The organism is Cryptosporangium japonicum, from assembly GCF_039524755.1.
GTDB classification, from domain to species: domain Bacteria; phylum Actinomycetota; class Actinomycetes; order Mycobacteriales; family Cryptosporangiaceae; genus Cryptosporangium; species Cryptosporangium japonicum.
Genome location: NZ_BAAAGX010000018.1, coordinates 1 through 88,169, shown reverse-complemented (window position 1 = coordinate 88,169; position 88,169 = coordinate 1). Strand labels below are relative to the sequence as shown.

The 88,169-nt window shown below is 70.6% G+C and carries 84 protein-coding genes and 2 pseudogenes; 39 read left to right on the top strand and 47 right to left on the bottom strand.

Annotation, left to right across the window (positions count from 1 at the left end):
• Window positions 1–30: 30 nt before the first annotated feature.
• Window positions 31–675: a response regulator gene (locus ABD437_RS23645; protein ID WP_344651098.1), complete on the bottom strand. Its 645-nt coding sequence runs from the start codon at window positions 673–675 to the stop codon at window positions 31–33.
• Entirely contained in the window at window positions 627–1,946 is a 1,320-nt protein-coding gene (locus ABD437_RS23640; RefSeq protein WP_344651097.1) for a sensor histidine kinase, read from the bottom strand. The genes ABD437_RS23645 and ABD437_RS23640 overlap by 49 nt, the downstream gene beginning before the upstream one ends.
• A 129-nt stretch (window positions 1,947–2,075) precedes the next feature.
• On the opposite strand from ABD437_RS23640, the gene ABD437_RS23635 reads away from it, so the two are divergent.
• The 6 genes and pseudogenes from ABD437_RS23635 (at window position 2,076) to ABD437_RS43075 (ending at window position 6,190) form a co-directional block, all read left to right on the top strand.
• On the top strand, window positions 2,076–3,095 hold the full coding sequence (locus ABD437_RS23635; RefSeq protein ID WP_344651096.1) for a fatty acid desaturase family protein: 1,020 nt from the start codon (window positions 2,076–2,078) through the stop codon (window positions 3,093–3,095).
• A 52-nt stretch (window positions 3,096–3,147) separates the two neighbouring features.
• Window positions 3,148–3,561 (top strand): TOBE domain-containing protein, encoded by a 414-nt coding sequence (locus ABD437_RS23630; RefSeq protein ID WP_344651095.1) that lies wholly within the window; start codon window positions 3,148–3,150, stop codon window positions 3,559–3,561.
• An 18-nt stretch (window positions 3,562–3,579) separates the two neighbouring features.
• Window positions 3,580–4,368 (top strand): molybdate ABC transporter substrate-binding protein, encoded by a 789-nt coding sequence (gene modA, locus ABD437_RS23625; RefSeq protein ID WP_344651094.1) that lies wholly within the window; start codon window positions 3,580–3,582, stop codon window positions 4,366–4,368.
• A complete protein-coding gene (locus ABD437_RS23620; protein WP_344651093.1) occupies window positions 4,365–5,153 on the top strand; it encodes an ABC transporter permease in 789 nt (262 codons plus the stop codon). The genes modA and ABD437_RS23620 overlap by 4 nt, the downstream gene beginning before the upstream one ends.
• Before the next feature lie 50 nt (window positions 5,154–5,203).
• A pseudogene (locus ABD437_RS43080) lies at window positions 5,204–5,608 on the top strand (ABC transporter ATP-binding protein); the annotation flags it as partial.
• Between the two features lie 120 nt (window positions 5,609–5,728).
• Window positions 5,729–6,190: a TOBE domain-containing protein gene (locus ABD437_RS43075; RefSeq protein WP_425558227.1), complete on the top strand. Its 462-nt coding sequence runs from the start codon at window positions 5,729–5,731 to the stop codon at window positions 6,188–6,190.
• A 53-nt stretch (window positions 6,191–6,243) separates the two neighbouring features.
• Here ABD437_RS43075 and ABD437_RS23610 read toward each other — a convergent pair whose 3' ends face one another.
• From ABD437_RS23610 to ABD437_RS23600, 3 genes are all read right to left on the bottom strand, one after another.
• Window positions 6,244–7,329, bottom strand: coding sequence for a TauD/TfdA family dioxygenase (locus ABD437_RS23610; RefSeq protein WP_344651091.1), 1,086 nt, complete (start codon window positions 7,327–7,329; stop codon window positions 6,244–6,246).
• Window positions 7,330–7,390: 61 nt separating this feature from the next.
• Window positions 7,391–7,777 carry a nuclear transport factor 2 family protein gene (locus ABD437_RS23605; RefSeq protein WP_344651090.1) on the bottom strand — a complete coding sequence of 129 codons (387 nt, stop codon included), beginning with the start codon at window positions 7,775–7,777 and terminating at the stop codon, window positions 7,391–7,393.
• A complete protein-coding gene (locus tag ABD437_RS23600) occupies window positions 7,765–8,217 on the bottom strand; it encodes a VOC family protein (protein ID WP_344651089.1) in 453 nt (150 codons plus the stop codon). Before ABD437_RS23600 ends, ABD437_RS23605 begins: the two co-directional genes overlap by 13 nt.
• Window positions 8,218–8,475: 258 nt before the next feature.
• Here ABD437_RS23600 and ABD437_RS23595 point away from each other — a divergent pair, with 258 nt between their 5' ends.
• Entirely contained in the window at window positions 8,476–9,504 is a 1,029-nt protein-coding gene (locus ABD437_RS23595; RefSeq protein WP_344651088.1) for an aldo/keto reductase, read from the top strand.
• Window positions 9,505–9,520: 16 nt separating this feature from the next.
• Here ABD437_RS23595 and ABD437_RS23590 read toward each other — a convergent pair whose 3' ends face one another.
• The 12 genes from ABD437_RS23590 to ABD437_RS23535 form a co-directional block, all read right to left on the bottom strand.
• Entirely contained in the window at window positions 9,521–10,816 is a 1,296-nt protein-coding gene (locus ABD437_RS23590) for a xylulokinase (RefSeq protein WP_344651087.1), read from the bottom strand.
• Window positions 10,813–12,426: an amidase gene (locus ABD437_RS23585; protein WP_344651086.1), complete on the bottom strand. Its 1,614-nt coding sequence runs from the start codon at window positions 12,424–12,426 to the stop codon at window positions 10,813–10,815. The genes ABD437_RS23590 and ABD437_RS23585 overlap by 4 nt, the downstream gene beginning before the upstream one ends.
• 121 nt (window positions 12,427–12,547) lie before the next feature.
• Complete coding sequence (locus ABD437_RS23580; RefSeq protein WP_344651085.1) at window positions 12,548–13,459, bottom strand: ABC transporter permease; 912 nt, start codon at window positions 13,457–13,459, stop codon at window positions 12,548–12,550.
• Window positions 13,456–14,619, bottom strand: a complete 1,164-nt coding sequence (locus ABD437_RS23575; RefSeq protein WP_344651084.1) for an ABC transporter permease — start codon at window positions 14,617–14,619, stop codon at window positions 13,456–13,458. Before ABD437_RS23575 ends, ABD437_RS23580 begins: the two co-directional genes overlap by 4 nt.
• Window positions 14,616–16,226: an ABC transporter ATP-binding protein gene (locus tag ABD437_RS23570; protein WP_344651083.1), complete on the bottom strand. Its 1,611-nt coding sequence runs from the start codon at window positions 16,224–16,226 to the stop codon at window positions 14,616–14,618. The genes ABD437_RS23575 and ABD437_RS23570 overlap by 4 nt, the downstream gene beginning before the upstream one ends.
• Before the next feature lies 1 nt (window position 16,227).
• Complete coding sequence (locus ABD437_RS23565; protein WP_344651082.1) at window positions 16,228–17,304, bottom strand: BMP family ABC transporter substrate-binding protein; 1,077 nt, start codon at window positions 17,302–17,304, stop codon at window positions 16,228–16,230.
• A gap of 70 nt (window positions 17,305–17,374) precedes the next feature.
• Complete coding sequence (locus ABD437_RS23560) at window positions 17,375–18,016, bottom strand: flavin reductase family protein (protein WP_344651081.1); 642 nt, start codon at window positions 18,014–18,016, stop codon at window positions 17,375–17,377.
• Entirely contained in the window at window positions 18,007–19,464 is a 1,458-nt protein-coding gene (locus ABD437_RS23555; protein ID WP_344651080.1) for an amidohydrolase family protein, read from the bottom strand. Before ABD437_RS23555 ends, ABD437_RS23560 begins: the two co-directional genes overlap by 10 nt.
• Window positions 19,461–20,480 (bottom strand): alcohol dehydrogenase catalytic domain-containing protein, encoded by a 1,020-nt coding sequence (locus tag ABD437_RS23550; RefSeq protein ID WP_344651079.1) that lies wholly within the window; start codon window positions 20,478–20,480, stop codon window positions 19,461–19,463. The genes ABD437_RS23555 and ABD437_RS23550 overlap by 4 nt, the downstream gene beginning before the upstream one ends.
• 352 nt (window positions 20,481–20,832) lie before the next feature.
• A complete protein-coding gene (locus ABD437_RS23545; RefSeq protein ID WP_344651078.1) occupies window positions 20,833–21,939 on the bottom strand; it encodes a BMP family ABC transporter substrate-binding protein in 1,107 nt (368 codons plus the stop codon).
• Between the two features lie 81 nt (window positions 21,940–22,020).
• On the bottom strand, window positions 22,021–23,253 hold the full coding sequence (locus ABD437_RS23540; RefSeq protein WP_344651077.1) for a PucR family transcriptional regulator: 1,233 nt from the start codon (window positions 23,251–23,253) through the stop codon (window positions 22,021–22,023).
• 114 nt (window positions 23,254–23,367) lie between these two features.
• On the bottom strand, window positions 23,368–24,474 hold the full coding sequence (locus ABD437_RS23535) for an acetamidase/formamidase family protein (RefSeq protein ID WP_344651076.1): 1,107 nt from the start codon (window positions 24,472–24,474) through the stop codon (window positions 23,368–23,370).
• 797 nt (window positions 24,475–25,271) lie between these two features.
• Here ABD437_RS23535 and ABD437_RS23530 point away from each other — a divergent pair.
• The gene (locus tag ABD437_RS23530; protein ID WP_344651075.1) at window positions 25,272–26,150 is read left to right on the top strand and encodes a helix-turn-helix domain-containing protein; all 879 of its coding nucleotides are present in this window, start codon (window positions 25,272–25,274) and stop codon (window positions 26,148–26,150) included.
• Window positions 26,151–26,228: 78 nt separating this feature from the next.
• Here ABD437_RS23530 and ABD437_RS23525 read toward each other — a convergent pair whose 3' ends face one another.
• Window positions 26,229–26,465 carry a DUF397 domain-containing protein gene (locus ABD437_RS23525; protein WP_035848457.1) on the bottom strand — a complete coding sequence of 79 codons (237 nt, stop codon included), beginning with the start codon at window positions 26,463–26,465 and terminating at the stop codon, window positions 26,229–26,231.
• Window positions 26,466–26,677: 212 nt separating this feature from the next.
• On the opposite strand from ABD437_RS23525, the gene ABD437_RS23520 reads away from it, so the two are divergent.
• Window positions 26,678–26,887, top strand: coding sequence for a hypothetical protein (locus tag ABD437_RS23520; RefSeq protein ID WP_344651074.1), 210 nt, complete (start codon window positions 26,678–26,680; stop codon window positions 26,885–26,887).
• Window positions 26,888–27,253: 366 nt separating this feature from the next.
• Here the strand turns inward: ABD437_RS23520 and ABD437_RS23515 are convergent, their stop codons facing one another.
• From ABD437_RS23515 to ABD437_RS23495, 5 genes are read right to left on the bottom strand one after another with little or no spacing between them, the layout of a single operon-like run.
• Entirely contained in the window at window positions 27,254–27,853 is a 600-nt protein-coding gene (locus ABD437_RS23515) for a GTP-binding protein (RefSeq protein ID WP_211247246.1), read from the bottom strand.
• A complete protein-coding gene (locus tag ABD437_RS23510; protein WP_344651073.1) occupies window positions 27,846–28,307 on the bottom strand; it encodes a DUF742 domain-containing protein in 462 nt (153 codons plus the stop codon). The genes ABD437_RS23515 and ABD437_RS23510 overlap by 8 nt, the downstream gene beginning before the upstream one ends.
• Complete coding sequence (locus tag ABD437_RS23505; protein ID WP_035848452.1) at window positions 28,304–28,765, bottom strand: roadblock/LC7 domain-containing protein; 462 nt, start codon at window positions 28,763–28,765, stop codon at window positions 28,304–28,306. Before ABD437_RS23505 ends, ABD437_RS23510 begins: the two co-directional genes overlap by 4 nt.
• The gene (locus ABD437_RS23500) at window positions 28,762–32,094 is read right to left on the bottom strand and encodes a nitrate- and nitrite sensing domain-containing protein (RefSeq protein WP_344651072.1); all 3,333 of its coding nucleotides are present in this window, start codon (window positions 32,092–32,094) and stop codon (window positions 28,762–28,764) included. The genes ABD437_RS23505 and ABD437_RS23500 overlap by 4 nt, the downstream gene beginning before the upstream one ends.
• On the bottom strand, window positions 32,081–33,217 hold the full coding sequence (locus ABD437_RS23495; protein WP_344651071.1) for a hypothetical protein: 1,137 nt from the start codon (window positions 33,215–33,217) through the stop codon (window positions 32,081–32,083). The genes ABD437_RS23500 and ABD437_RS23495 overlap by 14 nt, the downstream gene beginning before the upstream one ends.
• A gap of 693 nt (window positions 33,218–33,910) precedes the next feature.
• Between ABD437_RS23495 and ABD437_RS23490 the strand changes: the two genes are divergently transcribed.
• Window positions 33,911–34,318: a hypothetical protein gene (locus ABD437_RS23490; protein ID WP_344651070.1), complete on the top strand. Its 408-nt coding sequence runs from the start codon at window positions 33,911–33,913 to the stop codon at window positions 34,316–34,318.
• Window positions 34,319–34,364: 46 nt separating this feature from the next.
• Here the strand turns inward: ABD437_RS23490 and ABD437_RS23485 are convergent, their stop codons facing one another.
• Both ABD437_RS23485 and ABD437_RS23480 read right to left on the bottom strand, forming a co-directional pair.
• The gene (locus tag ABD437_RS23485) at window positions 34,365–35,813 is read right to left on the bottom strand and encodes a DUF2252 domain-containing protein (protein ID WP_344651069.1); all 1,449 of its coding nucleotides are present in this window, start codon (window positions 35,811–35,813) and stop codon (window positions 34,365–34,367) included.
• Between the two features lie 70 nt (window positions 35,814–35,883).
• Complete coding sequence (locus ABD437_RS23480; RefSeq protein WP_344651068.1) at window positions 35,884–37,959, bottom strand: putative bifunctional diguanylate cyclase/phosphodiesterase; 2,076 nt, start codon at window positions 37,957–37,959, stop codon at window positions 35,884–35,886.
• 151 nt (window positions 37,960–38,110) lie between these two features.
• Between ABD437_RS23480 and ABD437_RS23475 the strand changes: the two genes are divergently transcribed.
• The gene (locus tag ABD437_RS23475) at window positions 38,111–39,328 is read left to right on the top strand and encodes a sensor histidine kinase (protein WP_344651067.1); all 1,218 of its coding nucleotides are present in this window, start codon (window positions 38,111–38,113) and stop codon (window positions 39,326–39,328) included.
• On the opposite strand, the gene ABD437_RS23470 is transcribed toward ABD437_RS23475, so the two are convergent.
• From ABD437_RS23470 to ABD437_RS23460, 3 genes are read right to left on the bottom strand one after another with little or no spacing between them, the layout of a single operon-like run.
• Entirely contained in the window at window positions 39,303–39,764 is a 462-nt protein-coding gene (locus ABD437_RS23470; RefSeq protein WP_344651066.1) for a deaminase, read from the bottom strand. The two genes, ABD437_RS23475 and ABD437_RS23470, sit on opposite strands and share 26 nt — an antisense overlap.
• A complete protein-coding gene (locus ABD437_RS23465; RefSeq protein WP_344651365.1) occupies window positions 39,754–40,320 on the bottom strand; it encodes a RibD family protein in 567 nt (188 codons plus the stop codon). Before ABD437_RS23465 ends, ABD437_RS23470 begins: the two co-directional genes overlap by 11 nt.
• A 35-nt stretch (window positions 40,321–40,355) precedes the next feature.
• Window positions 40,356–41,114 carry an enoyl-CoA hydratase/isomerase family protein gene (locus ABD437_RS23460; protein WP_344651065.1) on the bottom strand — a complete coding sequence of 253 codons (759 nt, stop codon included), beginning with the start codon at window positions 41,112–41,114 and terminating at the stop codon, window positions 40,356–40,358.
• Between the two features lie 550 nt (window positions 41,115–41,664).
• Between ABD437_RS23460 and ABD437_RS23455 the strand changes: the two genes are divergently transcribed.
• Both ABD437_RS23455 and ABD437_RS23450 read left to right on the top strand, forming a co-directional pair.
• Window positions 41,665–42,327: a Rossmann-fold NAD(P)-binding domain-containing protein gene (locus tag ABD437_RS23455; RefSeq protein WP_344651064.1), complete on the top strand. Its 663-nt coding sequence runs from the start codon at window positions 41,665–41,667 to the stop codon at window positions 42,325–42,327.
• An 86-nt stretch (window positions 42,328–42,413) separates the two neighbouring features.
• Complete coding sequence (locus ABD437_RS23450; RefSeq protein ID WP_344651364.1) at window positions 42,414–42,593, top strand: transposase; 180 nt, start codon at window positions 42,414–42,416, stop codon at window positions 42,591–42,593.
• A 192-nt stretch (window positions 42,594–42,785) separates the two neighbouring features.
• Here the strand turns inward: ABD437_RS23450 and ABD437_RS23445 are convergent, their stop codons facing one another.
• Window positions 42,786–43,229 carry a TetR family transcriptional regulator C-terminal domain-containing protein gene (locus ABD437_RS23445; protein WP_344651384.1) on the bottom strand — a complete coding sequence of 148 codons (444 nt, stop codon included), beginning with the start codon at window positions 43,227–43,229 and terminating at the stop codon, window positions 42,786–42,788.
• Between ABD437_RS23445 and ABD437_RS23440 the strand changes: the two are divergent.
• Together ABD437_RS23440 and ABD437_RS23435 are read left to right on the top strand one after the other, a co-directional pair.
• A pseudogene (locus ABD437_RS23440) lies at window positions 43,219–43,317 on the top strand (short-chain dehydrogenase); the annotation flags it as partial. The gene ABD437_RS23445 and the pseudogene ABD437_RS23440 sit on opposite strands and share 11 nt — an antisense overlap.
• 101 nt (window positions 43,318–43,418) lie before the next feature.
• A complete protein-coding gene (locus ABD437_RS23435) occupies window positions 43,419–43,580 on the top strand; it encodes an SDR family oxidoreductase (RefSeq protein WP_344651063.1) in 162 nt (53 codons plus the stop codon).
• Between the two features lie 150 nt (window positions 43,581–43,730).
• Here ABD437_RS23435 and ABD437_RS23430 read toward each other — a convergent pair whose 3' ends face one another.
• From ABD437_RS23430 to ABD437_RS23420, 3 genes are read right to left on the bottom strand one after another with little or no spacing between them, the layout of a single operon-like run.
• Window positions 43,731–44,378, bottom strand: coding sequence for a response regulator (locus tag ABD437_RS23430; RefSeq protein WP_344651062.1), 648 nt, complete (start codon window positions 44,376–44,378; stop codon window positions 43,731–43,733).
• Window positions 44,375–45,418, bottom strand: coding sequence for a sensor histidine kinase (locus ABD437_RS23425; protein ID WP_344651061.1), 1,044 nt, complete (start codon window positions 45,416–45,418; stop codon window positions 44,375–44,377). The genes ABD437_RS23430 and ABD437_RS23425 overlap by 4 nt, the downstream gene beginning before the upstream one ends.
• A complete protein-coding gene (locus ABD437_RS23420) occupies window positions 45,415–45,876 on the bottom strand; it encodes a hypothetical protein (RefSeq protein ID WP_344651060.1) in 462 nt (153 codons plus the stop codon). Before ABD437_RS23420 ends, ABD437_RS23425 begins: the two co-directional genes overlap by 4 nt.
• 144 nt (window positions 45,877–46,020) lie before the next feature.
• Between ABD437_RS23420 and ABD437_RS23415 the strand changes: the two genes are divergently transcribed.
• From ABD437_RS23415 to ABD437_RS23405, 4 genes are all read left to right on the top strand, one after another.
• On the top strand, window positions 46,021–46,698 hold the full coding sequence (locus ABD437_RS23415; RefSeq protein ID WP_344651059.1) for an ABC transporter ATP-binding protein: 678 nt from the start codon (window positions 46,021–46,023) through the stop codon (window positions 46,696–46,698).
• Window positions 46,695–49,166, top strand: a complete 2,472-nt coding sequence (locus ABD437_RS23410; RefSeq protein WP_344651058.1) for an FtsX-like permease family protein — start codon at window positions 46,695–46,697, stop codon at window positions 49,164–49,166. Before ABD437_RS23415 ends, ABD437_RS23410 begins: the two co-directional genes overlap by 4 nt.
• Window positions 49,167–49,489: 323 nt before the next feature.
• The gene (locus tag ABD437_RS43070; RefSeq protein WP_425558217.1) at window positions 49,490–49,882 is read left to right on the top strand and encodes a sigma-70 family RNA polymerase sigma factor; all 393 of its coding nucleotides are present in this window, start codon (window positions 49,490–49,492) and stop codon (window positions 49,880–49,882) included.
• Window positions 49,879–50,913, top strand: coding sequence for a hypothetical protein (locus tag ABD437_RS23405; RefSeq protein ID WP_344651057.1), 1,035 nt, complete (start codon window positions 49,879–49,881; stop codon window positions 50,911–50,913). The genes ABD437_RS43070 and ABD437_RS23405 overlap by 4 nt, the downstream gene beginning before the upstream one ends.
• A gap of 52 nt (window positions 50,914–50,965) precedes the next feature.
• Here the strand turns inward: ABD437_RS23405 and ABD437_RS23400 are convergent, their stop codons facing one another.
• Both ABD437_RS23400 and ABD437_RS23395 read right to left on the bottom strand, forming a co-directional pair.
• Window positions 50,966–51,580, bottom strand: coding sequence for a response regulator transcription factor (locus ABD437_RS23400; RefSeq protein WP_344651056.1), 615 nt, complete (start codon window positions 51,578–51,580; stop codon window positions 50,966–50,968).
• On the bottom strand, window positions 51,577–52,719 hold the full coding sequence (locus tag ABD437_RS23395; RefSeq protein ID WP_344651055.1) for a sensor histidine kinase: 1,143 nt from the start codon (window positions 52,717–52,719) through the stop codon (window positions 51,577–51,579). The genes ABD437_RS23400 and ABD437_RS23395 overlap by 4 nt, the downstream gene beginning before the upstream one ends.
• Window positions 52,720–52,839: 120 nt before the next feature.
• Between ABD437_RS23395 and ABD437_RS23390 the strand changes: the two genes are divergently transcribed.
• Genes ABD437_RS23390 through ABD437_RS23380 form a run of 3 tightly spaced genes read left to right on the top strand, consistent with a single transcriptional unit; the run spans window position 52,840 to window position 56,613 of the window.
• Entirely contained in the window at window positions 52,840–54,321 is a 1,482-nt protein-coding gene (locus tag ABD437_RS23390; RefSeq protein WP_344651054.1) for a flavin-containing monooxygenase, read from the top strand.
• Complete coding sequence (locus ABD437_RS23385) at window positions 54,311–55,969, top strand: FAD-dependent oxidoreductase (protein ID WP_344651053.1); 1,659 nt, start codon at window positions 54,311–54,313, stop codon at window positions 55,967–55,969. Before ABD437_RS23390 ends, ABD437_RS23385 begins: the two co-directional genes overlap by 11 nt.
• Window positions 55,966–56,613, top strand: coding sequence for an acetoacetate decarboxylase family protein (locus tag ABD437_RS23380; protein WP_344651052.1), 648 nt, complete (start codon window positions 55,966–55,968; stop codon window positions 56,611–56,613). The genes ABD437_RS23385 and ABD437_RS23380 overlap by 4 nt, the downstream gene beginning before the upstream one ends.
• 54 nt (window positions 56,614–56,667) lie before the next feature.
• On the opposite strand, the gene ABD437_RS23375 is transcribed toward ABD437_RS23380, so the two are convergent.
• Genes ABD437_RS23375 through ABD437_RS23360 form a run of 4 tightly spaced genes read right to left on the bottom strand, consistent with a single transcriptional unit; the run spans window position 56,668 to window position 61,831 of the window.
• On the bottom strand, window positions 56,668–58,824 hold the full coding sequence (locus ABD437_RS23375) for a 3-hydroxyacyl-CoA dehydrogenase NAD-binding domain-containing protein (protein ID WP_344651051.1): 2,157 nt from the start codon (window positions 58,822–58,824) through the stop codon (window positions 56,668–56,670).
• Window positions 58,821–60,035: an acetyl-CoA C-acetyltransferase gene (locus tag ABD437_RS23370; RefSeq protein WP_344651050.1), complete on the bottom strand. Its 1,215-nt coding sequence runs from the start codon at window positions 60,033–60,035 to the stop codon at window positions 58,821–58,823. The genes ABD437_RS23375 and ABD437_RS23370 overlap by 4 nt, the downstream gene beginning before the upstream one ends.
• A 12-nt stretch (window positions 60,036–60,047) precedes the next feature.
• Window positions 60,048–61,193 carry an acyl-CoA dehydrogenase family protein gene (locus ABD437_RS23365; RefSeq protein WP_344651049.1) on the bottom strand — a complete coding sequence of 382 codons (1,146 nt, stop codon included), beginning with the start codon at window positions 61,191–61,193 and terminating at the stop codon, window positions 60,048–60,050.
• 26 nt (window positions 61,194–61,219) lie between these two features.
• Window positions 61,220–61,831, bottom strand: coding sequence for a TetR/AcrR family transcriptional regulator (locus tag ABD437_RS23360; RefSeq protein ID WP_344651048.1), 612 nt, complete (start codon window positions 61,829–61,831; stop codon window positions 61,220–61,222).
• Window positions 61,832–62,563: 732 nt separating this feature from the next.
• Here ABD437_RS23360 and ABD437_RS23355 point away from each other — a divergent pair.
• Window positions 62,564–63,682 (top strand): FxsB family cyclophane-forming radical SAM/SPASM peptide maturase, encoded by a 1,119-nt coding sequence (locus ABD437_RS23355; RefSeq protein WP_344651047.1) that lies wholly within the window; start codon window positions 62,564–62,566, stop codon window positions 63,680–63,682.
• A 218-nt stretch (window positions 63,683–63,900) separates the two neighbouring features.
• A complete protein-coding gene (locus ABD437_RS23350) occupies window positions 63,901–65,427 on the top strand; it encodes an aKG-HExxH-type peptide beta-hydroxylase (RefSeq protein ID WP_344651046.1) in 1,527 nt (508 codons plus the stop codon).
• Here ABD437_RS23350 and fxsT read toward each other — a convergent pair.
• Window positions 65,416–67,956: an FxSxx-COOH system tetratricopeptide repeat protein gene (fxsT, locus tag ABD437_RS23345; protein ID WP_344651045.1), complete on the bottom strand. Its 2,541-nt coding sequence runs from the start codon at window positions 67,954–67,956 to the stop codon at window positions 65,416–65,418. The two genes, ABD437_RS23350 and fxsT, sit on opposite strands and share 12 nt — an antisense overlap.
• Window positions 67,957–68,095: 139 nt before the next feature.
• On the opposite strand from fxsT, the gene ABD437_RS23340 reads away from it, so the two are divergent.
• Window positions 68,096–68,422 carry a hypothetical protein gene (locus ABD437_RS23340; protein ID WP_344651044.1) on the top strand — a complete coding sequence of 109 codons (327 nt, stop codon included), beginning with the start codon at window positions 68,096–68,098 and terminating at the stop codon, window positions 68,420–68,422.
• A gap of 33 nt (window positions 68,423–68,455) precedes the next feature.
• Here the strand turns inward: ABD437_RS23340 and ABD437_RS23335 are convergent, their stop codons facing one another.
• The 4 genes from ABD437_RS23335 to ABD437_RS23320 all read right to left on the bottom strand — a co-directional run bounded on the left by ABD437_RS23335 (window position 68,456) and on the right by ABD437_RS23320 (window position 71,174).
• Complete coding sequence (locus ABD437_RS23335; RefSeq protein ID WP_344651043.1) at window positions 68,456–68,677, bottom strand: hypothetical protein; 222 nt, start codon at window positions 68,675–68,677, stop codon at window positions 68,456–68,458.
• 121 nt (window positions 68,678–68,798) lie between these two features.
• Complete coding sequence (locus ABD437_RS23330; RefSeq protein ID WP_344651042.1) at window positions 68,799–69,575, bottom strand: ABC transporter permease; 777 nt, start codon at window positions 69,573–69,575, stop codon at window positions 68,799–68,801.
• Window positions 69,572–70,489 carry an ABC transporter ATP-binding protein gene (locus ABD437_RS23325; protein WP_344651041.1) on the bottom strand — a complete coding sequence of 306 codons (918 nt, stop codon included), beginning with the start codon at window positions 70,487–70,489 and terminating at the stop codon, window positions 69,572–69,574. The genes ABD437_RS23330 and ABD437_RS23325 overlap by 4 nt, the downstream gene beginning before the upstream one ends.
• Window positions 70,490–70,538: 49 nt before the next feature.
• The gene (locus ABD437_RS23320; RefSeq protein WP_344651040.1) at window positions 70,539–71,174 is read right to left on the bottom strand and encodes a TetR/AcrR family transcriptional regulator; all 636 of its coding nucleotides are present in this window, start codon (window positions 71,172–71,174) and stop codon (window positions 70,539–70,541) included.
• Between the two features lie 104 nt (window positions 71,175–71,278).
• On the opposite strand from ABD437_RS23320, the gene ABD437_RS23315 reads away from it, so the two are divergent.
• The 4 genes from ABD437_RS23315 to ABD437_RS23300 all read left to right on the top strand — a co-directional run bounded on the left by ABD437_RS23315 (window position 71,279) and on the right by ABD437_RS23300 (window position 74,410).
• The gene (locus ABD437_RS23315; RefSeq protein WP_344651039.1) at window positions 71,279–71,509 is read left to right on the top strand and encodes a hypothetical protein; all 231 of its coding nucleotides are present in this window, start codon (window positions 71,279–71,281) and stop codon (window positions 71,507–71,509) included.
• 152 nt (window positions 71,510–71,661) lie between these two features.
• Window positions 71,662–72,525, top strand: a complete 864-nt coding sequence (locus tag ABD437_RS23310) for a crotonase/enoyl-CoA hydratase family protein (protein WP_344651038.1) — start codon at window positions 71,662–71,664, stop codon at window positions 72,523–72,525.
• Window positions 72,525–73,187: an enoyl-CoA hydratase-related protein gene (locus ABD437_RS23305; protein WP_344651037.1), complete on the top strand. Its 663-nt coding sequence runs from the start codon at window positions 72,525–72,527 to the stop codon at window positions 73,185–73,187. Before ABD437_RS23310 ends, ABD437_RS23305 begins: the two co-directional genes overlap by 1 nt.
• A gap of 44 nt (window positions 73,188–73,231) precedes the next feature.
• Window positions 73,232–74,410: an FAD-dependent oxidoreductase gene (locus ABD437_RS23300; RefSeq protein WP_344651036.1), complete on the top strand. Its 1,179-nt coding sequence runs from the start codon at window positions 73,232–73,234 to the stop codon at window positions 74,408–74,410.
• Here the strand turns inward: ABD437_RS23300 and ABD437_RS23295 are convergent.
• On the bottom strand, window positions 74,407–75,585 hold the full coding sequence (locus ABD437_RS23295) for an ArsB/NhaD family transporter (protein ID WP_344651035.1): 1,179 nt from the start codon (window positions 75,583–75,585) through the stop codon (window positions 74,407–74,409). The two genes, ABD437_RS23300 and ABD437_RS23295, sit on opposite strands and share 4 nt — an antisense overlap.
• A 12-nt stretch (window positions 75,586–75,597) precedes the next feature.
• Between ABD437_RS23295 and ABD437_RS23290 the strand changes: the two genes are divergently transcribed.
• The 6 genes from ABD437_RS23290 (at window position 75,598) to ABD437_RS23265 (ending at window position 80,073) form a co-directional block, all read left to right on the top strand.
• Window positions 75,598–76,422 (top strand): PfkB family carbohydrate kinase, encoded by an 825-nt coding sequence (locus ABD437_RS23290; protein WP_344651034.1) that lies wholly within the window; start codon window positions 75,598–75,600, stop codon window positions 76,420–76,422.
• Complete coding sequence (locus ABD437_RS23285; protein ID WP_344651033.1) at window positions 76,419–77,027, top strand: nucleoside/nucleotide kinase family protein; 609 nt, start codon at window positions 76,419–76,421, stop codon at window positions 77,025–77,027. Before ABD437_RS23290 ends, ABD437_RS23285 begins: the two co-directional genes overlap by 4 nt.
• A gap of 93 nt (window positions 77,028–77,120) precedes the next feature.
• Window positions 77,121–77,678, top strand: coding sequence for a DUF998 domain-containing protein (locus ABD437_RS23280; RefSeq protein WP_344651032.1), 558 nt, complete (start codon window positions 77,121–77,123; stop codon window positions 77,676–77,678).
• A complete protein-coding gene (locus ABD437_RS23275) occupies window positions 77,666–78,034 on the top strand; it encodes a YciI family protein (protein WP_344651031.1) in 369 nt (122 codons plus the stop codon). Before ABD437_RS23280 ends, ABD437_RS23275 begins: the two co-directional genes overlap by 13 nt.
• Window positions 78,031–79,281, top strand: a complete 1,251-nt coding sequence (locus tag ABD437_RS23270; protein WP_344651030.1) for an RNA polymerase sigma factor — start codon at window positions 78,031–78,033, stop codon at window positions 79,279–79,281. Before ABD437_RS23275 ends, ABD437_RS23270 begins: the two co-directional genes overlap by 4 nt.
• An 81-nt stretch (window positions 79,282–79,362) precedes the next feature.
• On the top strand, window positions 79,363–80,073 hold the full coding sequence (locus ABD437_RS23265; protein ID WP_344651029.1) for a hemerythrin domain-containing protein: 711 nt from the start codon (window positions 79,363–79,365) through the stop codon (window positions 80,071–80,073).
• Here ABD437_RS23265 and ABD437_RS23260 read toward each other — a convergent pair.
• Both ABD437_RS23260 and ABD437_RS23255 read right to left on the bottom strand, forming a co-directional pair.
• Complete coding sequence (locus ABD437_RS23260) at window positions 80,063–82,171, bottom strand: methyl-accepting chemotaxis protein (protein WP_344651028.1); 2,109 nt, start codon at window positions 82,169–82,171, stop codon at window positions 80,063–80,065. The genes ABD437_RS23265 and ABD437_RS23260 overlap by 11 nt on opposite strands.
• A gap of 89 nt (window positions 82,172–82,260) precedes the next feature.
• Window positions 82,261–83,766: an MFS transporter gene (locus ABD437_RS23255; protein WP_344651027.1), complete on the bottom strand. Its 1,506-nt coding sequence runs from the start codon at window positions 83,764–83,766 to the stop codon at window positions 82,261–82,263.
• 133 nt (window positions 83,767–83,899) lie between these two features.
• Here ABD437_RS23255 and ABD437_RS23250 point away from each other — a divergent pair, with 133 nt between their 5' ends.
• Window positions 83,900–84,862 (top strand): Lrp/AsnC family transcriptional regulator, encoded by a 963-nt coding sequence (locus tag ABD437_RS23250; RefSeq protein ID WP_344651026.1) that lies wholly within the window; start codon window positions 83,900–83,902, stop codon window positions 84,860–84,862.
• Here ABD437_RS23250 and ABD437_RS23245 read toward each other — a convergent pair.
• Window positions 84,851–85,999 carry an acyl-CoA dehydrogenase family protein gene (locus ABD437_RS23245; protein ID WP_344651025.1) on the bottom strand — a complete coding sequence of 383 codons (1,149 nt, stop codon included), beginning with the start codon at window positions 85,997–85,999 and terminating at the stop codon, window positions 84,851–84,853. The genes ABD437_RS23250 and ABD437_RS23245 overlap by 12 nt on opposite strands.
• A gap of 43 nt (window positions 86,000–86,042) precedes the next feature.
• On the opposite strand from ABD437_RS23245, the gene ABD437_RS23240 reads away from it, so the two are divergent.
• From ABD437_RS23240 to ABD437_RS23230, 3 genes are all read left to right on the top strand, one after another.
• The gene (locus ABD437_RS23240) at window positions 86,043–86,699 is read left to right on the top strand and encodes a TetR/AcrR family transcriptional regulator (protein ID WP_344651024.1); all 657 of its coding nucleotides are present in this window, start codon (window positions 86,043–86,045) and stop codon (window positions 86,697–86,699) included.
• Entirely contained in the window at window positions 86,696–87,118 is a 423-nt protein-coding gene (locus tag ABD437_RS23235) for a DUF5709 domain-containing protein (protein WP_344651023.1), read from the top strand. The genes ABD437_RS23240 and ABD437_RS23235 overlap by 4 nt, the downstream gene beginning before the upstream one ends.
• A gap of 61 nt (window positions 87,119–87,179) precedes the next feature.
• Window positions 87,180–88,169 (top strand): hypothetical protein (locus ABD437_RS23230; RefSeq protein ID WP_344651022.1); only part of this gene is annotated, 990 nt, incomplete at its 3' end.

The following is an 88,169-nucleotide window of genomic DNA, read 5'->3' as shown; positions in this document are numbered from 1 at the left end:
CCGTTTGTTCGGCTTCTCCGGCTCCGGTGATCAGCCGTGCAGGTAGGCCAGCACGGCGAGCACACGCCGGTTGTCGTCCTCCGACGGCGGCAGACCGAGCTTGCCGAAGATGCTGCTGGTGTGTTTCCCGACCGCCTTCTCGGTGACGTGCAGCCGCCCGGCGATCGCCGCGTTGGAGCGGCCCTCGGCCATCAGGCCCAGCACCTCACGCTCACGCGGGGTGAGCCGGCCCAGCGGCTCGTCGGCCACGTGCCTGGCCAGCAGGCGCGACACCACCTCGGGGTCCATCGCCGTGCCGCCGGCCGCGACCGTGCGCACCGAGTCGACGAACTGGCCCACGTGCGAAACCCGGTCCTTGAGCAGGTAACCGACGCCCCCGGCGCGATCGGACAGCAGCTCACGGGCGTACAGCTGCTCGACGTGCTGGGACAGGACCAGCACCGGCAACCCCGGAATCTCCGCCCGGGCCCGGAGCGCGGCCCGTAACCCCTCGTCAGTGAACGTCGGCGGCAACCGGACGTCGATCACCGCGACGTCGGGGCGATGCGTGGTCAGTGCCCGCAGCAGCGACGGCGCGTTGTCCACCGCCTCGACGACGTCGAAGTTGTACGCGGTGAGCAGCCGGATCAGGCCGTCCCGGAGGAGCGCGAGGTCTTCGGCGAGGACAACACGCACGGAATCTCCAGCAGGACGACGGTCGGTCCACCCGGTGGGCTGTTCAACGCTAGCGTGCCGTCCAACGCCGACAACCGGCGTTCGACCCCGCGGAGCCCGGTTCCCGCGCCGATCGACGCACCGCCGCGACCGTCGTCGGTGACCGTCAGGCGCAGGTGCGTGCCGGTGCTCCGCAGCTCGATCCGGGCCGTGGTCGCCCCGCTGTGCCTCGCCACGTTCGTCAGCACCTCGGAGGCCGCGAAGTAGAGCGCCGACTCCACCGGAGCTGCCGGCCGGCCGGGAAGCTCCACGGTGCACTCCACCGCGATCGGCAACGCCATCGCCAGTGCGCGGACCGCTCCGTCCAGCCCGCGTTCGGCGAGGACCGGCGGATGGATCCCGGCCACCAGATCCCGTAGCTCCGACAGCGCCAGCACGCTCGACTGCCGGGCCTCGACCAGCAACGCTCTGGCCGCGTCGGGGTCCCGGCCGATCAGGTCCTCGGCCATCCCGATGCTCAGGCTCAGCGAGACGAGGCGAGCCTGGGCGCCGTCGTGCAGGTCACGCTCGATGCGTCGCAGCTCGGCCGCCTGGGCGTCGACGGTCTCGGTCCGCGTCCGGGTCAGCTGGGTGACCCGGGAGGCCAGCTCGCTCCCGCGGGTGGGTGCCAGCAGCAGCCGGCCGCACCTCGCGTGCGCCCACAGCGCCCACGGGGCGATCAGCAGCCCGATCACCACGAGCAGGACCCCTTCGGCCACGGCGACGGCCACGTCCCGGGCGGAATCGATCGGCCAGACCGTGCCGAAGCCGTAGCCGTTCGGCAGCACGTCGAGCAGCCAGAGCACCTGCGGGACGACGATGCCCTCGACGCCGGCCGCCACCGCGACGGCGGGCAGCAGCCCCAGCACCAGGCCGACCGGCACCTCGGCCAGCAGCCAGAGCAGGTCACGCCAGGTGGCCGGGTCCGACAGCAGCCACCGGACCCGCTGCCAGGCCCGGCGCGGCGCGGACCCGGAGTAGACCGGCGAAGGCCGGTACGGCGATGTGATCGGCAGGCCGGCCCACTCGGCCGCGAACCGCCGGTGCAGCGTGGCCAGGCTCCTGATCGCGACGACCACCAGCGGCAGGAGGACGAACCCGATCCCCAGCGCGAGGAACGCCGACGACAGCACGAACACGACGAACAGCGGCAGGCCGAGCGCCAGCCCCAGCACCGGGAACGCGAGGCCGCGGACCACCGCGACACCGCCGCGCCGGATACCCGAGCGGAGATCGTCGCCGAACTCGCCCACGTGTCCTCCGCCGATCGTCGGGACCTCGATTGTGAGCCACGCCGACGCCCGCGCCGAGGGGTTTAGGCCTACCCCCGCGGGGGTGCTGGGACCAGTGCCACGGCGCCGACCGGGTTCGAGGATCGAACCATGACCACGACGGACGTACCAGCCACCGGCACCGACTTCGCACAGCTGTCCCGCCGGATCACCGCAGCCGGGCTCCTCGACCGACGGCCCGGGTACTACGCCGTCCGGACGGGTCTGCTCCTCGTCCTGGCGCTGGGCGCCGCGGCGGCGTACGTCTCGCTCGGCGACTCCTGGGCGCAGCTGTGGGTGGCCGTCGTCGTCGCGGTCCTCTCCGCGCAGCTGGGCCTGCTCGCCCACGACCTCGCGCACCGGCAGGTGTTCCGCACCGCGCGGGCCAGCGGCATCGCCGGCCGGATCGTCGGCAACCTGGGTATCGGCATGGGCTACGGCTGGTGGAGCGACAAGCACACCCGCCACCACGCGAACCCCAACCACGCCGAACTCGACCCGGACGTCGCCCCCGACCTGCTGGTCTGGTCGGAGGAGCAGGCCCGGGGCGCCCGCGGCGCGGCCCGTCTGGTCGGCCGGTGGCAGGCGTTCCTGTTCTTCCCGCTGCTCACCCTCGAGGGCGTCAACCTGCACGTGGCGAGCATCCTCGCACTGCGGAGGCCGACGATGCGCCACCGCGCGCTGGAGGGCGTCCTCCTGCTGGCGCACTTCGTCGGCTACGTCGCCGCGCTGCTGCTGGTGCTCTCCCCCGCGCGTGCGCTGGCCTTCGCCGCGGTGCACCACGCCGTGCTCGGCGTCTACCTCGGCTGCACGTTCGCCCCGAACCACAAGGGCATGCCCGAACCCGCCGAGGAGCACCGGCGCGACTTCCTCCGCCGGCAGGTCCTCACGTCCCGGAACGTCCGCGGCGGGCGGGTGCTGGACGCCGCGCTGGGTGGCCTCAACTACCAGATCGAGCACCACCTCTTCCCGAGCATGCCGACCGCGAACCTGCGCCTGGCCCGGCCGATCGTCCGCGCGTACTGCGCCGAGATCGGGGTGCCCTACGGCGAGAGCGGGTTGATCGACTCGTACGCCCAGGCACTGCGCCACATGCACCGCATCGGGGCACCGCTGCGCACGGGGAAGTAGCTGCGGCTGTTTACCGCTGTCTGATCCGCAGATGCGGTGCTAGCGTGACGCGGTGCCCACCTACCGGATCAGCGAAGCCGCCGCTCTCCTCGGCGTGAGCGACGACACCGTCCGCCGCTGGGCCGACGCCGGGAAGCTGCCCACCGTGCGCGAGCCCGGGTCCCGGATCGCGATCGACGGGCGTGACCTCGCCGCGTTCGCGGCCGACATCGCGGCCGACCGGCCGGCCGGGTTCGACGCCCCCATCGTCGCCGAGTCGGCACGCAACCGCTTCACCGGCCTCGTCACCCGGGTGGTGCGCGACGGGGTGATGGCCCAGGTCGAGATCCAGGCCGGTCCGCACCGGGTGGTCTCGCTGATGAGCCGCGAGTCCGCCGACGAGCTCGGGCTCGAGCCCGGTGTCCTCGCGGTGGCCGCGGTCAAGTCCACGAACGTCGTCGTCGAAGTCCCCCGCCACCCCGCCTAGTACCTCCCGGAGGCTCTCGTGCGCCGACCCGCTCTTCTCACCGCGGCCGTGGCCGCGGCCGCGGTGCTGCTCGCCGGCTGCGGCGACAGCAGTAGCGACACCGCCGGCGGCTCGAGCTCGGCGTCGGCGAGCGCCGACGACCTGAAGGGCACCGTGACGGTGTTCGCGGCCGCGTCACTGACCGAGTCGTTCACCACGCTCGGCCGGCAGTTCGAGCAGGCCCACCCGGGCGTCACGGTGAAGTTCAACTTCGCGGCGAGCTCGGCGCTGGCCGAGAGCATCGGGCAGGGCGCGCCGGCCGACGTGTTCGCGTCCGCGAGCACGAAGACCATGGACGGCGTCGACGCCGCCGTGGACGCGAAGGACTTCGCGCAGAACACGATGGAGATCGCGGTACCGCCGGACAACCCCGGTAAGGTCGCCGCGCTCGCCGACCTGGCCAAACCCGGTCTGAAGATCGCGCTCTGCCAGGAGCAGGTGCCGTGCGGCGCCACCGCGAAGAAGGTGCTCGACAAAGCCGAGATCACGGTCACGCCGAAGACGCTCGGCGCGGACGTGAAGTCGGTGCTCACCACCGTGTCGCTCGGTGAGGTCGACGCCGGCATCGTCTACCGGACCGACGTGCGGGCCGCCGGTGACAAGGTCAAGGGCATCGAGATCCCGGCCGACCGGAACGCCTCCACCGCGTACCCGATCGCCACGCTGAAGGACGCCCCGAACGCCGACGGCGCGACGGCGTTCGTCGACTACGTCCTCTCCGCCGACGGCACGAAGGTCCTCGAAGCCGCCGGCTTCACCGCTCCGTGAGCCGACGCACGGGAGCGCCGGCTCCGCTCGCGGTGCCGGCGCTCGTCGCGGTCGTGTTCCTCGCGTTGCCGCTCGTGGGCCTGCTCGTGCGGGCGCCGTGGGCGACGCTGCCGCACCTGCTGGGTGACCCGCTGGTGCGTGAGGCGCTCCGGCTCTCGGTCGTCAGCGCGCTGCTCGCCACCGCGATCTCGCTGGTGTTCGGGGTGCCGCTGGCGTGGGTGCTGGCCCGCACCGAGTTCCCCGGCAAGGCGCTGGTGCGTGCGCTGGTGACCGTGCCGCTGGTGCTGCCCCCGGTCGTCGGCGGGGTGGCGTTGCTGCTCGCGTTCGGCCGCCGCGGCATCGTCGGGCGCTACCTCGACCAGTGGTTCGACTACACGATCCCGTTCACCACGACGGCCGTGGTGCTGGCCGAGACGTTCGTCGCGATGCCGTTCCTGATCCTCACCGTGGAGGGCGCGCTGCGTGCCGCCGACCGCCGCTTCGAGGAGGCCAGCGCGAGCCTCGGCGCCGGTCGGCTGACCACGTTCCGGCGGATCACGCTGCCGCTGGTCGCGCCGTCGGTGCTGGCCGGTGCGGTGCTGTGCTGGGCCCGCGCGCTCGGCGAGTTCGGCGCCACGATCACGTTCGCCGGCAACTACCCCGGCACCACCCAGACGATGCCGCTCGCGGTCTACCTGGCCTTGGAGAGCGATCCGGACGCGGCGATCGCGCTCTCGCTCGTGCTGCTCGTCGTCTCGATCCTGATCCTGGTGGCGCTGCGCGACCGGGTGGTGCGTTCGGCATGACCCTCGACGCGCGGATCCGGGTCGACCGGGGATCGTTCTCGCTCGACGTGTCGCTCACCGCCACCCCCGGGCAGGTGCTCGGGGTGATCGGGCCGAACGGCGCCGGCAAGACCACGCTGCTGCGCGCGCTGGCCGGGCTGACCCCGCTGACCGACGGGCGGATCGAGCTCGACAGGCAGCGGCTGGACTCCCGGCCCGCGGAAGAGCGCAAGGTCGGCGTCGTCTTCCAGGACTATCTGCTGTTCCCGCACCTGTCGGCGCTGGAGAACGTCGCGTACGGGCTCCGGGTGCGCGGTGTCCGCAAGGCCGAGGCCCGGAGCACCGCGCACGAGTGGCTCGAGCGGTTCGGCCTGGCCGAGCACGCCGGGAAACGCCCGGGCCGGCTCTCCGGCGGGCAGGCCCAGCGGGTGGCGCTGGCGCGCGCCCTCGCGATCGACCCGGACCTGCTGCTGCTCGACGAGCCGCTGTCCGCGCTCGACGCGGGCACCCGGCTGCGGCTGCGAACCGACCTGCGCACGCACCTGACGTCCTACCGCGGGCCGTCGCTGGTGATCACGCACGACCCGATCGAGGCGATGATCCTGGCCGACCGGCTGGTCGTGCTCGAAGGCGGCCGGATCGTGCAGGAGGGGTCGGCCGGCGACGTGACCAGGCGGCCGGCGACCGACTACGTCGCGCGTCTCGTCGGGCTGAACCTGTACCGCGGTACCGCCGCGGACGGGCACGTGACGCTGGAGACCGGCGGCGTCTTCACGATCACCGACCGGGCGCTGTCCGGCCCCGTGCACGTGGCCGTGCGCCCCTCTGAGATCGCGCTGTACCGCTCGGAGCCGACCGCCGGTAGCCCGAGGAACACCTGGCGCGGACGGATCGTCGGCGTGGAGGCGTGGGGCGACCGGGTGCGGGTGGCGGTCGACGGCGAACCGTCCACGCTCGTCGACCTGACTCCCGACGCCGTGGCCGACCTCGACCTTGCCGCCGGCCACACCGTCTGGCTCACCGCCAAGGCGTCGTCGGTCACCGCCTACCCGGCCTGAAAAAAACACCCCCGACCAGGGGGTGTACCTGGTCGGGGGGTGAAGCGGAGGGGTCAGAGACCCCAGTCCATCCGCGGAACGACAGCGGTCTTGACCGAGAACTGGCCGACGTCCTCGACGCCGGAGGTGTCCTCGCGGTCCTCCTCGCGGGCCTTCACGACGTGCTTGCCGAACTTGTCGACGAGCGGCCGGTCGCTCTCGCGCTTGAGCCAGAGACGCAGCAGGTGACGCTTGCGGCCGTACTGCGGCCAGTCGGTGAACGCGGTCCGCGAATGCAGTGCGGCGTAGTTCGAGACCCACTGGATGTCACCGGGCTGGAAGTCCATGTCCAGCGCCATGCCCGGCTCGTAGGTGATCTCGTCGAACAGCTTGATGACCTCGATCTGCTGCTCGGTCAGGCGCGGCACCTCGGGGTAGTCCTGCGCGGTGAAGATGTACGTCGAACCGGCGTACATGCTGAACACGCCGTCCTTGATGCTGACGATCGGCGACGTGTACGTCTTCTCCGGTGCGTCGTGGTCCTGCTTGTACCAGTCGAAGTAGAACGGCTCGTGCAGCAGCGGGGCCAGGTCGGGGCGCCGGGACAGGATCTCGTTGTAGATCTGCGCACCGGAGACCAGGCTGGACGCGCCACCCTCCTTGGCCGGGCGAAGGCAGAACAGCGCCACCGCGTCCGAGCTGTCGGAGTGGAACACGAGCTTGTCGGCGACCCGCGAGGACAGCGCGGACGGGTCGTCCATCGTCTTCGTCGAGGTGGCGATGACGTGGTCGATCAGGTCGGCCATCTCGTTCTGCTTCATCGGCACGCCGAGGTGCAGGCCGGTGAGGTAGAAGATCGCGCCGGACAGCGCGTCGGAGTAGAGCTCGGTCTTCAGACCGCGGATGAGCACGAAACCGCGGCCGCGGTCCATGTCGTTGGCCCAGGTCTTGACGGCCTCGGCGCAGACCGGCAGCGGGTAGTCCGCCTTGGTGACGGTGCGCAGGTCCGGGTCGTCCTCGACGAACTTGCGGCCGACGGTCTCGAGCTCGGCGATCTCGGCGTCGCTCAGCTGGTAGATCCAGGTCTTGTTGTCCTGGAGCTGGTCGCCCCGCCAGGCCGCCGGTCCGGTGACCGGGGACAGGTCCGTGGTGACGGTCATCGTGGTGTCTCCCTAAGGAATGGAACTGCGGCCCAGCCGGACGTCGCCGGCGACTCGGGCATCACTGCTCTAGCTGTCGCTGGACGGTGGTGCCGTCCCAGTAGTCGCGCCGGTGCGCGATCAAGCCCTCTTCGGCGCGGAACCAGAACATTCCGCGGACATCCACCGGCTTGCCGTGGATCCGGAACGTCATCCGGTACCCGACGGCCGCGCGGTCGTCGTCGACGAGCAGGTCTTCGACGTCGTAATGCAGGTTCTCGAACTCGGCCAGGAAACCGCCGAGGCGCTCCCGGTAGGCGGTGCGGCCGGTCAGGCTGCGAGCGGCCGCGGACGTGTGCTCGTTGTGGAAATCCTCGGTCACACACGCCGCGACCGCGTCGGCGTCACCGGCGTTGAGCGCGGCCAGGTAACGCTCGACGACCGCCCGGGTCTCGTTCAGCTGCCCCACTTTTCGCGGATCGTCGAGAAGACGCGCTGGTTGTGCGAGATCTCGATGACGTTGCCGTCGGGGTCCTTCAGCGCGCAGACGTAGCCGACGACGCCGCCGATGTCCTGGGGCTCCCAGTGCAGGTTGCCCATCTCGCGGGCCTTGGCGGCGATCGCGTCGACGTCCTCGCGGTTCGGCACCTCGATGCCGATGTGCGCGAACGGCGTGAGCTGGCCGTACTGACCGCCGTGGTCCTTGTTGAAGTCCACCAGGACGAGCACGAACGGGCTGTCGACCTGCTTGTCGTTGGACAGCCACGCGCTCTGGCCGGCGTCGTCGGAGAAGCGCTCCAGCACGACCAGGGGCGTCAGCGAGGTGTAGAACTCGATGGACTTGTCGAGGTCGCCGGACGGCAGCGCGACATGCGTCCACCGTGCCTGCGTCAGCTTCGTGTCCGCCACGGGGGTACTCCTCTTCGATTCAGCCCTGGCACAGCGCTCTGGCGTTGGGAACTACCGTACTGAGGCGCGCGACGTCACTGAATGTGCCGGGGAGACAAAGAAGTACCGGACACTCTGCCCCCGCGAAACATGAGACTTCGTCGCGGTCTGTGCGAAGGTTGCGGCGTATCGGTTTGCGCGTGGTTCCCAGCGCCTAATGGGGCCGGCCTCTCGTGTGCCGGCTCCGGTACGCGGGGGCGCTCCCAGAGAGGATGTTCCTTGCGTACGCAACTACTCGGCCGGACCGGCATCCGCGTGACCCCGCTCGCATTGGGCACCATGATGTTCGGCGCCTGGGGCAACAAGGACCACGACGAGTGCGTCCGGATCACCCACGCGGCTCTCGACGCCGGCATCAACTTCCTCGACGCGGCCGACGTCTACGCGTTCGGCGAGACCGAGGAGATCGTCGGCAAGGCGATCAAGGGCCGGCGGGACGACATCGTGCTGGCCACGAAGTTCTGCGAGCCGCTCGGCCCGGGCCCGGTGAACCGCTCCGGCGGCAGCCGCCGCTGGATCGTGCGCGCGGTGGAGGACTCGCTGCGCCGTCTCGGCACCGACTACATCGACCTGTACCAGTTCCACCGGCCCGACCCGGACACCGACATCGAGGAGACGCTGAGCGCGCTCACCGACCTCGTCCGGTCGGGCAAGGTGCGGGCGATCGGCACGTCGAACTTCCCCGGCGGCGACCTGGTCGAGGCGCAGTGGGCCGCCGAGCGGCGCGGCTTCGAGCGTTTCCGCACCGAGCAGCTGGCCTACTCGATCTTCGACCGGCACGCCGAGTACGACGCGCTGCCGACGGCCGAGCGTCACGGGCTGGGCGTGATGGTGTTCAGCCCGCTCAACGGCGGCTGGCTCACCGGTAAGTACCGGCCCGGCTCGGAGGCTCCGGAGGGCTCGCGGGCGTACACCAACGGCGACCACTTCGACTTCAAGGCCGCCGAGGTGCGCGAGGCGAAGCTCTCGCGGATCGAGCCGCTGGAGGACATCGCCAAGGACGCCGGCGTGACGCTGGTCGAGCTGGCGCTCGGGTTCGTGCTGTCGCACCGGGCCGTGTCGGCGGCGATCATCGGGCCGCGCACCATGGAGCAGCTGGAGTCGCAGCTCGGCGCGGCCGACGTGATGCTCTCCGACGACATCCTCGACCGGATCGACGCGGTCGTGGAGCCGGGCGTCAACCTGCACCAGGCCGGCGCCGGCGACCGCCCCCGGTCGCTCACCGACGCGGCCTACCGCCGCCGCTGACCACCGACCACGAGGGCTACTTGCGCGACTCGGAGGCTGAGCCCAGCTCCAGGAAACGCTGGTAGCCCTCGTGGTAGGCCTGCTGCGGCTCGGGGTCGACGATCGTCACCTCGGGGCGGGGCCACTGGTGGGTGCCGCAGGCGCCGGGGCCCGGCCACCAGCCCACCCCGGCACCGGCCGACAGCGCCGAACCGTACGCGGCGAGGTCGGTCTCCTCGGGCACCTCCACCGGCACCTCGAGCACCGAGGCCTTGATCAGGTTCCAGAGCGGGCTGCGCGCCGGGTTGCCCGCCGTGACCAGCGTCGTCAGCGTGAACCCTCCGGCCGCCAGCCCTTCGGCGACGTGCGCCAGCCCGTACGCGGTCGCCTCGAGCACCGCGCGGGCCAGCTGCGGCCGGCCGGCGTCCGACCCGAGACCGACGATCTCGGCGCGCAGCTGGCGGTTCCACCGCGGCGCACGCGCACCCTCCAGGTACGGCAGCACGAGGACGCCGTCCGCGCCGGCCGGCACGGTCGCGGCCAGATCGATCAGCTCCGGGATGCCGCACCCGGTGATCGTGCGGAGCCACTCGAGCATCAGCCCGTGGCCGCTCACCGGCCCACCGAGGATGTCCAGGCCGGACAGCGCGCTGGTGAGCGCGTACATGCCGGGCAGCCGCACCCCCTCGGGCACCACGACCGCCATGCCGCCGGTGCGACCGCCGGGGTCCATACCGCGCCCGGGCCGGTCCAGCGCACCGGCCCAGAACGCCAGGTACGCGTCCTGCGCCCCGGCCACGAGCGGGATCCCGGCCGGTAGCCCGTGGCTGCCGTCGGTGCGTCCGATCGCGACGCCGGTGGTGACCACCGGACCGTAGCCGGGCAGCTCCGGGTCGCCGGGCCAGCGCGACTGGACGCGCTCGGCGCCGAGCCGCGCGCTGAGCCAGTCGTAGACCTGCAGTGGCTCGATGTCGCCACCGGACTCGTCGCTCAGCACCGACAGCTGCGCCGCGTGCTGCTCGGCCGGTGTGCCGGTGGCGCCGGCCGGGTGGCGGTACGTCACGGCCAGGCCGCCGTTCGCCGGCACCGTGGTGGGGCTCTGACCGCCGAGGCTGATCGCCGCGCACGGCCGGTCGGACGGCAGCTCGGCGAGGACGGACTCGAGCGCGGTGGTGACCCCGGAGAGCCAGCCGGCCGGGTCGGCATGCCCCGCCGGCCACCCGACCGCTCCCGGGTACGGCGCGTAGGCCCGTGCGACGACCTCGCCGTCGGGGCCGAGCGCGAGCGCACGCGCCGAGTCGCTGCCGAGGTGCAGCCCCACTACCACCGTCACCGGGCTCTCCACTCGTCGTGCCAGCCCGTGCGGCGCTGGTAGGCGTCGCCCGCGCGCAGAACCAGTGCCTCGTCGAACGGAGCGCCGATCAGCTGGAGGCCGAGCGGCACGCGGTCCGCGGTGAAGCCCATCGGCACCGAGAGCGCCGGGTTCCCCACAACGTTCCAGTAGGGCGCGTAGACCGCGAAGAACTCACCGGACTCGAACATCCGGTCGAGGCGGTCGTACGGGGTCGCCGCGATCGACGCGGTCGGCGTCACGACGAGATCGACGACGTCGAACAGGGCCGCCACCGCGTCCTGCCCGGCCCGGCGGACGCGCTGCGCCTGGACGTAGTCCACGGCGGTGAACGCCTCGGCGAGCCCGATCGTCGCGAGCGTGTTGGCGAAGAAGTCGCCGCCGCGGGTGGCGAAGTCCGCGCGGTGCCAGGTCAGGGCCTCGCTCAGCGTCAGCACGATCGAGGCGGCGGCCAGCTCCGGGTAGAGCGGCAGCGTGACGTCGACGAGGTCGGCGCCGAGCGCGGTCAGCTCGTCGAGCGCGGCGGCGAACACGCCGGCCAACGCGGGGTCGGCGACCGCACCGCCGACCCGGTCGAGCCGGTCGACGCCGATGCGGACGCCGGTCAGGTCACCGGTGAGGGCATCGGTGTAGCGCGGGACCGGCGCTTCGGACGTGGTGGGGTCGGCCGGGTCGGGGCCGGCGATCACCGAGAGCAGGAGCGCACAGTCGCGTGCGGTGGTGGCCATCGGGCCGATGTGGTCGGTGGACCAGCCCATCGGCATCCCACCGGCGCGGGAGACGCGTCCATAGGTGGGTTTGAGGCCGGTGGTGCCGCAGAACGCCGACGGCATCCGGATGCTGCCGCCCGAGTCGGTGCCGAGCGCGCCGAGGAACGCGCCGGCGACCAGGCCGGACGCGCTGCCCGCGCTCGACCCACCGGTCCAGCGGGCGGTGTCCCAGGGGTTGCGCGGCACCGGCAGCGGCTTGGTGTGGTCGGGCGAGCCGACGCCGTACTCCGACGTGAGCGTCTTGCCGACGACGATGCCGCCGGCCGCGCGGAGCCGCGCCACCGCGGTGGCGTCGCGCCGGTCGTCCGGCGGCGGTACCAGGCTGCCGGCCGACGTCGGGCCGTCCACCGTCGTGAGCAGGTCCTTGACGCCGAGCGGGAGGCCGGCGAGCGGGCCGGGGTCGGTCCCGGCGGCCAGCGCCTCGTCGACGCGCTGCGCGGCCTCGCGTGCGCGGTCGGCGAAGCGCGAGTGGAAGAGGCCGAGTTCCGCGTCGGTCTTGTCGGCGGCGGCCAGGGCGGCGTCGACGAGTTCGATGCTGCGTACGCTCCCCCGCCGGAGCGCGGCCGCGGCCCCGCTGAGCGTCCGCACGTCGTCGCCCGGCGCGGCGGCGGGCGGGACGGGCGTGGCCGGGGCGTCGACCGGGCCGGTGGTGCCGGCCGGGTCCAGGCGGGTGGCCAGGTCGCGGACCGCGGTGGGGCGCGTGGGTGACGCCGGCGCGGCGGAGAAAACCGCCGCCGGTTCGGTGGAGCGCGGAACGGGTGCGGCGTGCAGCCGCTCCGCGAGCTCCCGTGCCGCCGCCACGGCACCCTCGTCGAGCGCCATCAGAACACCACCTGACCGAGCCGGGGCACCGCTCCACGGCGGCGACCCGACGTACGGGTCGGATACTGCCGAGCCTCCGCGCCGGCTGCGGCCGGGCGCGGGGCCGACGCGGAGGTCGGCATCAGGTGATCCCGCGGACGAACGGCTTGCCGAGAGCACGCGGCTCGCGGCTCTTGCTGGCGAACAACATCATGGCCAGCAGCGCCATCAGGTACGGCGCGGCGACCAGCAGCTGCGAGTTGAGCTCGAACCCGAGCGCGGGCAGCGCCAGGCGCAGCGCGTCGGCGAAACCGAACACCAGGCAGCCGATCATCGTGCCCTTCAGACGCCAGGCGCCGAAGATCACCGCGGCGATGACGATGAAGCCGCGACCCGCGGTCATGTTCATGTTGAACGAACCGACCTCGGCGGTGGCCAGGTACGCGCCGCCCAGCCCCGACAGCAGACCGGCGTAGAGCAGCGCCTGGCGACGGAGCTTGTTCACCTTCAGGCCGGTGACGTCCGCGGCCTGCGGGTTGTCGGCGATGGCCCGGAGGTTGAGCCCCCACCGGCTGCGCTCGACCAGCCACCACGTCAGCGGAATGATCAACAACAGCAGGTACATCGGCCAGCGTTGCTCGAACAGCGGCCCGATGATCGGGATGTCACGCAGCCCCGGGATGCTCAGCTGCGCGACCTGGTTGCTGTCGAACTCCGAGATCGCGATCAGGAAGCTCGTGAGGCCGAGCACGAACGCGTTCAGCACCAGGCCGACGACGAACGTGTTGATCTGGATGCGGTGCGACAGGTTGCCGTGGACGAAGCCCACGACCAGGCCGACGATCGCGCCGGCGAGCAGGCCGGTGGTGGCGCTGCCGGTGGCGCTGGCCACCGCGACCGAGCCGAACGCCCCGCCGAGCATCATGCCCTCGACCGAGATGTTCTGCGTGCCGGCCCGCTCGGCCAGGTACTCGCCGCAGGCGGCGAACGCCAGCGGCGCGGTGAGCCGCAGGGAACTGGCGACGATCGTCGTGATTTCGTCGGTGCCGATCACGCGGTCACCTTCTCGGGCTCGGTGGGCGTGGAGGGGACGGGCTCGGCGGGCGGCGGCGTGGCCTCAGCCCGGCCACGCGACTTCACCTTCGCCAGCACCGGCGGCACCACGAACGCGAGCACCAGCAGCGCCTGGACGATGTCGACCAGGTAGTTGGGCACACCGGTCGACGCCAGGAAGCTCGACCCGGAGCGGAACGCGCCGAACAGCAGCGCGACCGGCACGGCCGCGAGCGGACGGCTGCGGGCGATCAGGGCGACCAGCAGGCCGTCCCACCCGAAGTTGTTCGACAGCGCCGGCTGCAGGCGGAAGACCTGACCGGACAGGATGACCGCGCCGGCCAGCCCGGCGAACGCGCCGGAGAGCGCCAGCGCCATGCCGCCGGCGAACGGCGCCCGGACACCCGCGTGGCGCGCGGCCATCGGGTTGAGGCCGAGCATGTTCAGCCGGAAACCCCACCGGCTGCGGGCGAGCAGCACGGCCAGCACGATCGTCAGGATGATCGAGAGGACCAGCCCGCCGCCGATCTCCAGCGCCGGGTACTCGCCGAAGCCGGGGATGCGCACGGACGGCGGCAGCTGCGCCGACTCCGAGGACGCGATGCTGTCCGCGCTGGCGCGGGGCGCCTGCAGCAGCCACGGCACGGTGACCGCGAAGCTGACGACCTGGATCGCCAGGAACGACATCAGCAGCGTGCTGACGACGATGTTGACGTTGCGGCCGTAGTGCATGACCGCGCTCGCGCCGGACCACAGACCACCGGCGATCGCACCCGCCAGCAGGCTCAGGATCATCACCAGCGTGCCCGGCAGCGCGAGGTGCAGCGCCACGTAGGCGGCCACGGCCGCGCCGAGCAGCACCTGGCCTTCCTGGCCGATGTTGAACACGCCGGCCCGGTTGCTGATGCACGCGCCGAGCGCCACCAGCAGCAGCGGCGTCGCGGCCTTGAGCGTCTCGCTCCACGCCGCGGTGTCGGCGATGCTGCCGGTGTAGAGGGCGTCGAGCGCGTCGCCGGGTGAGCCGCCGGTGGCCGAGACCAGGACCATCGAGGCCACCACGGCCACCGCGATCGCGGCGATCGTGATCAGCGTGACCTGCACGCCGTACCCGCTCGGCCGCATCAGCTCGGCGACGTTGGGGAACTTCCGTTTCTCGCTCATGCCGCCTCGCCTCCGACCAGCATGCCCAGCCGCTCGGCCGTCGCCTCGTGGATGTCGAGCACGCCGACCGTCCGGCCGGAGGAGATCACGGCGACCCGCGACGCGAGCGCCATCACCTCTTCCAACTCGGTCGTGATCAGCAGTACCGCGACTCCGCGGGCGGCCGCGGCGCGCAGCCGCTCGTACATGTCTTCGATCGCACCGACGTCGAGACCGTGGGTGGGCTGGGCCGCGACCAGCACGCTCGGGTCGGTGGACAGTTCCCGGGCCAGGACGACCCGCTGCTGGTTACCGCCGGACAGGTTGCGCAGAGGCGTGTCCATCGACGGCGTCGAGATGTTGAACTGCTCGATCAGCCGGGCGGCGATCTTGCGCGCTTCCCGTCGTTTGAGCAGGAACCGGCCGCTGACCCGGCCGAGGTCGGTCATCACCAGGTTGTCGAGCACCGACATGTCCAGGACGACGCCGGAGCGGTGCCGGTCCTCGGGCACGACGCCGACGCCGGCCTTGTGCAGTGCACCGACCTTGTTCATCGGCACCTCGGCGCCGTTGACCGCGACCGTGCCCGACGTCGGTTCCAGCAGGCCGGACATCACGTCGCCGAGCGTCGCCTGGCCGTTGCCCTCGACGCCGTAGAGCGCGAGGATCTCGCCCGGCGACACGGTGAGGGCGAAGTTGTCGAGCAGCGTGCGCCCGTCCAGCCCCTTCACCACGACGTCGGTCAGCGCTAACGCCGGGGTCTTCGACTCCGGCACCGGGGCGACGACGGGCGTCTCCTCGGCGGCGGCCTGGATCTCCTCCGGCGTGGTGTCCTCGCTGATCAGACCGAGCGCAGCGCCCTCGGAGTGCAGCGAGACCTCGCGGCCGACCATCTGCTTGGCCAGCTCGCGGGGGTTCGTGGCGGAGGTGCGGCAGCGGAACGCCACCGACCCCTTGCGCAGCACCGTCACCTGGTCGGTCGCGGCCATGATCTCGGCCAGCTTGTGGCTGATCAGGATGACCGCGCGGTTCTCCCGGTTGACGACGTCGCGGAGGACCTCGAAGAGCTCCTGCGACTCCGCCATCGTGAGCACCGAGGTGGGCTCGTCGAGGATCAGCACCTCCGGGTCACGCCGGAGGCACTTGATGATCTCGACCCGCTGACGCTCGCCCGCGGACAGGTCCTCGACCCGCGCGGTCGGCGAGATCGGCAGCCCGTAGCGGGAGCCGACGTCCTTGATCTGGTCGCAGATCTCGTCGCGCTTGATGCGCCCCGGTTCACCGAGGCTGACGTTCTCCCAGACGGTGAGCGGCTCGATCAGGCTGAAGTGCTGGTGCACCATGCCCATGCCGAGCGTGACCGCCGCCTGCGGGGTGGGGATCTCAACTTCTTTGCCGTGGCGGAGGACGGTTCCCTCGTCCCGCTGCACGAGGCCGAGGAGCACCTTCATGAGCGTGGACTTGCCGGCGCCGTTTTCCCCCAGGAGGCCGTGGATCTCACCGCTGTGCACGGCGAGATCCACGGCGTCACAGGCGACGACCGGACCGTAACACTTCGTCACACCACGGAGCTCGAGCGCCGGCGCCTCGAGGGTGCGCGGTGCGGCGTCAGTCTGGCCGTCGGTCACGTCAGGCTCCGAGCTTCGCGACCTGAGCGTCGACGTCGACCTTGCCGTCGCCGATGTTCTTGATGAACGTCTCGAGGGCGGTGTTCTGCGCGGCGGTGCCACCACAGATCTTCACGGTCGGGACCGGGTCCTTGCCGATGTGCCACTCGCGGGCGACGCCCATCTTCAGCTCGCCGTCGGAGAACTTCTGCAGGGCCGCGGCGAAGTACTCTCCCGGGTCGAAGATCGAGGAGACCTGGAACTTCGGCGACGTCGAGGCGCACCGGTCGGTGCCGGGCGTCGACAGGATGAGGTTCTTCGTGTTGCCGAACTTCGCGACCTCGTCGGTGGCACCACCCAGGTACGGGTAGAGCGCGCCGACACCCTGGCTGACCTGCGCCTGGGCGGCTTCCTTGGCCTTGCCGGAGTCGTTGAAGTCACCGGTGTAGGTGGTCACCAGGGTGGCGTCCGGGACGACCTCCTTGATGCCGGCCTTGAACGCCTTGGCGGCCTGCACGGAGAAGTCGGCCTCCGGGCCGGTCACGTAACCGGCCTTCTTGATGTTCTTCTCCTTCATCAGCAGACCGTTCGCGTACCCGGTCGCGTAGACGACCTCGTTGATGAAGTCACGCGAGATCGTGATCTTCGGCGTCTGCTTGATGTCCGCGGACGACGGGACGTACCACGAGCTCTTGGCGCAGACCGACTCCTCGGACGCCGGGATGGCGTCCTTGAGCTCGGCGGCACCGAGGGCGACCAGGTCGACCTTCTGGCGGCACAGGTTGCGGGCCTGGTTCAGCGCGTCGGCCGGGTTGACCGAGCCGACCTTGATCAGCTGCCAGCCCTTGGACTTGGTGAACTCCTCGGCCTTGGCCACGAAGCTCTCGTAGTAACCGTTGTCGTTCAGGTCACCCGGGCTGAGCACGCCGACGATGACCTTGCCGTCGCCGTTGACGTCCGGACCGGCCGCGCTGCTTCCCGCGGACGCGGAGCTCGAGGTCTCAGCCGTGTCGTCGCCCGGGCTCGTGCAAGCCGCGAGCGAGACAGCGATACATGCCGCGGCAGCCGCGACACGAACCGCACGAGTGTTCAGTCTCATTGGAGTCCTTCCGAGGACGTGGAGCCTTGCTGTTCGGTACCGAGGGGGGTTGACCGGCAGCATTGACGGGTCATGCCGAATACGCGATGCGTTCCTGTTCGAAGAGAGCCTCACCGGCGGCTGCGACGAACCATGGAAAGCCCATGCGGCCGACCGGGGAGACCTTAGTGGGGTCGATCCGATTAGGACCGGCCAGGATGGCCTCGTCCGCGACGATACAAACCACTTCGGCGAGGACGATATGGACACCGGAGAAGCATGACGTGGGGTCTCCACGGTCAATTACCTCTACGACGCGGCATTCCATGTGTGCAGGGCTCGCGGCAAGTGACGGCGGTGCTACCACCTGCGACGGAATGGTGTCCCAACCGATCAACTCGGCTTCATTGACACCGTTTGGAAACTCTTTGGCGGCAGTTTCGATATGGGCCGCCAGCGCGGTGCTGGTGAGGTTGACGACGAACTCCCCGGAATGCTGGAGATTGACCCAGGTGTCCTTGGGTTCCGGGGTGGCCTCGCGCACGGTGCCGATCGTGACGGCGATGGTCGGCGGCTCACCGCAGACCGGCATGAAGTAGCTGAACGGCGCCACGTTGAGGTTGCCGTCGACGTCCGTGGTCGTGATCATCGCGATCGGTCGCGGCACGACGAGCTGGGAGATCATTCCCTGCTTCTGCGCCCCGGTCAGGCCGTCCAGGTTGATTACGGGCATTGGACCTCTCCTGTCTGCCCGGCGGCGCGGTGCTCGGCTTCGGGCGCGGCCGGCCCTCCCGAAGCTGCCTCGAGGTCGGCCGCGGCGATCCGCGGCCAGCGGCGGAACGGGGTGATCCCGGTACGCCGGAGCAGGTGGTGCGAGTTCTCCTTCGCGCAGGCCCGGAGGTCGTCGTAGTCGACCAGCTGCAACTGCTGGTCGCGGACGACGACGGTGCCGTCGACGAGCACGTCACGCACGGTGTGGCTCGGCATGCCCCACACCAGCTGGAGCGCCTCGTCGCCGCGCGGCGTCCAGACCGGGTCGGTCGTGTCGTAGACGACGACGTCGGCGGCCTTGCCGACCTCGATCGAGCCGATCTCGTGGTCGAGCCCGATCGCGCGGGCGCCGTCGATCGTGGCCAGCGCGAGCGCCTCGTGGGCGTGCACGGGGTCAGTATCACCCCGGTCGAGCGAAAGCCCGGCGAAAAGCATCGCGGCACGCAGGATGTCGGGTACGTCGTTCGCGTTGTGCGAGTCGCAGCCCAGCGCGATGCGGCCGCCGCGACGGATGATGTCGACGTGCCGGTTGGCCCGGGTGAAGCCCTGGCCGAGGCGGAGGTAGGCCCCCGGGCTGGACGCCACCGCGGTGTCGGTCTCGACGATCGCGTCGACCTCGTCGTCGTCGAGCCAGACCGCGTGGCCGAGCAGCAGGCGCGGGCCGAGCACGCCCAGCTTGTGCAGGTGGACGACCGGCCGGTTGCCGGACCGCTGCGCGTACCCGGGGATGTCGTTCTCCCCCGGCGAGATGTGCCAGGTCATCCGGGTGTCGAGCCGCTCGGCGAGCTCGGCGGCGCCCTGGAACAGCGCGTCGGACACCAGGTCGTGGCCGAGCAGCGTGATCCACGCGCTGACCCGGTCGGTGGTGCCGAGCTCGCGGACGATCTCCTCCTGCTGGGCGAGGACCTCGGCCGCCGGTGCCGCGAACGGGAGCCCTTCGGTGTCCCAGCCCCAGCCGTTCAGGCGAGCGCGGATACCGGTCTTGCGGAGGCCGGCCGCCACGCGCAGCGGGTGCGCGACCGTGCCGGGCTCGATGATCGTCGTGACGCCACGGCGCAGCGACTCGGCCGCGGTCAGCATCGCCGAGATCTCGTCGTCGCCACCGGTGTGCGCGTTGTGCAGCGGCACGGCCCAGTTGAAGATCGCGTCCTGGGCGCCGATGTCGTCCGGGATGCCGCTGCGGGTCAGCGGGTCGGCGGTGGTGTGCTGGTGGGCGTTGACCATGCCGGGGGCCACGACACAGCCGGTGGCGTCCAGTTCGTCCGCGCCGGGGTGACGCAGGCGCATCTCCTCGGCGGTGCCCAGGGCCGCGATGCGTCCGTCGACGACCGCGATCGTGGCGCCGGTGAGCACCTCGCGGCCGGGGGCCATCGTGACGACGTCGCCGCCGACGATCAACAGGGCAGTCACGGGGTCACCAGTACCTTTCCGACCGTGGTGCGGTCAGTGAGCACGTCGAACGCCTCGGAGAGCCGCTCGAGCGGCAGCACGGCGGCGATCGGGGCGGACAGCTTGCCGGCCCAGAACGCGCCCAGCGCCCGCTGGAAGTCCGCCGGGGTGTAGGCACCTGAACCGAGCAGCGAGAGCTCACGGTGATACGCACCGGTGAGCCCGAACGTCACCTCGTCCCCACTCGTCTGCCCCATGAATACGAGACGACCGCGGACTCCCAGGGCGCTCAACGAGAGCGGCCAGGTTGCCGGGCCGACGTGGTCGAGCACGACGTCCGCGCCCCGGCCGCCGGTGAGCTCGCGCACGTAGGCGACCGGATCCGCGTCGAGCGGAACGCAGTGTTCGACGCCGAGCGCGCGCACCGCGTCGAGCTTGGCCTGGCTGCCGGCGACCGCGACGACCCGGGCGCCGGCGTCGGTGGCCAGCTGGACCGCGGCGATGCTGACCGCGCTGGCCGCGGCCTGGATCAGGATCGTCTCGCCGGCGGCGAGCCGGCCGACCGGGAACAGCGCGTGGTAGGCGGTGGACCAGGAGGACGGGAGCGCGGCCGCGGTGGTCAGCTCGACCTCGTCGGGCACCGGGTGCGTCTGCCCCGCCTTGACCGCGACGTACTCGGCGTAGCCACCGGGCCGGTTGCCACCGGTCACCCGGACGTCGCCGCAGTAGCCGAATTCGCCGGCCGCGCAGAACGTGCACTCACCGCAGCCCAGCACCGGGTCGACGACGACCCGGCTGCCGACGGCCAGGTCGGAGACGGCCGAGCCGACCTCGACAACCGTGCCGGCGATGTCCATCCCGGGCACGTGCGGCAGCGTGAAGCTCGGGAGCAGTGCCGGGCCCTGGCGCTGCAACAGGTCCATTCGATTGACCGCGCACGCGGCGACCCGGATCAGCGCCTCGTCCGCGGCGATCGTCGGCACCGGGACGTCCCGCGCGGTCACGACCTCGGGGCCGCCGAAACCGGTCTGCACCATCGCCCGCACTGGCGTCCCTCCTCGTCGTGTTTCGTCATCATTGCCATCTCACATCGCGAGGTGGCGATTCGCATTGCACAACAGCAATGTCGGAACCATGCCCTCCCGGCCAAGCCCTGTCAACGAGTGAACGGCATCTCAGGGCCTGGTAACCCAGACTTTTCCAGCGGCGGGCTCTGAGCACGAAAACCCGGCGGCAACCATGTGCTCAGAGCGTCTTGCGCGGAGGAAACGCCCGAGTGACCATCCGCCGACCCCGGAAACCGGTTGTGCCCCGCACACCGAAAAGCAGTGGACCCGGCGACGTCGCCGGATCCACTGCTACTCGCCGTACTCGGGGTGTTGCGGAGGGTCAGCTGCTGCTGTCGGGGATCTCGACCTGCGGGCCGTACTTGTTGACCTCGTTCGTGACGTTGACGGTGCCGCTGCCGATGTCGGTGATGAACTGCGCGAGGTCGGCGTTCTCCTGGTTGGTGCCGTTGCAGAACCGCACCGTCGGGACCTGGTCCACGCCGATGTGCCACTCACGCCGGGTGCCCATCTTGAGATCGCCCTTGGAGAAGTCCTCCAGCGCGGCCGCGAAGTACTCTCCCGGGTCGAAGATGACCGAGACGGCGAACGACGGTGAGGTGGAGTCGCACCGGTTGGTGCCCGGCGTGGACAGCAGGATCCCCCGGGCGTTGCCCACCTTGGCCGCCGGGTCGGCACCGCCACCGAGGTAGGGGTAGACGGCCTTCACGCCGTCGTCGGCGAGCTGCTTCATGGCCGCCTCGGCCTTCGGCCCGTCGTTCAGGTCGCCGGTGAAGACCGGCGTGTACTCCAGCGGGGCGCTGCCCATTGCGTACTTGAGGCCGGCGTAGAACGCCTTGGCCGCGTCGATGGAGAAGTCCACCACCGGACCGGAGATGAAGCCGGCCTTCGAGTAGCCCTTGTTCTTCATCAGCAGCCCGTTCGCGTACCCGGCCGCGATGACGCTCTCGAACGTGAAGTCCTGCGAGATCAGGATGCCCTTTTGTTCCTTGAGGCTCGTGCTGGACGGCACGTACCAGTACGCGTTGCCGCAGTCCCCGTTCGTCGCGGCCGGTACCGCGTCCTGGATCTCCGAGGCGCCCAGCGCGACCAGGTCGGGCTTGTACTTGGCGCAGGCCGCCTTCGCGGCGGCCAACGCGGTACCGGGCTTGATGTTGCCCTGCCGCTCGATCGACCAGCCCTGCCGGGCGGCGAACGCGGACGCCTTGTTCAGGAAGCTCTCGTAATACCCGTTGTCGTCCAGGTTGCCGGGGCTCAACACCAGGACGACGACTTTGCCGTCCTTGTTGATGTCGGCGTTTCCGGTGGTTCCGGCAGTGGCGGCGACCGCTACGTCCGCATAGCGATTGTCTTCGCTACATGACGTGACGGCGAGCATTAAGCAGACCGCGGCCACCGCGATGCGCGTCATTCGGGTGGACAGTCTCATGGGGGTCCTTCCGGGGGTCCTTGCACCTTCGGAGCACACTAGTCACACGCAAAAACCGGGCAATGAGGTCGAAGTCGCTGATCAGGGTCTCTTGTTCACGCCGGGGCGGTCCGAAAACCAGCCGCCGACGACAGGATCGTGTTCATCGAGGGCCAAGAGCAACTCCTGGGCCGTGAGCGCCGCCTGCAACAGCACGATGGCTTCCGGGTCCAACGGGTCGACACCGAGCAGCGTCTTGATCTGGCCCACCCGGTAGCCGACCGAGTTGCGGTGCAGATGCAGCGCGTCGGCGACGGCGGTGCGGCTGCCGCTGGACGCCAGCCACGCGCGCAGCGTACGGATCAGGTCCTCGCGGGGAAGCAACGGCCCCAGATGCCGCTCGACGAACTCGCGCAGGCGCTCCGGCGGCACCGTGACCAGCAACTGCGCCAGGCCCAGCGACGCGTACGGCAGCACCAGTTCGTCGCCGCGACCCGAGCTGCGCCGCAGCAGCAGCGCCAGCAGCACCTCGGCCTCGCGGAACGAGTGCGCGGTCCGGTCGGCGCCGTTCACCACCGGACCGGACGCGGCGCGCACCACGCCGTCACCGACGACGGCCTGCGCCCGCGCACGCAGCCGCTCGAGTTCGCCGTCCTCGCCGCCCGGCAGCACGGTCCAGGCTCGACGTCCCTGGTGGAGCGCGGTCACGCCGGCCCGGGGCAGCGCGGTGGCCCAGGCGCGCACGTGGGGCCCGTCGTAGTCGAAGACCGCGCCGGCGTGCGGGGCGTCCAGGCGCATGCCGAAGCGGGCGGCGGCGCGGGTGAGGTCGTCGGGGGCGCGCAGCGTTCCGCAGCGCAGTTCGTCGACGAGGTCGGCGCCGGCGGCGGAACCCGCTTCGGCGGCCGCGTCCCGGCGGACCGCCTCGATCGCGAGCGCGGTCGTGGCCGCCAGCAGGTACGGCACGACCGCCGGTGGGACCGGCTCGGCGAGCAGCGCGATGCCGAAACGGCGCCGATCGGCGCGGACCGCGGCGGCCCGGACCGGACGACCGTCGGACATGGTCAGCGGCACCGGCCGCTCGGCCCCGAACACCTGCGCGACGTCGGAGGCCCGGACGCTCGGCGCCTCCGTGCCGGGCGGCACCGAGGTGGCCAGCAGTGCTCCGTGGACGTCGAACAACCAGGCGGCGTGCCCGGTGTGGGCGGCCAGCCGGCGCAGGATCGCCGACCATCCCTCACCGCCGAGCGTGAGCTGGTTCAGCTCCCGCTCGAACTCCTCGGGGGTCGCCGCCGGTGAGACCGGCCCTCCGCGCGGTGCGATCGGGCGGGACGTCATGGGAACCCGACCGCCCTCCATGGGCGGAACCATACCTCCCGGTCACGCAGTGTCTTCGGCACCGTCGTTACCGGGAGGTATCGTCGCTCAACGTGTTCTCGCGAACACGAGAACTCAGGCGCCGAAGTCCGCCTTGCGGATCATGCAGTGAACACCCTTCACCGCGTCGACGACCTGGCTGACCTCGAAGTCGCCGGCCGCGCTCAAGTAGGCCAGCGCGGTGGCCCGCGGCACGCCCTGGTGGGTCTCGAGGAACGACACCGCGGCACGCACGGCCTTCTTCATGGCCTCGTTCAGGTCGGGGTCCATCCCGGTCGGGATCCAGTGCGTGTCGGTCTCGACGAACGGGTTGCGGATCGCCCCGACGGCCGCGCGCGCGGCCCCGTCCTTGAGCACGGTCAGCCGCAGGGTCGCGCGCAGCGGCGCCTCCAGCGCGGTGAGCGCCACCTCGCCGTCGCCCTGGGCGTAGTGCGGGTCGCCGGCGTAGAACAGCGCCCCGGCCGTCTGCACCGGGAGATACAGCGACGAGCCGGCCTGGAGCTCGTTCACGTCCATGTTGCCGCCGTGGTCACCCGGCGGCACCGAGGGCACCGCCTCGTCGGTGTCGCGCGCGACGCCCATCAGGCCCAGGAACGGACGCAGCGGGAACCGGACGCCCCGGCCCTCGCCGAAGCGCAAATTGCCGTAGAGCACGCCGCCGTTCTCGGTGACGTCGGTGAAGTGGATGTTGCTGCCGAAGCTCGTCGGGTCGAGCACGTCGGCATCCTCGCGACGCAGCGTTCCCTCGGGGAACTCGCCGGGGAGAGCGCCGTAGCCGTGCCGGTTGCTGATGAAGCCGTAGGGCGCGCGGATCGCCAGGTCGAGGACGTCGACCCGGAGTAAGTCGCCGGGCTCGGCCCCGGCGACCGCGATCGGGCCGGTGACGACGTGCGGGCCGTCGTCGAAGCTGTGGGTGAGATCGGACGCCGCGAACACCCGCGAGTCCTCCAGCACCTCGGTCGCCTTCACCCCGAAGCCGGCCAGGTAGGCGAGCGGATCGCGGCCCTGGTCCTCGAGAATGCCCTCGTGGCTGAGGGTGTCGATGGTGACCGTCGCACCGCTGTCCACGTTCAGCACCGGCGCGCTGGCGCGGTTGGGCAGGAAGCCCCACAGAGCCGTTTCCGGCGTCGTCTCGAGATAGTGGTCGCCGGGGATACGACCTTCGCGCGGCTGCAGCGTCACGCCGAGCTCCTTAGTGCGGTGAGGGGCGAGCAAGTCGTATACGACACTGCGTGAACCGTGTTTCAGTCAGAAGTCCGAGCCAGGAAGCTCGGGTAACAGAGGGTCTGCTGAAAACGGTCGATATACGTACTTAACCGCACCAATAATCGCGCTCTGGAGTCCCGGATCGGCACCATGCGATACGGCGTCTCACTATCTCGAAATGGCGGTATACGATCCGTAGGCGGTATGTCCGGGCTGCTCAGCGGCGACATTTTTGTCCAGAAGCGACGTCTCTGGTGTTACCGCGGCGGGGTATGGCGAATGTCGCACCGGTTGCCCCAGCAAAGGCTTTCCGCTGGTCATTTCGTCAATCGGAGAGTCGTTCGTTTTTTCCACCCCGTCATGGGGGCCTGCCCACTGGAGCAACTCGTTCCAACTCCACTACGATCCGTGCGCTACGTACCGCAAATGAGTGTGTGTGGGAGGCAACAGGTGAACGCGACGTCCCGCCCGGGATCGGGCCGGTCTCGCTTCACGATCAACGCGGACGACGACCCCGTCGGTTCATGGTGGGTCGTCCGAATACCCGCCGACTTGCACCCTCGCGACTTCGCCAATGTGCGCAGCAAGGTGCGTCCATTGCACGCGAACTCCTCTAGGACGTGCCATCCTTCGGTGAGTCACGTCGCGGTCACTCGTGCCGCGTGGCCGCTCGCCCGTCCGTCACTAGTGGCCGAGGCGGGTAAGACGCAGGATCACCGGGCCGACACCGTCCGGTGTACCCACGCTAGGCGAACTAGGGGCTGGATTCGGTGATGACGCCTGAGCCTGGCGCAGGCCCCACCGTCCTGCGCATTCTTCTGGGCTCCCAGCTGCGCAGGCTACGCGAGGAACGCAACGTCACCCGCGAAGACGCCGGCTACGCGATCCGCGCCTCCGAATCCAAGATCAGCCGCATCGAACTCGGCCGCGTCGGCTTCAAGGAGCGCGACGTCTCCGACCTGCTCACCCTGTACGGCGTCAGCGATCCGGCCGAGCGCGAAGCGCTGCTCTCCCTGGCGCGGGAGGCCAACCAGCCCGGCTGGTGGCACAAGTTCGGCGACATCCTCCCCCAGTGGTTCCAGGCCTATGTGGGCCTGGAGGCCGCGGCGTCGCTGATCCGTACGTACGAGGTGCAGTTCATCCCCGGCCTGCTGCAGACCGAGGACTACGCACGCGCGGTGGTGCTGCTCGGCAACGGCAGCGCGCCGAAGGAAGAGATCGATCGCCGGGTGCAGCTGCGCATGGAGCGTCAGCAGCTGCTGTCCCGTCCCAACGCCCCGCGCTTCTGGGCGATCATCGACGAGGCCGTGCTGCGCCGCCCGATCGGCGGGCGCGAGGTCATGCGCGCCCAGCTCGATCTGCTGGCCGAGCTCTCCGAGCGGCCCAACGTCACGCTCCAGATCATCCCGTTCGGCTTCGGTGGCCACGCCGCGGCCGGCGGCGCGTTCTCCCTGCTCCGCTTCCCCGATCAGACGCTGCCCGACATCGTCTACATCGAGCAGTTGACGAGCGCTCTCTACCTCGAGAAGCGCGAGGACGTCGACACCTATCTGGAGTCGATGGAGCGCCTCGCCGTCGAGGCGGACTCACCGGACCGCAGCCGCGAGCGTTTCGCGGAGATCCGTAAAGACTTCGACCTGCCGCTCCGCTGACGTCTACGGAGCTCGTACGGCTTTCGATGCGGAGCGCGCCCGACCGCGCTCCGCGCTAGACCACCACCGCGCCGGTCTTCAACTGACGAAGTGGTCGAAGTCGCCGCTGCGCGCACCGGCGATGAGTGCCGCGATCTCGTCGCGGGTGTAGATGAGGGCGGGGCCCTCGGGGTGACGGGAGTTCCGGACCGCGAACTGCCCGTCCGGCAACCCGGCAATCTCCACGCAATTGCCGTTGGGGTTGCTGTGACTGCTCTTCAGCCACGCCACCGGACCCAGTTGCCCGGCAGGTATGCCGTTGTACAGGTGGTGCATATTGCGCCTCTCTCGGATCGCCGGCGGGACGTCAGTGGCCGCCGGTGCACGATCGGCGGTACGACGCCCCGTGCCGTCGCGTGCGCCCATCAAATTAGGCCATCTGCACGTGCAGACGCTCTTGCACATGCACTGCCTGATGCAGGAGGATAACGCACGTGCGCGACGGTTCTTTCGGTCGAGCCGTCGAAGGTCGGCGACGGGAGGTTGACATGTCCCCTGCTTCACGCCCCGCTCGGGCGGAGTCCGCTCGCGGCTGCGCGCACAGAGAAGCGGCCTGGAAAGTCGAGCTCTCCGCCCGGCTCTGCACCGACCGGGCGCACGCGGCCCGGCTGCGTGGGCTCGCGGCGTGGCACCAGCGTCAGGCTGACCACTTCGACAAGCTCTTCGGCGACGACGGCGCGTCGCCGGCCACTGCCTGACCGATCACCCCGCACAGCTCCGACGGTCCTCCACATCGGACACCGTTGGCCCAGGCCGGTGCGGGCTGGAGGCGCCCGGACCCTCCAGCTCGTGCCGCCATCCCGAACCGTCCGCGCGTCGTCTCCCCGGCATGGCGACGCGCGGACTTTCGCGTTCTCCGGGGCAGTCACGCAGCGTCAGACGCGCTACACCTAAAATTCTTGCTCCGCCGTCCATCGCCGCCCGATCTGCGCGCCTCGAGTGGTCCAGGTCACAGCAGAACATCTATTTGCGCAACATTCGCTGACTCTGAGTAACGACAAAAGACCGGCGGGCGGCCCAGAAAATTGGGCTCGCCCGCCGGTCTTCGTTCGGTCGCGACCGGGTCAGGTCGCGGCGACCTGTTCTCCGATCGCCTTGTGCAGCGCGCGGTTGAGCAGTACGAGCAGGGTGTCACGCACCGACCGCCGGTCACGCGCGTCGAACGCGACGACCGGAACCTGGTCGTCGATCGCGAGCGCCCAGCGGACCGCGGCGAGGTCCTGCGCGAGCAGACCGTCGAACGCGTTGACACCGACGATGAACGGGATGCCCGTGTGCTCGAAGTAGTCGACCGCCGGGTAGCAGTCGTCGAGCCGCGAGCTGTCGACGACGACGAGCGCCCCGAGCGCGCCCCGGGCGAGGTCGTCCCACATGAAGCCGAAGCGGGACTGCCCGGGAGTACCGAAGAGGTACAGCTTCACGCCGGCGTCGATGGCGACCGAACCGAAGTCCATCGCCACGGTCGTCGTGGTCTTGGTCGAATGTTGGCCAGGGATGTCGATCCCGACGGCCACCTCGGTCATCTCGGCCTCGGTGGTCAGCGGGGCGATGTCGGAGATGGCACCGACCGTCGTGGTCTTCCCGACCCCGAAACCACCGGCGATGACGATCTTTACCGGGAGCGGTGGCTTCGAGCCGGGTGCTGATGCGGTGCGGTCAGACAATGGCACTGAGTCCACGGATCACTCGCAGGATGAGTTCGGGAGAGTTGGGGGAGCTCACATCATGGTTGTGCACGTCGAGATAACCGGTGGCCCGCAGGTCACCGACCAGGATCTTGACGACGCCGAGGTGGAGCTTGAGGCGGGCCGAGATCTCGGCCACGGAGATGGGCTGGGCGCAGAGGGTCACGATGGCTCGGAGTTCGGGCGAGAGCCGCGAGGTCGGCACCCGACCACCGCGAGAACCTGCCGTCACCTGGGTCTCGAGTCCGATCTCCGGGTCGGCGGTGACCCGGCCGGAAGTGAGGACGAAAGGCCGCAACTGCGCACCGGACGCCTCGGAACCGACGTTGCTGGCCTTGTTGGGCGTGTCTCCGGAGGGGGAGAGCGACGAGGCCTTCAGATACGGCCGGATGGAGGCCGGTTCCTCTGCGTCGGATCCGCCCAGGATCCTCATGACTGTACGGAGTTCTTCAGTTCGACGATCAGCGCCGGCGTCAGCACAGCTCCGGCACGGCTCGCGAAGAGCGTCATCTCGTAGGCCACGGTGCCCAGGTTCGCGGTGCGGTCGGCGATGACCCCGAGCACCGATCCGCGGCTGATCGCGGTCGCCAGCAGGTAACCGCCGGTGAGGTCCACGATGACCTTGTTCAGGCCGCCGAGGGAGTACGTGTCGGCGACACCGGCCGCGAGGCTCGTCATACCCGAGATGACAGCCGCGAGACGGTCGGCGTTCGCGTGGTCGGAGGTGGCCGACTTCGCCATCAGGAGACCGTCAGCCGATACCGCCACCGCCTCGACGACCCCGGCCGTGCCTGTGCAGAAGGAGTCCAGCAACCAGTTGAAAGTCTGCGCCTCGGCACTGAGGCCGGCGGTCGCCAGGTCGCCGCCGTTGGGTCGGTAGGAGCTGTTCATCGTGGTGATCCTTCGTGCTGATGGTCGTCGACGACGACCCTGTTGAGAGCGCGGGACACGCCTGCTTCGATCTGCTCGATCAACGCCCGGGCGGCGTCGGGGTCCGCCACCGGTGTTGCCGTGACCGAGGCGCCGCCCCGGCCGCTGGTGAAACTCTTGAGCGTTGCTCCAGGCACCCGACGCTGCAGGCCACCAGAGGTGCGCTGGCCCTGCTGTTGCGGTGGGGGGCCCGCCGGAGCGGGCCGTTGCGGCAGCACCGGCGGAGACACCGGTGCTGCTGCGGGGACGTGCCTGGAAGGCGCAGCGTGCCCGGCAGCCTGCTGCGAATTCCACGTCGGTTGAGCGACCGGAGGAGGCGTGTGCACCGGCCCGGGGGGCGGGGTGCCGAACGTCGCCTGCTGGGCGCTCATCGAACCCGGCCGAGGGCCGGGAGAATAGCTGTTCAGACCATTCGAGCCGGTGGAACCGTTCGACCCGTTCGAGGGCGGCGGGGCCATCTGCGGCACCGGGCCGGTGTCACCGGCCCGCTGCGCGTTGCGGACGCCGGCCTCGAACTCCTCGATCAGCGCCCGGGCGGCGGCCGGGTCACCGGCGTCGCCGAGGACCTGGGGTTCGGCCTGCTTCCCCGTCGTGTTGACGCCGACCGGGAGCTGCGCCCCCGGCACCCGCCGCTGCAGACGCGGGAGCGTCGAACCGCCGGGCGCGCCCGGACCGGCCGCGGCCGGCGTGGCCGCGGGCGGAGCCGAACGCACCGGCAGCGGCTGCGTCGTGTGCGTCGACAGCGGCTGCGGGATCGGCGCCGCCATCGGCGGAGCCGGCGCGATCGGCGCGGGGCGGGCCGCCGGCTGCGCCGGAGCCGCGGGCAGCGACCGGAACGCGGCCGGCTGAGCCGGCTGCGTGGGCTGGGACGGCTCGACCGGACGGCCGCCCGGCGCGTTGTCCCACCAGGAGACGTCGGTCGCGGGTGCCTGCGCGGGTGCCGGGTCGCTGCGGTACAGGGCCGTACTGGCCCCCACCGGCTCGACGTCGACCGGCTCGCGCTGGCCGGGAACCGGAGCATCGGTGCCCGAGAACGCGTTCCACGGCCCGGCCGAGATGGCCCGCGAGGCCCGCTCCAGCGCCACGTTGTCGAACATCGCGCTCGACGCCACGACCGGCAGGTTCGCGGCCGGCTCGTACCCCGGGTTGGGCTGCTCGTAGACGGGCGCCGGCTCGTACGACGGGCCGGGCTGCCCGTACGCCGGGCTCGGCTCGTAGGCCGGGACCGGCTGGTCGTAGCGCTGGTGGGGCTGGTCGTACGCCACCGCCGCGGGCTGCTGGAACCCGCCGGTGGACTGGGCGTAGGACGGCGTCGGCGCCGGATCGGCCGGCATCGCGGTGTTCGGCACCCGCAGTACGTCGGGGTGAGCCACCGGCGGACCGGCCGGGAGCGCGCGCGGCGGCTCCTCGACCGTGGCGATGCCCTGGTAGATCGAGGGCACCAGGTGCTGCTCGGTCAGCGCGAGCACCGCGGTGACACCGCCGCCGGAGGTCGGCACCAGCGCGACGCTGATGCCGTGACGACGGGCCAGCCGGCCGCTCACGAACAGACCGAGCACCTCGGTGGGGGCCAGGTCGAGACGTTCGCGTCGGGCCAGTCGGGCGTTCTCCTCCGCCAGCCGCTCGGACGACATGCCGATGCCGTGGTCGACGATGAGGACCTGGGCACCGGCCCTGGTCGCCTCGGCGCTGACCGTGACCCGGGTGTGCGGCGGCGAGTACGCCGTCGCGTTCTCCATCAGCTCGGCGAAGATCAGCGTGAGGTCGGAGATGACCGACGGCTGCACGACGATGTCTTCGGGAACGTCGATGTCGACACGGGTGTAGTCCTCGATCTCACCGAGGGCGAGCCGGGCGATGTCGCCGAGCGCGAGCGGCGTGCCGCCACCCTGCTCGGTGGCCATCGACCCGGAGAGAACGACCAGCGAACCGGCGTTCCGGTTGAGGCGGCTGGAGAGGTGGTCGAGCTGGTAGAGGCTGCTCAGCCGCTCGGTGTTGGTCTCCTGCCGCTCCAGCCGGTCGATCATCGAGAGCTGACGACCGATGAGGTTCTGCGTACGGCGTCCGATGTGACCGAACATCGTCGCGACGTTGCGGCGGCTGGTGATCTGACGTTCGACCAGTCGGGCCGCGGTGTCCTGCACCTGCTCGAACGCCCGGGCCAGCTCACCGATCTCGTCCCGACCGGTCGTGTTCACCGTGTCCAGACGGACGGGCTCGAAGACTTCGGACTCGTCGTCAGCGACCCGGGTGAGCTCTGTCTCGACCGCGGTGGCGATGCGGTTGGCGGACGAGGCCAGTGCGACCAGCGGCTGCGAGACCCGACGTCCGACGAGCAGGGTCAGCCCACCCACCAGGCCGAGGACCAGCACCAGGGCGGCACCGATGCCGGCGGCGGCCGCGATGGCGTCCCGCCGCTGGGCTTCGGTGGCCGCCACGATGTCCGACACCAGCTTGGTCTCGATGTACCGCGTCTGACCGAGGAAGGACTGGAACCGCGGGAAGTACGTGACCAGTGGCAGGTCACGGACCCGGTCGAGGTTGGCCTTGGTACCGAGGTCGGCCAGCTCCGTCGAGGTACGGGCGTTGTTCGCCGTCTGGACCAGGCGGTACAGCGTCGCCTGGGTGGGGTTCGCGTACTGGAAGTACGCGTTGGTGTACTCGGCCGACGTACCGAGGCCGGAGACGTACTGGCTCAGCAGGGTGGCGTTGGGCGTCGCGAGCAGCAGGGTGAGCGTCGCCAGGTTGAGCGAGTTCTGCTCTCCCAGGTGCAGCGCGGAGTCCATCGCGAGGATCTGCCGGCCGATCGAGGTCGACGCGTCGGAGATCCGGTACAGCTGCAGACCGTCGATCAGCGAGTTGATCAACCCGGTCAGCTGCTGCGACACGACGGTCTGCGGAACGTTCGTCGCGAGCGACTCTTTCCGCAGTTCGACCAGCTGTTTGAGGTCGTCGACGGCCTTCACCAGGGTGGGGGGCGACTCGTCGCTGATCGCGGCCTTCACGTCCGCGATCTCGTCGTCGACGATCGCTTCCTGCTGGAGGACGTCGGACTTGGTCGCGAAGCCACCGGCGAGGTAGCCGATCGTCAGCAGACGTTCGGCCTGCAGTTCCCGGACCAGGGTGGCGACTTCACCAGCCACCTGGATGTCACGGGAGTTGTCGTTGGCGCTGTCGGCGTCGGAGATCCGGCCCACGATGACCGAGAGCGCGAGGACCGAGACGGCTAGCAGTGGGATGACCGCCAGAAGGACGAGCTTCCCACTGATCTTGAGCCTATCGAGGAACACCGACCCGCTCCCGCCTCGCGTCGCGTCCAGCGTCCAGGTTGTTCATGTACGGGTCGCCGGCCAGGTGGTCCGGACCGGCCGGGTAGCCGGCGTAGTCGGGGTTGCCCGGCCCGTACGGCGGCTGCTGTCCGTGCGGTCCGGGCATCGCCTGCGGGCCGCCCGGGCCCTCGACCTGCTCGGCGCGCGAGCGGCGCCCGCCGAGCAGGATCAGCACGAAGCTCGCGATCGCCGCGAGTACCGCGATCACCAGCAGCGCGATGGCCAGGATCCGGCCGGTGTCGGCGCTGCTCTTCCGGTCGTCGACCTGCTTGCCCAGCTCGTCGAGCAGGGTCGGGCTGAGTGCGACCGCCGCCTCCTGCGCCGCGAGGCGCTGGGTGGTGACCGTGGCCGCGACCGGGATCGCGTTCAGCGTGGTCTGCCCGGGAGGAGCCAGGGTCTCGACGCCACGCTGGAAGTTGTCCAGGTTCTGCAGGAGCGTGGTGCTGAACGTGCCGCTGTCGGAGTTGTCCACGGCCGAGGCCATGTCGGACGCGACGTCGGCTCCGGACTCCGAGACCAGCTGGCGGCTGACGGCGAGGCTGGTCAGCGTGCTGTTGGCCTGGCTGAGCTGGTCCTGGAAGGTCTCCGGGGAGCCGCTTTGCTCGAGCTTGAACCCCTTCGCGATGACGGCCTGGTCCTGGTAGCGGCCGGCCCACACCACGGTCAGCGGGATCTCCTCGAGCGCGGCGTCCTGCAGGTAGCTGATGACGCCGTCGGCGTCGCTGCGCAGACCCGAGGCCTGCGCCACCCGCTGGTAGAGCGCGAGCATCAGGTCGGTGGCCTCGCCGTAGTTCTTGAACGCGCCGTTCTGGTCGCTGCCCTGCTCGGGGAGCGTCTCGATCCGGGCGCGGAGGCCGGACCAGCGGTTGCTGGTGCCGAAGTCCGAGCCGAACTTCTCATCGGCGTCGGCCACCGCGTTCAGCGCCTCGGTGAAGTCTTCCTTCTTGACCGCCTTGCCACTGACCGCGTTGGACTGCGCGTTGACGAGGACGGGAAGGAGCTTGTCGAGCGCCTTGGCGTACTCGACGCCGTCCAGCTCGCGGGAGTGCAGGTCACTGTCGTCTGAGCGGGTTCCCCACACCAACGCGAACAGCGCTATTACGGAAATTACCGTAATAAGCTGCAGCGCTAGGGGCGCAAACGCCCGCAATGGGGCGGACCGTAACCGGGATCCGGACCCGGGAGAAGTCATCGCTCATCCTTCACCAACATCGCCTGCGTGTGGACCCTGCGGCCAGCTTCTGCACCGGCCGCCCCGCTCGAGCAAGAAACCAGCGCCATACGAAGCTAGTTCTTCGATAAACCCGACCGCAAGATGCACACCGCTAACCACAAGAATCACAGCGAGATCGATGCTGTCGGAAAATAAATGCCAGTACGTTTTCTGCGTTATGCCCGAATCCGCAGACATAACTTACCGATAAGTAAGAACAATTAATAACTTCTGTCGGCGCCTTCGGAGCGTATTTCAGACCTCACGCAGCGCGACGAAATTCCCCGCACCCTGGGCGATCACCTCGCCTGCCACCTGCCGAAATCTCGACTTAACTTAAATGGCCACAGCGCGACGCGGACTCGTCGGCACTCGGCAGCCAGTTGACCATACCGGAATATGCGACTGCAGGCGCACCGCCCCCACTGAGGACAGTCGGCACCCCGTTCCACCCCACCCTCCACTGAAGACTTCTGTAACGACACCCCTCAGAGGTTTGCCCGAAATGTGAGGGTATGGTTGAGTACGCCCTGCCCGAAATAAGGCATTCGAGGGAGGTAGGGCATGCGAGACCGCACCAAGCGCTTCGCCGTCGCCGTCGCCGGCCTGGCGATCGCCGCGGGGACCGTGTTGGCGTCGGCACCGGCGGCCGACGCGGCCACCGTGACCGGTCGGACCACGGCCACCGCGGCGCACGACCGTGACGACCACCGCTGGGGCCGCGACGACGACGACCGTCGCTGGGGCCGCAGCCACGGCGAGCACCGCCGGCACTGGAAGAAGCACTGGAAGAAGCGCTCCCACTGGGAGGGGCGCCGGCACCACCGCCACCGGCACCAGTGGCGTAACCACGGCCACTACGGCAGCTACCACGAGGCCTACCTGATCGGTCAGCGGTACCGGGGCTCGTCCTGGGAGTCGTTCCGCTGCGAGCGGTCCGGCGGCGCCTGGGTGCTGCGCGTTTACGCCTGACACCGGCGGCGTCCCCGCAGCCTGCGGGTTGCGGGGACGTCGGCGTTCAGGCGCGGAGCGAACCGTTGAACGGACGCGCCTCCGCGCGCGGAGGCGCCGGCAGGCGCGGCGCCGGCATCGCTCCGCTCTTTACCGCTTCCACCAGCACCGCATAGTCCGTTTCGGTGCGGTCGGCGTACTGCTGGCCGAACTTCACCACCGACCGGTCAAACCGATCGTTCTGTCCGATGTACCCGGCGATCGCCGCCGGATCGCCGCTGCGGGCGTGGGCCCGCGCGAGGACACGCCCGCACAACCGGGAGTACTTCGCCAGCCCCGGCGCATCGAACGTGGACGTGTCGAACGAGCCCTTCGCGTCCCACAGCTGCCGCACGTAGTAGTCGTGTCCCGCCGCCGGGTCACGGAACCACCCGAGCAGAACGTCGGGTGCGGCCTGGATCAAACGCTGCCCCTCGACGACACGCTGCCCGGCGTTGCGGTAAGGACTCGGCGTCAAATGCCACTCGAGCACCGACTGCCCGGCTTCTTTGATTTGGAGCAAAAGCGGATCGTTCGGCGAGGCCGCCAGCAATACGACCCAACAACGACTGCCGACGCTTCCCACGCCCACGACTTTCCGGGCGAAGTCGACGAAGGTGTACCGGTCGAGCAGAACCCGCCGATCGGCCGGCAGCGTCTGCCGGTACTCGCGGATGCAGCGGCGGACCAGTTCCTCGTCCATGCCCTCGTCGGAACTGTCCGTGACGTGGGTGAGCAGCGGTGGGTCCTCGCGCAGCCGCCAGCCGCCGTTGACCCGCTCGGTGAGCTTGGCCGCCGCGCTCAGGTGGTCACGGCTGCGCGCCTTCTCCACCGCCTGCAACGTGGGCACCGACGACCGGCCGCGCTTGAGGAGCGGAACCAGGTCGTCGACTTCGATCCGGTCGTACCAAACCTCGAGCGCTCGTTGCGTTGCGTAATCATTCATCGCGTCGCGATAGCCCGCCGCCGCACTCGCCGCGGCGGTAGTGGCCTCACCGTTCTTGAAGCGATTCGCGCGCGCCGCCAGAATGACACTGCTGACCAGACGCTTCAGATCCCATTCGAACGGCGCTTCGAGCGTCTCGTCGAAATCGTTCAGGTCGAAAACCAGCCGACGATCCGGCGTTCCCGACATCCCGAAGTTCTGCAGATGAGCGTTTCCGCCCGCTTGCACGAATAGGCCGCTGTGCGGGTGCAGCGCTAAATCGTGGGCCATCACCGTCGCCGCACCACGGAAAAAGCTGAATGGGGACGCGATCATCCGCTCGTACCGCAGCGGCAGCAGATCCGGAAGCCGCTGCTCGTCGGCCGCGGCGAGAAGAGTCAGCGGATTACGACCGTCGTCCGCGAGCTCGGCCTGAGCGGCGCGGGAGACCCTGCTCCTGGCGTTGCGGCCGAGTTCGTATCCGACGGGAGACACGACGGTCAGTCCACCCAACGTGGCCCCCTCCCCGGGTTCCTCGAGGCTGTCTGCCACGTTAACGGAGGTTGGCCGACAGGGAAATGCCAGGTGATCACCGCATCGTGGCGATCTCGTTGCGGCGTCGTCACCGACCAGCAAAGGCCGGAGAACCCGGAAGATACCGGATGAACTCCTCGGGCCCGAGCGCAGGTGCGTAGTACCAACCCTGACCGGTGTCGCACCCCAGCGACCGCAGTCGGTCGCGCTGCTCGGCGCTCTCGATCCCCTCGGCCACCACCTGGAGACCGAGGGCGTGGGCCAGCCGGAGCAGCGCCTGGAGGACCTGGTCGTCGAGCGGGGTGCGGTCGCTGGCGGTGAGGCGCTGCACCACCCCGCCGGACAGCTTCACCACGTCGACCGAGAAGTTGCGCAGCAGCGGCAGGTTGGCCCACCCCGCGCTGACGTCACCCACCGCCAGCCGGACGCCGAGCGCGGCGAGCCGCTGCAGCGGCGTGGTGTTCACCGTGGCCACGGTCCCGGCCGCCAGCTCCAGCTGCAGCCGCCCCGCCTCCAGCCCGGTCTCCTCCAGCACCCGGACGACGTCGTCGACCAGGTTCGGGTCGGCGAGCTGCGCCGCGGCCAGGTTCACGCTGACGTACGGGGGCTCCTGGCCGACCGACGGCCAGCGCGAAGCCTGCCGGCACGCCAACTCGATCACCCGGCGGCCGATCGGCACGATGGCGCCGGTCTCCTCGGCCAGCCCGACGAACCGCTTCGGCGAGAGCAGCCCGAGCTCGCGGTGGCGCCAGCGCACCAGCGCCTCGGCGCCGCGTACCGCGCCGTCGGACAGCCCGACCAACGGCTGGAACTCGACGACGAACTCGTCGCGCTCTAACGCCGCGGCCATCTCGGTGGCCAGCGTGTAGCGGGCGACCCGCTGGTCGTTGCGGTGCGGGTCGTAGACGGCCCAGCGGCCCCGGTGCTCGGACTTGGCCCGGTACATGGTCAGTTCGGCGGCGCGCATCAGGTCGGCCGCACTGGCGTCGCTGGCCGCGTGTTCGACGACGCCGATGCTGGCCGGCAGCGTGAGCCGGCCGTCGGCGGGTGGGAACGGCACCGCCAGCGAGCGGACGATCTCGGCGGCCAGCCGCTCGACGTCGGCCACCCCCGAGGTGCCGGTCAGCAGGATGCCGAACTCGTCGCCACCGAGGCGGGCCACCAAGGCGTCGCCGGAGAGCGTGTCGAGCCGTTCGCCGACCGCGGCCAGCAGCTGGTCGCCGACCGGGTGCCCGAGGCTGTCGTTGACGACCTTGAAGCCGTCCAGGTCGAGCAGGCACAGCCCGATCCGCTCGGCGCCGGTGCGCTCGCGCAGCACGGCGGTGAGCCGCTCGACGAACAGCTCGCGGTTGGCCAGCCCGGTCAGCCGGTCGTGGGTGGCGGAGTGTTCGGCGGTCAGGCGGAGCACGCGCTGCTCGGTGACGTCCTCGACCAGCAGCGTGTGCGTCCGCGGGCCGCCCTCGTCGACGACGAGCGACATCCGGATCGACAGCCACGTCTCCGCGCCCCCGGGCCGGGCCAGCCGGCACTCGAGGTGCAGCGGCGTCGCGTCGGCGTTCAGCCGGGTGTACGCCTCGTCGAGGACACCCCGGTGCGCCGCGACCAGGAACTCGCTGAGCCGGCGGCCGGTCAGCGCGTCGACCGGCAGGCCGAGCAGCGCGGCCAGGCCCTCGTTGACCTCGGTCAGCCGCCCGTCGGGAGTGCCCAGCGCGAGGCCGACCGGCGGACCGCTGAAGACGGCCCGGAACTTCGACTCGCCGGCCCGCAGCGCACGCTGGGCCTCGGACTGCGCGGCCAGCGTGGCCTTCCGGACCAGCTCCCGCTCGCGCGCGGCGGCGAACCCGGTGGCGAAGGCCGCGGTGAGCTCACCGACGGCGGCCGCCGAGCCCGGCATCAGCGCGGGGAAATCCGCGGCGAGCAGGCGGAGGCTCTCGCCGAGCGCGGCCGGCTCGGCGAAACCGCCCTCGACCAACGCGGCACCGGCCGCCGCGGCCCTGGCCGGGTCGACCGATCCGCCCGAGACGGCCGCGACCAGGTGGTCGACCGCGCCGACCAGCTCGTCGGCCGGGGTACCGGCCGGGCGCAGCGCGCGGGCCCAGCTCGCGGCGAACGCGCGTCGGCGATCACCCCCGGAGCCCGGCTCCGGAGCGAGAGTGAGGTCCACGGCGGTCACGTGCGCGGAGACCCGGTCGCACGCATCAGCCGTAACTCCATGCCAGCGAGAGTAGCGAAGCGCCACGACGCATACGCGTGGAGTCGTCACATCAGATTCTTCTCAACCATGCTCAGAAGCGGCCGAAAGGCACGGGGTGACGATGAGCACGCGCAGCCGTGCACAGATGCTCGAGCCGTACGCGATCATCGGCGAACCGGCCGAACCCGACCTCGAGGCCATTGCCAGCATCGCCGCGCACATCTGCGGCGCGCCCACCGCGGTCGTGAACCTCATCGACGACACCCACCAGCACCAGGTCGCCGCGCACGGCTTCGCCCGGTCGGTGTGCGACCGCGAGGACTCGATGTGCGCGGTGTCGATCGCCCTGCCCGAACCGGTCTACCTGCCGGACGCGCGGCTCGACCCGCGGTGGGCCGACAACCCGTTCGTCACCGGCGTGATCGGCGACGTGCGCTTCTACTCCTCCACGCAGCTGGTCAACGCACGCGGCGAGGTGCTGGGCACGCTCTGCGTGTTCGACGAGGAGGTCCGGGAGATCACCCCGGACCAGCGCACCCAGCTGGAGCTGCTGGCGCACCAGGTCGTCGACGTGCTCGAGCTGCGTCGGCAGAGTTTCGAGCTGCACGCCGCCGTCGCCCAGCTCGAACGCGCCCGCGAGGAGCTGGAGCGCTCGAACGAGCACCTGGCCGCGTTCGCCGGCCAGGTCAGCCACGACCTGAAGAACCCGCTCGCCAGCGTCGTCGGGTACCTGCACAACCTGTCCGAGGTCGGCGCGGTCGTCGGCGAGCCCGAGGCCGCGTGGTGCACCCAGCGCGCGTTGGCCGCGAGCCAGCGGATGAGCGACATGATCGGCCACCTGCTCGACTACGCGAGCGTCGGCGGTTCGCTGACGCTCCAGCCGGTGGACCTCGGCCAGGTCGTCACCGAGCTCACCGACGACCTGAGCGACGCGATCGCGTCCGTCGGCGGGGCGCTGGCGATGGACGGTCAGCTCCCGACCGTGGCCGGGGACCCGGTGCAACTGCGTGCCGTGCTGCAGAACCTGATCAGCAACGCGCTGAAGTTCCGCCGCCTCTCCCGGCCCCCGCGTGTCGTGGTGAGCGCGTGCGGCCGGGACGGCAGCTGGCTGGTGCGGGTGGCCGACAACGGGATCGGCATCCCCTCCGACCGGCGCGAGCAGGCGTTCGCGCTGCTCAGCCGGGTTCACGACGAGTCGGCCCGGGAGATCGCCGGCAACGGCATCGGGTTGGCGACCTGCAAGCGGATCGTGACCGCGCACGGCGGGGAGATCGGCCTGGCCGACACCCCCGGAGGGGGCACGACCGTCTGGTTCACGCTCCCAGCAGATGCGCGTTGACTTTCCGCACCAGCGGCGCCAGCGACGGGACCTCGACGACCGTCAGGCCGGCGTCGCGTAGCCGCTCGGCGCCCTCGCAGTCGACGAAGATCTCCGGTTCCCGCCAGGCGAACACGACACGGCGCAGCCCGGAAGCGAGGATCAGCTCGGCGCAGGTCCGGGACCGGGACGCCCGGGCCGAGCAGGGTTCGAGCGAGCTGTAGATCGTCGCGGTGGCCAGCCGCGGGTCGGTACCGGCCCGGGTGAGCGCGGCCTCCTCGGCGTGCTCGTGGGGGTCGTCCCGCCGCGACCACCCGTCCGCGACGAGCGTGCCGTCGACGTCGACGATCATCGCACCCACCGAGAACGCGCTCGTCGACGGCGTGCACCGCCGGGAGAGTTCGATGGCCTGGCGCAGCCAGTGCAGATCGGGCTCGGTGGGGTGCTCAATCCCCATCGGGTGGCCCCAACAGGTACCGGATCAGCACGACGTCACCGATCGGGCGGACCTCGGCCAGCCGCATGCGGTCGGCGGCGCCGTGCGGATACCGGCCGGGGCCGGCGAACCGTGGCGCGGCCGGGTCACCGACGAAGAACGGCGCGACGACGAGATGCAGCTCGTCGACGAAACCGGCGGTGAGGAACTGGGCCTGGACGGTGCCACCACCCTCGACGAGCAGCCGCCGCACGCCGCGCGACACCAGGTCGTCGAGGACCGTCGGCAACGGCTCGCCCCGGTACACGACCGTCGGCGCGCCCGGGCCGAACACCGCGGCACCGGGGTCGAGCCGGCCGCTGCGGCTGAGCACCACCCGCAGCGGCGGCTGCTCGCGCGCCGCACGCCGGGCGGGCGACCGGATCAGCAGCCGGGGGTTGTCCCGGCGGACGGTCTCCGCGCCGACCAGGATCGCGTCACAGGTCGCGCGCACCTCGTCGACGCGGTCGAAGTCGGCGTCGTTGGAGAGCAGGAGCCGGTCCGGCGTCGCGTCGTCGAGGTAACCGTCGACCGACATCGCGGCCGACACGACGACGTACGGCCGGGCACCGGTCACGGTCGCCACGGGAAGGTCGGCACGCGGCGCTCGGCGAACGCGGCGACGCCCTCGGCCAGTTCGGCCGCGCCCTCGTCCGCCCAGCGCCGGTACCGCTCGGCCGTCGGCCGCCCGTCCTGCGCCGCCCGGATCAGGTCCTTCGCGGCGTGCTGGGTGAGCCGGGACCGGCTCGCGAGCGTGCGGGCCAGCTCCCCCACCCGGGCCTCCAGGCCTCCCGGCGGCACCAGCTCGTCCACCAGCCCGGTCCGCAGCGCGCGCTCGTCGTCGATGAAGTCGCCGGTGAAGAGCAGGAACTTCGCCGCGGCCGGGCCGACCAGCTCGACCAGGCGCGCGGTCGTCGCCGCCGGGTACACGACGCCGATCTTCGCCGGGGTGATGCCGAAGCGGGAGCCCCGCTCGGCGACGCGCAGGTCGCAGGCCACCGCGATCTGGCACCCGCCGCCGACGCACCACCCCCGGATCGCGGCCACCACCGGCTTCGGGAACGCCACCAGGGCCTCCTCGGCCAGCGTCGCCGGCATCGTCTCGCCGGGGGCGAAGCCGGTGAGCGTGGAGATGTCGGCGCCGGCGCAGAACGTGTCGCCGGCTCCGGTGACCACCACCACCGCGACGTCCGGGTCGGCGGCGAGCTGGTCGAGCAGCGGCGGGAGCGCGTTCCACATCTCGTTCGTCATCGCGTTCCGCTTGGCCGGGTTGTCGAGCACCACGGTCGCGACGCCGTCGAGAATCCGGCTGTGAACCCGCCCCGTCTCCATTCCGGTGACGATAGTGCGCGTAACTCTGTGAGCCAGCTCGCGTCCGTGACATAACCACTCAAGGCGGACGGGTTGCCGCCGACGTGCATGCTGAACCGGTGCACCGACCGAACCTCCGGACGGTTGAATCCGTGTCCCCTGTGCGTGCCGACCTGTGGCCGAGGCGGGGGCGGATGCCGCTGAGGCGTAGGCGTTGCACGGCTGTTGGCGGTAGCCTCGTGAACAGCGCGTGACCCTCCCGGGAACGCGCGGCGAGGCCGCCGCGTTGACCCGAGCAGGCGATTCACCGTCGCCTGGCCCCGTCCCGACTCGCCCGAGGATCATCGAATGGACCCAGTGGCACCCTTCGCGATCGCTGTGATGACGCTGGCCGGCGGCGCTTTCGTACTCTCCTGGGCCGCGGAGAAGACTCGTCGTGCGGCCCGGCCGGTGCGCGTGCGCGCCCAGCGCCGCCGCCCGACCGATCGTCGCTGACCCCCCACCCGTTTCCACGGCGAGGGCGACCTGAACCAGGTCGCCCTCGCCTTTTTGCGAATGTGACGATGCTCACGTGAAGGTGATCCTCTTCGGCGCGACCGGGATGGTCGGCCAAGGCGTGCTCCGCGAGTGCCTGCTGGCCGACGACGTCACCGAGGTGCTGTCGGTGGGCCGCACACCGTTGAGCCGCGCCGATCCGAAGCTGCGCGAGCTGCTGCTCCCGTCGCTGGACGACCTGACGCCGGTGGCCGATCAGCTCGCCGGGTACGACGCCTGCTACTTCTGCCTCGGCGTCTCGTCGGTGGGCCTGGACGAAGCGGCGTACCGCCGGATCACCTACGACCTCACGCTCGGCGTCGCGCGCCTGCTGGCCGAGCGGAACCCCGGGTCGACCTTCACGTACGTGTCCGGCCAGGGCACCGACAGCTCCGAGCAGGGGCGCACGATGTGGGCCCGGGTGAAGGGCAAAACCGAGAACGACCTGTTGGCGCTGCCGCTCGAGACCTACGTGTTCCGGCCCGGGTTCATCCAGCCGATGAACGGCGAGGGCCCTCGGACGCCGGCGTTGCGCTGGGGTTACCGGGCGCTCGCACCGGTCACGAAGCTCGCGACCCGGGCGTTCCCGAAGTACGCGACGACCACCGAGGCCCTCGGCCGGGCGATGCTCCAGGTGACCCGCGAGAAGCCGGAGCCTCGGGTGCTCGGCAACCCGGAGATCACCCGCCTGGGCCGCTAGGGCGTGTTCAAGAAGTCGGTCGTTCGTTGGGTGATGCGTGGCTCGTGGTGATCTGACGAACGCCGAATGGGAAGTGTTTGTCGGCGGTGCTGCCGCCGGCGAAGCCGGGTGGCTGGCCGCTGCGTTCGCGGCGGCCGGTCATTGACGGGATCCGGTGGCGGGTGCGCACCGGTGCGCCGTGGCGGGATCTGCCGGAACGCTATGGGCCGTGGGGCGTTGTTGCGGGACTGGCAGCGGGACGGGACCTGGGCGCGGGTGGTGTCTGATCCGCAGTCTCGGGCTCGGGCCCGTGGGTTGATCACGTGGGATCGGGTCCTGGCCGATAAGGCCCACGGATCTCGCGCCAACCGCCTCTACCTGCGCCGACGCGGGATCCGCGCCACGATCCCCGAACCAGCCGACCGGCTGGCCCACCGCCGGCGTCGCGGCCCTAGGCCTCCGCTTCGAGCGCCGGACGCTCAGGCGCCCGCGCCCGCGCTCGCGCCCGCGGAGTCGAGCGTGATGCCGTCGATGGCGGCGTCGGCGATGCGGTTCAGCGTTTTTGGGTCGATGCCCGCTTTGAGCAGCGCCTCGAGTCCGCGGTGCGTGGCGAGAACGAGACCGCCGAGGGCGGCGGAGTCGGCGTCCGGATCGACCTGCCCGGCGCGCTGGGCCTGCTCGACGAGCAGGCGGCAGCTCTCGCGCAGAGTCTCGTACGCCGCGCGTGACCGGGCGGCGATGGCCTCGTCCTCCCACGCCAGTTCGGCGGTGGTCTTGGCGAGCAGGCAGCCGAGCCGGTCGGTCGCCTCCGGCACGGTGAGCCAGGTGCGGAGACGGTCGAGCGCCTGGTCCTCCGGACCGTCGACCCGGGCTGCGGCGCTCTGGTCGGAGTCGGCGCAGTACTGCGGCGCGATCGTCAACATCTCCTCCGGATCGGCGATCCTGCCCGGGCCGCCGCTGTCGCACTACGGCGCCGCGAAGGCCGCGCTCAACGCCTACGGCAAGGCGCTCGCCGCTGAACTGGCGCCGGCCGGGATCCGCGTCACCACGATCATGCCCGGCGACTGCTCACCCCTGGAACCGATGCGATCCGCCAGAACTTCGCCGACGCGATGGGCGTCGAGCTGGGCGCGATCACCGCGGGCATTCCCCTGGGCCGTCCCGGTGATCCGCGTGACATCGCCGAGGCCGTCGCCTTTCTCGTCTCGGACCGAGCGCAGTGGATCACCGGCGCCAGCCTGAACGTCGACGGCGGCGAGCTTCCCGCCATCTAGCTCCGGACCCGGTCAGCCGCTGCCTCGTGGCCGAGCGGCTGACCGGGTTTCGTACCCGACTCCCACGCGCCGAAGCCGGTCGTCCGGACCGGCGACTCTCCCCGCCAACGACCGGCCGGACGATCGCGTCACGATCAAGCTCGCCACCCCCTAAGCGCCCGCTCCGCTCTGGTAGGTGAAGACGACGAGTTGCGCGCGGTCGCGTGCGCCCAGCTTCACCATCGCGCGGCCCACGTGGGTCCGTACCGTGGCCGGGCTGATCACGAGCCGGTCGGCGATCTCGTCGTTCGACAACCCCTCGGCCACCAGCGCGGCGATCTCCTGTTCCCGTTCGGTCAGGCTCGACCAGCGCGGATGCGGGGCGGACCGCCGGCTCGGACGGTCGACGAACGTTTTCACGACCCGGCGCGTGACCGACGGGGAGAGCAGCGCGCCGCCCGCGACGACACCGCGCACCGCGTCCAGCAGATCGGTCGGGCGGGTGTCCTTGAGCAGGAACCCGGAGGCACCCACGCGCAGCGCGTCGAAGATGTACTCGTCGATCTCGAACGTGGTGAGTACGACGATCCGCGTCTCCGGGCTGGCCGCGACGATCCGCCGCGTCGCCTCGATCCCGTCGATACCGGGCATCCGGACGTCCATCAGCACCACGTCCGGGCGGGTCTCGGCCGCGACCGAGACGGCGGAGAGCCCGTCCGCGACGTCACCGACCACCTCGAGGTCGGGTTCGTTGTCCAGCAGCGCACGCAGCCCCAGGCGCACCAGCGCCTGGTCGTCGGCGATCAGGACCCGGATCACGCCGGTAGCACCGCGACCACCCGGAACCCGCCGGACCCGTCGACCGAGAACCTCCCACCCACGGACGTCACCCGCTCACGCATGCCGGCGATCCCGTGGCCTTCGGTGAACGGGCCACCGGGACCGGTGTCGGTCACCTCGATCTCCACCGCGTCCGCACCGTAGCCGACCCGCACGGTCGCGGTGGCCGGCCCGGCGTGACGCAGCACGTTCGTCAGCGACTCCTGGACGACGCGGTACGCCACCAGGTCCACCGCGCGCGGAAGCGGCCGGGCCTCGCCGGTCACCACCGTTCGCACCGGTGTGCCGCTGGCGGCGATCCGGGCGGTCAGCACGTCGAGCCGGGCCAGGCCGGCCAGCGGCGCCCGGTCACGCAGGATCTCCAGCGTGGCGCGGAGCTCGTCCAGCGCCTCCCGGCTGGTGGCGCTGATCGCGGTGAGCGCGGCCTCGGCCTGCGACGGTTTGGTCGGCAGGAGGTGCAGCGCGATGTCGGCCTGCATCGTGATCGCGGCCAACCCGTGGCCGACGACGTCGTGCACCTCCTGGGCGACGCGCAGCCGCTCGTCGTCGGCGGCCCGCTGGGCCTCGGCCGCGGCGGCCTGCCGGTTGAGCTTCACCGCCGTGCCCACCGCGAACGGCACGACGATCCAGGCCGAGCCGGGCAGCAGCCCCGGCAGCAGCGACTCGGAGAACAGCAGGTGGCCGAGCAGCACGAGCATCGCCGCGCCGCTGATCAGCACGGCCCGGCGCACCGGGTACCGCAGCACGACGGTGTAGGTGGCGATCGCCACCGCGATCAGCACCGGGCCGTAGGGGTAACCCGCGATCAGGTACGACGACACGGCCACCGCCGACACCGCGAGCGTGGCCGCCGGGAACCGCCGCCGCACGACGAGCACCAGGCACGCGATCGCGGTGAGCACGTACCCGACCGCGTCCACGGGGTCCGCCGCGGGTTGGACGTGCCCGAGCTGACCGGCCACCGCCAGGCTCAGCCCCGTGAGCGCCGCCGCGAGCACGGCGTCGAACGCTCGGCTCATAGTCGTTTCCACGGCTTCGAAACGCTCAGGACCGTCGTCAGGAGCAGCAGCGCACACGCCACCGACGGCGCGACGACGTAGTTGACCGCGTCCCGTGACGGCAGTTCCGAACCCCGGCGCGCCGCTTCCCGCAGACCCGGGGCCAGTACGAACAGCACCAGCACGTTCATTACGACGGTCACCGCGAGCTTCACCGCCACCCACCAGTACCGGAGCAGCCCCCACTTGGTGCCGAGGCCGCTCAGCATTCCGGTCACCAGCGCCGCGAGCGCCAGTGGAGTGATCAGCACGGTACCGATCAGCCCCGCGACGGGATAGACGACGTCCGGCCCGCCGGCGGCTCCGGTGAGTCCGGCCACGCCCAGCACGAGCAGGACGGCGTCCGCACCCAACCAACCGACCGACGTCGCGATGTGAATGATGAGCACCGTCTTCCGCCCGCCCGGGGTGAGTTTCATGGCTTCGATCGTCGGGTTCTCCCGGGCGAAAAGCGTCCGCTCAGATGCTGGTTCGGCGCCCTCCGGCCTACGTCAGCTGACGTACCCGAAGTGCCGTGCGCACGAGGACGACCAGTGACGGGTGCCGACGCCAACCTGATCGGCATGACCACTGAAGCCGCCGCCCGCACCGTCCGGGCGCGCAAGACCTACGGACACGGCGAAACCGCGGTGACCGCGCTCGACGACGTGACGGTCGAGTTCGGCCGCGGACGCTTCACCGCGATCATGGGCCCGTCCGGGTCCGGCAAGTCGACGCTGATGCACTGCCTGGCCGGGCTCGACCCGCTGACCTCCGGCGAGGTGTACCTGGGTGACACCGCGCTGTCCGGTCTCTCCGACGCCGCGCTCACCCGGCTGCGTCGCGAACGCATCGGGTTCGTCTTCCAGGCGTTCAACCTGCTTCCGACGCTGACCGCGGCCGAGAACATCACGTTGCCGTCGGCGCTGGCCGGCACCGCTCCGGACCGGGAGTGGATCGCGCTGGTCACGGCCACGGTCGGGCTCGGGGACCGGCTCGATCACCGGCCTTCGGAGCTCTCCGGCGGCCAGCAGCAGCGGGTCGCGGTCGCGCGGGCACTGGCCACCCGGCCGGACGTCGTGTTCGCCGACGAACCCACCGGCAACCTCGACTCGGCCGCCGGGGCGGAGCTGCTCGCGTTCCTGCGCCACGCCGTCGACGAATTCGGGCAGACCGTGGTGATGGTGACCCACGACCCGGTCGCCGCCGGTTACGCCGACTCCGTGGTGCGGCTGGCCGACGGGCAGGTGAGCGAGTCGTGACGAGGGTCCTGCTCGCCGGGTTGCGGGCCCGGCGCCGACGGTTCGTCGGCACGTTCGTCGCGGTGCTGCTCGGAGTGGCCTTCCTGGCCGCCACGCTGACGATGACGGCCACCATGACCAGCGCGATCGACGGGTTCTTCAGCGAAGCCAACGCCGGCACCGACGTCGTCGTGCGCAGCTCCACCGCGTTGGCGGACGGTCCGAACGCGACCCGGCCGCCGCTCGCCGGTTCCGTGCTCGACACCGTGCGTGCCGTGCCGGGCGTCGAGGTCGCCGCGCCGGTCGTCGAGGGCTTCGGGCAGTTGCTCGGGCGCGACGGCACCGCGATCGCGGTGAACGGGCCCCGGCGGGCCGCGTCGTGGGTGGCCGACCCGGCCCTCAACCCGTGGAAGGTCGCCCAGGGCACCGCGCCGACCGCCCCTGGTGACGTGGTCGTCGACCGCGCGGCCGCGACGATCGGTGACCTGCACGTGGGTGACCGCACGACGCTGCTGACCCCGGCCCCGGAGCCGGTGCGTGTCGTCGGCATCGTGACGTTCGGCGACTCCGACGCGTTCGGGGGAACCTCCTACGTGGGGCTCACCCCGGCCGACGCCAGGGCGTTCCTCGCCGGTGGACGCGACCAGCTGACGTCGATCCAGGTACGCGGCCGCGGAGCGGACCTCGCCGGGAAGATCGACGCGGTACTGCCGCCGGGTGTGCAGGCGATCACCGGCGCCGCGGCCACCGACGAGACGACCGCCGCGATCAACGACGGGTTCCTCACCGCGCTGCGGGCGCTGCTCGGCGCGTTCGCGGGGGTCGCGCTGCTGGTGGCCGTGCTCAGCATCCACAACACGTTCGCGATCCTGGTGGCGCAGCGCACGCGGGAGACCGCGCTGTTGCGCGCGGTCGGCGCCGGGCGGGGACAGGTGCTCGCCGGGGTGGTCGCCGAGGCGCTGGTGATCGGCGTCGTGGCCACCGCCGCCGGCATCGCGGCCGGATACGGGTTGGCCGCGCTGCTCAAAGCGGTGTTCGGCGCGCTGGGGTTCGCGGCGCCGGTCGACGGGCTGGTGTTCCCGCTGTCGACGATCGTGATCTGCGCGCCGGTCGGCGTGTTCGCGACCGTGCTCGCGGCCATCGGACCCGCGTGGCGTGCGTCCCGGGTGGCGCCGCTGGAGGCGTTGCGTGGCGCGGCGGCCGAGCGCGTCGGGATCTCGCGGGTACGCGTCGGCGTCGGGGTGGTGCTCGGGTCGGCCGGCACGGTGGCCGTCGTCGTCGGGTCCACGGTGGGAACCGTCGGTGCCGGTGCGGTGCTGATCGTCGCCGGTGTGCTCGCGCTGGCTCCGCTGCTGGTCCGGCCGCTGTCCCGGCTGCCGCTGCGGGGTGTGACCGCCGGACTGGCCCGGCGGAACGCGCGCCGCAATCCACGTCGCACCGCCGGTGCCGCGGCCGCACTACTGGTCGGCGTCGGCGTCGTGACCCTGTTCACGGTGGCCGCGGGCTCGCTGAAGGCGGCCTCGGCCACGGACGTGGAGACGACGTTCCGCGGCGACTTCGCGGTGACCAGCGGCGCCCGCTTCGGCAACGGGTCGCTCCCGGCCGACCTCGCGCCCGCGCTCGCGCGCCTCCCGCAGGTCGCGACCGTGGCGGCGGTCGGCGGTGGGCCCGCCGTCGTCGGTGGTTCCGGCACGAGCGTCAGCGCCGCCGACCCGCCGTCGCTGGCTCGCGTCCTCGCTCTTCCGGACGCCACGGGCGCCCCGTTGACGTCGCTGCGGCCGGGACGCATCGCCGTGGCCGACGACTCCGGGCACGCGCTCGGCGACCGGGTGCGCGTGCAGTACCCGGACGGCTCGGCCGCGACCGACGAGGTCGTCGCCGTGTACGGACGCAGCCAGCTGGTGGAGCCCGTGCTGATGAGCGCGCAGGAGTGGGCGCCGCACGCGACCCAGGCGCTGGCGTCGGCGGTGTACGTGGAGCTGGCGGACGGGGTACCGGTCGCGGACGGTCGGCGCGCGATCGTCGCGGCGGCGCGTGCCTACGGGAGCCCGACGGTGTCCGACGCCGGGGAACTCGCCGGGCTCGGCGCCGAAGCCATCGGCCAGCTACTCAACCTGGTGTACGTGCTGCTGGCGATCGCGGTGGTCACCGCGTTGCTGGGCATCACGAACACGCTCTCGCTCGGGGTGCACGAGCGCACCCGCGAGCTGGGGCTGGTGCGTGCGGTGGGCGCCACCCGGCGCCAGGTCCGCGCGATGGTGCGCTGGGAATCGGTGCTGATCGCGCTGTTCGGCACCGTGGTGGGGGCGGCGCTCGGCACCGCGCTGGGCTGGGCGTTGATCCGGGTCACCGACACCGGCTTCTCGATGCCGATCGTCCCCTTGCTGGTGATCGTGTCCGGCGGCGCGCTGGCCGGCCTGCTGGCCGGAGCCCGCCCGACCCGAACCGCCGCCCGCCTGGACGTCCTCCGAGCGATCGCGACGGGCTAGCTGATTCCCGCGGCGGCAACCGTCAGCCACTGGTGGCGCTAGCAGCCACTCTTTGAGCACCAACGGTCACGAACATGTGGGAAGCCCGCGTGAAGTGGTCCCCCAAAAAACGCCGAGGTCTTGGTTCACGCGAGTGCCCTCCATGTCCTCTTCTGAGCAACGTCCGGCCGCGAAGCGCTGCGAGAGGAAACTGCTCATGGATGCGAGCACGACAGCGGAGATCATGGCAGCGATCATCTGTTCGACACTCCCGACGTTAGTGCGCTGCGCTCGGCCGCGCCGCGGGCCGAGAGTCGCGCCGAGGACCCTCCGAATCACACTGGATGTCAGTCAGACGGCGGCGCACCTTGGACACGCCAGGGACGTTGTGCCTGACGGTCTGCTGCACTGAAAAGCGCACAGCCTCCCGAACGTATCTCCGGTACCTGGTCGCCGCACGGGAAATTCCGGTCGGCGAAATCGTCGAACGGGGGCCACTGCTCGATGCAGGGCTCGACCTCGACGTGTGGGAGCAACGCCACGACATACTCGCCGCGCTGCGCGCTTTACCGGAACGGCAGCGCCAGGTCCTGGCGTGGACCCACGACGGTTTCACTCCGGATCAGATCGCGACGGAACTAGGGCTCACTGCGGCAGCTGTTCGCGCGTCTCTCTACAAGGGCCGACGCGCGTTGGCAGCCCAGCTCGCTCGCCCCGGATCAGAGGTTTCACCATGACCAATTCCGAGGACTTGACGCTTGCGGCTGGCTTGCAGAGCCGGAACGACACGCTGCTCGACGACCTGGTCGGGACGCTCGACGTGGCAGCCGGTCTCGCTGACGCCCTTCTGCCGCGCAAAAACAACGCGATCGCCGACGATCTCGGGGACCTCCTCGACTTGGACGCCGGTCTGGCCGCTGTCCTCCCGACGTCGCGTCATACCGAGCGTCCCCCCGAGCACAACACCGACCAGGCGTCCTCGACCGATGCAGATGCAGATGCATCCCCAGACAACTGGGCTTTCGGCGATGCCAGTCAGGTTGCCGGCCGACAGTATCGCTTCGAGAGCCTTGCCGCGGTCGCGCTGCTAGGACGCGCTGCCACTCCGGAGACTCGCTTGAGGCTGCGGACGGGACCGAGCCTCGAAGTACTCGAGGCGATGATCGACGCCATCGCTCTTGCTCTCCTGCTCAGTCGTATCGACTACCACGATTCCATCGCCACTCCGTACTCGAAGTCCGACCACAGCATCAGGTCCATCAACCATGCCCAAGACATCGACCAAGCGTTGACGCTGGCACAGGCTCTTACCCGTGCGCTCAGTCTTGGCCCGCTGTTTCAGCCCGGCGGCGACGCTTCCATCGCTGGGAAGCGCGCTCAAAGGGTCGCGCTGGAACTCTCGCAGGCGCTGTTAGGAACCCTCCAAGCGTCCGACCCTTACTCACGCTTGCACCTCGGTCTCAGCACCCATCTCGACCGTGAGATGCGCCTTGCCCGCTTGGGAGGGCTGACCTATCGGATCGAGTTGCAAGGGGACGCTGCCGCTGCGCGAGCCGTCTGGGACGACTTCACTCGCGCCAATCTCCGGCAGGTAGAGCTCCGGGGACTCGAGCTCGGTGGCGTGAGGTGGTCCCGGGCCGGCACGACGTGGCCCCCCACGTGGATCAGCGAAATCGAAGTGAACTCGGACCCCGCTGACGACGACCCGAACGTGCTCGTGGTCCGCGGTGGCCGCCGACGTGCCGACAGCGAGATGGCCCTCGTGTGACGCGTAGGCGCCAAGTGCCGACCGTCCAGTGCTCGGCACTCAGAAACCGGCCCTAACCGAGCAGCCAGCCGTTCGCCTCGGCCAGGCGGACGGCTTCGGCTCGGGTGCGGGCGCCGGTCTTGCCGATCGCGGCGGACAGGTGGTTGCGTACCGTTCCCTCGGACAGATGCAATTCCTTGGCCAGGTCGGCCACCGTGCCACCGGCCCTGGCGGCGCGCAGGACGTCGGTCTCCCGGTCGGTGAGGGGGGTGGCGCCGGTTGCGAGGGTCTCCGCGGCGAGGGTGGGGTCCACGACTCGCAGGCCGGAGTGCACCCGGCGCACCGCGTCGGCCAGTTGCTTCGCCGGGGTGTCCTTGACGACGAAGCCGCTGGCGCCCGCCTCCATCGCGCGACGCAGGTAGCCGGGGCGGCCGAACGTCGTGACGATCAGGACCTTGCAGGTGGGGAGCGCGTCGCGGACGGCTTTGGCGGCGGCGATCCCGTCCAGGCCCGGCATCTCGACATCGAGCAGAGCGACGTCGGGCCGGTTCGCCACCGCCGCCGCGGCCACCTCGTCGCCGCGGCCTACCTCGGCGACGACGGTCAGGTCGGGCTCGAGGTCGAGCAGGGCCGCCAGCGCGCCGCGGACCAGCGCCTGGTCGTCGGCGAGCAGCAGCCGGATCGTCATTTGGCTCCGTTCAGCGACACGCGGAGGAGGAAACCACCCAGGGCAGAGCGTCCGACCGCGAGCGTGCCACCTACCGCCTCGACCCGCTCACGCAGCCCCGCCAGCCCGTTCCCCTCGGTGGCCACGGCTTCGGCGGCACCGCGTCCGTCGTCGCTCACCTCGACGCTGTCCCGGGCGACCGTGACCACGCAGCGGCGGGCCGCGGCGTGCCGGATCACGTTGGTCACTCCCTCGCGCACGACCCAGCCGAACAGCTCACGCCGCTCCCCCGGCACCTCGTCCAGCGCGATCGGCAGCTGCGCGTCGATGCCGGCGGCGTCGAGTGCGGCCCGGGCGCTGACGATCTCGCCGGCCAGCGTCACCGCGCGGTACCCGCTGACCGTGCGCCGGACGTCGGCGAGCGCCTCCCGGGAGAGCCGCTCCAGGTCGGCGACCTCACGCTCGGCGCGTTCCGGGTCGGCGCGGATGAGTCGCCCGGCCAGCTCCGCTTTCACCGTGATGACGGTGAGCGAGTGCCCGAGGATGTCGTGCAGGTCCCGGGCGGTGCGGGCACGCTCCTCGGCGACCGCGAGCTGCGCGACGGTCTCCTGCGCGGAGATCAGCTCGATGTTGCGCGCGATCATCTGACGCACACCCCAGATCGCCAGCGCGGACACCACGATGCCGAAGATCAGCCCGGCGCCCGTGCTGTAGCCGGGCACGAACGCGTCGAGCACCAGCGTCAGGACGAGCAGCCCGACCGCTACCGCGACCCCGTACCGCAGCGGCAGCACCATCATCGCCGCGGCACTGATGTAGACGAGCGTGGCCAGCGCGTCGGCCCCGGACGCCGGCACGGTGAGCGCGGCCAGCACGACCAGGACGCAGACCGCGGACCAGCTGCGCCGGACCTCGTCCTCCCACAGGCGGAACCGGGTCGAGCGGACGAACGTGAAGATCGCCAGGTACCAGAGCGCGAACGCGAGCAGCGCCGCCAGCCCGAGTACCCGGAGCACGACGTTGTCCTGCTCCCAGGCCACCTGGGCGGGATCGATCAGGTAAAAAAGCCAGATTCCCCCGAACAACCATCCGAATCGCGCCATTCTGGGGCGTCCGGGAAACGCGGCCGTCGACCGCGCGATCGGTTCGGTGCTGGTCATGGCGGTCACGCTAACGCGGAAACCCAACCACTAGACACGGGCACCGACGCGCTCCAAGATACATACCGTCAAGACTGCATCTTTTTTCGTGAGCCACTACCCAACGCCGGGGGTGAGCACGTGCCGGAAGAATCCGTACGCGTCCTGGTGGTCGGCGCCGGATTCGGGGGACTGTCAGCGGCGGCGCACTTACGTGCCGCCGGCTACCGCTCCCCCGACGACCTGCTGATCATCGAGAAGGCCGACCAGGTCGGCGGCACCTGGCGGGACAACACCTATCCGGAGTGCGCCTGCGACGTGCAGTCGGTGCTGTACTCGTTCTCGTTCGCGCCGAACCCGGACTGGCCGCGCTCCTACAGCCGCCAGCCGGAGATCCTGGACTACCTGGTGCGCACGGCGCGCGACACCGGACTGATCGACCACGTCCGGTTCGGATGCGAACTGATCGGGGCCCACTGGGACGGCACCCACTGGATCGCCGAGACCTCGAGCGGCACGATCCGGGCCCAGGTGCTGGTGGCCGCCACCGGCGCGCTGTCCGCCCCACGCCTGCCCGACCTGCCCGGCCTGGGCGGGTTCAGCGGCCACGCGTTCCACTCCGCCCGCTGGGACCACTCGGTGCCGTTGAAGGGCAAGCGGGTCGGCGTCGTCGGCACCGGTGCGTCGGCCGTGCAGTTCGTTCCGGCGATCGCGCCGGACGCCGGGCAGCTCACCGTCTTCCAGCGGACGCCGGGCTGGGTCATCCCCCGGGGCGACCGCGCCTACGCCGCGGCCGAGCGTGCGCTCTTCCGGCGGTGGCCGATCACGCAGCGGATCGCCCGCGGATCGACGTACCTCTACCGCGAGAGCTACGTGCTGAGCATGGCCCACTTCCCGAAGCTGCTGCCGGGAATCCAGTTGGTCGCCGAGACCCACCTGCGGCGTCAGGTGAAGGACCCGGAACTGCGCGCGAAGCTGCGCCCGCCGTTCCAGATCGGCTGCAAACGCGCGCTGCTCTCCGACGACTGGTTCCCCGCTCTGCAGCGGCCCAACGTCGAGCTGGTGACCGCGGCCGCCGCCGAGGTGACCCCGGACGGTGTCGTCGACGCCGCCGGGCGCAAGCACGAGCTCGACGTGCTGATCTTCGGTACCGGGTTCACGCCGACCGAGCCGCCGGTGGCCCGCCTGATCACCGGCCGGGCCGGGCTGACGCTCGCCGAGACCTGGGACGGCAGTCCGCGCGCCCACCTCGGGATCACCGTCCACGGCTTCCCGAACCTGTTCCTGATGTACGGCCCGAACACGAACCTCGGGCACAGCTCGATCATCTACATGCTCGAGTCGCAGGCCCGCTACGTCGTCGACGCCGTCCGCACGCTCGACCGCGCCGACCTCGCCTCGCTCGAGGTGCGCGCGGAGACCGAACACGACTACGTCGCCGACGTCCACCGCAAACTGGAGCGGTCGGTCTGGAACCAGGGCGGGTGCGCCAGCTGGTATCTCGACCGCAACGGCCGCAACAGCGTCATGTGGCACACGTTCACGTGGCGGTACCGGCAGGCGACGCGCCGCATCGACCTGGACAACTACCACTTGAAAGCGGTGCCGCTGAATGCACTATGACGTGCTCGTGGTGGGCAGTGGTTTCGGCGGCAGCGTCACCGCACTGCGCCTCACTGAGAAGGGGTACCGGGTCGGCGTGCTGGAGGCCGGCCGCCGGTTCGACCAGGACACGCTGCCGAAAACGTCGTGGGACCTGCGTCGGTACCTGTGGGCGCCGCAGCTCGGGTGTTACGGGCCGCAACGCATCCACCTACTGCCCGACGTGCTGGTGATGGCCGGCGCCGGCGTCGGCGGTGGGTCGTTGAACTACGCCAACACGCTGTACCAGCCGCCGCGGGCGTTCTTCGACGATCCGCAGTGGGCCGGCATCACCGACTGGGCCGACGAGCTCGAACCGCACTACGAGCAGGCCCGGCGCATGCTCGGCGTCACGACGAACCCGTCGGTGACACCGGCGGACGTCGCGATGCGCAAGGTCGCGGACGAGATCGGAGCCGGGGACACCTGGCGCTCGACCCCGGTCGGCGTGTTCTTCGGGCCGTCGGGCGAGGATCCGTTCTTCGGCGGCGCCGGGCCCGACCGGGTGGCGTGCACCGAGTGCGGCTCGTGCATGACCGGTTGCCGCGTCGGCGCGAAGAACACGCTGACCCAGAACTACCTGTACCTGGCCGAGAAGGCCGGTGCCGAGGTGCACCCGCTGACCACGGTGAAGTCGATCCGGCCCGGCTGGACCGTCGAGACAGTCCGCAGCGGCCGCCGATCGGGCAAACGGACGTTCACCGCGGATCACGTCGTGCTGGCCGCGGGCACGTACGGCACTCAGCGGCTGCTGCACGCGATGCGCCCGACGATGCCGGAGCTCTCGCCCCGGCTGGGCCACCAGACGCGGACGAACTCCGAGGCCGTGCTCGCGGCGACGTCACGGCGTCGGCACACGAATTACAGCCGGGGCGTGGCGATCACCGCGTCGTTCCACCCGGACCCGAAGACGCACATCGAGCCGGTGCGTTACGGGCCGGGCAGCAACGTGATCGGCCTGCTCCAGACGTTGCTCGTCGACGGCGGGCGCGGCCCGCGCTGGCTGCGCGCACTCGGGGTGGCCGTCCGCAACCCCGGCGCGGTCTGGCGCAGCCTGTCCGTGCGCCGCTGGTCGGAGCGCACGGTGATCGCGCTGGTCATGCAGGAGCACGACGACTCGCTGGTGGTGTCGGGCAAGCGCGGGCTGCTCGGCGGCCAGCGGCTGCGGACCAGGCCCGGCCCCGGCGAGCCGCCGCCGCGGTGGATCCCGGTCGGTCACGACGTCGTGCGGCGCCTCGCCCGCGAGGTCGACGGCGACCCGGGCGGTTCGTTCGCCGACATCGCGAACATCCCGATGACCGCGCACTTCATCGGCGGCTGCGCGATGGGCGCCTCGGCCGACGAGGGGGTCATCGATCCGTGGCACCGGGTGCACGGCTATCCCGGGCTCTCGATCATGGACGGGTCGACGGTCTCGGCGAACCTCGGCGTGAACCCGGCGTTGACGATCACCGCGCTCACCGAGCGGGCCTGCTCGTTCTGGCCGAACCGCGGCGAGGCCGACCCGCGTCCGGAACTCGGCGAGGCCTACCGGCGCGTGGCCCCGGTGGCACCGGGCAATCCGGTCGTACCGTCGCACGCACCCGCTGCGCTCCTGTTCCCGACGATCAAGGTTCGAGACTCCTCATGAGAATCCCGTCAGTTCCCGAGTCGCTACTGGCCACCGACGTCGTACTGCCGGAGAGCTCGGCGCCGGCTCCGTGGAAGACGAGGATCGACGCCGCGTTCTGGTGGCACCGGGCGTCGCCGGAGGCGGCGGCCCAGCTGCCGGTCGAGCTGCGTGCGCTCGGAACCATCCCGGTGACGCTGGTGGCGTTCGTGCGGTACCGCGAGTCGCCGGTCGGCCCGTACTCGGAGGTCTTCGCCAGCCCGGTGCTGCTGCGTCAGTGGCCGGTGCCGCCGCTGCACGTGCCGTTCATCGCGGTGGACTCGCTGGCGTCGGTGCACGGGGGCCGCGTGAACTGGGCGCTGCCGAAGACGGTCGCGTCGTTCGAGTGGGGGCCGTCGTCGATCGCGGCCTCGGGTGACGGCTGGGACGTCGCCGCCACGGCGCAGGCGTCGACGCCGAAGTTCCCGGTGGCCGGCGGCCTGAAAGTCGTGCAGCTCTTCGACGAGGGCCCGCGGCCGGCCTGGGTGGGGCTGTACGGCCGCGCCCGGCTGGGGCGGGTCACCGTGGCCGCGAGCGGACCCACGCTCTCGTCCTGGCTGCTCCCGGGCCGCCACCCGGCGCTGATCATCAGCGACTCGACGATGAACGTCGGCGCGCCCCGCTGACACGAACGGAGGGCCGGCAGCTCCGTAGCGTGCCGGCCCTCCGTGTCCGTGGTGCTACGCGAGCGCCTCGCGGAGCGAGCCCGCCGCCACCGCGCGGTCGCGGAGCAGCGCGGGCGGGCGGAACCGCTCACCGAACTTGTCGGCGAGTTCGTCGGCGCGGGCCACGAAGCCCGCCACCCCGCCCTCGTACTGGTCGACGAACTGGGCGACGCCGCCCAGGCCCGGCGGGAACCCGATCCCCATGATCGAGCCGATGTTCGCGTCCTCGACCGAGGTCAGCACGCCCTCTTCGAAGCACCGGGCCGTCTCCACGGCCATGATGAACAGCAGCCGGTCCTGAGCGTCCCGGAACCGGATCGGGTCGTGGCCCGCGCCCGGCGCGAGCCCGTCGACGTTCGGCGGGAACGCCTCGGCGAGCCCGGGCCACACCGTCTTCGTCGGCTCCCAGTCGAAGAAGCCCTTCCCGGACGCCTTGCCGGTGCGGTCATGCTCGCGCACCAGCGTGCTGAGCACCTTCAGACCCGGGTGCTCGGCGGCGCCGCCGCCCTGCTCCTCGATCTTCAGCGGCAGCGTGAGCGTCACCTCGTCGAGCAGCGTCAACGGCCCGGCCGGGAAGCCCGACTGCAGCGCGGCCCGCTCGACGCTCATCGGGGGCAGACCCTCGCCGAGCATCGCGGCGCCTTCCATCACCATCGTCCCGAACACGCGGCTGGTGAAGAACCCACGGCTGTCCTTGACGACGATCGGCGTCTTGCCGATCGCCCGCGTGTAGTCGTACGCCTTGGCGACGGCCTCCGGCGACGTGTTCGCGCCGACGATCAGCTCGATCAGCGGCATCTTGTCGACCGGCGAGAAGAAGTGCACCCCGACCAGGTCGGGCAGGCCCGCGCCGTCCTGCAGCTCGGTGATCGGCAGCGTCGAGGTGTTCGACGTGATCAACGCGTCCGGCGCGGCCGCGGCCGCCTCGGCGAGCACCTTGTGCTTCAGCGCGGTGTCCTCGAACACCGCCTCGATCACGAAGTCGCACCCGGCGAGGTCCGCGGTGTCGGCGGTGGCGTGGATCCGCCCGAGCAGCGCGTCGCGCTTGGCTTCGGTGCTGCGTCCGCGCGCGATCTGCTTGTCGAGGATCTTCTGCGAGTACGCCTTGCCCTTCTCCGCGGCCTCGATCGACACGTCGCGGAGCACGACGTCGATACCGGCCTTGGCCGTGACGTAGGCGATGCCGGCGCCCATCATGCCGGCGCCGAGAATCCCCACCTTGGTGGGCTTGAACGCGGGCACGTCGGCCGGACGGCTGCCGCCACCGTTGATGCGGTTCAGGTCGAACCAGAACGCCTGGATCATGTTCGTCGAGGTCTGACCGGTGGCCAGGTCGGCGAAGTAGCGGCCCTCGATCACGAACGCGGTGTCGATGTCGACGAGCAGGCCCTCGACCGCGGCGCAGAGGATGTGGTGCGGCGCCGGCAGGTGCGCACCCTTGAGCTGCTTGCGCAGGTTCGCCGGCAGCGCGGGCAGGAACCCGGCCAGCGCGGGCGAGTTCGGTGAGCCGCCCGGCACCTTGTAGCCCTTGGCGTCGTAGGGCTGAGTGGCCTGCGGGTTGGCCGCGATCCATTCGCGGGCTTTGACCAGCAGGTCGGCCGGATCCGTGACCACCTCGTGCACCAGCCCGAGGTCCTTCGCGGCCGACGCGCGCAGCTGCTGGCCCTGCAGGAGGAGCTGGGTCAGCGCGGTGACCAGACCGAGCAACCGCACGCTTCGGACGACGCCACCGGCGCCGGGAAGCAGGCCCAGCGTGACCTCGGGGAAGCCGAGCTTCGTGCCGGGCGTGTCCAGCGCGATGCGGTGGTGCGCGGCCAGCGCGATCTCCAGGCCGCCACCGAGCGCGGCGCCGTTGATCGCGGCGACCACCGGGACGCCGAGCGTCTCGATCGTCCGCAGGCGGCGCTTGATGTCGTCGACGGTGGTGAGCAGCTGGTCGCGGCTCTCCGGGCTGGCCTGGATCAAAGCGTCCAGGTTGCCGCCGGCGAAGAACGTCTTCTTCGCGCTGGTGAGGATGACGCCGGTGATGTCGTCCTTCTCCGCGACGAGCCGGTCGACGGTCTCGCCGAGCGCCGCCTCGAACGCGGCGTCCATCGTGTTCGCCGACGCATTCGGCGCGTCCAGCGTCAGCGTGACGACGCCGTCCTCGGCACGGTCCCAACGGATGCTCACAGCTTCTCCACCACCGTCGCGATTCCCATTCCGCCTCCGACGCAGAGCGTCACCAGTCCGTACCGCTTCTCCCGGCGTTCCAGCTCGTCGACCATCGTGCCGATGAGCATCGCGCCGGTCGCGCCGAGCGGGTGCCCCATCGCGATCGCGCCGCCGTTGACGTTCACGATCTCCTCGTCGAAGCCGGTGTCGGCCATGAACCGGAGCACCACGGCCGCGAACGCCTCGTTCATCTCGACCAGGTCGATGTCGTCGACCGTGAGCCCGGCCTTGGCCAGCGCCTTGCGTGACGCCGGGGCCGGGCCGGTGAGCATGATCGTCGGGTCGGCGCCGGAGACCGCGGTGCTCACGATCCGGGCCCGCGGGGTCAGGCCATGCTTTTTACCCGCGGCTTCGCTGCCGACGACCACGAGCGCGGCGCCGTCGACGATGCCGGACGAGTTACCGGCCGTGTGGACGTGCTCGATCCGCTCGACCCAGTGGTACTTGTCGAGTGCCACCGCGTCGAAGCCACCCTGGTCACCGATGCCGGCGAAGCTGGCCGGCAGTTTGCCGAGCGACTCCACCGTGGTGTCGGGCCGGACGTGTTCGTCCTGGTCGAGGACCGTCGAGCCGTTGAGATCGGTGACCGGCACGATGCTGCGCGCGAAATACCCGTTGGCCCAGGCCTTGGCGGCGCGCTGCTGCGAGCGGGCGGCGTAGGCGTCGACGTCCTCGCGGGACCAGCCGTGCAGGGTCGCGATCAGGTCCGCGCCGATGCCCTGGGGGACGAACCCGGTGTCGTACGCGGTCTCCGGGTCCTGGGCCCAGGCGCCACCGTCCGACCCCATCGGCACCCGCGACATGGCCTCGACGCCGCCGGCGAACACCAGGTCCTCCCAGCCCGAGCGGACCTTCTGCGCGGCGATGTTCACCGCTTCCAGACCGGACGCGCAGAACCGGTTGAGCTGGACGCCGGACACGGTCTCGGGCAGGCCGGACGCGATCGCGGCGGTCTTGGCGATGTCGGCGCCCTGCTCGCCCACGGGGCTGACGACGCCGAGCACGACGTCGTCGATGTCCTGGGGATCGAGCTGTGGATTGCGGGTCCGTATCGCGTCGATCAGACCGGTGACCAGCGAGACCGGCTTGACCGAGTGCAGGGAGCCGGTTTTCTTGCCACGGCCGCGAGGGGTGCGGATCGCGTCGTAGACGTACGCTTCTGTGCTCATTGGCCGCCTCCGTTACACGCCGAGCGAACGCCCGACGATCTCCTTCATGATTTCGGTCGTTCCGCCGTAGATCGTGGTGATCCGGGTGTCCGTGTAGGCCCGCGCGACCGGATATTCACGCATGAAGCCGTAGCCCCCGTGCAATTGCAGACAGCGGTCGACGACCCGCTTCTGCATCTCCGTGGTCCACCACTTCGCCATCGACGCGTCGACCGCGGTGTACTGGCCTTTGTTGTGCTCGGTGACGGCCTTGTCGAGGTAGGTCTCGGCGAGTTCGAGCTCGGTCGCCATCTCGGCGAGGGCGAAGCGGTTGTGCTGGAAGCTGCCGACCGGGCGTCCGAACGCTTTGCGCTCTTTGACGTACTCCAGCGTGCGGTCGAAGATCGAGCGCGCTCCGGCCACCGCGGCGACCGCGATCGAGAGGCGTTCCTGCGGCAGCATCGTCATCAGGTGGATGAAGCCCTGGTTGAGCTCGCCCACCACGTTCTCTTTCGGGACACGCACGTCGTCGAAGAACAGTTCCGCGGTGTCCTGGGCCTTCATCCCGATCTTGTCGAGGTTGCGGCCGCGTTCGAAACCCGCCATGCCGCGTTCGACGGCGATGAGGCTCAGGCCGTGGGCGGCCTTGGCGTCGGGGTCGGTGCGGGCGACCACGAGGACGAGGTCGGCGTGGATGCCGTTGGTGATGAACGTCTTCGAGCCGTTGAGGACGAAGTCTGATCCGTCGGGTTTTGCACTCGTCGAGATGCCCTGCAGGTCGGAGCCCGCGCCGGGTTCGGTCATCGCGATCGCGGTGATGAGCTCGCCGCTGCAGAACCCCGGTAACCAGCGCTGCTTCTGCTCGTCGGTGGTGAGCTCGGTGAGGTACGGCGCGGTGACGTCGTTGTGCAGCGAGAACCCGACACCGCTCGCCCCGACCGCGATCGTCTCCTCGGTGAGCACGGCGTTGTAGCGGAAGTCCTTGATGCCACCGCCGCCGTACTGTTCGGGCACGTCGGTGCCGAGGAGCCCCTGAGCGCCGGCCGCGGTCCAGATACGGCGGTCGACGAGGCCCTCTTTCTCCCACTCGTCGTGGAAGGGGACGACTTCCTTGGCCAGGAAGGTGCGTGCGATGGAGCGGAAGGCTTCGTGGTCTTCCTCGTAGAGGGTGCGGCGCATCCTTGCGTCCTTAAGGTCAGGGGGCGTCAGCGTGTCGGCGGGGCGTTTCTGGTGGCGAGCATCTCCGCCCAGGCGTCGAGGGCCTGGGCGCGGTGGCTGGCGCTCCAGTTCGTGAGCAGCATCGTGACGCCGCGCCCGAGCAGCAGGTCGAGCGTCATCTGCTGGAGCAGCGGGTCGGACGTGACGTACTCACGGCAGATCTCGCGCAGTTCCTTCGCGAGCTGCGCTTCGACCGGGATGAGCATCTCCCGGAGCGCGACGTCGCTCCGGGCCGCGACCCAGAGCTCGATCGTGGCCGCGTACAGCGGCCCGGAGAGGAAGTCTGCGAGCAGATCGAGCGTGCGCCGAAGCGTGTCCGTGGCGTCCCCGAGCAGCGCGATCTGGTCCCGGACGACCGCGGCCCGCTGCTCGGCCAGGTGCGCGACCGCCGCGGCGACGAGCTTCTCCTTGGTGCCGTAGTGATGCAGCTGAGCACCCCGGCTGACCCCGGCCCGCTGAGCGACGACGGTCGTCGTCGTGCCGTTGTACCCGTCCTCGACGAGGCTGGCGATGGTGGCGTCGAGCAACCGCGATTTCGTCGCAGCACTCCGATCGGCCTGCGTCCGCCGCGCGGGCTGCGTGTCGGTAGGACTCGCCACACGCCACCTTCCTAGAGCCGGATCAACTGCCCCAGTCTCCGGTGGCGAGCAGATACAGTCAAGACTGCATGTTTTTTGGGCTGGAGAACCCGCTTGTGGCTTCCTCTGCAGCTTCGAGTCGAATGTGCGATCACACTGAAACTTTATAAAGCAAGGCAGTGTCGCAATAGCCCTAAATGACCGTATTGTCGAAAACATAATTTTGTGCCAGTCCTCAGCCATTCATCCCGCCGATGACCACGCGCGATAAGCTCCCGGCTAACCCGCCCGGCCGCGACTTCGACCGAGGGGCATGGCATTCTCCACTATGGATGCGACGCGCCGAAAATGGCGCTTGCGGTGGAACAATCACTAGGGTTCGCGCGGGCGGCCAACTGGTCGCCGTAGACAGGACGCGGAGAGCAGGGAAGAATGACCAATAGGTCAACCATGGACGAGTACTTGCTCGATGTTAGCGAAAGCGACATCGAGACGCTGGCAGGCCTCGATAATCCCACCCTCCTACGGGCCGTTGAACGAGCAATACACGAGGCGAGCGACGCCAACGGCGCCCGTAACATATCCACACGTTTCAATTCGAGTATCTAAAGGGCTCTACGAGCGGGCCTGAAATTCGGAGGGCCGATGCCTCTAGTGAGAGCAGTATCGGGCCGAGCGTTTGGGGACCGCGGCCCTCGAGCCCGCCAGCCGTCGAGCGCGGCGACCGGCAACCGACTCGCCCATACTGACTTCGTGGTGAAGATTCACTCACGATGCAATCTTGCCTGCACCTATTGCTATGTTTATGAAATGGCCGACCAGTCGTGGAAGGTCAAGCCCACTCAGATTTCTTCGACAGTCATCCGGAAGACTGCCGCACGAATCGGTGAGTACGCAGAAACCCACGGCCTGTCCGACGTTCGCGTCATCTTGCACGGCGGCGAACCGCTTCTTGTCGGACCGAAGACACTTGGCTACATCGCCGAGCAAATGCGCCTGCAGGTCAAACCGTCGACCGTGCTCCACTTGTCACTACAGACCAACGGCACACTGCTGTCCACCGGAAGTCTTGACGTCCTTGCTGACAGCGGCATCAGCGTCAGCGTCAGCGTCGACGGTGACGAGGACGACCACGATCGGCGTCGACGCTACCGCGGTGGCCGCGGTAGCTATCGCACGGTCGCCGCCGGGATCGAACTACTTCGCAGCGCAAGGTATCGCTCGCTCTACCGAGGCGTGCTTTGTACGATCGATCTTCGCAACGATCCGCTCAGAACCTACGAGGCACTCCTTGCCTTTTCTCCGCCGCAGATGGACTTCCTACTTCCACACGGCAACTGGACGACCCCGCCACCCGGGCGCCTGAAAGACGCCTCTACCCCGTACGCGGACTGGCTGCGATCGATGTTCGACCACTGGTATGGATCCGCTTCGAGGCAGCCAGGAGTCAGGATTTTCACCGAGATCATCCATGCTTTGCTCGGCGGCACGCCCCGAAGCGAAGTGATCGGCGTTGAGCCGACTTCGATCGTGGTTGTGGAGACCGACGGAACGATCGAACAAGTCGATGCTCTGAAATCGGCCTACTCAGGCGCGGCCGCCACCGGCCTGAACGTCGAGGAAAACAGCTTCGACGACGTGGCCGAACATTCCGCTTTCGCCAGCCAGATACCTGGGATTGAAGGGCTACCCAACACCTGTCAAGCGTGCAAGCTAGCAGTGGTCTGCGGAGGCGGTTATTACCCGCACAGGTATCAGGAGCAAACCGGCTTCAACAATCCGTCGGTCTATTGCGCGGACCTCCAGGCTTTGATCGGACACATTCGCAACCGGATCATGAGTGATCTGTCGAAGGTGCGGGGTGATACGTGATCCAACGCATGGAACTCGACGACGAGGTGATCCGGCGGTTGGGGGCGCGGCCAGGGTCGATCGAGGGACCACTGGTCAGCGGGCAGATCAGTCGGCGGATGTTGGCTCTGCTCGGCTTGCTGAAGATCGTGGAACACCATCATCCGGAGCTCTTCCTCCGTGCTGATGTGCCAGCGAGTCGACGTCTCCTGGGCGAGGCCCAGCGTGCGGACCGACCCGTGACCAACGACCTCATCCGTACCCCGGCCATCGGCAACTGGCTCATGCAGTGCGTGTCCCACCACCGGGCGGGGGCCACGGACGCCCTCGAGAGGGAACTGGGATATCTCGGTGCGGTCGCCGCAGCGGCCTGCTTCCACGCGGCGCTTCCGTTCGAAACCACGGCTCGTACTCGGGACGACGGCAGCCTCATGGTGCCCGGCCTCGGCCTGCTCGTCGTGGCCGACGGTCCGGAGTGGGTCCGCCTCCGCGGGAGCGGCGGCGACTCGATCGACGTCGTCGGCAGAGCGGTGATCGGGCCGGACGAACCCGAGACCGACCGGTGGAAACCGCTTCGACGACTACGCAGCGAGGCTCACGGGTTGTCGATCGAACTGATCCTCGACGACGTCGACCCCTATCGGGGTCATTACCTCCCACCGGTCACCGGGCGGCTCGCTCCGGCCGAGCTCACCCGTTGGCGGCAGCTGTTCGACACGGCCTGGGAAATCATCACGCGACAACCCGAACAAGCGCTGGCGCTCCGCAGCGGCTTTCGATCTCTGGTGCCGCTCGAGCCCGACGATCGGGCGCCGTTCGTCAGCGCAACGACCCGAGATGCTGTCGGCGCGGCGGGCATCACCTGTCGTACCGGGGACGCGCTCGCCGAAGCACTCGTGCACGAGTACCAGCATTCGGTGCTCTGGGCGCTGCTGGACGTCGTCGACCTGGTCGAGGACGACCCGACCCCGAGCTTCTACGCGCCGTGGCGATCCGATCCGCGGCCGGGACGCGGGTTGCTGCACGGCGCGTTCGCTTTCCACGGTCTGCTCCGGTACTGGGCCGCGCGCGCGACGAGCGACCCCGGCCCGGCCGGACGCGTAGCGGCCTTCGAATTGGCGCTCTGGCGGATCGGGGTGCGCACCGTCATCCGGCAGCTGGCCGACTCCACCTTGCTGACCGCAGAAGGTGTCGCGCTGGTGGACGGCATGCACGCGACTCTCGACGAAATGGTCGAGCATCCGGTCCCGGCAGACCTCCAGCGATCCGCCGAGGCCATCGCGCTCGATCTGTGGACGACCTGGCGGCTACGGAACCGGCGCCCCGATCCGGCCGAGATACGGAGTTGCTGCGCGGCCTGGACCACCGGCTCCGCGCGGCCACCGATCGGAGGCTGGACTCTCGTCGACGAGGGGAGCCGCGTCGCCGGAACTCCCCGGCTGGCGTTGCTCCGCCGCCGGCTCGCGGGCGGCATGCCGGAGGCCGACACGACGGCGAACACGGCCGACGTGCACTGGATCGACGGCGACCTCGTACGCGCGGCGACCCTCTATGCCACCGCCCTCGACGACGCCGACGACCCGTCGGCGTCGTGGTCGGGTCTTCTGCTCGCCTGGCATCTCCTGAACCGGCCTTACGCGCCGACACTTCTCGAGTTTCCCGAGCACGTCCGGGCGACCTTCGAGTGCATCGAGCGGTGCAGCGGCTACGCACCGGAGCTCACGCGATTCGCGGACTGGTTCAGCCGAGGCGAGTCACAGGGGTGACGGTTCAAAATCCACGGCGATCCGGTCTCCGCGGGCCGCGGCCAGCACCTCCGGATGGTCCTTGCCCAGGGCACTCCGATAGAGCCCCATGGTTTCGATGAGTTGTCGCCGCGCGTCCTCACTACGCCCGAGGGCCGCGAGGTCGGCCGCAAGGTTCGCGGAGCAGGCCAAGGTGTGAGGGTGCTCCGCGCCGAGGAGCGATCGGAACAGCGGTAGGGCCCGCTGGTCCAATTCCTGGGCTCGGCCCGGCTCACCGACGGTGGCATAGACGGTGGCGAGCGCGGTCGACGCGGTCAGCGTGTAGTGATGGCCGGCGCTCAACAGCTGTTCCAACTGCTGGGTGGCCGCCTCGAGCCCGGTACGCGCGCTCTCGATGTCGCCCAGGTAGCGCCGCACGATACCCAGGTTCACCGCGCACCCATGGGTGAAGGGATGGTTCTCCCCCAGTACCTGCACGTATCCCTCGTGCGTGCTCTCGAGCAGCAGGCGGGCGCGGTCGTACTCCGCCGCCGAGCGCAGTGCGTTGCCCAGCGTCACGGCTGCGGCCAGCGTCTCGGCGTGCTTCGGACCGAAGCTGCTACTGGACTCGTAAGAGTTGTACACGTCCTGGGCCAGGGTGAGTGCTTCGTCGACATAGCCGTAGGTCCGACGCGCGACCGACAGGTGCCGGCTCTGGGCGAGCACCCAGGCTTGGTCGGGATAGATCTTCCCGGCCGCCACCAGGACCTGGAAGGTCTCGTGGGCCTCTTCCGCGGCCGCCAGCGCTTCGGAATGCCGACCCGTCGAGCGAAGATCACGGGCAACGGCGTTGAGGGACTCGGCCACGGCCGGTGCCTCATCCGTCTGGAACAGGTCACGCCGGTTCTGCAGGTTGCGCCGCGCGAGTTCGAGCGCCTCCCGGTAGCGCCCCGTGAGTTCGTAGTCCTCGGACAGGTTGTGCATGGCGTTGTACGTCCGGGCGTCATCGCCCAAGTTCGCCTCGTGCAGCTGAACCGAGCGTTCGTCCAGTTCCAACGCGGCCCGGAACTCGCCACGGGCACGTAGGTCCGCTCCATGCCCGTTCATGATCTGCAGTGTCGTCTCGTGGCCTTCGCCGAGCACGTCCGTGGCCCGCGCGAGCGCGTCACGTCGTAGTTCGTACGCGCCGGTGTAGTCGCCGGTGGCCCAGAGGATGTCCGCCTTCAACCGCGACAGCGCCAACACGTTGGCATCGTCCCGACCGGAGTCGGCCGTCCATCGCTCGAGCGCACGGTTCGCCTCGGTCAACGCCGCCGAGTAGTAGCCGATCGTGTAGAGGTAATCGACGACGTTCCGCGCCAGCAGGCGGACGTCCGGCACGTTGCTGGTCCAGACCTCGACCGCACCGACGTGGGCCTGGATTTCCGCGAACCGCGTCCAGGTGTTCGGTTCCGTCGCGTCCCGAGGGTCGGCCGCGGCGAGCAGCCGATGGACGTCCAGGCGCATCTGCTCCGCCTCTTCCGGGCCCATCTCGTCCCGGACCAGTCGCTGGATCAGGCGGTGTACCTGGATGGTGCCGCGGTTGTTGTCCAGCTTGGCGAGCGCGTACCTTCCCAGCTCGCGCAGACCTCGGTTGACGGCGAGCGGATCACGTAAGGCCTCCCCGAACGGCGTGCCCTGCAGTACGTACCGTCCGTTCAACAGCCAGTCGCGCGGAATCGGCTCGGGTCCGAAGTAGGCGCAGTGCCGCAGCAGGTCCATCGCGATCGGCGCGTGCTTGCGCACGCGACTCATCGACAAACTCCACGCCGCGGCGACCGGGACCGGATAGTCGGTGGGCTTGTTCTCCTGGAACAGGCTGCTACCGGCCTCGTCGAGCAGCCGGAGATACTCGGCGACCGACATGCCGGCTTCGACCTGGAGCGCAGCCGCCTGCTCGAGTGCGATCGGCAGATCTCCCAGCACCTCGGCGAGCGCGTGCGCGCCGGCCGGATCGATGCCGGCCACACGCCGCTGCAGGAAGGAAAGGCTCTCCTCGCGGCTGAAGACGTCGACCTCGATGGTGTCGGTGATGCCTTTCCACCGATGATTCCGTGAGGTGACGAGGACGTGCCCCGGTCCCTGCGGGATCAGGTCCCGCACTTCGTCCGGATCGTCGGCGTTGTCAAAGATCACGAGCCAGCGGGAGTGCGGCTCGCCCCGACGCAAGCTGTCGAGTACCGCGCCGAGCGCATCGTCGACTCGTCCGAGGTTGACCGGCAGCTTCAGGTGGGGGGCGAGGGCGGCCATCGATGATCGCAAAAGGTCGCGTTGGTCGGCGGACACCCACCAGACGAGATCGTAATCGGACGCGAATCGATAGGCGTATTCGATCGCCAACTGCGTCTTACCGACACCACCCAGACCCTGCAGGGCTTGTTGCAGAACGGCGGTGACGTCCGAACGGCCCTCGGCCTGATTACGGAGAGCTTGGAGAAGTTCCTCCCGGCCGGTGAAATTCCTGTTGCGTTGTGGGACGTTTCCCCAGATCTGAGGACGACGGGAAAGACCAGGCCCCGGTAGTGCAGTCATTGCGCGCCGCCCCCTCGCTTACTCACGTGCCCCGCACTGTATAAGAATTGGCCCTCTGCGCTGCCGGACGGTAGACGTCTCATCAGTATCGAACCGCATAATTCCTTTTGTCACCGAGATCGGCACCGAACGGTGTCTGATGACGATGTCGCTGGTGGACAACGAACTGCTGAGCGCGGTCGAACACGACGGGACCCGGTACTACGAACTCGTCCAGGACCGCCTGATCGAGCCGATCCGGTTCGGCGGCCGCCGCGGCTTGTCCCAGCCGACGCGCTACCCCGACGCGCTCGTGGTCGAGGCCGATCACGCGGTCGACGAGGGCGATTACCTGCTGGCCGAACGCGGGCCCGGATCTACCTCGATCTCAAAGGCCCGGAGTCCGCGGAGGACGACTTGGAGGGTGCGATCGCGCTGGACGCCGCGGTCGCGGAGCGAGCCGACGCCCGGGAACTCCGGCGGGTGATTCAGCTGGCCCGCGCCAGGTCGGCGTAGCCGGTCACTGCTCGTCCCCGACGAGAAGGTCGGTCGTCACCGTCTGGCTGACGATCGAGAGGGTGGGGGTGGCGGTGGGGAGTGGGGTCACTCCGCCGCTCATGGTCAGGGAGAACGTGGCCGCGGCGGCGAGTAAGGCGGCTGCGGCGGCCAAGCGGGGGCCGTGGGCTCGGTCGCGGCGGCGGCTGAGCACCCGGAGGGACGGGGGAAGCGTGGCTGCGGTCATCGGGGTGTCCTCTCACCGGTGCTGATGGTCCGACTGTCCGGTCCGTCACTGAGTGCCTCCTGTGCGGCGCCCCAGAAATGCCGATGCCCCGGCCGACGGGCCGGGGCATCACGGAGAAGCGTCAGACGCGGGCGGTGTCGCGGCGGAAGAGGCGGGCGGCTCCGAGGCCGAAGAACAGGGTCCAGGCCACCACGTTCGCCACTTCGGTGACCGTCACCGTGTCGCCGGTCAGGGAGCTTCGGGCGATCGTGCCGATCCCGTACACCGGCGTCCATTTCGCGATCTCCTGGAAGGCGTGCGGCAGGACCTCCAGCGGCACGAACAGGCCGCCGAACATCGCCAGGATCGCCAGGATCGGGCCGAGGAACTGCATGACGTTCTCGGCCGGCACGAGATAGCCGATGAACAGGCCGAAGGCGGCGAAGACCAGCGAACCGAGCCACGCGGCCAGACCCGCCAGCAGCCAGACGTGTGCCGGCATTCGCACGCCGGCCGCGAAGCCGACCACGAACTCCACCACGACGGCGGCCAGGCCGAGGACCAGGGCGGACAGCACCTTGGTGGCGATGTAGGCCACCGGGCGGAGCGGCGTCAGCCGCAGCTGGCGGCTCCAGCCCTGGGCCCGCTCGACGGCCACCATCGCGCCGCCGCTGGTGGTCGCGACCATCGCGCCGTAGACCGCGAGGCTGATCATGATGTACGCGGTCACCTGCTGGCCGTTGTCCAGCGTCTGGCCCTTCTGCGGCAACCCGAAGAGCAGGAAGAACACGGCCGGCATGATCAGGATGAAGAACAGCGTCCGGCGGTTGCGGAGGGTGCGGCGGATCTCGAGGCTCAGGTAGGTGGGGTTCAGGCCACCGAAGCGAGGGGTGCGGCGCTCGCCGACGTACGTGGTCATTTGCTCTTCTCCGAGGTCAGCGCGACGAACGCGTCTTCGAGGTTCCGCGAGGTGATTTCCAGATCCCGGGCGTCGGTGGTCGTCAGCAGGTGACGGGCCACCGCGTCCGAGTCGGAGGCGTGCACCAGCACCGAGTCACCGCGGACTTCCACCTGGTCGACGCCGGGCAGGGCGGCGAGCGCGACCGGGTCGGCGCCCGGCAGCGTGGCCCGGACGAGCCGCCCCGAGGCCAGGCCCTTGATCGACGCGGCCGTGCCGTCGGCGACCACCTGCCCGGAACGCACGAGCACGATCCGGTCGGCGTAGGCGTCGGCCTCGTCGAGGTAGTGGGTGGCGAACAGAACCGTGCGGCCCTGGGCGGCGTCCTGCCGGATCGCGGCCCAGAACTCACGCCGACCTTCGACGTCCATGCCGGTCGTCGGCTCGTCGAGCACCATCAGGTCCGGGTCGGGCAGCAGCGCCATCGCGAACCGGAGCCGCTGCTGCTGGCCACCGGAGCACTTGCCGACGCGGCGGTCGGCGATGTCGAGGATCCCGGCCCGGGTGAGCACCTCGTTCACCGGGCGGGTGCGGCCGAACAGGGATCCGGTCATCCGCACGGTCTCGGCCACCGTGAGGTCCTTGAGCAGGCCCCCGGTCTGCATCACCGCGGCGATCCGGCCTTCCGCGACCGCGACGCCCGGAGCCCGGCCGTAGATCTCCACCGAGCCGGCGGTCGGCTGGGCGAGGCCGAGCATCATGTCGACGGTCGTGGTCTTGCCGGCCCCGTTCGGGCCGAGGAACGCGACCACCTCGCCGGGTTCGATGGTCAGCGAGAGGTCGTCGACGGCGGTGACCGACCCGAACCGCTTCGTGAGCCCGGTGAGCCGGACTGCGGCGGTGGTGCCCGTCCGCGTCAGCGTGGTGTTTTCCATGCCGATAACTCTCGGTCCGCGGGAGGGTCAGCCCACGGATCGAGCGTCATCACCCGGGCATGACATCTGTCAGGGGGTCCTGGCCGGAGTCCAGCACCTGCGCGCTGATCAACAGCGAGGTCAGCAGCGTCCTGGCCTCGTCGACGGCGGTGCGCCGGGCCTCGTCGGCCGGCGCGGAGGTCAGCGCCCGGAGCAGGATGCCGTCCATGCAGGCGACGATGAGCGTCGCGCGTTCGCCCGCCTTGCTCAGCCCCAGGTCGGCGAGCATCCGCGCGACGTGGGCCTCGAACGCCGTCCGCCAGTTGTTCATCGCCTCGCCGAGCTCGGGGCGGCGGGTGGACTCCAGCGAGAGTTCCAGCCGGGCGAGCAGCGGCGCCGGGTCGGAGAGCCAGCAGTCGAACTGCTTCAGCGTCTCCTCGATCGCGTGGGTGGTGTCGCCGGGGTGGCGCGCGGCCTCCTCGGCCAGCTCGTCGACGTCGGCGCCGATCCGTTCCCCGAGCCGCACCACGACGGCGGTGAGGAGCGCCGCCCGGGTGCGGAAGTACGCGGACGTGGAGCCTTCGGGCAGGCCGGCGCCGGCGTCGACCGCCCGGTGCGTCAGCCCGCGGAGCCCGGCCTCGGCGACGAGGTCGATCGCTGCATCCAGAATGTCCGTTCTGCGGTTGCCTGACGACGCTCGTACCACTGGTCCACCGTACTGTGACCGGCGCGACTTCTACAGGTGTAGACGATCCCCGGAACCCGACGTACGTTTTCTACAGATGTAGAAAGATCCATGGAGGGTTTCGAATGATCGACCACGGCCTTCTCATCGCCGCCAGCGTGTACGCGGCGGTCCTCGTCGCCGCCGGTGTCGCGATCGTGCTCGCGCTCGCGGTGTGGGCCGCCCGCCCGACGCTGACCGAGTGGGCGCACCACCGGTCCGCCACCCGCGACCTGCGCCGCACCGCCGACGCCCTGCAGCGCAGCAGCGCCGACGACGCGCCCCGAGCGCGCACCCCGCACCACGCCGCGCACTGACGCGCACTGACACACCGACACACCGACACACCGAGGCCCCGCGGCGACGCGGGGCCTTCGTCGTACGTGGCGCCCGGCACACTCTTGGTACTGGCCGGAACCAGCGCCCCTTCCGGCCCGATGATGGTCAGAAATCAGCACGGGAGGCATGGATGAGCGGCCCCACCAACGTGGCGACACCGTACGAGTTCGACGAGAAGCTGACCGCACTGTCCGCTACCCGGCACGGCGACCAGGGCGCCGTCGTCCGGGTGACGCTGCTGGGGCCGGGCAAAGGCAACGCGATGGGCCCGGCGTTCTGGTCCGAGACCCCGACGTTGTTCCGCGCGCTCAGCGCCGACGAGAGCGTCCGCGCGATCGTCGTCACCGGCTCCGGCCGCCACTTCAGCTACGGGCTGGACCTGACGTCGTTCGCGACCGGCGCCGGCAGCACGCTGCAGGAGGACGGCGGCCTCGCCCGGGCACGCACCCGCTTCCTGCACGAGATCCGCGAGATGCAGACCGCGCTCGACGCCGTCGCCGAATGCCGCAAGCCGGTCGCCGCCGCGGTCAGCGGCTGGTGCATCGGCGGCGGGATCGACCTGCTGGCCGCGTGCGACGTCCGCTACGCCGGCGCCGACGCCACGTTCAGCATCCGCGAGGTGCGGATGGCGATCGTGGCCGACATGGGCAGCCTCGCCCGCCTGCCCGGCATCCTCTCCGAGGGCCACCTGCGCGAGCTCGCGTTCACCGGCCGGGACATCGACGCGGCGAAGGCGGAGCGCATCGGGCTGGTCAACGAGGTGGCCGCCGACCCGGTCCAGGCCGCGCACGCGTTCGCCGACGAGGTCGCCGCGAACCCGCCGCTCGTCGTCCAGGGCGTCAAGGAAGTGCTCGACGTCAACCGGGCCGAGCGGGTCGCGGCCGCCCAGCGTTACGTGACCACGTGGAACGCGGCGTTCCTGCCGTCGCACGACCTGACCGAGGCGATGACGGCGTTCGCGCAGCGCCGCGAACCGAAATTCGAGGGCCGCTGATGCCGACGATGCAGAAGGACGGCGACGTCTTCGTCTTGGATCTCGGCGACACCGAGAACCGCTTCCACCCCGACTGGCTCGCGGAAGTACACACCGCACTCGACGAGGTGGAGGCCGCAGCGGGCCCGAAAGCGCTGGTGACGACCGCGAGCGGCAAGTTCTTCTCGAACGGCCTCGACCTGGACTGGCTCGGTGCGCACCCGGACGAGCTCGGCGAGTACGTCGCGACGGTGCAGGTGCTGCTGGCCCGCTACCTGACGTTCCCCGCCCCCACCGTGGCCGCCGTCCAGGGCCACAACTTCGGCGGCGGGGCGATGCTGGCGCTCGCGCACGACTTCCGGGTCATGCGTGCCGATCGCGGCTACTTCTGCCTGCCCGAGGTGGACCTCGGAATGCCGTTCACGGCTGGGATGACCGCGCTGGTGCGGTCCCGGCTGGAGAAGCAGACCGCCCACGAAGCGATGACGACCGGGCGTCGCTACGGCGGCGTCGACGCGGCCGCGGCCCGGATCGTCGACGCGGTGGCCGACGAGGGCGAAGTGCTCGCCACCGCGCTCACGATCGCCCGGCCGCTGACCGGCAAGCCCGCTCAGGCGCTCGGCACGATCAAAGCCGGTATTTACGCGGAGGTGATCACCGCGCTCCGCCAACCGCCGCTCTGAGGCGTACGATTTCATCATCCGATGAATTCGAGGGGAGTCGCGACATGGACACAGACGTCTGTGTGGTCGGCGGCGGGCCGGCCGGGCTGGTGCTCGGCCTGCTCCTGGCCCGCCAGGGCGTCGACGTGGTGGTCTGCGAGAAACACGAGGACTTCCTGCGCGACTTCCGCGGCGACACCGTCCACCCCTCCACCCTCGACCTGCTCGCCGAGCTGGGCCTGAGCAAGGAGTTCGACGAGCTGCCGCACCGCACGCTCGAGCACCTGGCGCTCGACCTCCCGGACGGCGTCTGGCCGGTCGGCGACCTCACCCGCCTCTCCAACCCGCACCCGTACATCGCGCTCGTCCCGCAGTGGGACCTGCTCGAGATGCTCGCCCGCGCGGCGTCGCACTACCCGACGTTCACGCTGCTGCGCTCGTGCGAGGTCACCGACGTCATCCGGGAGAACGGCGTCGTCACCGGCGTCCGCACGAACCAGGGCGACATCCGTGCGCGGCTCACCGTGGGCACCGACGGTCGGCACTCGACGGTCCGTCGGGCGCTCGGCCTGCGCTCACGCGACTTCGGCGCGCCGATGGACGTCGCCTGGTTCCGGCTGTCGCGCCGCGAGTCCGACGGCGACGGGCTGATCGGTCACGTGCGCAAGGGCCGCATCCTGATCACGATCGACCGCGGCGACTACTGGCAGACCGCGTACGTCTTCCCGAAGAACGGGTTCGACCAGGTCAAGCGGGACGGGCTGCCGGCGTTCAAAGCGTCGATCACCGATCTCGCGCCGTTCCTCGGCGACCGCCTGGACGAGATACCCGACTGGGACCCGATCCGGATCCTCACCGTCACCGTCGACCGGCTCGAACGCTGGCACGTCCCCGGGGCGCTGCTGATCGGCGACGCGGCGCACGCGATGTCGCCGATCGGTGGCGTCGGCATCAACCTGGCCGTGCAGGACGCGGTCGCGGCCGCTCGCATCCTGGCCACGCCGCTGACGGAGCGGCGGCTCTCCAGCACCGTGCTCGCCGAGGTGCAGCGGCGGCGCACGCCCCCGACCGTCGGCACGCAGCTGTTCCAGCGGTTGGCGCAGAACGCGGTCATCCGTCCGGTGCTCTCCGGCGGTCGTCCGGTGACCGCGCCGTTCCCGCTGCGCCTGCTGCGCCGGTTCCCGGCCCTCCAGGCGATCCCGGCCCGCCTGATCGGCGTCGGACTACGTCCGGAAAAGCTCTAGTGGACGAGAGCGAGCGCGCCGACCGCGGCGGAGAGGGCCACCGCCGCGGTCACCAGGCCGGTGGCCGCGAAACGCCACCACGAGATCGGCACGCCGGCTGAGCGGCACCGCTCGTACCAGAGCAGCGTCGCCACCGAGGCCCAGGGCGCGACGATCGGCCCGACGTTGACGCCGACGAGCAGGCCGAGCAGCGCGTCCGGGTGCACCGCCGCCTCCACCGCCACGTACGCGGGCAGGTTGTTGACGACGTTGGCGAGCACCGCGCCGACCGCGGCCACCCGGCCCAGCCCCGGGTCGTCGCCGAGCACCGTGCGCAACAGGTCGGACAACCCGAGCCGGCCGATCGCGTCCATCACCAGGAACAGACCGGTGACCAGCACCAGCAACCGCCACGGCACCAGCGACCACCGCAGCGCGGCCCGGTCGCGCACCGCGAACGCCACCACGACGACCACCATGCACACCGGCGCGGCCGCCTCCAGCGGCACCCCCACCAGCACGAGCACGACGAACAGCACGCACGCCGCCGCCGCGACCGCGGTCAGCCGCCCGTCCGGCGGCCGGTGCGTCTCCGGGACGAGGTAGCGCGTGCCCGACCGGCGTCGCCAGTAGAGCAGCCAGAGGCAGGCGGCGGTGGCGAGCACCGACGCCAGTTCGGGCAGCGCCATCCGCAGCGCGAACCCCACCGGGGACAGCCCGACCCGGTCGGCGGCGAGCAGGTTGGTCAGGTTGGAGACCGGCAGCAGCAGGCTGGCGGTGTTGGCGAGCCAGACCGTCGTCATCGCGAACGGCAGCGGGGTGACGTCGAGCCGGGTCGCCAGCGCGAGCATCACCGGGGTCAGCAGCACCGCGGTGGTGTCGAGGTTGAGGATCGCGGTCACGAGCGTCGCGAACGCCACGCAGAGCGCGAACAGCACCGGGTAGCGGCCCCGGCCCAGCCGCGCCAGCCAGGTCGCGACGACGTCGAACACCTGGGCCCGCGCGGTGAGCTCGGCGAGCACAATCACGGTGCCGAGGAACAGCAGCAGCGGGACGACGCGGTGCATCGTGCCCTCGGCGTCGCGCAGCGGTACCAGGCCGGTGGCCAGCCCGATCAGCCCGAGCGCGAAGAGACCGATCCCCACCCAGTCGAGCGGTTCCAGCCAACGACGACGCACCGACGAATCCGAGACCATAGTCTTCCTTTTGTGTCACGTGGGGTGTTCGTCGGGATCGCCACGGTCGATGTGGTCCACCGGTTGGAACGGCTGGTCGGGCCGAACGAGAAGGTGACCGCCCTCGGTCAAGAGATCTCCGCGGGCGGACCCGCCGCAAACGCCGCCGTCACATTTGCCCGCCTTGGTGGGGACGCGACGCTCGTCACAGCGCTCGGCCGCCACCCGCTGGCCCGGTACGCCGCCGCCGAACTCGCCCAGCACGGCGTGACCGTGCACGACGCGGCGCCGGACGTGTCGCTCCCGCCGCCGGTCTCGGCCATCCAGGTGCTCGACGCGACCGGTGATCGGCAGGTGTCGTCGATAAACGCCGGGGCGCACTGGGCGGCGAACCCGGCGGAGCCACCGGCGGACCTGTCCGTGCTGGTGAGGGACGCCGACGTGGTGCTGGTCGACGGGCACCATCCCCGCCTCGCGCTGGCGGCCGCACGCGCGGGTGCGACCGTCGTGCTCGACGGCGGGAGCTGGAAGCCGGTGCTGACCGAGCTGCTGCCGTACGTCGACTACGCGGTGTGTTCGGCGGTTTTCCCGGACGCCGAGTCCCTCGACGTGCCGCACGTGGCCGTGACCAGGGGCCCGGATCCGGTCTCGTGGTGGTCGGAGGGTCGTTCCGGGCAGGTACCGGTACCGTCGGTCGACGTGCGGGACACCCTGGGCGCCGGAGACGCGTTCCACGGTGCGTTCGCGTACGCGCTGACCCGCGGCGCGTCGTTCGAGGAGGCGCTGGAGCACGGGGCCCGGATCGCCGCGCTGCGGTGTTCGGTCGCCGGGCCGCGCGCGTGGTTGGAGCAACTGTGATCCCGTCCGAACTGATCGACCGGGCGCGTGAGCTGGCCGCCGGCCCGCGTCGCGTCCTCGGCCTCACCGGGGCGCCGGGAGCGGGCAAGTCGACGCTCGCCGCCGAGCTGGTCTCCGCGTTGGGCGCGAGCGCGGTGCTGGTGCCGATGGACGGGTTCCACCTGGCCAACGCCGAGCTGATCCGGCTGGGCCGGCGCGACCGCAAGGGAGCGGTCGACACGTTCGACGCCGCCGGGTACGTGGCGTTGCTGCGCCGGCTGCGTGACCCGGCCGACGAACTGGTCTACGCGCCGTACTTCGCCCGCGAGATCGAAGAGCCGATCGCGTGTTCGCTTCCGGTGCCCGCGGACGTTCCGCTGGTGGTCACCGAAGGCAACTACCTCCTGGTCGACGAGGGCCCGTGGGCCGCCGTGCGCGACCTGCTCGACGAGGTCTGGTACGTCGAGGTGGACGAGGACGTCCGGCTCGAGCGCCTGGTCGCGCGGCACATCGCGTTCGGCAAGGACCCCGAGGCCGCGCGGGCCTGGAGCCACGGCACCGACCAGCGCAACGCCGACCTCATCGCGTCGACGCGGGCCCGCGCGGACCGGATCGCGCGGTTCTGAAAAGTTTTTCGTCCGTCGTGTCGATCCGAGGGGTTCCCGTTCGAGAGACCGAGTGACGGGCCGCCAACCGGCCCCCGCTCGAAGGGAACAGGCATGAAGCTGGGGTACGCCGGGCTCGCGGCCGGCCCGCTCTACGTCGGGGTCTCGCTGATCGAGGCGGCCACGCGGGACGGGTTCGACCCGACGCGACACGCGTGGAGCCAACTCGCCAACGGTGACCTCGGCTGGATCCACCGTGCGAACCTGATCCTCTCCGGTGCGCTGACCGTGCTGGGCGCGCTCGGGCTCCGGGCCCGCTGGGTGCGGATCGGGATCGCCGTGTACGGCGCGGGGCTGATCGGGGCCGGGCTCTTCACCGCCGATCCCGGCCGGGGCTTCCCGGTGGGCACTCCGGAGACCGTGGAGGTCAGCACGCACGGCATCCTGCACTTCGTCTGCGGCGGTATCGGCTTCGTCGGGCTCGTCGCCGCTTGTTTCCTGGTCGGCGGGTGGTTCGCCCGCACCACCGGCGCCCTGTTCGGCGTCACGTTCGTCGCGCTGGCCGCCACCGGCGGCGCGGCCTGGGCGCTGCTCGCGTTCACCGCCGCGGTGATCCTCGCGTCCGGCTGGCTCTCGATCCTCTTCTGGAAGGAAATCCGATGCGCTATCTGACTCTGCTGCGCGGCACCCACTCCACGACCCCTCCCCCGCCCGAGTTGATGGCGGCGATCATGGCGCTCGGCGAGGAGGCCACGAAGTCCGGCAGCCTGCTCGACACCTCCGGCCTCGCGCCGAGCGCCGCCGGTGCCCGGGTGTCGCTCAGCGCCGGGGAGCTGACCACCACCGACGGCCCGTTCGCGGAGTCAAAGGAGGTCATCAGCTACGCGATCTACGAGGTCAACGCCAAGGAAGAGGCGGTGGAGTGGGCGTCGCGCTTCCTCAAGGTCCACCGCGACCTCTGGCCCGGGTGGGAAGGTGACGTCGACGTGCTGAAGCTGTTCGGCCCGGAGGACTTCCCCGCACCGTGACCGACGACCAGGTGCGACGCACCCTCGATGCCGTCTGGCGCATCGAGGGTGCACGCATCGTGGCCGGGATCGCCCGGATCGTCGGCGACGTCGGGCTGGCCGAGGAGCTGGCGCAGGACGTGCTCGTCGTCGCGCTCCAACAGTGGCCGCGCGACGGCGTCCCGGACGCACCCGGCCCGTGGCTGCGGGCCACCGCGAAACACCGCGCGATCGACGTGGTCAGGCGGCGCGCGCGGTACGCGGAGAAGCTGGCCGTCCTCGGCGCGGACACCGCCGAGCGCGACCGCACCGACGAACTCGTCGACGACCTCGACGACCACATCGGCGACGACCTGCTCCGGCTGATGTTCACGGCCGCCCACCCGGTGCTCTCCACCGAGAGCCGGGTCGCGCTGACGTTGCGGCTGCTCGGCGGGCTGAGCACGGACGAGATCGCGCGGGCGTTCCTGATCCCGGAGGCCACCGCCGCCCAGCGGATCGTGCGGGCGAAACGCACGCTCGCGACGAACGGTGTCGAGTTCTCGATGCCCACGCCGGCCGAGACCGCCGAGCGGCTCGGTGCCGTGCTCGGCGTCCTCTACCTGGTGTTCAACGAGGGCTACGCGGCGACCAGCGGCACGGACTGGATGCGCCCGTCGCTGTGCCGGGAGGCGATGCGCCTCGGCCGGGTACTGGCCGGGTTGCTGCCCGACGAGCCGGAGGTGCTCGGGCTGCTCGCGCTGATGGAGCTGCAGGCGTCCCGGCTGCCGGCGCGGACCGATGCGTCCGGGCGTCCGGTGCTCCTCGACGACCAGGACCGGCGTCGCTGGGACCGGCTGCTGATCCGCCGGGGGTTGGCCGCGCTGGAGCGGGCCGAGTCGCTGGGTGGGGGGCGGTACACGGTGCAGGCGGCGATCGCGGCGTGCCACGCCCGTGCGCTGAGCGCCGCGGACACCGACTGGACGCGCATCGGGGCGCTGTACGAGGTGCTGGCCTACATCCACCCGTCGCCGGTCGTCCGGCTGAACCAGGCGGTGGCGGTGGGGAAGGCGGGAAACCCGTCCCGCGGCCTCACGATCGCCGACGCGCTCGCGGCCGAGCTGCGCCGCTACCCCCAGTTCCCCGCCGTGCGTGGTGAGCTGCTGGCCCAGCTGGGCCGCACCGCCGAGGCGGCCGCCGCCTTTCGCCGAGCTGCCGAGTTGACCCGCAACGACGGCGAGCGCGCCCTGTTCGAACTGCGTGCCGCCGTGCTGGAGTCGGGTAGCTGACCCGGAACGCCAAGAGCTCTGAAAGTCCACGCCAAGTGCGCGGCCGCACCCTCGGATCACCACCGGACCGAGGAGAACCCGATGACCGTCAGCAGCGCCACCGACCGTCCGCAGATCCGCTTGGCCGGCCAGGCCGCCGCCGCCACCGGCCCGCTGAACATGGACGCGATGTACCTGATGCACCACGCGTTCCGCCGGGACTTCGCCCGCCTGACCGCGGCGAGCCGGAACGTGCCGCTCACCGACTCGCGTCGGCTGGCTGGTCTCCGCGGCCACCTGGAGTACGTACTGCACTCGCTGCACCAGCACCACTCCGGTGAGGACGAGGTGATCTGGCCGGAGCTGCGCCGCCGCGCGCCGAGGGAGCACGCGGTCATCGACGCGATGGAGGCCGAGCACGGCGGCCTGGACGCCGCGATCACCGCCGCCAGGGACACGTTCGGGGCGCTCGTCGCCGCGCCGACGGAAGCCGCGCGGTCCGTCGCGGCGGACGCGGTGGAGGCGGTCGGCGCGGCCGTGGACGCCCACATGGCGCACGAGGAACTCGATGCGATCCCGCTGATGCACCGGGTCTTCACGCCGGCGGAGTTCGACGCGCTCGAGGCCCGGCTGCGGGACGCGCACTCGTCGTTCCGGGCCCTGGCCACGCTGGTGCCATGGATGGCCGACGACGTGCCGGACGACGTCCTCCGCCGGGCCTGGGCCGACCAGCCGACGATCCTCTGGTTCCTCTACCGGCGGGTCTGGCGCCCGCGCTACCAGCGCCGGGTGAAGACCCTCTTCACAGCGTGAACCGGGCGACCAGTTCGGTGAGGTGGCGGGCCGTGCCGTTGAGCTCCTCGGCGGCCTGCTGGGAGTCGTGCACCGCGTTGCGGGTCGTGTCGACGGTGTTCAGCACCTCGCCGAGGTTGCGGGCGATCTCGTTGCTGCGGTCAGCGGCCACACCGACGTTGCGGCTCATCTCGCCGGTCGCGGCCGTCTGTTCCTCCACCGCCGCCGCGATCGCGGTCTGGAAGTCGTTCACCCGCGCGATCGACTCCGAGATGCCCTCGATCGCGGTGACGGCCAGCCGGGTGTCGGCGGCGATCTCCTCGACCCGGGCCGTCACGTCCTCGGTGGCCCGTGCGGTCTCCTGAGCGAGGTCCTTGACCTCGCTGGCGACGACCGCGAACCCCTTGCCGGACTCGCCGGCCCTGGCCGCCTCGATGGTGGCGTTCAGCGCCAGCAGGTTGGTCTGCTCGGCGATCCCGTTGATCGCCTTCACGACCTCGGCGATCCGGTTCCCCGACTCGCCCAGCTTCGCGATGACCTCGCCGGCCTGCTGCGAGAGCGTGACGCTCTCCCGGGCCACCGCGGCGGCCTCCTGGGCGTTCGTGGTGATCTCGGCGATCGCCGCGCCCATCTGCTCCGAGCTCTCGGACACCAGCTGGACGTTCTCGCTGACCGCGGACGCGGCGTGGGTGGCGTCGCCGGTCTGCTCGGAGGCCCGGTTGGACGAACCGGCGAGCGCGCTGCCCGCGACCGTCACCCGCTCGGCCGCGCCCGCGACCTCGAGCGAGGCTCCGCTGATGCCGCTGAGCAGGCCACGCAGCTCGGTGATCGCGGTACGCAGCGCGGTGCCCATCCGGCCGATCTCGTCGCCGCCGTCGACCGACACGTCGACGGTCAGGTCGCGCCGGGACAGGCCGACGATCGCGGCGGTCAGCCGTTCCATCCGCGCGGAGATGCTGCGTGCCCAGATCCACGCGACCGCGCCACCGGCCAGCGCCAGCAAAAGGCCGGCGATGACGAACGCCCAGAGCATCGTCGACCGGCCGGAGTTGATCTCGTCGATCGCGGCGGCGTGGTCGGGCAGGTAGGACGCGACCTCGATCGCCCAGCCGTAGGCGGCGTAGTAGGAGATCGCCACCTGGGTGCGTGCCGGGGTGTCGGTATTGATGCCGGGCAGACGGTAGTGCACGTTCGTGGTCTGGTTGGGCTGGAGCGCGGTCGCCCGCTCGATGATGTCCTGCACGTAGGCGTTGCCGTCGGCGTCCTGGTCGTCGAGCGCGTCGGCACCGACCCGGTCGGGGTCGGTCGCCGCGATCACCCGGCCCTTGTCGGCGGTGAGCGTGCTGTAGACCGTCACGCCGCCGTTCTCACCGACCTTGGTGGCGGCGATCGCCTCGCGCAGGGACGCGGTCGCTTCCGACTGCGGCGTCCCGACGTAGATCGCGCCGATGACCTGGCCGGACGCGTTCTTCAGCGGGTCGTACGCGCTGACCTGCCAGGTGTCGACGACTTTGGCCACGCCCCGGTACGGCTTGCCGCTCTTGATCGCGGCGGCGACCGCGTTCGGGGTGCCGTCGGCCGCGGTGGCGGGGATGAACGTGCCGATCGCGCGGTTGCCGGTCTTCGCTTTGACGTTCGTCGCGACGCGGAGCAGGTCACCGGCGCTGTTCATGCGCTGGAACACGGTCACGGTGCCGCCGACCATGCCGTAGATGTCGTCCACCAGCGGCGTCCGGACGCTCAGGTTGCGGTTCTGCCCGAGCCAGGTGCCGCCGACCAGCAGCCTGGGCAGCGTCACGCTGCGCTTGGCCTGGGTGGTCTGGTTGGTCGCGGTCCAGGTCGCGGTGGTGCCCGCGAGCCGGACGCCGCCGCGCTGGCGCAGTTCGGCCAGCGCGACCGTCATCCCTTGGTTGACCTGGGCTTGAATTCCGTCGCCCGCCGCGGTGGTGAGCCGGTCCACGCCCTGGGCGACGTGTTGGAGATCCGCCGTGGTGAGCGCCGAGACGTTGTCCCGCGCGTGCTCGCTGAACGCGTTCGTCTGCCAGGCGCCGACCACGACCAGCACGATCGCCGTCGTGACCACGCCGCCCACTCCGAGCGCGAGTAGTCGGTGCTTCATCTGCAGACCGGAGAACACTCGGGCGAAGGACGGCATGCGACACCGATCGGCGGCCGGGTCGCCGATCTAAGTGCTCCCGAATTACAACTTCACACCGAGGCCGGGGCCGGCTCCGGGGTGGTCGCGGGCCGGCGTGAGCGCGTCAGCACGATCGTCAGGACGCCGCCGATCACCGCGGCCGCCGCGCACAGCAGGTACGACCAGCGCAGACCCGACGCGAACGCCGCGTGCACGATCTCGTCGACCGCGGCGCGCTGCTCGGCCGGCGCGGCGCCGGTCACCGCCCGCGCCTGACCACCGGTGAGCAGGTCGGCCACCCGGTGCGCGTCGGGCAGCCGGTCGCCCACCACGTTCTCGACCCGGCCGGCGAACACACCACCCAGGATCGCGATGCCCAGCACCAGCCCGAGCTGCCGGAACGTGTTCACGGTGCCGCCGGCCATGCCGCCGCGCTCGCGGGGGGCCGCCGCCGTGGCCGCCGACGAGAGCGTCGGCATCACGACGCCGACCCCCACACCGGTCACGATCAGGCCGGGGACGAGCACGGTCCACGACGAGTCGCCGTCGACCAGGGCCTGCAGCGCGCTGCCGACACCGATCAGCAGCAGACCACCGCCGATGACCAGCCCGGGGGCGACCCGGTCGTGCAGCACCCGGCCGGCCACGATCGAGCAGACCAGCGACGCGAGGCTCAGCGGCACGAACACGGCGCCGGCCGCGATCGGGCCGAGCCCGAGCACCGACTGGAACCAGAGCGACGCGAACGCCATCGCGCTGAACGCGGCCATGTTCACCGCGAGCGCCGCGACCATGAGCCCGGTGAACGCGGGCCGCTTGAACAGCGACAGGTCGAGCATCGGGTAGGCGCGTGTCCGCTCGGCCGCGACGAACACCGCGAGGCCGACGGCCGCGACCGCGAACGCGACCAGGGCCGCGCCGGCGGTCCAGCCGTCCTCACCCGCGCGGATCAGGCCGTACGTGAGCGCGAACGCCGCCACCGTGAACGAGACGACGCCGACCGGGTCGATCTTCGCCGCGGGGTCACTGGATTCCCGGATCACCCGGAACGCCACCACGAACGCCAGCACGCTGACCGGGATGTTCACCACGAAGATCGACGGCCAGCCGTACTGCTCGGTGAGCAGGCCACCGATGATCGGGCCGGCCGCGGCCGCGAAGCCGTTGATCGCGCCCCACACCCCGAACGCGATGCCCCGGTCCCTGCCCGCGTACGCGGTGTTGATCAGCGCGATCGTCGTCGCGAACATCGCGGCGCCACCGATGCCCTGGATGGCCCGCGCGGTGATCAGCGCCTGGGAGCTGTCGGCCAGCGCGCACCCGAGCGACGCGAGCGCGAACAGCACCATGCCGATCAGGTAGATCCGCTTGCGCCCGAACCGGTCCGCGGCGGAGCCCACGCCGAGCATCAACGCCGCCAGCGCGAGCGCGTAGATGTCGATCACCCACTGCAGGTCGCCGAGACCGGTACGCAGGTCAGCGGCGATGTCGGGTAGGGCGACGTTCACGATCGTGACGTCGACCAACAGCATGAAGGTGCCCAGGCTGATGGCGATCAGCGGCAGCCACTTACGCATCTCGGTGTCCTCTGGTTTCGATGCCCTTGCAGGGGTCAACTTTCCCTGCTCGAAACTCGGTTCGCCATTCAGGACCGGGTTGAGTGCCGGATCTCGACATTCTGCGGCCTCTTCCGCCGGATACTCTCATCCCGTGCTGGATGAACTGGACCGGCGGATCGTGCACGCGCTCGAGGTCGACGGCCGGGCGGCGTTCAGCCGCATCGGCCAGGTGCTCGGGGTCTCCGACCAGACGGTGGCCCGGCGCTACCGGCGGCTGCGGGCCGAGGAGAACGTACGCATCATCGGGAACCTCAACACGTGGCGGATCGGCGCGATGTCCTGGTATCTGCGGCTCCAGTGCACGCCCGACGCGGCGCGGTCGATCGCCGAGGCGCTGGCCCGCCGCTCCGACACCGCCTGGGTCCGGCTGACGTCCGGCGGCACCGAGATCAGCTGCGTCACCCGTTCCCGCTCCCGCGCCGACACCGACGCGCTGCTGCTCGACAAGCTGCACCGGACGCCGCGGATCGTCGGCATCAGCGCACACGCCCTGATCCACATGTACTTCGGAGGCACCGAGTCGTTCCTCCGGAAAGTGCAGGTACTCGACCAGGACCAGGTGACGGCGCTGCTGCCGCCGTGGGCCGGCGACCCCTACGAGGAGGTGCCGGACATCGGGCCGGGCGACCGGGCGCTGATCACCGCGCTGGCCCGGGACGGGCGCACCGGGCTGCCGGAGCTGGCGTCGGCCACCGGCTGGTCGGAGACGCGGGTCCGGCGCCGGCTCACCGAGCTGCGGCGCAGCGGGGCGCTGTTCTTCGAGGTCGACGTCCCGGGCTCGGCGCTCGGGCTGGAGATGGCGGCGATGATGTGGCTGTCGGTCGCGCCGCACGGCATGGTCGAGGCCGCCGAGACACTGGCCGGGCACGCCGAGGTGCCCTTCGTCGCCGCCACCACCGGGTCGACGAACCTCGTGGCCAGCGTGGTGTGCCGGGACTCCGCGGCGCTCTACGGCTACCTGACCAGCAAGGTCGCGGCGATCCCGGCGATCAACCACATCGAGACGAACCCGATCGTCAGAACGTTGAAACGCGAGGGCGCGCTACTCCCATGAGACCGGGACGTGTCCCTTGAGCACGTTGCGGGCGATCGTGCGGCGCTGGATCTCGTCGGTGCCCTCGTAGATGCGCAGCAGACGCAGCTCGCGGTACCAGCGCTCGATCGGCAGCTCGCGGGTGTAACCCATGCCGCCGTGGATCTGCAGCACCCGGTCGACGATCTCGTTGGCCTTCACGCCGCCGTAGAGCTTGGCGATCGACTGGGCCTGACGCGAGTCCTTCCCGGCCTCGACCTGCCAGGCCGCGTGCAGGACGAGCAGCCGCAGCGCCTGCAGCTCGACCACCGAGTCGGCCACCATCCACTGGATCGCCTGGCGCTCGGCCAGCGGCTCGCCGAACGTCGTGCGTGAGTTGGCCTGGGCGACCGCCATCTCGATCAGCCGCTCGCAGGACCCGATCGCCCGCGACGGCAGCAGGTAGCGGCCCTGCCCGATCCACTGCAGCGCGAGCGCGAACCCGCCGCCGACCTCGCCCAGCACGTTCTCGGCCGGCACCCGCACGTCGTCGAAGACCAGCGCGGCCGGGCCCCACTGGCCCATCGTCTGGATCGGCTCGGACTTCCAGCCCATGTCCCGGTCGACCAGGAAGCAGGTGACGCCCTCCTCGGCCACCGCGAACACCATCACGAAGTCGGCCTCGTTGCCCTGGGTGATGAACGTCTTCTCGCCGTTGATCACCCAGTCGTCACCGTCGCGGCGGGCCGAGGTGCGGATCGCACGCGCGTCGGAGCCGGCGCCCGGCTCGGTGATCGCGAAACAGGAGATGCGCTCGCCCTCGATGGTCGGGAGCAGGTAACGCCGCTTCTGCTCCTCGTTGCCGTGGAAGAGGATGTTGTCGGCGGCGCCGCCGAACCGGAACGGCACGAACGTGCGGCCCAGCTCGGCCTCCAACAGCGACGCGGTGATCGCGCCGAGCCCCATCCCGCCGTACTCCTCGGGCGTCAGGATGCCCCAGAAACCCGACTCCCTGGCCTTGAGCTGCAGCGCGCGGCTCTCCTCCCGGGTGATGCCGGGCTCGCCGGCGCGCTCGCGGCGGAGCACCTCCGGCTCCAGCGGCACGAGCTCGCGTTGGACGAAGGTGCGGACCCAGTCCCGGACGGCGCGCTGCTCGTCGGAGAGGGCGAAGTCGACCACGGCGTTCTCCTAACAGTGTTAGTTAGCCGCTAGGCTATCTCCTGTGGCCCGCCCCAGCAGCCCATTGCTGACACGCGATCGCATTCGCACCGCCGCGCTCGCGATGATCGACCGCGACGGTCTCGACGGGCTGTCCATGCGCCGCCTCGCCGCCGACCTGGGCGTCCGCGCGGCGTCGCTCTACGGGTATCTGGCCACCAAGGACGAACTGCTCACCGACCTGGCCGACGACGTGCTGGCCGGCGTCGACACCAGCGGGTTCGACGCGGGCTGGCGCACCGGCCTCACGGTGTGGGCACGCTCCTACCGGGAGGCGCTGGCCGCGCACCCCAACCTGGTGCCGTTCCTGGCCCACTCCCCCGGCCGCCGCCCCCAGGCCCTGATGCACGCCGACGCCGTGCACGGCGGCCTCACCCGCGCCGGCTGGCCGCCGCGCTACGCGACGATGATCGGCGCCTCGACGAAGTACCTGGTGGTGGGCGCCGCGATGACGTCGTTCTCCGGCGGGTTCGCCGACGACGTCGAGGTGTACGTCGGGCGGTACCCGAACCTGAGCCAGGCGCACCTGCTGGCCGGGCACGAGGAGATCGACCGGGACAGCTTCGAGCTGGCGCTCACGGCTTTCCTGGACGGGCTGAGCCGCCTGCACGCGCAAGTCGTACGATCCGCGTCGGATCAAACTGGGAAAGGATCGTCATGAGCGAGACCCGGCCTGACATCGACGACGCCGAGGACGACGGCGTGCTCGACCCGGCTGACAGCCTGGACGACGACGACCTGCGCAGCGACGTGCTCGACCGGGGCGTCGACGCGGGCGACCGGTACCGGGCGTCGGACCGGTTCGGCACCACGGCCGAGGAGCAGGCCCGCGGCGAGAGCCTCGACCAGCTGCTGGCCGAGGAGGAGCCCGACGTCACCGCGGAGTACGACGACGAGGACGAGGACGTCCCGGCGGACCTCGGCTCGACGACGCAGGACCGCGCCGGCCGGCTCGTCGAGCCCGACGAGGGTGCCCACGAGGACGAGGACGCCGAGGCGTACGCGGTCGACGCCGGCGTCGACGGGGCCGGTGCCAGCGCGGAGGAAGCGGCGATCCATCTGGTCGACGAAGGCCGCTGACGCCTTAAAGGTCGGCTAACCGAGGGGCAACAGGTGACGGCTGGGCGGTAGCGTGACGCGGGTGCAACCTGAGGACCCGGTCCCCGGCTGGTCGACGCCCCCGCTTCCGAACCAGTCCGTCGCCTGGCGTCCGCCGCAGTCCCCGGCCGACGACACCCCGCCGGCCCCGCTGCTCGATCTGCGCCCCACCGCATCTCCCCCGGTCGGAGGGTTGCCGCCGGTGCCGGAGTTCCTGGCCCGGCCGGCGCCGGTCGCGCCACCGGTGCGGGCGGGAGCCGAGGCCACGCGGGGGCGGACCCGCCTGGCGGTGCTGGTCGGGGTGATCGCGGTGGTGCTCGTCGTCGTGGCCGGCGTCGCGACGACGCTCGCGTTACGTCCGAGCACCGACCCGGAGCTGCTGCGCGCGGAGCCCAGCCCGATCGCCTCCGACCCGCCCGACCTCGGCCCCGTGTCGAACGCCGGCCCCGAGGCGGGCGCCGTCCCGAGCGGTCCCCCGAGCGACTCCCAGCGCGACTCCGACAAGACCACGACCGGCAGCCCCACCACCGACCCCGGTGAGGGCGCCACCACCTCGGAAGCCCCCGCCGCCCCGGCGCCGGCCCCGGCCAACTCGGCCACCACGGCCCCGGCCCCGGCACCCCGCACCGAAAGCCCGAAAACCACGGCCCCGGCCACCAAAGCACCGGCGACCAAAGCACCGGCGACCAAACCCCCGGCCAAGAAAGCGCCGGAAATCGACAAGGCCGCCGCCAAGTCCGGCAAACGAGGCGCGGGCCCGTGCTCGGCCAAACTCGTCGGCGGCTACGGCTGCTACCAGACCTACGGCGACCTCTGGTGGGTCTACGACACCAAGGGCGACGGCCACTCCGCCGTGGTCTTCTGGGAGCTCGGCAACCGCTCCGGCCAGTGCGCCAACTCGATGGGCAACGGCACGATCGGCGCCTGCAACAAGAACTACGCCGAGGGCTCCACCGGCCGCGCGAAGGTCTGCATCATGGACTGGGACACCAAACAAATGCACGGCTGCACGGCCTACTTCACCTTCAAAACG

Coding starts and splice junctions, on each gene's coding strand:
- ABD437_RS23560 (WP_344651081.1), bottom strand. CDS start 18,016: ATGCCCGTAATCAACCTGGACGGCCTGACCGGGGCGCAGAAGCAGGGA.
- ABD437_RS23490 (WP_344651070.1), top strand. CDS start 33,911: ATGCGAGACCGCACCAAGCGCTTCGCCGTCGCCGTCGCCGGCCTGGCG.
- ABD437_RS23340 (WP_344651044.1), top strand. CDS start 68,096: ATGACGATGTCGCTGGTGGACAACGAACTGCTGAGCGCGGTCGAACAC.
- ABD437_RS23295 (WP_344651035.1), bottom strand. CDS start 75,585: ATGGTCTCGGATTCGTCGGTGCGTCGTCGTTGGCTGGAACCGCTCGAC.
- ABD437_RS23470 (WP_344651066.1), bottom strand. CDS start 39,764: ATGGGGATTGAGCACCCCACCGAGCCCGATCTGCACTGGCTGCGCCAG.
- ABD437_RS23510 (WP_344651073.1), bottom strand. CDS start 28,307: ATGAGGATCCTGGGCGGATCCGACGCAGAGGAACCGGCCTCCATCCGG.
- ABD437_RS23585 (WP_344651086.1), bottom strand. CDS start 12,426: ATGGCGCTCGACGAGGGTGCCGTGGCGGCGGCACGGGAGCTCGCGGAG.
- ABD437_RS23315 (WP_344651039.1), top strand. CDS start 71,279: ATGATCGACCACGGCCTTCTCATCGCCGCCAGCGTGTACGCGGCGGTC.
- ABD437_RS43075 (WP_425558227.1), top strand. CDS start 5,729: ATGATCCTGGCCGACCGGCTGGTCGTGCTCGAAGGCGGCCGGATCGTG.
- ABD437_RS23445 (WP_344651384.1), bottom strand. CDS start 43,229: ATGTTGACGATCGCGCCGCAGTACTGCGCCGACTCCGACCAGAGCGCC.
- ABD437_RS23505 (WP_035848452.1), bottom strand. CDS start 28,765: ATGAACAGCTCCTACCGACCCAACGGCGGCGACCTGGCGACCGCCGGC.
- ABD437_RS23275 (WP_344651031.1), top strand. CDS start 77,666: ATGCGCTATCTGACTCTGCTGCGCGGCACCCACTCCACGACCCCTCCC.
- ABD437_RS23525 (WP_035848457.1), bottom strand. CDS start 26,465: ATGCACCACCTGTACAACGGCATACCTGCCGGGCAACTGGGTCCGGTG.
- ABD437_RS23305 (WP_344651037.1), top strand. CDS start 72,525: ATGCCGACGATGCAGAAGGACGGCGACGTCTTCGTCTTGGATCTCGGC.
- ABD437_RS23310 (WP_344651038.1), top strand. CDS start 71,662: ATGAGCGGCCCCACCAACGTGGCGACACCGTACGAGTTCGACGAGAAG.
- ABD437_RS23540 (WP_344651077.1), bottom strand. CDS start 23,253: ATGACGTCCCGCCCGATCGCACCGCGCGGAGGGCCGGTCTCACCGGCG.
- ABD437_RS23235 (WP_344651023.1), top strand. CDS start 86,696: ATGAGCGAGACCCGGCCTGACATCGACGACGCCGAGGACGACGGCGTG.
- ABD437_RS23610 (WP_344651091.1), bottom strand. CDS start 7,329: ATGACCGTCACCACGGACCTGTCCCCGGTCACCGGACCGGCGGCCTGG.
- ABD437_RS23465 (WP_344651365.1), bottom strand. CDS start 40,320: ATGTCGGTCGACGGTTACCTCGACGACGCGACGCCGGACCGGCTCCTG.
- ABD437_RS23565 (WP_344651082.1), bottom strand. CDS start 17,304: ATGAGACTGAACACTCGTGCGGTTCGTGTCGCGGCTGCCGCGGCATGT.
- ABD437_RS23435 (WP_344651063.1), top strand. CDS start 43,419: ATGGGCGTCGAGCTGGGCGCGATCACCGCGGGCATTCCCCTGGGCCGT.
- ABD437_RS23370 (WP_344651050.1), bottom strand. CDS start 60,035: ATGAGCACAGAAGCGTACGTCTACGACGCGATCCGCACCCCTCGCGGC.
- ABD437_RS23460 (WP_344651065.1), bottom strand. CDS start 41,114: ATGGAGACGGGGCGGGTTCACAGCCGGATTCTCGACGGCGTCGCGACC.
- ABD437_RS23475 (WP_344651067.1), top strand. CDS start 38,111: ATGAGCACGCGCAGCCGTGCACAGATGCTCGAGCCGTACGCGATCATC.
- ABD437_RS23300 (WP_344651036.1), top strand. CDS start 73,232: ATGGACACAGACGTCTGTGTGGTCGGCGGCGGGCCGGCCGGGCTGGTG.
- ABD437_RS23415 (WP_344651059.1), top strand. CDS start 46,021: ATGACCACTGAAGCCGCCGCCCGCACCGTCCGGGCGCGCAAGACCTAC.
- ABD437_RS23545 (WP_344651078.1), bottom strand. CDS start 21,939: ATGAGACTGTCCACCCGAATGACGCGCATCGCGGTGGCCGCGGTCTGC.
- ABD437_RS23385 (WP_344651053.1), top strand. CDS start 54,311: ATGCACTATGACGTGCTCGTGGTGGGCAGTGGTTTCGGCGGCAGCGTC.
- ABD437_RS23520 (WP_344651074.1), top strand. CDS start 26,678: ATGTCCCCTGCTTCACGCCCCGCTCGGGCGGAGTCCGCTCGCGGCTGC.
- ABD437_RS23260 (WP_344651028.1), bottom strand. CDS start 82,171: ATGAAGCACCGACTACTCGCGCTCGGAGTGGGCGGCGTGGTCACGACG.
- ABD437_RS23335 (WP_344651043.1), bottom strand. CDS start 68,677: ATGACCGCAGCCACGCTTCCCCCGTCCCTCCGGGTGCTCAGCCGCCGC.
- ABD437_RS23395 (WP_344651055.1), bottom strand. CDS start 52,719: ATGACCAGCACCGAACCGATCGCGCGGTCGACGGCCGCGTTTCCCGGA.
- ABD437_RS23325 (WP_344651041.1), bottom strand. CDS start 70,489: ATGGAAAACACCACGCTGACGCGGACGGGCACCACCGCCGCAGTCCGG.
- ABD437_RS23425 (WP_344651061.1), bottom strand. CDS start 45,418: ATGAGCCGAGCGTTCGACGCCGTGCTCGCGGCGGCGCTCACGGGGCTG.
- ABD437_RS23280 (WP_344651032.1), top strand. CDS start 77,121: ATGAAGCTGGGGTACGCCGGGCTCGCGGCCGGCCCGCTCTACGTCGGG.
- ABD437_RS23265 (WP_344651029.1), top strand. CDS start 79,363: ATGACCGTCAGCAGCGCCACCGACCGTCCGCAGATCCGCTTGGCCGGC.
- ABD437_RS23380 (WP_344651052.1), top strand. CDS start 55,966: ATGAGAATCCCGTCAGTTCCCGAGTCGCTACTGGCCACCGACGTCGTA.
- ABD437_RS43070 (WP_425558217.1), top strand. CDS start 49,490: ATGTCAGTCAGACGGCGGCGCACCTTGGACACGCCAGGGACGTTGTGC.
- ABD437_RS23255 (WP_344651027.1), bottom strand. CDS start 83,766: ATGCGTAAGTGGCTGCCGCTGATCGCCATCAGCCTGGGCACCTTCATG.
- ABD437_RS23550 (WP_344651079.1), bottom strand. CDS start 20,480: ATGGTGCAGACCGGTTTCGGCGGCCCCGAGGTCGTGACCGCGCGGGAC.
- ABD437_RS23365 (WP_344651049.1), bottom strand. CDS start 61,193: ATGCGCCGCACCCTCTACGAGGAAGACCACGAAGCCTTCCGCTCCATC.
- ABD437_RS23530 (WP_344651075.1), top strand. CDS start 25,272: ATGACGCCTGAGCCTGGCGCAGGCCCCACCGTCCTGCGCATTCTTCTG.
- ABD437_RS23405 (WP_344651057.1), top strand. CDS start 49,879: ATGACCAATTCCGAGGACTTGACGCTTGCGGCTGGCTTGCAGAGCCGG.
- ABD437_RS23400 (WP_344651056.1), bottom strand. CDS start 51,580: ATGACGATCCGGCTGCTGCTCGCCGACGACCAGGCGCTGGTCCGCGGC.
- ABD437_RS23330 (WP_344651042.1), bottom strand. CDS start 69,575: ATGACCACGTACGTCGGCGAGCGCCGCACCCCTCGCTTCGGTGGCCTG.
- fxsT (WP_344651045.1), bottom strand. CDS start 67,956: ATGACTGCACTACCGGGGCCTGGTCTTTCCCGTCGTCCTCAGATCTGG.
- ABD437_RS23635 (WP_344651096.1), top strand. CDS start 2,076: ATGACCACGACGGACGTACCAGCCACCGGCACCGACTTCGCACAGCTG.
- ABD437_RS23575 (WP_344651084.1), bottom strand. CDS start 14,619: ATGAGCGAGAAACGGAAGTTCCCCAACGTCGCCGAGCTGATGCGGCCG.
- ABD437_RS23420 (WP_344651060.1), bottom strand. CDS start 45,876: ATGAAACTCACCCCGGGCGGGCGGAAGACGGTGCTCATCATTCACATC.